Raw genomic sequence first — 115343 nt, forward strand, 5'->3', positions numbered from 1 at the left:
TTACCTTTGTTATGGTTTAGATGTACTAGTTTCCATTACTAACGATTTCGAGTTTAATCCTATCCGGGTCTTCAAAATAAACTGCATAATGATCATTTCCACCTGCGAATGGATGTCTATCCACATATAAAATTCCAATATCCTGATTAATTAAATCATTAGTGATTTCATCTACCATAGCTTTTGTTTCAACATTAAATGCTAAATGATTCAATCCAATTCTTTTTCGGTGATACCCATAATCTTTATATTTCTCTTCTACCTCAACAAATACTATATAAGTTTCACCTAATTTAAAACTAAATCCTAAATCCCATTCTTGGTAAAGTTTATATCCTAATTTATTTAACAACCATTCATAAAATGCTCTAGATTTCTGTATATCTTCTACATATATTTCAATATGATGTAATGAACCATTCATTAGATTATTCACATACTTTCTTTGATAGCTTACTTTAAATATAATTCGTAAGCTTCCGTATTATTATACTCCTTTGATAAATCCAAAAAATAAGGTGCTTGCCATTTTTGTGTTTTAATTGCTGCTTTATTTAAATTTGTTTCCCAACTTGGATAAATTCGAAATGCCATTTTGCCTTTCTCTTTACCTATTCTTAAAACTCCTTTATCAGCTAAAAGTTCTTTTGGAAAAATAAATTGACCTTTATTGTCTCCATCTAAAACATTAATAATCAACTTGTCTTTCATTTCATCATAATTGTACGGCCTATTTTTTTCTAATTCATTTTTCAGCCATAACGTAACAAAATATCCAGCTTTTTTAGGTGTTTTTTTAGCTAATCTACTTTTAAAACTATTATTATTAATATTGAAATTAAAAGCCTCATATTCATGATTCCAAACTTCCAACTCAAATTGGTTTATAGAAAAATTAAATTCAGTACTAACCATATCTAATATATCTTTAGAAACATAAGGTTCCATTTTAAAATACCTCTTTCTTAAAGGGATATAATCTTTACAAACTATTATCTACATTTCTATAATACTTTTATATAACACTATAATCTAGTATTAATGAAACACTATATGAACTTGAAGGATATTTAATGCTTGCCATAACACCATATACGGCATTATCACATATATAGAACATAATAATAATATTGAAATCATTTCATTAAATAGCTTTCAGGAAAATCATGGTATAGGTACAAAATTACTAAATACAGTCAGCATTAACATTTTGAGTTTTATAGTACAATACTTTCTCAAAGCAAAATAATCTAAAGACTTACTTCATTCTTCTTTAATTTTATCTTTCTTTATCGCAAAGATTATTAATACTAAAACTGAAACCCACATAAACGGGGATACTAAAGCTACAAATATAAAACCTAAAATAATACTTAGCCATACTGAATCAATCGAATATTTACCTATTTTCATATTAATCCTCATTTCTAATTGTATTCATATATAATCTCTTATTCATCTATGATGATTATAACTACTATACTTACTTAAACCAAATTATAAAATAAATATAGTTATTTTATAAATAATATAGTTATTCAAACTAGTTTTTGATATATTTGTGAGAAACATTAATCAACAGAGAGGTGTAAATATATGGATAATTGGTTAAGCTTCATCGTAATATCTTTAATGATCATCATAATACCAGGCCCTGACTTTTTCATTGTATTGAATAACACATTAAAAGGTAATGCGAAAAACGGTATTATGGCTGGTTTGGGTATCTCAAGTGCACATGTTTTTTATTCAGCACTTGCAGCATTTGGATTAATATTTATTTTAACGACATCTTATTATGTTTTTACAGTTATAAAGATTTTAGGTTCAATATATATTGCATATCTAGGCATTAAAACAATTTTAAATGCGAAAAAAGCCTTTAATATTAGTACTGATAAAGATGTAAAAACAGATATGAAACTTAGATTGTCTTATAAACATGGTTTTATAAGTACTATTTTTAATCCAAAAGCAATTTTATTTTATGTCAGCATTTTACCTCAATTTATAACTAAAGAAGATGGATCAATGCAGATTCTAGTACTTTCCTCTTTATTCATATTAACTGTTTTTATTTGGTTCTTCTTATGTAGCTTTTTATTTAACTATATTAGACAAATTTTTAATAATGTAAAAATCAAAAGTATGCTAGATTACGCTATTGGTACAGTCTTAATTGGTCTAGCAATAAGTATATTTAGGTTAGAAAAGTAAATAATAAAACCCATGGAATTCAAAAATAACTATACTTATATAAAAGCCAAAGTTCCAATTGATAATTTCTCTCAATTGGACTATAATAACTTGTGGTACTTTTATCTTAGTTTAGAAGTATGAATTATTAATTATACATATACACGGAGGCGCTTATGTCTGAATCAACTCATTTAAAGAAGAATTTAGGCCTAGGTGATGTCATGGGTATCGCACTAGGACAAGTTATCGGTTCAGGGATTATGACCATGACTGGCATAGGTATTCAAATGTCTGGTAGCGGTGTGACTTTAGCTTATATAATTTCTTCATTACTTGGTATTATTGCGATGTCACCAATTGCTATTTTAGGAGGAACACTCCCTACTACAGGAGGTTTATATAAATATACCAGTCGGTTGTTATCACCAAAAATTGGTGTGTTTTGGCTATGCATGTTTACATTGATGCAAATTACATTAGCAATGTATGCTATTTCCTTTGCACAATATTTACAAGGCGTTTTACCGGAAGCACCTATCACACCAATTGCTTTTAGTTTATTAACATTACTATTTATTGTGAATTTAGTTGGTGTAAAAACAGCTTCTATCATTAATAAATGGATGGTTATTATTTTAATCCTTTCATTAAGTTGTTTCGTTGTTTTTGGATTACCTAAAGTAGATTATACAGTTTTCCAACCAGAAACAATGTTTCCAGCAGGGTTCACAGGCTTCTTTACTGCAATTGGATTGGTAGGTTTTGCAACTGGAGGTGCACAATTCGTTGCGGAATTAGGTGGAGAAATGAAGAATCCTCGACGAGATTTACCTATCGTCATTATAGGATCTACAGTACTAATCGGGTTCTTCTATGCTTTAATTGCTGCAGTTGCAGTAGGTGTCTTACCTATTGAACAAGTTGCAGGTCAGCCTTTAACAGCAGTAGCTAATGAAGTATTACCAAAACCTGTATTTGTTATCTTCATTGTAGGTGGTGCCATGTTTGCTCTAGCAACAACATTAAACGCAACATTCACTTGGGTAACAAAAAGTTTATATGTAGCCACACAAGATGGCGTCTTACCTAAGAAATTAGGAGCAGTAAACGAAAAATTTGGAACACCACATTGGTTACTCACTATTTTCTATATCGTTGGAGCAGTACCAATTTTAACAAACGTATCGCTAAACGTAGTAGCACAACTTGGAACAAGCCTTTCATTAATCGTATTTATGTTCCCAGTAGTTGCAGCAGGACGATTACCTAAGCTATACCCAGAAGCATACGCTAATGCACCTATCAAACTGCCACCAGCATTACTCAAAACTTTAATCGGTATTTCTGTTGTGTTACTACTTGCAGAAACATACCTATTAATCACTGATTTAGAAACACATTATATAATCGGATCAATCGCCTATGTAATTTTAGCAGCACTATTTGCAGCATTTTCCGATAAAATCACAGGATTCTCTATAAAGAATACGAATATATTAGAGGATGATATATAAAAATAAACACTCCAAAAGTTAAACTTTTGGAGTGTTTTACGTATATTTTAATAAATTCAAAGAACGTTTGCCATAATAATCAAAACCACTCCACAAAATACAGAACCTAATGCAAAGTAAGTAGTTCCCTTGAAACTTACAGTTTTCTCACCTTTTGTAAAAACTTCATACATCTCATAAGACATAAAATACAAAGCACAAATACCAAGTATTAAAAAACCAGAACCCAATAAGTATCCGAACACATCTAGAAACATAATATTCCCTCCTTAAAGGTTTATATTAATGCTACCAAACACCTTGATGTTTTTAAACGAACATTATTGTCACATTAGGTTTTACTTTAGTTGATATTTAAACTCATATTAACTTTATTTATTATAGTGATCATATTTACCTGATTCAATTTCAGATTCTCTCTCCTCTATTTCTTTGTAAACATCTTCGGCATCGTCACCTTCATAATAACCTTGTTCAATTGCTGTTTTAGTTTGTATTTCAGCAGAAGATAAACCACCATTATATTTTTTACGTAAAGCGTCTATATACTCATCTTCAGTCTCAGCTGCATTGATTTCGGCGTTAACATCATCAGGTTCATCATCTTGCATATCTAAATCTTCTTCTTCGTCCATTTTCTCTTGTTGCTCAGGACTTACACATCCGCCAACTGTACATTGTGTCCCATCAGGCTTTACATACCCCACAACATCACCGTTACCAGGTGCCTGATACCATGTGTCCCCATCTGCGTCTACCATACCATCTACATTAACCCCGCTTTTTATTTGTTTTGATATTTCTTCTTTAGTTAATGCTCTATTTTCTGATTCATTTTCGTTATTTGTTTGTTCACTATTCTCAATATCTTCTTGGCCTTCTGTATTTTCATTTTCTTCAGCAGACTGTTCTTCTTCTGTATCTGCTTCTGATTCATTAGAAGTATCTTGTTTATTATCCTTTTCCTTATCTTTATCTTTTTTCTCACCTTGCTTTTTATTTTCTTTATCACCTGATTGTTTTGTGGTTTCTGATTTAGATGAGGTTTCTTCTTTTTGTCCACATGCCCCTAATACTAATAAACTTGCAAATAATAAAATAAATAATTTTTTCATTACATATTCCCCCTTACATATATTACCTTCAATAATATATGTTTTATCAGTAAATTAATAGGTGTAATTAAATTATTTAATTTTTTATTGTTATTAATTATAAATATTTCAACTATTAATTACACACTAGTTATTTACCAACTTTCTTTTTATAGACTTATGATTAGTCCATAATTTCTATTTAAGATAATATATACTTAAAGGAATTGAGGTGTAATTATGGATAGTAAACAATTTTTCCAAAAGTTATTAGCTATTTCAAACTCTGGTATTAATTATTCTAAGGACCCATATGACGTAGAGAGGTTCAATGAAATTTTTGATATAACTCAAGAATTCATAAATTCTCAGAGCAATAACAAGAACTTAACATTAGAAAAGGAAGCTGGTTACCCTACACCTAAAATTGATGTAAGAGCTTTAATTTTAGATAAAGACAATAAAGTTTTATTAGTAGAAGATCCTAAAACAAAATCTTGGTCGTTACCTGGAGGTTTTGCTGACGTAGGAACTTCACCAGTAGAAAATGTAGTGAAAGAAGTGATAGAAGAGACTGGTTTATCAGTTTCTGTATCCAATCTTATTGCAGTATATGATACTAATAAGTCTAATCCAGAAAATTCATTAGCACACTATTATAAGTTAGTTTATTATTGTAAAAGATTAAGTGGAAACCTAACAACAAGTATAGAAACAAGTTCGGTACAATATTTTGATATTGATCAATTACCAAAACTATCAACTAAGAGAATTACCGAAAAACAAATAAGAGAATGTTTTAATAATCGTGAGAGTAAGACAATTATTGAATAAGTTGATAGTTATCACTAGGCTAATAAGTAACAAAATATATAGACAATATATGTAAAATGTGGTAATTTAAATATAGAAAAAGGACGATGCACATATATGCATCGCCCTTGTGAGCCCGTTAAAAAGACGGTGGCCTCGTTTTAATAAATTATTGAATAACCATCAAAACCGGTCAAAGTTAGAGATGGTTATTTTTTATGGTCTTTTTTACTAATTAATACTAAACCAATGATTGACATGACAATCATCAGTAATTCATAATCAGTCAATGTTACACCTTTCTAGGAGTCGAACCATATTTCATAGGCATCACCCCTTATTTAAAGAGATTAGCCACCATCTATCCAACTTGCTCACATTAATATTTTATCTTCATTACCAAAATTTGTCTATTTACAAAAAACGCATATATTAGTTTGAATCTACACAAATTTTAAATTTTTTATTTCAACTGAAGTACCAGTCATTAGACCCTAATATACTTTCATTATGAAACCCATCTATTATTTTAATAGACAATATATGTAAATTGTGGTAATTTAAATATAGAAAAAGGACGATACACATACATGCATGCATCGCCCCTTATGAGCCCGTTAAAAAGACGGTAGCCGGAATTGAATTTATATAACCATCTTGCCGACCAAAGCTAGAGATGGTTATTTTTTATGGTCTTTTTTACTAATTAATATTAAACCAATGATTACTTTTAAAGGTTTAATATACTAATAGTTTTACCATATTTCTGTACTATACTAATGCAAAATAAAAACCCTCAACCACAATGGTTGAGAGCTATGTAGTGGAGACGGCGGGAGTTGAACCCGCGTCCAGAGATCCTGATACAAATGTTTCTACGTGCGTAGTCTAGTCTTTATTGTTTCGCGTTGTATCAGGGGACTGACACCCTATTACAACGCTAGTTTGATTAATCTCTTCTCGTCAGACTTCAAACGGCAGTGACGAGCGTATCCTACTTAAGTTGAATCACGTTAACAGCACATAGGCGATGCTGTTAGGTGATGCAGAGTGCTATTACGCAGCTACTGCTAAGTTTTGTTGTTTGCCAGTTATTATAACTGTTGTGTTGATGACGGAGACAACCCTCCGACACGCTTCATAAGCTCGGGGACCCCTGTCGAATCCGTAACGTCCCCTGAATAAGAAATATACTTCCTTTTAGCAGAAGTATATTTAATAATAACAATTTTTTATTGATTAATCAATATAATTGCTTAATATCGATGCTTCATTGCTCTTTCTACATCACGTTTTGCTTCTTTTTCTTTCAGCGCATGACGTTTATCATAATCTCGTTTACCTCTTGCTATCCCTAAAAGAACTTTACAGTAACCGTGTTTAATATATAGTTTAAGCGGTATTAATGAATACCCTTTTTCTTTTGAGATACCATATAATTTATCGATTTCTTTTCTTTTTAAGAGCAGTTTTCGATTTCTTAATGGATCATGATTATAACGGTTACCTTCTTCATACGGTGCAATATGCATATTGTAAACGTACATTTCTCCGTTGTATACACGTGCATATGAATCTTTTAAGTTTGCACTACCTCGGCGAATGGATTTGATTTCTGTACCTTGTAATACAATTCCCGCTTCAACCGTATCTTCTATTGTATAATCATGGCTTGCTTTACGATTTTGTGCTAAAGGTTTGTTGTGTACTTTTGGCACATCCATCACCTACTTTCTATTTTTTCTTACGTCTTGCATTCTTTTTAACGGCTTTTGCTTTATAAAAAGGTTTATTGTTTTTATCGCCTTGTTTACCTTTTGCTCTGCCTTTTTTATGCTTATTATTTTTATCGTTTTCCTTTGATGGTCCACGTTTTTTAGCTTTTATTGTCTTTTCTCTTGCGAGTTTTTCACGATTCTTTTCAGCTATTGGCATACCTACGATTTGGAAATCAATCATTCTTTCATCAACATTAACATTTATAACTTTGACTTCTACTTTATCACCGATTCTAAAGACTTTAGCTTGTCTTTCACCAATAATAGCCATACTGCGTTCATCAAAATTATAATAATCATCTGTTAAGTTAGAAATGTGTACCATACCTTCGATAGTGTTCTCTAATTCTACAAACATACCGAAGTTAGCTACTGAACTGATTATACCAGTATAAACTTCTCCAACATGTTGAATCATATACTCTGATTTCTTCAGATCATCTGTATCACGTTCTGCATCTATCGCTCTTCTTTCACGTGTAGATGTATGATCTGCAATTTCAGGTAATACTTCTTCCCAATGTCTAATTTGTTTATCATTCATTGATTTATCGATTAAATATTTACGAATGAGTCTATGCACTATTAAATCTGGGTATCTTCTAATTGGTGAAGTGAAATGTGTATAATAATCAGCTGATAAACCGAAGTGACCTAAGTTTTCTTCACTATATCTTGCTTGTTGCATACTTCTTAACATTAAAGTAGCAATTACCATTTCTTCTTTTTCACCAGCTACTTCTTGCACAATTTTTTGTAGTGTAGATGGATGAATATCTTCGCTTGTACCTTTAACTGTAATACCAAAGTTCGTAATAAATTCAAAGAATTGATTTAAACGTTCTTCTTTTGGATTTTCGTGTACACGATAAATGAATGGTAATTCTAATTTACTGAAATGTTCTGCAATTGTTTCGTTAGCTGATAACATAAAGCTTTCGATTAATCTTTCAGCGTCATTTCTTTCTCTAACTTGAATATCTGTTGGAATACCGTCTTCATCAACTAATACTTGGGCTTCTTTAATATCAAAATCAATTTCACCACGTTTTTTACGTTTAGCAATTAATTGTTGTGATAATTGGTTAGCTAAATCAAGCATAGGTGTGATTTCAGCAAATTTCTCTCTAATTTCAGGGTCTTTGTTCTCAATGATGCTATTTACATCAGTGTAAGTCATTCTATAATCTGAATGAATGACACTTTCAAAAATCTCATGGCGAACAACTTCGCCTTGTTGATCAATTTCCATTCTACAGCTTAAAGTAAGACGGTCTTCATTTGGATTTAATGAACAAATACCATTACTTAGTCTGTGAGGTATCATTGGAATAACTCTATCTACAAGATACACACTAGTGCCTCGATCATAAGCTTCTTTATCTAACTCACTATTTTCAGTTACATAATAACTTACATCCGCGATACTTACTGTTAACTCTGTTAATCCATTATCTAATGCTTTTACAGATACAGCGTCATCTAAGTCTTTAGCATCCGCACCATCAATAGTGATTGTTAATTCATCTCTTAAATCACGTCTATTTTTAGTTTCTTCTGGCTTAATTTTGTCTGGTACTTTTTTAGTTTCTTCTATTACACTATCCGGAAACTCTATATTGATTCCATGTTGGTAAATAATAGATAGAATATCAACACCAGGGTCATTTTTATGCCCTAAAATTGCTTTAACGTGACCTTCAGGATTATGAGTACCATCTGCATATTCCGTAATTTCTACAAGTACTTTATGCCCTTCAACAGCGCCTAAATTTTTACCTTTTGGGATAAAAATGTCTTGTGTAATACGTTTATCATCTGGCAATACGAAACCAAAGTGTTTAGCTTCAGTATAAGTACCAACTACTTGCGTAATATTACGTGTCGTAATAGCCTTAACTCTTCCTTCAATTTTACCTTTGTGGTCTCCACGTGATGGAACGACTTCTACTAATACTTCATCGCCGTCCATCGCTTTATTAATTTGATTTGGTGGTATAAAAATATCTTCGATTGTATCATCTTCAGGTCTTAAGAATGCAAAACCTTTTTTATGTTGGCTAAGCTTCCCTTTAACTAAATCTGATTTATCTCTTTTCTTTTTATATCTATCCGTCTTTGTTCTTTCTAGTTGACCCGTTTGTTCTAAATCAACTAGAACTTTAATTAATTCTTTAAATGAATCAGCGTTACTTAATCCCATTACGTCTTGAAATTCACTTACCGTCATGGGCGTGTAGTCTTTCTCATTTATGATTTGTTCAACTTCTTCTCTTAGATTCATAGCGGGCCTCCTTTCTTGTTTTTATATTGTGTCTTATTCGGACCAATCTAATGATTCTAAGAATTGATATACGTCTTCAAATACTTTCTCTTTTTCTTGTCCGATTGTTATAACATGACCAGATTCTTCATACCACTTAATATATTTATCATCAGATGAAGATGAATTATAAATAATATTAGCAGAATCAGGATTTATCATTTGATCAAGCTTGCCTTGTACTACAAATAAAGGATCAAATACTTCATCAACTTGATCTCTAACTGCTTGAATAGTATTTTGCAATTCAGTTAAAGTGTCTGTCGGATGAAAATGTTTCATTTCTTCTTCAATTTGTTCACTTGATTTACCTTCATATTTTTTAAATTCTCTTGCATAATCTAGTACACCTTCAAACATAGTACCTTCTGTCTTAATGTACATAGGAGAACACATAGTTACTATACCTTTCACATCACGATTTAAACTTAATTTCAAGCTAAAAACGCCACCCAATGATAGTCCAGCTACTGCTATTTCAGTATACCCTTTTTCCACAAGAAAATCATATGCATCTAAGCAATCTTTAAACCATACATATGGGCTTGATTCTAATATTTCTTCTGGTGGTCTTCCATGACCTTCATAATGCGGAGCATATGATGTATATCCTTTTTTCTGTAAGAAACGTCCTAATTGTCTAACGTCTGATGAATTACCTGTAAATCCATGCAAAAGTAATACTGCGCGTTTACCTTCTTCAAAGAAGAAAGGTTTAGGTAATTGAATTCTCATGATCGACCATCCTTTTACTCTATTTAACTCTATTGTATCTCTTTTTCACTTGCAAACAAATAAAAAAGTCCGACATTACCCGTCGGACCACTACATTTTAAAGTAAGTTATTGCTAACATAATTAAGAAAAATAAAATCGCTAGAATGATTGTTGTTCTGTGTAAAACTAAATCTATTCCACGTTGCTTTTGTTTACCAAATAATTGTTCTGCTCCACCACTAATTGCACCTGATAAACCGGTACTTTTACCTTCTTGAAGTAATACAACGGTAATCAATGCAATACAATCTATGATTAATAAGACGATTAAAAATGTATGCATGGACTCGGTCCTCCTGTCTATTATAACAGTAGCATTATAGCACATTTACAAAATGCACTCAAGTTTTCATTAGTCATAATCTATTGACATGCCTAAAGATTTTAACATTTCAAAGTACGTTGGACAAGTCTTTGATACACATGCTGGGTCAAGCAGTGTTATACCATCTACTTTTGTGCCTACTAAACTAAGAGACATAGCTACTCGGTGGTCATCAAATGTATCCAATGTAGCACTTTGAATCTCTCCTGGCTGAATCGTCCATCCATCTTGATGTTCTTGTATGTTAATCCCTAGCTTAGTTAAGCTTTCAGTTAAAGCTTCAACTCTATTACACTCATGATTACGTATATGTTCAACACCAGTAATTGTAATTGGACCATCCGCAAACGCTGCTAATGTACCGATTGTAAGTGCTTGGTCTGAACATGCATTCATATCGATTGTTAAATTACCTTTGAGCTGTTCTGGACCAGTGATAACGACATAATCTTCACCTTTTTTAACAGTAGCACCCATTTTTTCTAAAATGTCTACAACTTCTAAATCAGGTTGATGGGTTTTTAGGTTCAAATGATTAATCTTAATTGTCGATTTTTTCAGAGCTGCTAGAGCCATAAAATAACAAGCAGTTGATAAATCGGCTTCTAAAGGTAAATTAGTCGCTTGATAAGAACCTTTTTCAACCTTCATATGTTTATAGTCATCTGAGACTTCTACGCTTATCCCAAATTGTTCCATTAATTCTATCGTGATATCTACGTATGCACTTTGTACTATCTCTGTTGTTAATTCAATTTCTGTTGGTTGATTAAACAATGGTGCAGCAAGTAATAATCCACTAATAAACTGACTAGATTTATCGCCTGCTATCATGACTTTACCACCAGTTTCAGGTGTCCCTTTAATTTTGACTGGAAGTTGGCCTTCTTCTTCAATATAAGAGACTTCTACCCCTAATTGGATAAGTGCATCATGTAAAGTTTTATGTGGTCTACCAGCTAATTGTTCCGTAGAAGTGATAGTAATTTCACTTTTATCTTGTGTCCCTAAAATGCCAGGTAAAAATCGAGCAGTCGTGCCTGCTGAACCAATGAATACTGTTTGTTCTTCTGGAAGACTTTCCGTATCTACACCAGTAATATTGATTGAATCTCCTTCAAACTCGAAAGTTGCTCCTAATTTCTTTAATGTTTCCATGCACCAATAAGTATCATCACTTTTAAGATAACCAGATAACTTTGAAGTACCTTTACTAAACCCTGCTAAAATAAAAGCACGATTCGTTACACTTTTACTCCCTGGTATAATAATTTCTTTATTAAATACTTGATCTGTTGGATGCAAACTTAATTTTTCTACACCATCTAAACTAGACCAAGGTGATTTTGCACTTTTTAAATTAATCGTCATCTGTGAAATCCTCCTATAAACATAATTCTCTATATTATAGCCCATTTTAACACGTAATGGAATGATAATGACACATTTAATTTAAAGCGTTAAAGCGTTACTGTAAAAACAGTTTGTTTTAATATAAAAAAACCACCAATCTGTTAGATAATGTGAAATCCAACAAATCGATGGTTTAATTTTGAGAATAGATATATTCATACTAGTCTCATATTTTGTGAATCATTTTATATTAAATGCACAATTATTTAGATAAGTTATAGAAAGCTTTTATACCTTCAAATTTACCAGTTTCATATAATTCATCTTCGATACGTAATAATTGATTGTATTTAGCAATACGATCTGTTCTAGATAATGAACCAGTTTTAATTTGACCAGCATTAGTAGCAACTGCGATATCTGAAATTGTAGTATCTTCAGTTTCTCCTGAACGGTGAGAAATAACTGCAGTGTAACCAGCTTTTTGAGCCATTTCGATAGCTTCGAATGTTTCAGTTAATGTACCGATTTGGTTAACTTTGATTAAGATTGAGTTACCGATACCTTTTTCGATACCTTCTGATAATTTTTCAGTATTTGTAACGAATAAGTCATCACCTACTAATTGAACACGGTCTCCGATACGGTCAGTAAGGATTTTCCATCCGTCCCAGTCGTTTTCGTCCATACCGTCTTCAATAGTGATGATAGGATATTTGTTAACTAACTCTTCTAAGAAATCAACTTGTTCTTCGCTTGAACGTTTAACACCGTGTTCACCTTCGAATTTAGCATAGTCATATACGCCGTTTTCGAAGAATTCTGAAGCTGCACAGTCAAATCCTAAAACTACATCTTTACCTGGCTCTAAGCCAACTGCTTTAATAGCTTCTAAGATAGTTTCAACGCCATCTTCAGTACCTTCGAATTCAGGAGCGAATCCACCTTCGTCGCCTACTGCTGTGTTTAAACCACGAGATTTCAAGATTTTAGCTAAGTTATGGAAGATTTCAGCTCCCCAACGTAATGCTTCTTTGAATGATTCTGCACCTACCGGTAAAATCATGAACTCTTGGAAAGCAATTGGTGCGTCAGAGTGTGAACCACCGTTTACAATGTTCATCATTGGAACTGGTAATTGAACACCGTTGAATCCACCAAGATATTTGTATAAAGGTTGTCCTAAGAAATCTGCAGCTGCATGAGCTACTGCGATTGAAACACCAAGGATAGCATTTGCGCCTAATTTACCTTTGTTTGGCGTACCATCTAAAGCGATCATTAATTTATCGATTGATACTTGTTCTAAAACTGAAATTTCACCTTCGATAATTTCTGGTGCAATAATTTCGTTAACATTTTCTACTGCTTTAAGTACACCTTTACCTAAGTAACGATCTTTGTCTCCGTCACGTAATTCAACTGCTTCATATTCACCAGTTGAAGCGCCTGAAGGTACTAATGCTCTACCAAAAGCACCACTTTCTGTTAATACTTCTACCTCTACTGTTGGGTTACCACGTGAATCTAATACTTCGCGTGCATAAATATCTGTAATAATTGGCATATTTAAAACTCCTTTTTCATAATAGTTAATTATTTTTTAATTAATGATTCACCAGTCATATCTTCTGGTTGTTCTACTCCTAGTAAGTCAATAAGTGTTGGTGCTAAATCTGCTAGTCTGCCATCACTTCTTACTTCTACCCCTTCTTTAGTTACAATAACAGGAACAGGGTTTGTTGTATGTGTAGTCATTGGTGATTCAGTATCTGTTAATACTTCATCAGAGTTACCATGGTCAGCTGTTATAATTGCCGTACCATTCATAGATAATATTTTATCTACTACTTCACCTAGACATTCATCTACTGCTTCGATAGCTTTAATAGTTGGCTCAAGCATTCCACTATGACCAACCATATCCGGGTTAGCAAAGTTTAAAATGATTAAATCTAAATCACCTTTATCTAATTCACCGATTAAAGCATCTTTAACTTCGTAAGCACTCATTTCAGGTTTTAAATCATATGTTGCTACTTTTGGTGAGTCAATTAGCACACGACGTTCACCGTTAAATTCAGCATGTGAACCACCACTCATAAAGTAAGTTACATGTGGGAATTTTTCAGTTTCAGCAATTCGTAATTGATTTAAATTGTTCTTCTCAGCAACTTCACCGATTGTATTTTTAATATCAACTGGTTTGAAAGCTACTTCAGCAAACACATCATCACTATAATTTGTGAACGTTACGAAATATAAATCTTCTAGTTTACGTTTGATTTCGAAACCTTCGAATTTCTCGTTAGTGTAAACTTGGCTTAATTGTGCTGCTCTATCGGGACGGAAGTTGAAGAATATCATTGCGTCATGACTGTTAACGCCATTATTTTCAACGCCTTTTTCTTCATCTTTCACGATAAATGGCACAACAAATTCGTCTGTAAGTCCATCTTTATAGTTTGCCTCAACACCTTCAACAGCTGTTGGGTAAACAGGACCTTCACCATTAGACATTGCATTATATGCTTTTTCTTCACGATCCCAACGATTATCTCTGTCCATTGCATAGTAACGACCAGAAATAGAAGCAAATTGTCCAATGCCTATTTCTTCGAATTTATTTTCAGTTTCTTCGATATATCTGATAGCTGATTTTTGATCAACATCACGACCGTCTAAGAATCCATGAACATAAACTTTTTTAACACCTTGCTTTTTAGCTAATTCTAGTAAAGCAAATAGATGTTTGTAGTGACTGTGAACACCACCGTCTGATAATAATCCCATTAAATGTAATGTTGAATCATTTTTTACGACATGTTGCATTGCTTCTTTTAATGCTTCAATTTCAAAGAAATCGCCGTCTTCTATAGACTTATTAATACGAGTTAAACTCTGGTAAACAACTCTGCCGGCACCAATATTTAAGTGACCTACTTCAGAGTTACCCATTTGACCTTCTGGTAGTCCAACATCTAGACCACAAGCTGATAATTCGTTATGTGGATATTTATTGTAATATCTATCAAAGTTTGGTTTGTTGGCTTGTTTAACCGCATTACCATGTTCTTCTTCACGGTTTGCAAATCCATCAAGTATGATAAGTGCTGTTGGTTGTTTAGCCATTACTTTGCACCTTCTAATAGTGCTACAAATGAATCAACTTTTAATGAAGCGCCGCCAACTAATGCGCCATCGATATCTGATTGAGCCATATATTCTTTAATGTTTTCAGGTTTAACACTACCACCATATTGAACACGAAGTGCATCTGCTGCTTCTTGTGAGTATGCATTTGCTACAACTTTACGAACATGTGCACACATTTGGTTAGCATCTTCTGAAGTTGAAGATTTACCAGTACCAATAGCCCAGATAGGTTCATAAGCTATAACTGTTGATTTAACTTGTTCTTCAGTGAATCCTTTAAGAGCAGCTTCAACTTGGTCGCCTACTACTGATTCAGCTTTGTCTGCTTCTCTTTCATCTAAAGTTTCACCTACACAAATAATTGGTGTCATATTATGAGAAAATACAGCTAATGCTTTTTTGTTAACATCTTCATCTGTTTCACCAAAGTATTCACGACGTTCAGAGTGTCCAAGGACAACATATTTTACGCCTAAATCTTCTAATGCTGCTGGAGAAGTTTCACCAGTGAACGCACCACTGTCTTCAAAGTGAGCATTTTGAGCACCGATTTGTAATCCTTCTGCTACGCCTTCTTTTGTTAAATTAACAAGTGCATCTAATTGTAAAGTTGGTGCACAAATTACTGAATCAACTTCGTTTGTATCAGGTAAAGCTGGAAGTTCATTAACAAAGTCTTTTGCTTCTTGAACTGTTTTGTTCATTTTCCAGTTACCTGCGATAATTGGTTTTCTCATGATATATTAACTCCTTTTATAATTATTTTTCTGAAATAGCTTCGATACCTGGTAATTCTTTGCCTTCTAGATATTCTAGTGAAGCACCGCCACCAGTTGAAATGTGTGAAAAGTCATCAGCAAATCCTAAGTCCATTGCCGCTGCAGCAGAATCTCCGCCACCGATAATAGTAGTTGCATCTTTTAAGTTTGCGATAGCTTCACATACACCGATTGTACCTTTAGCAAAGTTATTGAATTCAAATACGCCCATTGGACCGTTCCAAACAACAGTGTTAGCCCCTTCTAGAGCTTCAGTAAATAATTCTACTGTCTTAGGACCAATATCCATTGCTTCTTGATCAGATGGGATTTCATCTATAGAAACTTCAGTGATTTTTGCATCATTTGAAAATTCTTTTGCTACTTTACAATCTACTGGAAGGATAATTTTATCTCCTGCACGATTTAGTAATTCTTTAGCAAAATCAATTTTATCTTCTTCTAATAATGATAATCCAATTTCTTTACCTTGTGCTTTAAAGAATGTATATGCCATTCCACCACCGATAATAACTTTATCAGCGATATTTAATAAGTTTTCAATTACGCCAATCTTATCTGAAACTTTAGCACCACCTAAAATAGCTACTAAAGGACGTTCTGGGTTATTTACAACGCCACCGATAAATTTAATTTCTTTATCCATTAAGAATCCTGATGCTGTTTCAACATTAGATGCGATGCCAACGTTAGATGCATGTTCACGGTGTGCTGTACCAAATGCATCATTAATAAATACATCACCTAAAGAAGCCCAGTACTTACCTAATTCAGGATCATTTTTAGATTCTTTCGTGCCATCTACATCTTCGAAACGTGTGTTTTCAAATAATAACACGCCGCCTTCAGATAAATCATTGATAGCATTTTCTAGTTTTTCGCCACGAGTTTCAGGAACAAATGTTACTTTTTCATTTAATAATTCGCTTAAGCGTTCTGCTACTGGTTTAAGTGATAATTCTTTTTTATCTTCTTCTGTTTTCACTTTACCTAAATGTGAGAATAAAATAACTTTACCGCCTTGTTCGGCAATATATTTTATAGTAGGAAGCGCTTGAACGATTCTGTTGTCATTTGTAATTGCTCCGTCTTTCATTGGTACATTAAAATCTGCTCTTACAAGTACCTTTTTACCTTTTAAGTCAATATCTTTAACATTCTTTTTTGCCATGACTAGTCTTCCTCCTCTGAATAATAGAAAATGCTTAACGATTAAAAATAAGCGGAGAAGCGTTGTGCTCCCCGCTTACTCATAAGCATAACCTATTTAGTTCATTTAATTAAATTATTTGTTAGCTTCTGCAGCTAAATATTCTAAAGTACGAACTAATTGTGAAGTGTAAGACATTTCGTTGTCATACCAAGCAACAGTTTTAACTAATTGACGGTCTCCAACTGTCATTACACGAGTTTGAGTTGCGTCGAATAATGAACCGTAAGTGATGCCAATAACATCAGAAGAAACGATTTCGTCTTCAGTGTATCCGAATGAATCATTTGTAGCATTTTTCATTGCTTCGTTGATTTCTTCTATAGATACTTCTTTATCTAATACTGCTGTTAATTCAGTTACTGAACCAGTTGCTACTGGAACACGTTGAGCTGATCCATCTAATTTACCTTTTAATTCTGGGATAACTAAGCCAATTGCTTTAGCTGCACCAGTTGAGTTAGGTACGATGTTTTCAGCTGCTGCACGAGCACGACGGAAGTCACCTTTAGCATGTGGAGCATCTAGTGTATTTTGGTCACCAGTATAAGCATGAATTGTCATCATTAATCCTTCAACGATACCGAATTCATCATTTAATACTTTAGCCATTGGAGCTAAACAGTTAGTAGTACAAGATGCACCAGATACGATTTCTTCTGAACCGTCTAATTCATCATGGTTAACATTGTATACGATTGTTTTCAAGTCGCCTGAAGCTGGAGCTGAAATTAATACTTTTTTAGCACCTGCGTCGATGTGAGCATGAGCTTTTTCTTTATCAGCGAAGAAACCAGTACATTCTAATACTACATCGATGTCTAAGTCTCCCCAAGGTAATTCTTTAGGGTTAGGATTTTCGAAAGTTTTGATTTCTTTACCGTTTACACGGAATCCGCCTTCAATTACTTCTACTTCATCTTTGAAACGACCTTGTGTAGAATCGTATTTTAATAAATGAGCTAACATAGCGTCATCTGTTAAATCGTTGATTGCTACTACTTCGATATTTTCTACTTCTTGTAATCTTCTAAATGCTAAACGACCTATTCTACCAAATCCATTAATTGCTACTTTAGTTGCCATTATGATGGCCTCCTTTAAATTTGTTATTTGAAAAAGGCTATTAACCTTTTATTCCGCATTGATTATTGCTTTTGCAGCACTTTCATCAGTTACCAAAATGGTATTCTTCGGTGCAATTTCAAGATATGCTTTAATCGCATCTGCTTTCGATGCACCGCCCGCTACTGCAAAAATATTTGTTTTTGTCGCTAAATCTTCTAGTTGCAAGCCAATCGTTTTGACACGATGTACGACCTCGCCTTTGGCATTAAAATAATAACCAAAAGCTTCTCCGACTGCATGATGATGTTTCAATTGACTTAAGACTTCATCTGAAGACTTTCTTCTTTCAGCCATTTTCAGCGCATCACCAATCCCGTGAATAATAAAATCCGAGCGACGAATTGCATCCAGAACCTCTATAACAGCTGGTTCTTTCAGCAAAGTCTCATATGAACTTTCGCTTACTTGGTCTGGAACATACAAGACCTTATACGACCCACCAGTTCTATTTGCCATGCTTGCACAAATCGTATTAGCTTGAAATACTACATTTTCTCCCAAGCCGCCACGAGCTGGTGTGAACAAAATGTCTTTATCTAATGGATGTAATGACTCACTAACTTTAGCCATCGTCGATCCACCAGTTACTGAAACAGATGCTTTATCATATAAAGACTGTTCAAGTAATTCTCCCGTTACATTTCCCATCTCCGCCTTAACTGTTTCATCTTTATCAGAGTTTCCTCTTACGATATGAACTTTAACGCCATATTGATTGAAAATCTCATCTTCTAAGTGATTGAAACTTGAATATAATGTGAGGTAATGAGATAACGATGCTAACGTGTGCTCGCCAGTCTCAGTTAGTTTCATACCTGTAGATTGAACGCGGATTAAATCTTGCTGTTTTAAAATTTCTATCTCTGTTCTCAATACCCGTTCAGTAATATTCATAACATCACTTAATGTTCTTCTGCCAATAGGTTACTTCTTCTCAATCGTTGATAAAATATTAAAACGTCGATACATCTTGTCAATTAGGTCAGGCACAAGTCTATGTTGTATCTTTAACAAATCTTCCATAAACATGTCCCTCCTCACAAATTAACAGATGGGCAATTTCTAACCTGGGTTAGACATTTTTCGTCCCATGTGGGTCAAAAAAATAATATCTGTTTACAGTTATTATAATACACCCACTGCAAACTGATTGCAAGTAAAAGCAATTTGATTTAGCTTAAATTTTCTACTTCTTCTAATAATGTTACGAAATCAATATTTCCTTCTTGAAGTATTTTATCTTGATACATGACAATTGGAATTCTAAGCATGTATTCATTCAATAAATAATCATTATCTTCTATATGTATTGTTTCAATATTAACAGGCTTTTCAAAAGTTTCTTTGAAAAATTCTAGTTGATATTTCGCATCTTCACACAAACCACAATTTCGTCCGATGTAAAATTTAATGTTCATGTTCTCATCCTTTAGTTAAAATAGCCTCCCCGGGACGAATTGAACGCCCATTTCAAGAACCGGAATCTTGCGTGTTATCCATTACACTACGGAGAGTTAAATCTTAATTGTTTATTTATAATGCCTTAACATCTTCATTATATAATAAAGTTATCAATTATAGGGAGTGATTATAATGACTTACAGCCAAGCAGAAAACATTATTAAAAAAAGATGCGAATATTTTAATATGGATGTCACGCTTATACATTGCACTCAGCTTATTGATTACGGAAACTATTATATCATTTATGCAACCATTGACAATAATTGTCGCAAATTTCCTGTGTATAAATCAGCTATTTAAGTTATAATATTCATCAGTAGGTCATATATTTTGACCATGTTTGACTTTGTGTTGTATGATATGGTCATTAACATATTCAAAGGAGGATTAACTGATGAATTTAATACCAACAGTTATAGAAACAACAAACCGCGGTGAACGCGCTTATGATATTTACTCACGTTTATTGAAAGACCGCATTATTATGTTAGGTTCTGCTATCGACGATAACGTAGCGAACTCAATCGTATCACAATTATTATTCTTACAAGCTCAAGACTCTGAAAAAGACATATATCTTTACATTAACTCACCTGGTGGTAGTGTAACAGCTGGCTTTGCTATCTATGATACAATCCAACACATCAAACCAGACGTACAAACTATTTGTATAGGTATGGTAGCTTCAATGGGATCATTCCTATTAGCAGCTGGTGCAAAAGGTAAACGTTTTGCTCTACCTAACAGTGAAGTAATGATTCACCAACCACTTGGTGGTGCACAAGGACAAGCAACTGAAATTGAAATCGCTGCTCGTCATATCTTACGCACACGTGAAAAATTAAACAACATCTTATCTGAAAGAACAGGTCAACCAATTGATAAAATTGAAAGAGATACTGACCGTGATAACTTCTTAACAGCTGATGAAGCTAAAGATTATGGTTTAATCGACGATGTTATGCATCCTGAAGATATAAAATAATTTTTTAATAAAAAAACGCCTTTCCAATTTATTTTGGAAAGGCGTTTTTATTATATACTTAATTAATTGTTTCGCCGCTTCTTATTTTATCTGCCATTTCATTTAATTTACGTAACCTATGATTAATACCTGATTTAGAAATTTTACCTGTACTTACCATTTCTCCAAGTTCTTTAATAGAAACATCTTGGTTATCAATCCTTAATCTTGCCACTTCTCTTAAACGATCCGGTAAATTGTCTATTCCAATCTCTTTATCGATTAATTGAATACTCTCTACTTGTTTCATCGCTGCACTTACGGTTTTATTTAAATTTGCTGTTTCACAATTTACAAGTCTATTCACTGAATTACGCATATCTCTAATAATTCGAACATCTTCAAATTTAAGCAACGCTTGATACCCGCCTATTAAACTTAAGAAATCCGAGATTTTTTCTGCTTCTTTTAAATAACTAATGTAACCTTTTTTACGCTCTAACTGTTTAGAATTTAATTCATACTGATTCATTAAAGCTGTTAAATCTGCTGAATGCTCCTCATATAATGAAAATATTTCTAAATGATATGATGAAGTTTCCGGGTTGTTCACTGACCCGCCCGCTAAAAATGCACCTCGCAAATAGCTTCTTTTACAAATATCATTTTTTAAAATACTTTTATCAATTTCTTGTTTAAACATACCGTCTTGCAGTATACCAAGTTCATCTAGTATTTCTTTTGCTTTAACTTTAATTCTACTAATATATATATTGTTTTTCTTGAGTTTCATTTTCTTTCTTACTAATAATTCAACTTCTACACCGAAGCATTTTTTTATTAGTGAAAATATACGTCGTGCTATGGCTGCGTTTTCTGTTTGAACATTTATAACAAATTGTTGATTAGAAATGCTTAAGTTTCCATTCATTCTAATCAAAGCTGAAAGTTCTGCTTTTGCACAATCATCGTCAACTTCTATTCGCGTTAATTCATTTTTCATTTCTGAAGCAAAGCTCACAGCAGATCACCCTTTCTTATTTATACACATAAAAATAATGATATGCCGAAAGACATATCATACGTTTCATTTCTACTATATATTACATGGAACAGCCGGGCGTATCAAGTTATTCATCTTAAGTTTTATTTTTTTGCTGTTTCTTTGATAATACCAAACAAAATCATAGTCACGCCTATAATTAAAAAGATAACCCCTAAAGATTGATGAACAACTAACCCTGTTAACAATAAAATACATCCAATAAGTACCATCAAAATTTGTACTCGTTTCATAACTACCACCCCATTTTGTAACCCCTTACAAATACACTTTTATTCTACTTCAATTTTTAAAAGAAGCATAGTAATAACATTATAAATATTATTACTATGCTTCTCTAATTTATTTATCTTTTTTGTATTGAATCGTACTAATTTCTTGAAGAACAACTTCATATATAATACGTGCAAGCACTTTATTATTATGCCTAATATATTGATGTGGTGTAATACTCACAAGGTTTTTATCATGAATACATTGAACGCCCATCTCTTTTAATTTGTCATGATCAAAATCTACTTGTTTTGCATCTTCTTCTTCATATCTCAATAAAATTTCTTTATTAAAACGTTCATTCTGACAAATTACAAAATCTATAAACGGCGCTCCTACGTGATCGTGAATTGCTTTAACATGATCACTCACGCTATATCCAGTTGTTTCACCTTTTTGTGTCATAAGATTACATACATATAATCTTTCAGCTTCCGTATTAATAATCGCGTCTCTCATCTTGTTTAATATTAAATTTGGTAAAATGCTGGTATACAACGAACCAGGTCCCATAACAATTAAGTCTGCTTCTTCTATTGCTTGTATTGCTTCAGGCATTGGTTCAATGTCTTCAGGTGTTAAATATACTTCTTCTATCTTTTTAGATTTTTTAGGTATATTCGATTCACCGACAACAACTTCTCCATCAGACATAACCGCATTAAGCACAATACTTTTAGTTGTAGATGGTATAACTTGTCCTTTAATATTTAAAATTTTACTTAATTCTTTTACGGCATGTCCGAAATCATCCGTTATGTTAGTCATTGCTGCTAATAATAGATTTCCTATTGAATGACCACCCAATTTTTCCTCTTCAAAACGATATTGGAATAATTTTTCAAGCATTGGTTCTGTATCACTTAATGCTGCTAACACATTTCTAATATCACCAGGTGCAGGTATATCCATCACATCACGGATTTTACCTGTACTACCACCGTCATCAGCAACTGTAACAATGGCAGTTATATCAATTGGATAATCTTTCAGTCCTCTTGCTAATACTGAAAGACCTGTTCCGCCTCCAATTAGGACAACTTTAATTTTTTTCATTTTTTATTCTACTTTCGATATGTGCATCGCGATGTGACGTATACACAACATAATCAAAATTATCTTTAATATCTTCACCTAGTCTTTTAGCAAGTGCTACAGAGCGGTGTTGACCACCTGTACAACCAATTGCAATTGTTAATTGTGATTTACCTTCTTTTTTATATCCTGGTAACATAAACATCATTAAATCACTAAACTTCTTATAAAAAGTCGAAGTCTCTTTCCATTTCATTACATATTGGTATACTTCATCGTCTAACCCAGTTAATGGCCTTAATTCGTCTACATAATATGGATTAGGTAAAAATCTTACATCAAATACAATATCTGCATCTATAGGCATACCATGTTTAAAACCAAAGCTCAACACCCTTACTTCGAATGTTGAAGAAGGATCTTTTTCGAAAGTTTCAATTAATTCTTGTTTTAATGATTTTGGTTTCATTTCTGTAGTATCAATCACAAAATTACTAATACCTTTAATGTCACTTAGCAACACTCTTTCTTGCTCAATAGCTGCTAACAAGCTTCCTTTTTCACTAAGTGGATGTGTTCTTCTCGTTTCTTTATATCTTGAAATTAACCTTTTATCGTTAGCTTCTAAAAATAGTATATCCACAATAACCTTTTTTTCACTTTGTATATAATCTAATTCTTCTCTTAAGTTATTAAAAAAATCTCTTCCTCTTAAATCAATTCCGATTGCTACTTTTGATAAGGAAGGATTACCTTGATCCATCAAATCTACGAATTTTTGTAATAGGATTGGTGGTAAGTTATCTACGCAAAAATATCCTAAATCTTCTAACGCCTGTAATGCTACTGATTTACCTGCACCAGACATACCTGTAACGACTATTAATTCATTCTTCACATTGCTCTTGTCGACAAGTTTCATAACTATTCTCCTTTGACTATCAAATATACCTTTATATTACATCATAACATCATAAAATACATTAAATATATGAAGCTATCGATATTTATTAAAAGAGCGGAACAGAAATTATATTTTTTAAAAAATTTTGTAGTCCCGTCCCAACTAGGATTACTATGATAAAAAATTGTTCTAAGCTCATTTTCAGTCCAGTCAGCTACTCCCTATGTAATGAAACAGTCCGAGACATTTATATATGTCCCGGACTGTTTATAAATTTCATTAAATTAATTGTTCTTCGTCTTCTAGTGTTTCAATATAAGCTTGAGCATTTTGAGCTGCTATACTACCATCACCTGTTGCTGTAACGATTTGACGTAATGTTTTTTCACGTACATCTCCTGCAGCGTATACACCAGGTACGTTCGTTTCCATATCATCATTTGTTTCAATATAGCCATTTTCATTTAAAATACCTAATGATTCAAATGGTTTAGTTAATGGTTTCATACCGATGTAAATAAATACACCATCAGCTTCATGTTCTACTTCAGAACCGTCTTCAGTTGATACTAATGTTACTGAACCAACTTTTCCATCTTTTTCATTAATAGATTTCAATGTTGAATTCCAAATGAAGTCCATTTTTTCATTTTTAAATGCACGATTTTGAATGATTTTTTGAGCTCTTAATTCATCTCTTCTGTGTACAACTGTTACTTTGTCTGCAAATTTAGTTAAGAACATGCCTTCTTCTACAGCAGAATCTCCTCCACCAATAACGTAAATATTTTTACCTTTAAAGAATGCACCATCACAAACTGCACAGTAACTTACACCACGGCCACCTAATTCTTGTTCACCAGGCACACCAATTTTCTTATATTCTGCACCTGTCGCAATGATAATTGCATGTGCAGTTAGTGTTTTATCTCCCATGTTAACAACTTTATAATGACCTTTATCTTCTATATCTTTTATATCACCATATTCATATTTAGCACCAAATTTTTGCGCGTGTGTAAACATTTTAGTTGATAAATCTGGTCCAGTTATTAAATCAAAACCAGGGAAGTTCTCTACATCTTCTGTATTTGCCATTTGTCCACCTGGCATACCACGTTCTATCATCACAGTTGATAAATTAGCTCTTGAAGCATATACTGCTGCTGTCATACCAGCTGGACCTGCCCCAACAATAATTACATCATAATCTACTTGTGTAGTCATTTATAAACTGCCTCCTCTTATTAATTCAGTAGAATTGTACAACAATCATTCACATAAGCAAACTTATATGCTCACTAATGCTTTTATCGCTTTATTTAAGCGATAAGCTGTTATGTTAAATGAATTTTGTATCTCTTTTTTAGTTATTTTTTTATTTAATGTCTTTAAATAAATATAAATCGACGCGGCAACATAGTGTGTTGCTTCTTCAATATTTTCATGTTCTGCAATCAACATTTCAGCATGTTCTATCCATGACACGAATAATTCTTTACCATAATGTTGATATTCAGATTGTTCTATTAATCTCATACCTTCATCAATAAAACCTAGTTTATTAAGATGTAAATCTTGAAAGATATACGTAATATATAGTCGTTCATAATCAGGTAAATTCTCTAAAACTTCCCAAGTTTCATGGGACATGACTAATTCTTTATTCTTCATATGCCCCAATAAGAATATTCCATATAAACGATATCTATAATCTTCATCTTTTAATAAAGGTAACACTTGCTTATCTAGCATATCTTTAAGGTCGTCAATTTTCCATGGAGGTAATTGACTATGGTATTGTACACTACCTTCAAACTTTAGCCAATGACGTTTAGCCTCTTCCAAATAACCTAAATGATAAAAATTATAACTTAAGGCATGATGTAATTGTGGTGTACTCGCCTGAGGTTTCTTTAAAAGTGGCACTAACAATTGGTTTGAAGATTTATGCTTACCTAAATAACTTAACACTACACCCAATTTAAATGACTCTTCGTCATTAATAGGATGTAGCTTACTTAATTGTTTTAAATAATGGTTAAATCTATCCATTTGTTCAGTGTTATATAAGAGTAATGTCATATGGCAAAGTGCATAAATATCTGAGGGGTCCTCATCTAAGATTGTTTGTAATAATGCTTCTGCTTCTTCATATTTACTGTTATACAGCAACGCCATCGCTTTTAAATTCATGATATGCACATCTTCTTGCATAGTTAAACGCTGTCGTTCAAGGTAGTGATATGCTTCATCTAAACGACCATTACCAAATAAATATTGAAAGATATGCTGAATTACAAATCTTTCTGCTTCTTCTTCAACTACTGTTTGATCATCATATTTCACTTCGAACATTTGTATCATTTCATCAAAATAATCTTGGTCATCTTCCTCTGTTACATACCTTAAACCGAATAAAAATGCCTTGTTCGGTTCATTTGATTTTATGAACATCTGACTTAAATAAAAATAATAATCTGTTACAAAATTGCCCTTAGCTATTTGATCATACATTAGTTCTTCAGCTTTTGTATTTTGATTAAGCTCTACAAGACATTCAGCGTATGGCGGAATAATAACAAAATCATCAGGCGATAGTTCAAGTGCTTTTTTAAATAAAGACTCAGCATATATATAATCTTGTTCTCTCATTTTTTCCATAGCCTTATGGTAATAGAAGTCTTTATCAAACCTAACATGTATAATATTCGAATTGTCTCCCAATGATTTATTCACCGCCTCTTCTTAAGTTGCATTGGATTGCCAAATGCCATCATATCCTCAGGAACATCTTTCGAAACGATAGTTCCGCTAGCTACAATAGCATTATTTCCAATGTTAACGCCAGCTAAAATCGTCGCATTTGCTCCGATTAACACATTATCTCCAATGTTAACGCGACCAACCCTATATTCTTCTACTAAATACTCGTGGCATAATATTGTCGCATTATATCCTATTACACAGTTACTACCTAGTGTAATAAGTTCCGGGTATAAAATATCTGGCGTTGCTTTAAATGCAAAAGCAGTTTCCCTTCCTACTTTCATTTTTAAAGCTTTTCGATATAACCAATGTTTCCATTTAAGACTTGGTAAATATCTACTAATTTCAATGATAATAACATTTTTACATACTTTTATAAAACGTATTGTTTGATACATTTTCCATAATGGATTCGCACCAGAAACTTTCTTTATTTTTAATGCTCTCAAAATTAACACTTCTTTCAATTCGAGTTATGGTAATAACCTTTAACTTCTCTGAATTTAGGTAAATCATAACGTATCCTTCTATATAATATAAAGATGATTGATGCAATAATAATGACAATAGATATTACTTGAGCAATTCTTAAATATTCAGTAAGCATTAAACTATCTGTTCTTAATCCTTCTATAAAGTATCGACCAATAGAGTAATAAATTAAATATGCAAAGAATGTTTCGCCAATTTTTAAATGTGGTCTTATTAATAATAAAATAATAAATCCAATGATATTCCATATCGATTCATACAGGAATGTCGGTTGATAAAATACACCGTCAATTTGCATTTGGTTAATGATAAAATCAGGTATATGTATGTTTTCCAAGAAGCTTCTTGAAACAGGTCCACCGTGTGCTTCTTGATTGATAAAATTACCCCATCTCCCAATGGCTTGCGCTAAAATAATACCTGGCGCCACAATATCGACCATTTGGAAGAAGGATAAGTTTTTCACTCGACATAATATTGCCCCAGTTAAAAATGCACCAATTAATCCACCGTGTATAGCAATTCCACCGTTCATAATTAAAGGTATCTCTGCTAAGTGTTGACTATAATATTCCCATTCAAATGCAACATAATATATTCTCGCACAAATGATGGCCATAACCACACACCAAATGATTAAATCAATTAACGTTTCTTCTTTAATTCCTACCTTTTTAGCCGTGCTTTGTGCCATAAGATAACCAATTAATATACCAGATGCGATTATGATTCCATACCACCTAATTGAAAGTGGTCCTAATTGAATTGCGACTGGATCTATCCCTAGCACTTCCATCATTCTTTCTCCTTACTAGCGTTTTTTAATATTTCAGCATTTAGACGATTATTAAATTCTTCTGCCGTATTAATACCCATATTGTTTAGACGATAGTTCATCGCTGCCACTTCAATAATGACAGCTAAGTTTCTACCAGGTCGAACAGGTATTGTTTTCTTAGTAATTTTAGAATCGAGTATTTTTAATGTTTCTTCATTTAATCCTACACGATCATAAATTTTTTCTTTGTGCCATGTCTCTAAATTGATATTTAATTTAATACGTTTTTCCATCAAAATCGAACCGGCTCCAAATAATGTCATTACGTTAATGATACCTAAACCTCTTATTTCTAATAAATGTTCAATGATTTTCGGTGCTTTACCGATTAATTCATTCTTATTAATTTCTTTTATCTCTACGTTATCATCCGCTACAAGACGATGACCTCTTTTTACAAGTTCTAATGCTGTTTCACTCTTACCAACACCACTATCGCCAGTAATAAGAACACCAACACCATAAACGTCAACAAGTACACCGTGCAACGAAGTTTCAGGCGCTAATTCTCTTTCTAAATAGCTTGTCACTTGTCCCATCAATTTTGTAGTTGATGATTCGCTGATAAGTAGTGGCGTATTCTCTCTATTACAGCTTTCTTTTAATTCTTCAGGCGCTTCTAGTCCACGCGTTATAATAATAGCTGGTGTTTCCGGTCTACATAATTTAGCCATGCGTCCTTCTTTTTCTTCATCCGGCAACAAATTATAAAATGATAATTCTGTCGTACCTAATACTTGAATTCTGTCTGAAGAATAATGTGAAAAATACCCTGCCATCTCGAGCCCAGGTCTTGATAAATCAGTTTCAGTTACTTTGCGATGGAGTCCAGCCTTCCCAGCAATGACTTCCATGTTAAATTGTTCTATTAATTTACTACTCGTAATCATAGGTTCACCTCTAGGTTAATATATGTTAATTCTAATGAACTTTAGTGATAACTGCAATCATTATAAATATACGAAAAGTGACAATAAAGCAAAAACTAGAAGATTAAAGTTCGTTATTTTAAATTATTTGACTTTAAATATAGAAATGTTGCACGTGACACTTCTCTAGCAACTTTAGAGACTCGTAAATTTCTATATGACCAGAATTTATATTATTTCTAATAAAAAAGAGACTAGGACATAAATACATGTCTCAGTCTCTCATTATAAAGGCAGTAGCTGACTAGGTGGGACTACGAAATCTTTTTATTAAACTGAGATTTCTGTCCCGCTCCCAAACGTAACTTTCTAAGCTACTTATAAATTATTATTTTGATCGTTGTTATTATTATCGTTATTCTCGTTGTTCCCTTTGTTAAATGAACGGATAATTGTTCTTAATGATTCGTCTAATTGTTGTACTGGATCCACATCGCTGTTTTCTCTATTTTGAAATTGTTTATCAAATTCAGTTTTACCGTTTTTAGCTGTTGATTTTACTTTTTCAAATAAATCTTCAAATAATGTTTCTACATTTTCTCTAGATTTACTTGTGAATGCTGTTGATTTTTGACCATTATTTGAAGTAGCTTCTAATAGTTTCACCGCTTCATCTACATTAATATGGTCTTTCTCGATTAATTCTAAAATCTTTAACTGTACTTCGTTCATACTTTCGCCTCCCGTTTTATGCTCGATCTCTTTCTAAGATCGGCTTTAAATATTTACCAGTATATGATGCATCTACTTCTACTATATCTTCTGGTGTTCCTGTTGCGATGATTTCTCCACCGCCATCTCCACCTTCTGGACCTAAATCAACGATATAGTCTGCTGTTTTAATGACATCTAAATTATGTTCTATAATAATGACAGAGTCACCATTTTCTACAAGTCTGTTTAATACACTTAGCAAGCGTTTTATATCATCAACGTGTAAACCAGTTGTTGGTTCGTCAAGAATATATAACGACTTACCGTTAGAACGTCTGTGCAGTTCAGATGCCAGCTTCACACGTTGAGCTTCACCACCGGATAAAGTTGTAGCAGGTTGACCGAGTTTAATATAACCTAGGCCAACATCAACAAGTGTTTTAAGCTTTCTATTTATCTTTGGCAAGCTTTCAAAGAAATGATACGCATCTTCTACAGTCATTTCTAATACGTCAGAAATATTTTTTCCTTTATATGTTACTTCTAACGTTTCTCTATTATACCTTTTTCCATCACAAACTTCACATGGTACGTATACATCAGGTAAGAAATGCATTTCAATTTTGATAATTCCATCGCCTTTACATGCTTCACAACGGCCACCTTTAACGTTAAAACTAAATCTACCTTTTTGATAACCTCTTACTTTAGCTTCATTCGTTTGACTAAATACATCGCGAATATCATCGAATACACCTGTATATGTCGCCGGGTTAGATCTTGGTGTTCTACCTATTGGTGATTGATCTATATCAATAATTTTTTCTATTTCATTAACACCTTTAATAGATTTGTGTGCACCAGGTCTTGTTTTTGTATTATAAAGTTGTTTTTGAAGTCCTTTGTATAATACTTCGTTAACTAATGAACTTTTGCCGGAACCAGAAACACCCGTTACACAAGTCAATACTGATAATGGAAAATCTACATCTACATTCTTCAAATTGTTACTCGTTGCACCTTTTACAGAAATTTTGCGTTTCGTTATTTTTCTTCTCTTAGCCGGCACGACAACTTTTTCTTTACCACTTAAATATTGACCAGTTAAAGAATCTTCATTAGCCATGACTTCTTCTGGTGTACCACTCGCAACTATTTCACCGCCATGAACACCAGCTTTAGGCCCTATATCTACTAGGTAATCTGCTGCTTTCATCGTATCTTCGTCATGTTCCACAACAATTAAAGTGTTGCCCATATCTCTCATAGATTTCAAAGTATTAATTAATCGGTCATTATCACGTTGGTGTAGTCCTATAGAAGGCTCATCAAGAACATAAAGTACACCTGATAACCTTGAACCAATTTGCGTTGCTAATCTTATACGTTGCGCTTCACCACCAGATAAAGTACCTGATGATCTGTTTAATGTTAAATATTCTAAACCAACATCATTTAAGAATGTTAGTCTTTCGTGTATTTCTTTCAAAATTAGCTTAGCAATTTGACGTTCAGTTTCATCAAGCGTTAAATTATCGAAGTGTTTTAACGAATCACTTATAGAATATCTTACAACTTCACCTATATGTTGACCGTCTACTTTAACACATAAAGCTTTTTCATTTAATCGATAACCATTACATGTTTCACATGTTTTTTCGACCATGTATTTTTGCATAACTTCTCTTACATATTCAGATGGCGAATCATGGTATCTTCTTTCGATGTTATTCAACACACCTTCAAAAGCCATCATTCTTGTACGTTTTGCTTTTGTACCATAATCTTGATTAAATTCAAATTTAATTTCATCATCATGACCACGTAAAATGATATTTTTTTCTTTTTTAGTTAAATCTTTAAATGGCTTATCCATATCTATTTTAAAATGCTCACATGTTTGTTCTAATAACGTTGGATAATAATTAGAACTAATAGGTTGCCATGGTAATATAGCGCCATCTTTAAGGCTTAAAGTTTTGTCTGGCACAACTAAATCTATATCAACTGTTAATTTACTGCCTAAACCATCACACGATGGACAAGCACCAAATGGACTGTTAAATGAGAACATTCTAGGTTCTAAATGATCAACAGAGAATCCACAAATTGGACATGCATGGTGCTCTGAAAACTTAATTTCATCACCATCAATAACGTCAGCAATTGCAGTACCATCAGCTAATTCTAAAGCAGTTTCTAATGAATCAGCTAGACGTGCTTCTATGCCATCTTTAACGACTAAGCGGTCTATTACGACATGAATTGTATGGTTTTGATTTTTATTTAATTCTGGTACATCGTCTACGTCTAAAATTTGGCCGTCAACTTTCAATCTTGCATAACCCTTTTTAGCAATATCGTCGATTAATTTCTTATGTGAACCTTTTCTTCCAGAAATTATTGGAGATAGAATTTGAATTTTAGTTCTTTCTTCTAACTCCATTACTTGATCGACCATTTGCTGCACGGTTTGAGATTTTATTTCTATACCATGGTTTGGACATATCGGTCTTCCTACCCTTGCATATAGTAATCTTAAATAATCATAAATTTCAGTTACCGTTGCAACAGTAGAACGCGGATTTTTACTCGTTGTTTTTTGGTCAATCGAAATAGCTGGTGACAGCCCTTCAATTAAATCAACGTCCGGCTTATCCATTTGTCCTAAAAATTGTCTTGCGTAAGCACTTAAAGATTCTACATATCTTCTTTGTCCTTCAGCATAAATAGTATCAAAAGCTAATGAAGATTTACCTGACCCAGATAAACCTGTCATCACTATTAATTGATCTTTAGGTATTTCAATATCTACATTTTTTAAGTTATGTGCTCTCGCACCCTTTACGATGATGGATTTATTTTTCATCTCAGTCACCTTTCTGCTTTTAATTCAAACAATATGTCTCTTAATTCAGATGCACGTTCGAAGTCTAAATCTTTCGCAGCATCTTTCATTTCGTTCTCTACGCGCTCAATTGTTTTCTCTCTTTCTTTCTTCGTGAGTTTCTTAGGTGCTTTTTTCTTGTCTTGTTCGTTAACTTCATCTGTTTCAACTGTAGCAGATATGACATCGCGTATTTTCTTATTAATTGTTTGTGGCGTAATATTATATTTTTTGTTATATGCTTCTTGTGTTTCTCTACGTCTATTTGTTTCATCAATAGCTGTTCTCATAGAATCAGTAATTTTGTCAGCATACATAATAACTTTACCTTTATCGTTACGTGCAGCACGACCTGCTGTTTGGATGAGTGACCGTTCTGATCTTAAGAAACCTTCTTTATCAGCATCTAAAATTGTAACAAGCGATACTTCAGGGATATCTAAACCTTCTCTTAGTAAGTTAATACCCACTAACACATCATAAACACCCATTCTTAAGTCTCTAATAATTTCAATTCTTTCGAGTGTTTTAATTTCAGAATGTAAGTAGTTTACTTTGACTCCTGCTTCTTTTAAATAAGTTGTTAAATCTTCACTCATTTTTTTCGTAAGCGTTGTGATAAGAACACGCTCATTTTGTTCAACACGTTCGTTTATTTCTGACATTAAATCATCGATTTGATTTTTACTAGGTCTTACTTCTATGATTGGATCTAACAAACCAGTTGGTCGTATAATTTGTTCAACCATTTCATCTGTATGCTCAATTTCAAATGGACCAGGCGTAGCTGAAACGTACACAAGTTGTTTCGTTTTCTCTTCAAATTCTTCAAATTTAAGAGGTCTATTATCTAAAGCACTTGGCAGTCTAAAGCCATGTTCAACAAGAACATTCTTTCTAGCTTGGTCACCATTATACATACCTCTAATTTGTGGTAATGTAACATGAGATTCATCAACCATAACTAACCAATCATCACCAAAATAATCTAATAATGTATATGGAGTAGAGCCTTTAGGACGTAACGTTAAGTGAACTGAGTAGTTCTCAATCCCTGAACAAAATCCCATTTCTCTCATCATTTCTAAATCATAGTTTGTTCTTTGTTCTAAACGCTGTGCTTCTAATAATTTATTTTCTTTACGCAATTCTTCTAAACGTTCTTTTAATTCTTGTTCAATTCGTTCAATTGCAACTTTCATTTTTTCTTCACGTGTTACGAAGTGGGAAGCTGGATAAAATAGGAAATGTTCTCTTTCTGCTATAACTTCTCCAGTTAAATAATTCACTTCTCTAATTCTATCTATTTCATCACCAAAAAATTCGACTCTTACACATAGCTCATCACGAGATGCTGGGAATATTTCAACAACATCCCCTCTAACTCTAAATGTACCACGTCTAAAATCGATATCATTTCTAGCATATTGGTTATCTACTAATTTTCTTAATAATTCATTTCTTTCCATTTCCATGCCCTTACGTACACTCACTACTAAATCCTTATATTCTTCTGGATTTCCTAAACCGTAAATACAACTCACACTCGCAATAACAATAACGTCATTACGTTCAAACAATGAACTTGTAGCTGAATGGCGCAATTTATCTATTTCATCATTGATAGATGCATCTTTTTCTATGAAAGTATCTGTTTGAGGCACATATGCTTCAGGTTGATAATAGTCATAATAACTTACAAAGTATTCAACACGATTTTCAGGGAAAAACTCTTTAAATTCACTATATAATTGCCCGGCTAACGTTTTATTATGAGCAATAATCAATGTCGGTTTACCAACTTCTTTAATTACATTACTCATCGTAAATGTCTTACCAGTACCAGTAGCACCTAATAATGTTTGGTGTCTTTTACCGTCTTTAATACCCTTTACAAGAGATTTAATTGCTTCAGGTTGATCGCCTTGCGGAGAGTATTCAGAATGTATTTCAAAAGGAATATGTTGCATAGTAACCTCCTAATTTTCTCAAATATATAAATATATTTTAACAAATTTTTGTAAAAATAACCAAACATTTGTTCGTTCTAAGTTTATAAAAATACAAATAAGAGGAAAAATCACATTGATTTATCCTCTTATCTATCTTGATTCAATTTTATCTATTTTGAGTGCGTCCACGATATAATAACCAGCGACTAGACTGATAACATCTAACACAATAATCAACTCATCATGAAAGAACCCTTTGTAAACTGATGCACCGATAATAACTGTTGCAATCAGTAATCCAATCCATTTATTTTGAGTGATTTGTGTCAAAACTATAACCAGTAAACAAGGGAGGAACAATGCTAGAATTGGCCAAATCATTCAATTCGTTAACTCCTTTTTGTTTCACGTTTTTCAAGAATTGTCATTGTCGTTTCTTTTAATTCAGAACGTGGAATAAATTTTTCTTGTAACATTTCCGGTATAATATTTTGAATAAAATCTTGTACTGATGATAAATGATCGAATTGCATAATTGTTTCTAATGAGCTTTCGTAAATTTCAAAAAACAAAGGTTCAGGGTTTCGTTTTTGAATTTCTCCAAAAGATTCATAAAGCAAGTCAATTTTATCAGCAACACTGAGTATTTGTCCTTCTATACTATCATCTTTACCCTCTTGTAGTCTATGTCTATATATACTTTGATATTCTTCAGGAAATTCTTCTGTTATAAACTTTTCTATCATTTCTTCTTCAACTTGAGAAAATAATTTTTTCAATTCATACGAAGCATATTTTACAGGTGTTTTAATATCACCAGTGAATATTTCGGGATAATCGTGGTTTAATGCTTTCTCATATACAAGTTTCCAATTAATTTCTTGGCCATTTGCTTCTTCAACTGTAGCTAAATATTGTGCTATTTTAGTTACTTTAAAAGAATGTGCTGCCACATTATGGTCTTGAAATTTGAATTTTCCAGGACATCTTACTAATTTCTCTAAATCTGTTAAACTTTTAAAATATTGGTGTACCCCCAAATTAATGTTCCTCCTTTAATTGTAAGACTAAGTTATTTAGTGTTTTTTCGGACAATTCTCCTAAATATACTTTTTCTACTTTCCCTTCTTTATTCACAAAAAGTGTTGTTGGTATATTATAAGATTTAAACTTTTTCAAAAAGTCTTCTTCTGCTACATATATATCATAATTTACATGAACGTCATCAATAAGTTGTTGTGCTGGTTTTCTTTTATCTTTAACATTTAAACCTATCAGTTCCACATCTTTATTGGAATGCTTAGCGTATTTAACAAGCTCGGGCATTTCTCTCTTACAAGGATCGCACCATGAAGCAAATAAATTAATAACTGTAATTTCATTTTTAGAAGTTACTTTTTTTAATTCAGTTGGTTCAAGTTTATCAAAAGTTTTCACTTTTTCATCATTAACATTTAAACCAGTTGCAGGATGACTATTTGGAAAAGCTTGTTCTCCCTGTTGTTCTTGAAATTGTTCTTTATTTTGAAACTTATTTACGTCTATCACTTTATATATACTTATTCCTATAATACTCATTAAAATTAATACTAGTATGATTTTTAACCATTTTTTCATTACTTCAAACCTCTTCAGCTTAATTTACATTTATTATATCAACTAAAGTTATAAAAAAAAGCAAATAGTTTAAATTCATAATTGAATTAACTACTTGCTTGTACATATTTAACTAAAATGACTAATGTATATAGTTGTATGCTTTAGCTGCAGAAGCTGAAATTGTTCGTGAAGAAACAACTCCTACACCTTGATAGTTCATCTCTGATACTTGTAGAGAACCATCAGAGTTAACATTTTCAACGTATGCTACATGACCGTAGCCACCAGCTGTAGATTGTAATATAGCGCCTGCTGAAGGAGTATTGTTAACTGTATAACCAGATTGTGCAGCTGCATTAGCCCAATTGTTAGCATTTCCCCAAGTGCTTCCAATATCAGGTCGTTTACTAAATGCATAGTAAGTACATTGACCTGAAGTATATAAATTAGCCCCGCCACCTGATGATGGTCTGCTATACGATACTGCAGTAGTTGGCGATTCATTATTAAACGTTGGTAAAGCGTATGCTTGGTAGTCTTCAGTATTATACTCACTACCAGTTGAAGTTTGCTCAAATACATATCTTAATAAGCTTTCTTCTTGAGCTGATGCTTCAGGTGCGTTAATTGAAACAGTAGTTGGTTCTGCAGTAGCTTCATCGCCAGATAATTGAGCGTCTGCTGATACTAATAATGGTTTACCAACTAAAATAATATCTGATGACAAGTTATTCCATTCTTTTAATTCTGATACAGTTACGTCAAATTTTTTAGAGATTTTATTGAGTGTATCGCCTTCTTGTATAACATAAACGTCATCTTTTAATACTTTTATATTTTGTCCTACTGAAACTTCAGTAGAAATTTTATTTAATTCTTTAAGATTTGAAATAGAAGTCCCATATTCTTGTGCGATAGTTGCTAATGTTTCACCTTCTTTAACTTCATGCTCTGCAGCAAAAGCTGTTGTTTGTACTAAAGATGTTAAAGCTGTAACAGATGCAAACGTAACTAATGTCTTCTTCATGATGGTTAAATCCTCCTGAGATTTATATGTTTTTATTTATATTTATATTAATTTGAGTTTCCCTCAACTATTACTGGAAATATAATATCATAAAATCATCGCACAAATTCCTTTGTTACATATTCGTAATATAAACGTTACCTTTCTATAATTTAAATTAAAAATATCTATAAAGTTTATTATGACAGTCTTAATAGCTAGTATTAAATAATATTCATAATATAATATCGTCAGAAAAAATCATTGTCGATGGAGAATTTATCCAAAAACCATTTACCAATTCTTATTTCATTAAAATACAATGTAACAATTATAAAAAAAGAAAAATACAGAGTTATAAGTTTTCGTAACTTATAACTCTGTATTTTATTTTTGTTCTGCTAACCATTTTGCTACTTCTTTAGCTTCTTTTTCATCAACTACTTTACTCGGCATACTACCTTTACCTTCATTGATAATTTTCTCTATATCTTGTTCTGATAGTTTAGAACCTACATTTTTCAATGATGGACCAGAAGCACCTTCTAAGTCTTTACCGTGACAGCCGACACAAGAATTATTTTTAAAAATCTTTTCCCCCTGAGAGCTATATTCTTCAGATTTACTTTCGTCCGATGAAGAATTTCCACATCCAGCAAACACTAATGAAGAAGCCGCAACGATTGAAATAATGCCCATTTTAAATCTCATGTTTTACACCCCATATTAATATATAATCACATTAATATTTTACCATGATTGTGTTTATTTTAAAACGATATTGTGTATCTTTTCACAAAACCTTAACTATTATGTTCATCAAAAAAATCAGGTGAATTTCTTGTTATTTAAGAATTTCACCTGATTTTTGTTTACTTTATTTTATGATTGCTCGTTTAATTGACTACGTAAATATGCATCTATAAACGGATCAATTTCTCCGTCCATTACTGCACTTGTATTTCCTGTTTCTTCATTGGTTCTATGATCTTTAACCATCGCATATGGATGGAATACGTAAGAACGTATTTGACTTCCCCACCCAATTTCTTTCTGCTCACCTCTTATTTCATTTAAAGCAGCAGCTTGTTCTTCTAATTCTCTTTGATAAAGTTTAGCTTTTAACATTTTCATTGCTTGCTCTCTGTTTTTAATTTGAGAACGCTCATTTTGACAAGTAACAACGATGCCTGTTGGTTGGTGTGTAATACGCACCGCTGAATCAGTAGTATTAACGTGCTGTCCACCTGCACCGGATGCTCTATAAGTGTCTACTGATATATCTTCAGAATTAACTTCGATTTCAATTTTTTCATTATTAAATTCTGGTGTAACTTCACAAGAAACAAATGATGTATGTCTTCTTCCCGAAGAATCAAATGGAGAAATACGTACTAATCTATGAACACCTTTTTCAGCTCTTAAATAGCCATAAGCATTGTGCCCTTTAATTAATAAAGTTACACTTTTAATTCCTGCTTCATCACCATTTTGGTAATCTAATGTCTCAACTTTAAAGCCTTTATGTTCAGCGAATCGTTGATACATTCTGAGTAACATAGAACCCCAATCTTGAGATTCTGTTCCGCCAGCACCAGGATGTAATTCTAATATCGCATTATTCTCGTCATGCTCTCCATTTAATAATAGATTCAATTCAAATTGTTCTATATCTTTATTAATTGTTTTTAAGTCAGACTCTAAAGCTTTATGCATATCTTCGTTATATTCTTCTTGTAGTAATTCAATCGTTGTATACAAATCTTCAATTTGATTTTCTAAATTATAAAAATCATTTACAACTGACTTGAGTGCATTATTTTTATTAATAATTTCTTGTGCTTTATTCTGATCATCCCAAAAAGAAGGATCAACCATCATTTCTTCATATTCTTGTATGTTTGTCTCTTTATTTTCTAAGTCAAAGAGACCCCCTGATGTTTAATAATTTTTCATTATGCTTATTTAAAATCTGTTTAATTTCCGTTAATTCCATAATTTAACTCCTTTACGCTTTACCGTGACAATTTTTATATTTTTTGCCGCTTCCACAAGGACAAGGGTCATTTCGACCTACTTGTTCATCTTTAACAATCGGTTTAGGTTTTACTTTTTCTTTACCGTCGTTTGCTCCAACGTGTTTAGCTTCACCAATTTCAACTTGTTGACGTTCTACTTGTTCACCGCGGTCAATTGTAGCTTTTAAAATATACTTACTTACTTCGTCTTCAATGTCACTTAACATTGTTTCAAATAATTCTAAACCTTCATTTTGATATTCACGCAATGGATTTATTTGACCATAAGATCTCAAGTGAATACCTGTACGTAATTGATCCATCGTATCGATATGATCTGTCCATTTACGGTCTATCGTTCTTAATACAATCATACGTTCAAATTCAGACATTTGATCTCCGAATTCTTCTTGTTGATGTTTATATTGGTCTTTAATTTTCTCAAGTACAATTTCTTGGATATCTTCATAGTCTCTTCCACGTATATCATCTGCTTTAATTACACCAGGTTGTAGATAAGAATCTTCGATATATTGAACAAGTGCTTCATAATCAATATCATCTTCATTAGCAGATAAATGATAGTTTATACCACGTTCAAGAGAAGATTTAATCATACCTTTAACGATATTTTCGACATTATCATTTTCAATAATATCATTACGTTCACCGTATATAATTTCACGTTGTTGTCTTAAGACATCATCATATTCTAATAGACGTTTACGAGCATCAAAGTTATTACCTTCAACACGTTTTTGAGCAGACTCTACCGCTCTTGAAACCATTTTTGATTCAATAGGTGTATCATCATTCATACCTAGTCTGCCCATCAATGATTGCATGCGTTCAGAGCCGAATCTCACCATTAATTCATCTTGTAACGATAAATAGAATCTACTTTTACCAACGTCACCTTGACGTCCAGAACGACCTCTTAATTGGTCATCAATACGTCTAGATTCATGTCTTTCTGTACCGATAACTGCTAGTCCACCTAATTCTATAACGCCTTCGCCTAGTTTAATGTCTGTACCACGACCAGCCATGTTTGTCGCGATTGTAACAGCGCCTTTTTCACCAGCGCTTTGAATAATTTCCGCTTCACGTTCATGGTTTTTCGCGTTTAAAACATCATGTCTTACGCCTTTTTTCTTCAGTAAGTTCGAGATATATTCACTCGTTTCAACCGCTACTGTACCTAATAGTACTGGTTGACCTTTTTTGTATAATTCGATGACATCTCTAACTACAGCATCAAACTTACCTTTTTGAGACGCAAATATCATATCTGCTTCATCTTTACGTTGAATAGGTCTATTAGTAGGAATTTGAGTTACAGTCATATTATAAATGTTTCTAAATTCTTCTTCTTCCGTCTTAGCAGTACCTGTCATACCAGATAATTTATTGTACATTCTAAAGAAGTTTTGGAATGTAATAGAAGCCATTGTTTTAGACTCATTTTGAATTTCTAATCCTTCCTTAGCTTCAATAGCTTGATGCAATCCATCTGAGAAACGACGGCCCGGCATTGTACGACCAGTAAATTGGTCAACAATCATTATTTCACCGTCTTCAACAACATAGTCCTTGTCTTTAAACATCGTACGATTTGCTTTTAATGCAATGTTGACATGATGCATTAAGTTTACATTTTTAACATCGAACAAGTTATCTATTTTAAACATGCGTTCTGCTTTATCAATACCTTGTTCAGTTAACGTAATCGCTTTTGTCTTTTCATCATACGTAAAGTCATCTTCATCTTTTAACATTTTAACGAAAACATTTGCTTGAGTATAAAGTGTCGTAGATTTTTCTGCTTCACCAGATATGATTAACGGTGTTCTCGCTTCGTCAATTAAAATAGAGTCGACTTCATCGATAATCGCAAAGTTTAATGGTCTCATTACGCGGTCATCTTTGTATGTGACCATGTTATCTCTTAAATAGTCAAAGCCTAATTCATTATTCGTACTATACGTAATATCTGCAGCATATGCCGCTCTTTTTTCTTCTGTACTTAAAGAATTTAAATTCAAGCCTACAGATAAACCTAAGAAGTTGTATAGTTTTGCCATTTCTTCACTTTGGAAACTAGATAAATATTCGTTTACTGTAACAACATGTACCCCTCTGCCACTCAGAGCATTTAAATATACAGGCATTGTTGCTGTTAACGTTTTACCTTCACCAGTTTTCATTTCTGATATATCACCACGATGAATTGCAATACCACCCATAACTTGTACTTTAAATGGTGTCATGCTAAATACACGTGTAGAAGCTTCTCTTACGATTGCATATGCTTCTGGAAGTATTTTATCTAAATACTTTTCTTGTTTTTTATAATCTTCTATCTCTGCTAATTCTTTTTGGTATTGTACTGTCTTTTCTCTTAATTGGTCATCTGTTAGTTTTGCAATTTCGTCTTCAAAACCGATGACTTGATCTGCTAATTTTGCAAGTGATTTTACAACTCGCTTATTACCATCAGCTAATTTTGATAAAAAACCCATTTTGTTCTCTCCTTCAACTAGGAAACTAGTAATCTTACAACAATATATCATAACACTTTTATTTTTATTTTTATACTATTTAAGATTACCACCTCTTTTAACGAAAAGCTATTATTACACAAAGAAAACTGACACAGAAGTTCTGCATCAGTTTTCGGTTTATTCATTTATTGTATTGATGTTTCAATTAAACCATATTTACCGTCTTTACGTTTGTAAACTATACTTGTTCCATCTGTTTCTGCATCTGTGAAGATGTAGAAATCATGACCTAGTAGATTCATTTGTAAAACAGCTTCTTCAGAATCCATAGGTTTCAATGCGAACTGTTTAGAACGAATAATTTCTATTTCACTATCGCTTTCTTCGTTTTCCTCCGGATAACCAGGTTCAGTAGTAGCGAATATGTCTTTTTCTCGTCCTTTATCACGATACTTTCTGTTTACTTTTGTTTTGTACTTACGCACTTGTCTTTCTAATTTGTTAGTTATTAAGTCGATTCCAGCATATAAATCATCATGTTTTTCTTCAGCTCTTAAAGTAACTTCTTTCAACGGAATTGTTACTTCAACTTTACTACTTGAATCCTGATAAGTTTTAATTTTAACATGAGCTATCGCTTCTGGGACATTTGTAAAGTAACGTTCTAATTTACCTACTTTGTCCTCAATATAATTTCTTATCGGATCAGTCACTGTGATGTTTTCACCATGAATTTCAAATCTGATCATAAAGCACCGACTCCTTTAATGCGCTATTCTCTTTGTGTTTCTTCCTACTATTATTTTACCATTATTTTATCCTCTTGCAAATGTTAAGGCATCTAGTTTTCTGATTTTTCTAACAAATAAATGCTCGGCCATTTGATGTAATGTTAGACCCGTCGTATAGATATCATCTACTAGTAATATTTTTTTATTTTCTAAGTTTATTTCGTCGATTAATTTAAATGGATTATTTTGTTCTGACCTTTCTGTTTTCGACAAGCAAGCTTGTTTTTTTCGTTCTTCTGTTTGAAATAGTTGTGTATAAGGTATGTTTTGTTTATCTAATACGTACGCAACATGATCGAAAGTTCTATTTCTTAGTTTATTATCATTAATAGGTGCTGGCACGATTAAATCATAATTTTTAATTATCTTTCTAGGTATTTGAAATATTTCGTACAAAGCTAAATCTCCAGAAAATTTATATTGATGCATCAATGTTTTAATGAAAGTTTGATAATCATAAAGTGTATGTAGTTGATTAATTAATTTATAACTTTGAGATAACCACATACAATCTAAACATTCATGTTCATCTTCTGATAATATTTTCAAACATTTTGTACATCTTCGTACATTATGATTAAACGTCAAATTTAACCGGCAAGATTGGCATATGTTTTGAGATTGATTAAATAAATTCAATAAATTTATCGATTCATTTATTGAATTTTGACAGATTAAGCATTTTTTCACTTTAACCATCCTCTTTCTTTAGCAAGTTTATTCATGCTCATAATTTCTTTTCTTGCTAAGTCCATTTCTTTAGTTATCCCTTTGTTGTAACATATTACGTTTCCTGTCGGATTAGAAGTCTTTCTACCGACTCTTCCTGCAATTTGAATAATAGCACTTGAAGTAAACATATCTGTTCGAATAATTACAACATCCAATGCTGGTAACGTAACACCTCTCTCTAAAATAGTCGTTGTAAACATGATATCAACTTCGTTATTTCTTAAACGACTAACTTTCTCATGTCTTTCTGGATCTTGACTCGATACACATTCAATCTTTGAAAAGTACTGCGTATATAGTTTGAATACAGATTCCATATAATTAATATCGTGGAAAAATACAAATGTTTTTCTATTTTCATTAACTTGTCTTTTTAAAAATTTTAGTAATTTATGATTTATTTTTGTTGTCTTAACAATATTATAATGAAATTCTGGTACAGGTAGAGGGTGTCCGTGATAGCGTGCAGGTAAAGTTATTATTTGATGTTCTTTGAAAAGTGAACGCAGTTGTTTGTTAGGAGTAGCAGTTAAATAAATATGACTAGATTGTATACGAGTTGCTTTACTTATCGTTGTCATTAACTGATTGTCCATTTCTAAAGGAAATGCATCAACCTCGTCAACGATTACCACATCAAAATGTTGATAATATCTCATCAACTGATGAACTGTAGATACAATAAAGGTACTGTCAAATTTAGCAAACTGTCCTTCATATAATAAATCTAGTTGTTCATCAACAAAAGCCTGTTTCAACCTTAAATATACTTCTTTAACAACATCTACTCTTGGAGAGACAACAGCCACGTTATAACCTTTACGTCTTGCTTTAGAAATACCTTCAAAAATCATTTCTGTCTTTCCTGCACCTGTAACTGCGTGCAATAGCAATGGGGAATGTGACAAGATAGCTTCACTAACCTTTTGAGAAGCTAGTTCTTGTTGAGGACTTAATTTAAAATCTAGTTTAAAGTATCCGGATGTCTCTTCTCTGTGACTTTCTATCACGTATATATTTTTACAACTTTGAACTTCACCAAGTTGAATACAACTTCTACAATAAATAGTTTCTTTATTACAGTGGTAACAATAATAATGATAGAACATCCTTTGATCAGTATTTGTACATTGATTACATTTATACTTATCATTAACGATTGTAACCCCTGGTAAAGTTTTTAAAATTTTTTCATCAGTAATGTCACTTAAATCATGACAAATACGGCCATAATATTTCATATTACCTCCAATAAAAAAGCGCAAAAAGCATATGCTTTTTGTGCTGACATTATATTATTTTGTTAAATCGATTGGTGTTGTTGTATAGCCTACACCTAAAGAGCCTTCTCCTAAATGTGTTCCGATGACAGGACCAAAGTAACTAATAATTACATTTGCTTTTGGAAACTTTTCTTCTAGTTGTTTCTTCCAAGCAAGTGCGCCTTCTTCATCATTGGCATGTATAACACAGATTGAAACTTCCGAAGACTGGTCTATTTCTTTAGCAATTTGTTCTTCGATTCGTTTCATTGCTCTTTTTTTCGTTCTAACCTTCTCATAAGGGACAATTTTAGTATCAACAAAATGAAGTATAGGTTTCACCTGTAACATTGTGCCTACTAAAGCTTGAGCGCCATTAAGACGTCCGCCCTTTTTAAGGTTGTTTAAATCATCAACTATAAAGTATGCATTTGCTGCTTGCTTCATTTCTTCTAATTGCTTTAAAATGCTTTCAAGCGGCACATTCTCTCGAATAAGTTGACTAGCTTTCAACGTGTAAAAGCCTTGAACCATACAAGATATTTCTGAGTCAAATGGATGTACTTTTATACCTTCAACCATAGAGTTTGCAGTAATAGCACCTTGGTAAGCACCGCTAATACCACTGGATAGATGAATTGCAATCACATCTGTATATCCTTCTCTTTCCAATTCTTCTAATAACGCTACATAGTCTCCAATTGTAGGTTGAGAAGTAGTTGGTAATTGTGTTTCATTTCTCATTCTTTTATAAAAATCTTCCGTATTTAAATCTATTAATTCTCTGTATGTTTCATCTTTAAAAATCACATTTAAAGGGATTATTTTAATTTGATATTCATCAATATAAGCCTGATCTAAATATGCTGTCGAATCCGTTATTACAGCAATTTTCATAAAATTTTTCCTCCTAGATTCTCTTCCATAAACATCATATCTAATAAACAGATATTTGAAAAGTACTTTATCTATTAAATTGCTGCTTGTGCCATTTTAGAATACTTATAAGTGTTATCTTTCTTAACAAGTGTTACGACTTCATTAAATGATTTTTTTTCATCATCTCCACCACTTTTCGGGTGAGCTGTAGTATCTACATTATAAAACACAACAACCTTATCTTTATCTTTTTCTAAAAATTTAATATTAGAAATTTTTTTATCAAACTTATAATCTTTAAGCGTATCTTGTAAAACTGACTTTTCTTCTTTAACATCTAACTGTTTTGAATCATGATCTATCGTATCAATATACTTATCTACATTACCTTCGTTTAAAGATTCCCTATTTTTCTCAATCGCATCTTTAACAGCTTTCTCTGTATCTTTATCTACCTCAATTGTTTCTTTCGGATTGCCTTTATCATCTAATAATACACCTTGGCTATCGTCTTTATCCTTCGTTTCTTGTTTAGGTTCATCTTTAGAACCACACGCCGCTAATATTAAAGTCAAAGCTATGCATAAAAATATTAATTTATTCTTCTTCAATTGATACAATCCTTTCCCGTCTAATTTCAATAGTATATAATATATCGTAACAGATAACGATGTAAAGGGAGAAGTTTTAACATGGCTGAAGGACTAATTACTATAAAAGCACCACATGAAACTGAAATAATAATAAATAAATCTAGATTTATAGCGAGTATTCACCCGGCCGAAACAGAAGAAGAAGCTAAAGCATTCATACAGCAAAAGAAAAAAGAACATCATTCAGCGACTCATAACTGCTCAAGTTACGTCATCGGACCAACTATGCTCACACAAAAAGCCAATGATGACGGAGAGCCTTCTGGAACTGCTGGTGTACCAATGCTCGAAGTATTAAAAAAGCAACAATTACATAATGTAGTTGTTGTGGTTACCCGTTACTTTGGTGGCATAAAACTTGGTGCCGGAGGACTTATCAGAGCTTACGGAAGTGCAGTAAGCCAAGTGATTAATGAAATCGGTCGTATCATTTTACTTGAAGCTATACCGTTTGAAGTCACTTTAGATTATGATCAAACGGGTCGTTTTGAATATGAATTACAACAAACAGAATATATGCTTGTTGATACAGCCTACACTGATAAAGTGAAATATACGATACACGTGATTGCCTCAGAAGAAGAAAACTTTATGAATTTCTTAGATGAAATTAATCAAGGAAAATACGAATTAAATAGAGAAGAAACTATTGCCTTACCGTTTCCATATAACAAAGAAGAAGAACGCTAAATTTAGCGTTCTTCTTTATATTTAGACCGTGTTAATAAATTGAGTATAGGTCTGTAATTAGGATGTATTAAACCTGTAAATTCTACGATTAATTCAATTGTAATTAAAATCATAATAAACATCATCAATACACCGTATGGCGGTGATAAGTATAGTATGACACTAGATATGCTAAACAATATAGCAATCATATAGATTAATACTACTGTCTGTCTATGTGTATAGCCTAAATCCAATAACTTATGATGTAAATGTGATTTATCTGCCTGTACTATGGATTGCTTATTATGTAATCTTCGAATTATAGCAAACAACATGTCTATAAATGGTACTGCTAAAATAACCATCGGGAAAAATAGTGATATTAATGTAATGTTTTTAAAACCTAATAGTGATAAAACACCAATAATATAACCTAACAACAATGCACCACTATCTCCAAGGAATATTTTTGCTGGATGCGAATTGAAAACTAAAAATCCTAATAACGAACCAATTAACACGCTACATATCATCATTATGAAAATATTTTGTTGTAATATGGCAATAAATCCAATCGTTACAAGCGCAATACACGAAATACCTGAAGCTAGACCATCTAATCCATCTATTAAATTAATTGCATTCATAACTGCGACTACCCAAAATATAGTCATAGGTATACTAAATATGCCGAATTCTATAACAATTCCAAAAGGTAATGTTATAAAGTCTAATGTAACACCATTTAATACAACTATAAGTGAAACTGCTATTTGTCCTGCAAGTTTCACCAGTGGTTTCATATCGTATAAATCATCGACTAAACCAATTAAATAAATAACAATTGCACCTAATATAATAGGTATTATTTCATGTTCAACTGGTTTGCCCCACCATAACCCGATAAGAAAAGATAGCAAAATAACTGTTCCGCCCAATACTGAAACTGGTTTAGTATGTACTTTTCTTACATTAGGCATATCAACAGCACCTATTTTTTTAGAAAGTACAATTACTAAAGGTGTAAGTATTAAGCTCACAATCATCGTTAATAATATTAATTGCAAAGTAAACATGGATTCACCTTCATCTTATAATTGAAGAATAATGTTAATAAAACATTTCTTTAAGAATATCAAAATTTCAGCTCACATGCTATAAAAACCACTGCATCCCATATATTCCCAATTGTTTCAGTAGTAAATATTCCGCTTTTAATTCCTACAAGCTGTGAAAAATGAAACTTTTTTTCCGAAAATACTTGTTATATCGTGACAAACGTCATCTAATAGATTACAATATCATATGGCTTATAAAATGAAGGATGGTGCTATATGATACAAGCAATTATATTTAATATTTCTGTAACTATTGCGTCTTTTTATCTATACCATCGCATCCAATATAGTGAAACTAGAACCGTAAAATTTTCACAAAATTATATCACCATTCTAATGACTGGTGTTTCGATATTGTTAATATCCAACCCTATTCAATATCATGATTATGTTATCACGTTAAGCTTTATCCCGTTATTGTTCTTAGGTAGATTTACAAATTTATTTTATACCTCATTCAGTGCAGTCATCATTTTGCTAGTAGATATGTTTATATTCAACACACCATTTTTAGATGACTTACATCTACTCATAATAGCAGTAGTAGTAGGTATGATTGGTCCATTTCTTAAACAAAGTGATTTTGTTAGCATACAATTATTATATTTAATCAGTATCCTTATTATTGTTATTACTTTAATATTCTTAAACCCTAATTCATGGTTGAATGAATGGTTGTTTCTCGTACCAATTTCCTTTATCCTTAGTATTATTAGTGCGAGTGTTTATCGCGATATATGGATTCTTAAAAATCTTATTTCCCGTTATGAAAATGAAGAATCAGTCGATTATTTAACTGGATTAGGAAACGTAAAAGAATTCGATAGATATTTAAATAGAACAACTGAACTCGTTACTGAACAACAACAATCTATGGCATTGTTGTTAATTGATATAGATGGATTTAAAGATGTAAATGATGAATATTCTCATACGGCTGGTGATGCAGTGCTCAAACAGATGTCCCAATTACTCATTAATTACTTGCCTAAAGACGTAAAAGCATTCCGTAACGGAGGAGAAGAATTTTCTATTATATTGATTGATGAATCATTAGATAGTGCGATTAAGTTAGCCGAAAGTATTAGAGATAGTGTGCAACAATCAACGTTCCATTTACCTAACAAAGACACAATAAAACTTTCTGTCTCCATAGGGGTCGGCTATTTAACAGAAGAGGATAATAAATCTAAAAGACGTGTATTTAAAGACGCGGATGATATGTTACATGAAGCGAAATTACAAGGTCAAAACAAAGTAATGTTCAATCCAATTATTAAATTATAAACTAAACATAGAATTGCCTATTGCAATTCTATGTTTTTTGTTGAATTGTTGTTATATAAGGATTATATTTTATTCATTGCGAACATGGAGGTTATTATGGAAGAATTAAAGGATTTCACAATAATAGATGAGAATAAAATAATCGATGTCGTTATGACAGCAGGACGCATCCTTTTGGAAAGCGGTGCTGAAACATATAGAGTTGAAGACACAATGGCTAGAATCGCAACGAGTTATGGCTTAGAAAATACACATAGCTTTGTAACTTCCACAGCAATTATTTTCTCATTAAATGATAGAACTAACACTAGATTGATAAGAATAGATGAAAGATCGACAGATTTAGAGAAAATATCTCTGACGAATCAAATTTCCAGAAAGATTGCAAATAACGAATTATCGATAGATGAAGCTAAATCTGAATTGATACATTTACATCATGCTGCATTACAATTTCCTTTTTGGTTAAAAGTTTTGGCAGCAGCTATTGCATCAGCATGTTTCTTACCTATGTTTGGCGGTAAACAACCTGATGTTATCCCTTCATTTATAGCTGGTGGTACTGGGTATTTAACAATGGCAATTGTACATAATACGATACGCATTAAATTTTTTACTGAATTTATTAGTTCATTAATTATAGCTACAATAGCTACAATAAGTGTCAATTTCTTTTACGGAGATAATTTAAGTTTAATTACCATTGCCTCTGTTATGCCACTTGTACCAGGTGTTCTTATTACAAATGCAATAAGAGATTTGATGGCTGGTCAATTATTAGCTGGTATTTCTAAAGGTGTAGAAGCGGCTTTAACAGCATTTGCAATCGGTGCTGGCGTAGCAATTGTATTATTACTAAGTTAAGGAAGGTGCTATGAATGTTAGATTATATTTATCAAATACTATTAAGTTTTACTGCAACATTATTCTTCTCTGTCATTTTTAATGCACCTAGAAGACTTCTAATTGCTTGTGGTGTTGTTGGCGCCATAGCTTGGATGATTTATACTGTTTCTTTAGACTTCGGTATTGATAAAGTTCAAGCTTCGTTCTACGGGAGTTTCACTTTAGCTATCATGAGTCATATAATGAGCCGCTACTATAAACGTCCTATGATTATTTTTATAGTAGCTGGTATTATTCCTTTAGTTCCCGGTGGTTTAGCTTATGATGCCACTAAAAACTTAGTTATTAATAATTATGATGTAGCTATCAATACGTCATTACAAGCTACACTAATATCTGGAGCTATTGCGTTTGGTATTTTAAGTTCAGAAATTGTCTTCCAAATTTACATTCGTACTAAGCAATTTTTTGCTTCTAAGAAACAAAAAAGCGTATAATAAGTAAAGTAAATAGAAGTAAAAGGGAGAGAATAATGTGAAACAACGTCTAATTGATCGATTAGAAAGATATGTAAAGATAGACACACAAGCGGATCCAAATAGTACAACAACACCTTCTACTGAAAAACAATGGGATTTAATTAAACTTCTTGAAGAAGAAATTAAAGCACTTAACCTTGAAGTAACAGTAGATGACAAAGGGTACTTAATGGCTACGTTACCATCTAATACTGATAAAAAGGTTCCTACTGTTGGTTTATTAGCACATATTGATACATCACCTGATTATAATGCTACAAACGTTAATCCAGTAATTGTAGAAAATTATAACGGGGAAGATATTCAGTTAGGTCAGACAGAAAAAGTGCTTAGCCCAAATACTTTCCCACAATTAAAAGATGTTATCGGGCATACATTAATGACAACTGATGGCACATCATTGCTAGGTGCAGACGATAAAGCTGGTGTCGTAGAAGTTATGGAAGCTATTATTTACTTAATTGATCATCCAGAAATCAAACACGGTGACATTCGATTTAGCTTTACGCCTGACGAAGAAATTGGTAAAGGGCCACACAACTTTGATGTAGAACGTTTCAATGCTGACTTTGCTTATACAATGGATGGCAGTTTAGAAGGCGAACTACAATACGAAAGCTTTAATGCAGCTATGGCTGTTGTAGAAGTTAATGGTGTCAATGTTCATCCTGGTTCAGCTAAAGATGTTATGGTCAATGCTAACACGTTAGCAATGACTTTTAATGAACAGTTACCAGCTGATGAAGTACCTGAACATACTGAAGGATATGAAGGGTTTTACCATTTAATGCAAATGGAAGGTAACGTTGAAAAAGCAACATTACAATATATTATTCGTGACCATGACAAAGCACAATTTGAGCGTAGAAAAAATCATTTGTTAGATATCGCCAAAAATTTAAACCACCATTATAATGAAGAACTGATTAAAGTTCAAATCGATGATCAATATTATAATATGGGTGAAAAAATCAAACCTCATCCTGAGCTAATCGATATACCTGAGAAAGTGATTAAATCTTTAGGTATTACACCTGTAATAGAGCCGATTCGTGGTGGTACTGATGGTTCTCAACTTTCTTATATGGGCTTACCTACACCAAATTTATTTACTGGTGGCGCTAATTTCCATGGACCATTTGAATATGCGTCTATTGATGTTATGGAAAATGCAGTGCAAACAATTGTAGGTATCCTATCTGAATTTGAAAAACAATCTTAATTCAAAATAAATAAGCATATCACTTAACTGATTATTTCAGTTTGAAAGTGATATGCTTATTTTTTATAAGATCTACGATTTTGTTCGTGCATTCTTGCCTAGGGTATGGTTCGAGCCTGTAGTCTCTCACTCATACGATTCCCTCAGGCGTCAGCACTTTACAAAATCGTAAAAAATATTGCGCTAACGGGCTTGTTTACATGCACTAGCCCGTTAGAAAATGTAACGAGCTTGTCTCAAATTTCTTGCACGTTAGAGGCCCCACTCTCTTATTATTCATTAAAAATAATGAAATACTCACGCTTACATAACAAAAATCCGAAACATTTGTTATGTTCCGGACTCTTAATTATAAATTACTTTTCAGTAATCTTAATGCTTGTGTTGTTAAATGTCTTAGGGCTATACCCATTTCTAATTCGGTCATCGTATATTGATCTTTGTTTAGTACTTTAAACATTGCTGTAACCTCTTGTTCAATATATTTATCGAATTTTTCATCTGTTGCACAAACTGCGATATTAACTTTATTGTGTTTATGACATAATTCTGCAATTCTTACTGAAGTCGTCTCGAGTAATTGTTGGTTCGGTTTTAAACCTTCCCCAAACACAACAAAATCAGCTTGCTCAATTAATTGATCTAAGTATGTCAGTTCGTTAACAACATCTCCACCAGTTACAAGTTCGCCATCCCATAGACAATTTAACATAGCAGCTATACCGCTACCAGATCCGCCTCTTTCTTCTTTACCTAATAATGTTTTATGCTGACTCTTAAACAGTTCACTTATATACCATAAAGCATTATCTATATCTGTAGCCTCTTCTAACGTGATATGATTTAATTCACGTTCTTTCATAACTCGACTACTTTTACCATAATATTTAGATTCAAAATCTGTAATGACTTTAATTTTTTTATCTTTCAAACGTTTATCTAAATCATATAAGTCTATTGTTCTAATATATTTAATCCATTTAGCGCCCTTGCTTAAATCTACTAAAGCACCTTCAGCATCATAAAACTTTGCGCCAAGTGCTTGAATCATGCCTAGACCACCATCATAACTTGCAACGTTACCTACTGATATAATCATTTCATTAGTATTTTCTTTAAGCGCTTCATTAAGCATTTCACCTAAACCGTAAGAAGTGGTTTCACTTGGTCTAATTGTTTCTTCATTTGAAGTTAACACTTCACCCGCTTCTATAACCGTTATGTTATTACCAGTAACTGCATAAACTGATGTCTTAGGGTTCATATATGCATCATGATGATCTACCGAATATTTCGTGCCTGATTGCCATAATAATATTGAATCAATAACTTCTCTTTGACCATTAAATAAAGGTACTTGCACTATATCCGCTTCATTAAATTGAGACTTTATCGCTTCTTCTACAAATCTATTTGCATGATAACTTGATAAAATACCATCAAATTCATCCATCGCAACTAATACTCTCATATTTTTCACCTCATGCTTTTTATCATAATTCATTATACTGTTTTTTTCTCTATTTAACAAAAAAACAAACAGTCAATATGACTGTTTGTCTTATATCATTATTACTCTTCTGCTTTCGATAAACTTGCTACTGTGATATTATCATGACTTACATCCCACTCGGCATTCCCGTTTATAAAATAAAAAGCCTGTGGTGATTCATGTTTGACGCCAGTTTTGTCAGCTATATAATCAGATAATTCTCTTTCTTCTTGAACAATTAAATAATAACCGTCCATGTCTCTTTCATATAAGAATTTATTAAATTGATCATACGCACTTGCCGAAATAGGACAAGTACTGCTGTGTTTCATTACAAATACGTTTGGGTTATCATTGAGTACTTTTTCAAATTGATCGATGGAAGTTAATTTCACGACCATTTTAATTCACCTCTATCATAATTTAACCAATACAATTGAACACTATAACATCATTCGTTTTATATGGCAAATTCTATTTTTATCTTAATTATGTTTACCCGCATTCTTTGATATTAACCACTAGTTAATTTTGATATACTATAATTACAATAAGGAGGTGCTTTATTTGACCAAAAATGTAACACCTACCCTCATTAAGAGATGGGGAATGATTGATACGATTAATGCATGTTTACTTATTATTTCTATTCTGTTTTTATTCGATTTTAAAAACCAACCTGCATTATCATATATCTTAATTATCGCATTTTCGATTTGGTTTATCTCTTTAGTAGGTAAAAATATATACTTATCTCAAACTAAGAAGAAAGAATCCACCGTTAAAAAAGAAGAATAAAAGAAACACACCGATACAGAATAAACTTTTATTCTAATATACGGTGTGTTTTATTTTTCTAATCTATCAATAGCTTTATCATACTTCTCATCTTTTCCTAAGTACGCAACTTTACTGTTAAAGTCATCAGGTGCTTTTATTTTTTGAAGTTTTTCTTCAATAATAATACCTTTTTTTCGTTCCTTATAATAATCACTTAAAGTGTAATACATTTCAATCTGAGATTGCCTCATTTGATTCACTCTATTGGATTTAATATTTGTTTGATTAAGAGCTTTTACATACTTAGATATACTCGGAATGATTTTATCATGGATATACTGTGATTTCTCTTTCACACTATGCGCTTCATTTAAATACTTAGCTTTATTATTTAAATCGTCACTATTTTTATCTATTACTGATACTAACGCTTCATAATCATCTTTATCTTCAGAGCTATCTTTAGCTTTACTAGCATTTTTTTCAGCTACTGCTTTATTTTTCTCAAATACCTCTGTATACTCTAATATTTTCTCATTAGATCTGATAGATTTTTCGAATAGCGATATATATTCATTTAGCTCTGAAATAGAGTCTTCTCTCTTTTTAACATTGCTAACGTAAATATTATGTGCATCTTTTACTTCTTGTGTACTCGGCTCGATATTCTCAGCTTGTTTTTTAAGACTCTTAACTTCAGGTAAGACTTCTTTATCAAGTTCTTTATGAAGCTTATTCAATTCTTTATGTTTTTCAGCTGTTACTTCAGTGCCTACTAGTTGATCTAATTTATCTAAATTTAATTGATTAATATTATCAAGAATTGTGTCTTCTTTTTTATAAATAGGTTTCATATCTCTTTTATACTTTTTAAGATCTGAATTTACCTCATTACTACAAGCTGCAATAATTAATACAAGTACAAATAACATTAAGTAGAGTAATTTAATTTTCATCATTGCACCTCTGTTTCACTTGTATTATACATAATATCATGGATAATTAAAATGTTATATATTATATTCTTATTATTGATTAATGGAAGTGTTATTATGTTAAAAAGACCTCAACCGTTCATTCAATTACAATCAACAAAAAATTTTAAAGCAAAATATATAAAAATTCAACAACTATTGTTTAGCCTATTAAATACACCTATACAAGATGTTTATCATATAGGTGGCACGAAACAAACCCTTTATACAACTGAACCTATCTTAGATGTACTTGTTACCGTGCGTTCATTACATGATATTACTAGCTTAGATGAGAAGAGATTAAACTATCACAACATATATAGATTACACCACTCTTATAAGAAGAAAATTATGATGGCTCAATTTAAAGATATGATTACATTAAGGCAAATTGTGCGTATACATATTGTTGAACAAAACAGTCAAATGTTATATGATTATTTAACTGTAGATGAACTTTTAAATCACGACAACTCAGTTATAGACTCATTTCAAAGTTTTAAAACAAACACTATAAATAACAATAAAAGTGTAAGAGAATATGAGAACAATAAGCAACAATGGTTTCAACAACTTATTGAAAAACATTGCTCATAAGCTATTCGCTTAAACTGGAAAATCTTGATATAATATTTTTAAGAGCACAGTAAAGAAAGGACGTTGAACGGTGAATAACCCTACAATTTTGGAGGATTTATCAAAATTTCTCCCTAAATCATTAATTAAGGTGAATGAACCTTTAAAAAAATATACTTTCACAAAAACAGGTGGAAAAGCAGACTTTTACTTATCCCCTACTTCATATACAGAAGTTCAAAAAATAGTAGAATATGCATACCTTAATCAAATTCCTTTAACGTTTTTAGGGAATGGTTCTAATATCATCATTAGAGACGGGGGTATACGCGGTATTGTAATCAGTTTATTACAATTCAATCAAATTCACGTTCGTGACGGTTGTATAACATGCGGAAGTGGCGCAGCGATTATAGATGTATCAAGACGTGCAAGAGACCATCATTTAACAGGATTGGAATTTGCATGTGGCATCCCCGGTTCTGTCGGTGGTGCAGTCTATATGAACGCAGGAGCTTATGGTGGCGAAGTTAAAGATTGCATTGATTACATTAAAGCTATAGATGATACAGGCAAGCTATATACAATACAAAGCGATGAACTCGAACTTGGTTACAGAACAAGTATTGTTCAACGTCAACATTTAGTTGTACTTGAAGCAACTTTCAAATTACAGCCGGGAGATATAAAGACAATACAAGCTACCATGGATGATTTGACGCAAAGAAGACAAGATAAACAGCCTTTAGAGTATCCATCGTGTGGCAGTGTTTTCCAAAGACCTCCTAACCACTTTGCAGGTAAATTGATACAAGATGCTGACCTACAAGGCCATAGAATAGGCGGTGTAGAAGTATCGACTAAACATGCTGGTTTTATAGTAAATGTAGATAACGGAACAGCTACTGATTACGAAATGATTATTGAACATGTTCAAAAAGTCGTTAAAGAAAAGTTTGACGTAGAGCTGAAACGTGAAGTACGTATTATTGGAGAACCAACAGATCAATTAACAAATTAAAACAAACACTTCAGTGAAACGTATAAGCAGCCAACAAGACAAAATATTGTCTTGTTGGCTGCTTTTTCAGATATATAAATACTCCTAATCCATTAGTTAAATAAACTTAGGATTAGGAGTATTCTTTTTAAGCTGGGGCATTAAAATATCTCAGCTTTATTTCTTATTCTAAACCTTTAGCAACTTCGTCTACTTGTTTTTCAGTAGTTCTTACGCCACCTGAAGCTAAGTACCATAATTGTGGATCAACGTTTACAACTTTGTCTTCTTTAATTGCTGTAACATCTTTGATAACGTCGTTTGATAATGCTTTGTTAGCACTTTCTTTTCCGCCAATCGCTTTACCTCTGTCCATGGCATAGATGATGTCAGGATTCTTTTCAGAAATATATTCGAAGCTTACTGGTTGGCCATGTGTGCTTGCTTTTAAGTCTTTATCGACTGGTTTTACATCCAATACGTCAAAGATTAAGCTACCAAATCTTGCACCTGGACCATATGTAGATAACTCACCTTCGTTAGCTAATAAGTACATTCCTTTTTTATCTGATTTATCAGCTTTTGCTTTAACATCTTTAATTTTCTTCTCTAAGCTCTTGTTTAATTCTTTTGCTTTATCTTCTTTATCGAAAATTTTACCTAAATTATTCGTATTTTCTTCAACTGAGTTCAAGTAATTTTTATCATCTGCACCTACGTATAATCTTGCTGCCTCTGGAGCTGCTTTTTTCAATTCATCTTGTACTTCAGTTCCTGCAGTACGACCAGAGAATAGAATTAAGTCTGGGTCAATTTCTGCAATTTTATCGTAGTTTACTTCTTTAACTGAGCCAGTGTTTACAAATTCGTCACCTTTGAATGTGTCTAAGAATTCAGGTAATGAAGCGCCGCCTTCACCTTTAGGTACACCTTTAACTGCGTCTTTTGCACCTAATGCTTCAACTGTATCTAAAGTACCATAATCTAATACAACAACCTTCTTAGGATTAACTGGAACTTTCACTTTCTCTTCTACTGTCTTAGCATCACTGCCATCTTTCTCTTTACCACGAACTTGATATTTAGATTCGATTTCTACTGTTTTAGAATCACTCTTAGTATCGTCTTTTGATGACTTTTCCTCTTTACTACTTGAATCATTACCGCATGCTACTAATACGATTGATAATACTGCTATTAACATAAAACTAAATACTTTCTTCATGAACTAAACTCTCCTTCTTATATATAATGATGTAAAAACAGTGCATAAATAAATAATTACTTACTTGCAAATATCAAGCATCACTCCTTTCAATGTAAAAAGACTATATTGCTAAAGTTTGAATTTCTTCTGCTTCAATATATTCATTATCAAAGTAAACACAAATGCGTTGTCCATTGATCTCTTCGATTTTAATATCTAAATCATATATACCACTTAGAACAGGTTCTTCTATTACATCATCTTTAGATCCTGCTATTTCTACTTTACCTTCTTTTATGGCAATGATTCTATCTGAATAACAAGAAGCGAAATTGATATCGTGAATCACGAGTACAATCGTTTTATTCATTTCTTTTACAAGTCTTCTTAATATCTTCATAATTTGAACGGAATGTTTCATATCTAGGTTATTTAATGGTTCATCAAGTAAAATGTAATCAGTATCTTGAGCGATTGTCATTGCAATATAAGCACGTTGTCTTTGCCCGCCTGATAATTCACCTAAATATTTGCCTTGTATTTCTGTTAAACCTAAATACTCTAAAGCTTTATCAATCATTTTATGATCTTCTTTTTTCAATTTTCCTTTTGAATATGGGAAACGCCCGAAACTTACTAATTGTCTAACTGTGATTTTCAACTCTGTATGGTTTGTTTGTTTTAAAATAGATAGTTTTTTCGCCAAATCATTACTTTTCATTGAAGATATATCATGGTTATCTATTTTTATACTTCCGTTATCTTTTTCAATTAATCTACTAACCATTGCTAATACAGTACTTTTACCTGCACCATTAGGTCCTATAAATGATGTGATTTTTCCTCTTTCTATTTCGATGTCCACTTCGTCTACGACTTTATTGTTTTGATAAGCTTTCGTTAATCCTTCTACTTTTATCATGTTACATTACGCTCCTTTAATATTAAGAATATAAAGTAAATGCCGCCTATAAAGTTGATCATAATGCTAATTTCAGTGTTGCCTTCAAATAAATGTTCAACTACCCATTGGCCTAAAAATAAACTAATCCAACTAATTAAAATAGCTGTTGGTAGTATATATTTATGTTCAAACCTTTTTATAAATTCATGAGCCAAGTTCACTACAAGTAAACCTAAAAATGTAATAGGTCCGACTAATGCTGTAGAAACTGTAACAAGTAATGCTACCATTACCATCAACCATCTTGTAACTTGTGTATAATTGACCCCTAGGTTGATTGCTTGGTCTCTACCTAATGAAAGTACATCTAAATATGGTTTAATAAAGAACGCAATGATAATCATTATGATTAATACAACGCCGGATATTAAAAGTATGCCTTCATTAATTGCATTAAAACTTGCGAACATTGCACTTTGAATAGATAAGAACTCTTCTGGATCTATCATCATCTCTATAAAACTGGATAAACTTGAGAAGAATGTCCCAAATACAATACCTAATAATAAAATGAAAAACACATTTTGATCTTTAGACCTAAATAATATTTGGAATAAGAATAAACTGAATATAATCATACCGACTAAAGTCACTAAGAAATTTAAATGGTTATTCAAAACAATTGTTGAAGTAGAACCAAAGAAAAATATTAATGAAGTTTTTATAAACATATAAACAGCATCTAAACCAATAATAGAAGGTGTCAAAATTCTATTGTTTGTAATTGTTTGGAAAATAACTGTTGATACTGCAATACTTGCGCCAACTAATAACATCGCGATTGTCTTTCTTACACGACTTGTTAATTGGTATTCTAAAATCTTTGGATTGATGTTATAGAACAAATACAACGCTGCTATTAAAATAGTTATAATGGATAAAAGGATGAGTTTCTGTACTGGTGTTAATTTCTTAAGCATTTTTCGAACGTCCTTTCATCAATAAAACTATGAAAATAAAGCTACCAATTACACCGATTGTTAAACCAATTGTAATTTCGTATGGGAATATAATCAGTCTTCCTAAAATGTCGCATATCATAACAAACAACGCGCCTAAGATTGCAGTGTGCGGTAAAGCATTTTTAAGATGATCACCTCTGAATATTGAAATTAAGTTCGGTATAATTAACCCTAAGAAAGGCATCATTCCTACTGTTACCACAACTAGTGCTGTAATGATAGATGCAATGATTAAACCAATATTAACTATTCTATGGTAATTTAATCCTAAGTTGACACTGAAGTCCTTTCCCATACCTGCAATCGTAAATTTGTTGGCAAAAATATACGCAATTATCAATAAAGGAATACTTATGTATAAAATTTCGTATCTCCCACTAGTAATGATAGAAAAGTTACCTTGCATAAAGTTCCCTATGCTTTGAACAGCGTTTGTTCTTAAAGCAACAAAGGTTGAAAAACTAGAAACAATGTTACCAAGCATTATCCCTACAAGTGGTATAAAAATAACATCTTTGAATTGAATTCTTTGTAGGATTTGCATGAATAACATTGTTCCAAATAAACTTAGTAATGTTGCGAATAAAAGTTTAAATAATATATTCGTGTCTGGAAATAGTATCAGTGAAATTAAAACACCTAACTTTGCCCAATCCATCGTGCCTGCTGTTGTTGGAGAAACAAATTTATTTCTCGTTAACTGTTGCATAATCAGACCGCATATTGCTAAACAACTTCCTGAAATAATAATACTAACCGTTCTAGGAATTCTACTAGATACTAGTATATTTTTCTGTTCATCTGTAAGACTTAATATTTGTAAAGGTCTCACTTCTGAAACACCAATAAATATTGAGAAGAATGTTGCGATAACTAATAATACAATCAATACATCTAAACGCATTAAAAACTTTCCCATGATACACCCTACTTCTCTTAGTTGATAACGATTATCATTATCTTTATTGTAATGAATATTCAGTTAAAATGCAATGCTATTTAAAAAAAGAGTAATGAAATTAAATTTCATTACTCTTTTATAATTATTTTATATTAATATCTTTATTCGGCATTGTATGTTGATCACGTGCTGTGACATGACTTGTGATATTATAAGTACCTTCTTCATCGAATTTATACTTTAAAGTATATTTCCCGTCTTTATTTTCTTTCACTTTTTTCATTTCAGAATTCTTTTTGTCGCCATCTTTTATGATTTCAAACATTACTTCATCAGCGTCTTTTACTTTTTCTTTCCCTAATGTAACTTCAGCAGATAAATCTACTTCTTCCCCTTTTTTCGCTTCTTCTGGTACATCTAGCTTAACTTCTAAAGCTTGAGGTTTATCAGATGAATCATGATCTGACTGCTTATGTTCTGAATGATTTTCTTCTTTTTCTTTATTATCATTACCACAAGCAGCTAATACAGAAATAATTAACAATGATAAAAGACCCAGTAAAACTCTTTTCATATGTAACCCACCTTTTTTAAATTCTATTCTCATTATATCTAATTAAGTAAATGTAAAATGCTCAAATATTGAAAAATATGTTAACTTTTCTATTCAAAAGCTAAAATAACACTTTTATATACTTTCATTTTATATGTTTTCACCTTAAATAAAAAGGTCTTATAAAGTATAGGATACAAAAAACTGCCACTAAAGTTTTGCACTTTGCGACAGTTTTAAGAAAGTAATAATTACTTTTATTTAATTATTGTTTTTAGTTTTCATCGAAAATAAAATCTTCATCTGTTAAAGGTTCAACATTTAGTGCTAATACATATCCATCACCTTTAACGCTGAAAAAGTCATGGTTCTTAGTGCTTGTATCTAAAGCATTTTCGATAATAGGGTTGAATGATTTTTCTTCATAATACGGTTCGAAACCTAAGTTAGCTAACGCTTTATTCGCATTATATGCAACGTAATTCATAACGTCCTCTGTTAACCCAATTTCATCATAAAGCATTTTTGTATATTCATACTCATTTTTGAACAATAGCTCTAGCATGCGGTACATTTCTGTATCTGCCTTTAATTTCTCATCTTCAGTTAATTCATTTCTTAAACTTTGTGCATCTAAACCAGTAAATACACCATGAATAGATTCATCAAGTAATATTTTACGAATAATTTCTCCAGAAGTTGTCATGCGACCTTGTCCTGCTAAATATAATGGATAATAGAATCCTGAGTAGAATAAGAAAGTCTCAAGGAACACACTCGCTACGCGAGCCATATATTGATCATATACTGACGCGTCTTTAGACCATAATTTATGATAATTGCTCAAAATGATATCTGATTTATATTTTAAATGTGGTTCTTCTACTACCCACTTATCTAGTAATTCATTCGTTTCACTGGATGGTAATAATGTTGTGAAAATATGAGAATAACTTTTCGCATGAATTTGCTCCATCATACCCATAAATGAGTAAACTGCTTTTTTACGTAAATCTTTAGTGTGCATCATAATAAGCGGCATGCCGTCGTCAGCTTGATGTGTATCTAAGCCTGTTAATCCAGCCAATGCTTTCTTAAATGCATTCTTTTCAGGTTCTGTTAAAGTTTCCCAACTTGCAATATCTTTAGAAACTTTAAATTCTGTTTCTACCCACATTTGGGAAATGTTTTGACGCCAAAACATGTTTGTCATATCTTCTTGTGTATTCCAATTTACTGCCTTCATGTTAGATCTCCTATCTTATTAAAATGATTAAATTGAACAACTTGTACATTCTTCAACGCTTAATAATTTGTTACGAGTATAATAAAGTGATTTTAATCCTTTATGATGTGCATATACATATAGTCTTGAAAGTTCACGTGTTGAAATTTCAGAATTTACATATAAGATTGTTGAAATACCTTGGTCTACGTGTTGTTGAATCGTCGCAATTAAATCAATTAATTTCATTTGATCTATGTTAAATGCTGATTTGTAATACCACATTGTTTCTGGTGATAAGAATGGCATAGGGTAAAATGTTTCTGAGTTACCATATGTTCTTCTTTCAATTTGGTCAACGATTGGCATAACAGAACTTGTAGCATTTTGAACATAAGAAATACTTTGTGTTGGTGCTATAGCAAGTCTGTATGCATGGTAAAGACCGTTTTCTTTAACTTTTTCAGCTAAAGCTTTCCAATCTTCTGCAGTTGGAATATCTAATCCTTCAAATAAATCTGCTACATTATCAAATTGCGGTTTAATATCTTCTTGTGTATACTTCTCGAAATATTTTCCTGAAGCGTAATCCGATTTATCAAAATCAACGTAAGTTTCTTGTCTTTCTTTCGCTATTTCCATTGAACGCTCTATAGAATAATAGTTCATCATCATAAAGAATACATTTGCAAAGTCTTTAGCTTGTTCTGATTCATAGCCGATTTTATTTTTTGCTAAATATCCATGTAAGTCCATTACGCCTAAACCTACTGAGTGTAATTCATTATTTGCTTTTCTAACACCCGGAGCATTTTTGATTTCAGTGTCATCTGACACAACTGTTAATGCATCCATACCTGTATGAACAGAATCTCTGAATTTTTTAGATTCCATAACATTTACAATATTCAATGAACCTAAGTTACAAGAAATATCACGTTTAATTTCATCTTCTGTTCCATAGTCATTAATAACTGAAGTTTCTTGCAGTTGGAAGATTTCAGTACATAGGTTACTCATTTTAATTTGGCCAATATCAGAGTTCGGATGAACTTTGTTTGCATTGTCTTTAAACATTAAATAAGGATAACCTGATTGTAATTGTGTTTGTGCAATTGTATTTAACATTTCACGTGCATCTTTAGCTTTCTTGATGATGTTAGGGTTTGCTACTAGCTCATCGTAATACTCGTCTAAGTTAATATCATCTAATGTTTTACCGTACTCACGTTCAACCGTGTGTGGTGCAAACATGTAAAAGTCTTTACCTTCTTTTGCTAAATCGAAGAATTTAGAAGGAACAATCAATCCAGTTGAGATAGTTGAAAGTCTAATATCTTCGTCTGCGTTTACTTTTTTAGTATCTAAGAATTCAAGAACATCATAGTGGAAAATGTTTAAATATACTGCGCCTGCGCCAGGTCTTTGACCAAGTTGATCTGCATAACTAAATCCACCTTCTAATGATTTAGCAACTGGTAGTACGCCTTTAGCTACACCTTTAATACCTTTAATCGCTTCGCCACGTGCACGAAGTTTCGATAAGTTGATTGCAACTCCTCCGCCAATTTTACTTAATTGTTTCGCTGTTGAATCAATAAAGTTAATAGAGTTTAAGCTATCATCTACTTCTAATAGGAAACAACTCACTAATTCACCTCGTCTTGCTCTACCCGCGTTTAAGAAAGTAGGTGTTGCTGGTTGAATTCGTTGTTCAATCATTCCTTCAATAAATTGTTTCGCTTGTGCTACGTTTCCTTTAGCTAAATACAATGAAACAATAATAACGTGTTCTTTATATGTTTCTAAATACTGAGATTTATCATTAGTCTTTAAGGCATAATCTTTAAAGAATTTACTTGCTGACATGTAACTTGCAAACTGAAAAGGAATAGAATCTGCAAATTCATTTATTTCTTCTAAATCCGCTTCACTATACTCTTTGAATAAATCATAATAGAAATCTTGATCAACCAAAGCATGTAAACGTTCAATTGGAGTACCAAATTGAATTGTTTTTTCTTTTACTTCTTCTAAATAAACTTCTAATGCTTCTTGGTCTTTCTCAATATCAAAGAAACCATCTTCTCTACGCTTAGTCACTTTATTATTTAATTCGATATGATTATAATTCTGTTTGTTTATCATTTTCATAAAGATTAACCACCTTTTCTCTAAATTCATCTGCTATTTCCTGATTACCATGAAGTTCAAACTTCATTAATAAAGGGACATTATAATTATTCGCAATTTCCTCACTCGCTTTTGCAAAATTATTGCCCCAGTTTCTATTTCCACTGCCAGCTACCGCTTTAAGATTTTTATGATTTATATCTAAAAATGCTTGGACGGGGTCAGGTACTTGGCCAAACCCAATTGTACCTGTGACAATTATAAATGGTTCATTTATTTCTTCTGTCTTGTTTGCTTCAGTGAGAGCCATCGTATTCGATAATCCTGCTCTTTGAATAAATCGTCTAACATTACCTGTTAAAGAAAAATAAATTATCTTCATACACTATCACCTGCCATATGTATATACTTTGTGTTTACGAATTTTTATAAATTAAAAACATAAATTTTTACATAGTTTATAACTTTTTATTCTAAATGCGCAAAACACAAGATATAGTGTTAACTTTTGTTAGTACATACTATATTATGTGATTTATTATAACATTAACGACGAGCCATAACACTCATAATACCTTAAATTTTTATAAAAAATAGGGTTGACTTTATCGATATGTCACACAAGTGTTGTTATATCAACATTTGAAAATTTCTTTATTTTACTTTCATAAATTTTAAAAATTAGAATTCCATATACTTTGTAAAGTGAGTTATGATAATATATGTTCATTGATAAAAAATGGAAGGTGTATAAAATGAATTCTACAATAAAAGGTATTCTTGCTATACTTATATCTTCTATTGGATTTAGCTTAATGGCTGTTTTCTTCAGATTGTCTGGGGATTTACCGGTTTTCCAAAAATCATTATTCAGAAATCTAGTAGCCATGCTTGTTCCAATATATATTGCTTATAAAGCACGAGTATCATTTTTCGGCAAATTAGAAAACCAACCATTGTTAATTTTAAGATCCTCTTTAGGACTCATTGGTGTTTTGCTAAATATTTATGCCATAGACCATATGGTACTAAGTGACGCAGACATGTTAATGAAATTAAATCCATTTTGGACTATTATTCTATGTGCGCTATTTCTAAATGAACGCGCTAGAAAATACCAAGTTATTGCAATGATTGTCGCAATAGCAGGTGCAATTTTCATTATCAAGCCATCATTTAATTCAGATATGACACCAGCGATTATTGGTCTATTATCAGGATTATTTGCTGCAGGTGCCTATACTTGTCTGAGACCTCTAGGTAAACGTGAAAAAGCTTATACAACTGTATTCTATTTTTCATTTTTCTCTACAGTAGTACTTATACCTTTTGTTATTTTCACGTATGAACCAATGAGCATAACACAAGTAATCATATTATTGTTATCTGGTGTTTTTGCTACTGTTGGTCAGTTCGGAATAACGATAGCTTATAGTTACGCTGCTGCTAAAGATATTTCAATCTTTGTATACGCGTCAGTTGTATTTAGTGCATTACTAGGTTTTATAATTTTCAAAGAGTCACCTGACTTATTAAGTTACCTTGGCTATATCATTATATTCCTTGCTGGGTATTATATGTTCAAAAAAGCTCAAAGAAATCCAAAACCGGAAGAATCAATAGAAAAAGGAGAATCATAAACAATGTCAGAAGGCAGAAAAAAAGAAGATTTAAAAGATATAACATTATTAGGAAACCAAAACAATCAATATTATGACCAATATAATCCAGAAGTTCTAGAAGTGTTTGATAATAAACACCAAGGCAGAGATTATTTTGTTAAATTTAACTGTCCTGAGTTCACATCATTGTGCCCTATTACAGGACAACCTGATTTTGCTGCAATTTATATCTCATATATACCAAATGTAAAAATGGTAGAATCTAAATCTTTAAAACTCTACTTATTTAGTTTTAGAAATCATGGGGATTTCCATGAAGATTGTATGAATGTTATCATGAATGACTTGATTGAATTAATGGATCCACATTATATAGAAGTTTTAGGTAAATTCACACCAAGAGGCGGTATTTCAATTGACCCATATACTAATTATGGTCGCCCAGGTACAAAGTATGAAGAAATGGCTGAATATCGTATGATGAATCATGACTTATATCCTGAAAACATCGATAATAGATAACAGACCATAATTCCAATATATAGTAGAAATTGAGACATTAGCCTCAATTTCTCAAAAACAAACGCCCAATCCGCTAGTTAAATACGGATTAGGCGTTTGTTATATTTTAATTTATAGCCATTGCTTAATATAAGCGCTTCTATAGCCTCTCAAGTATGAATATGCACTTTTTTCACCTTTCTATGCAATTCAGCATATTTTTAGACGTTATAAAGAAAACGCTTACAATATTTTTAACTTTTTCCCTTTCTTTATAAAGCCTGAAATGAAAGGGTTTAATTATTTTAAATAGTCATTATTGTATGAATATTATCAATATTTATCTTGTATTTTTATTAGCAAACGATTACAATTTAATATGTGCTATTTTTAAGTACAACACAATTTAATATAGTTTATAATGAGGGGAATTAAAAAATGGATAACAAACATTATTCAAAAGAGGAAATCATTCAAAGTACGCCACGTACTGGTTTTTTCGGTCATCCTAAAGGTTTATCAACTTTGTTCCTTACTGAGTTCTGGGAAAGATTCAGTTATTATGGAATGAAAGCCATCCTTGCTTACTACATATACTATTCAGTAGCTAAAGGCGGATTTGGTATAGACCAAGGTTTAGCACTACAAATTGTCTCAATTTACGGAGCACTAGTATACATGAGTGGTGTTATCGGTGGTTGGATCGCTGATAGAATTACAGGTACTCGTCATGCCTTATTCTATGGTGGTATTCTAATCATGATAGGTCACATCTTACTATCATTACCAAATAACTTTACTTTATTACTTGTCGCGCTTTTATTCTTAATCATTGGTACAGGTTTATTAAAACCGAATATTTCATCAACAGTTGGTCTGTTGTATGAGAAAAATGACCCAAGATTGGATTCAGCGTTCACAATTTTCTATATGTCTATTAACTTAGGTGCATTAATTTCACCATTAATCATTGGATGGTTACAAGTAAATGTCGGATTCCACGCAGGCTTTGCAGTGGCAGCTATAGGTATGTTCGTTGGTTTAGTTATTTACTTTATTACGAATAAAAAATATTTAGGTTTAGCTGGTATTGAAGTACCAGATCCACTTAATAAAGAAGAGAAAGCTAGAATAACTAAAATCGTAGCGATAGTTGTGATTATTGCCGCAATTGTTTGTCTCATTTTAAGTTTATTCGACCAATTAACTTTACCTAACTTTGCAAACTTCATTTCAGTATTAGGTGTATTATTACCTATTTATTACTTTATTAAAATTACAACAAGTAAGAAAACTGAAGACTATGAGCGTTCAAGAGTGTATGCTTATATACCGTTATTTATTGCAGCTGTTGCATTCTGGATGATTCAAGAACAAGGATCTACAGTGTTAGCTCAATTTGCTGATACAAAAACTGAATTAAGCATGGCGAAACTAACTGGTGGTGCTATTGATTTCAATATTCCAGCAGCATGGTTCCAATCACTTAATCCATTTTTCATTATTTTACTTGCACCTGTATTCTCAGTATTATGGGTAAAACTTGGTAAATTTAATCCACCAACTGTTTATAAATTCGCAATTGGTGTCCTATTCGCAGGATTATCATATATTATTATGGTCATCCCATTATCAAGTGATTCTTCAATCATTCACCCAATTTGGTTATTCGGTAGTTTCTTATTAGTTACTATAGGTGAGCTTTGTCTTTCACCTATTGCACTGTCAACTACAACTAAATTGGCACCTAAAGCTTTCACTGCTCAAATGATGAGTGTTTGGTTCTTATCAAACGCGATGGCTCAAGGTATTAACGCGCAAATGGTTAAATTATATACAAGCATAAGTACGAACGATTACTTCCTATACTCTGGTATAGTGGCAATCGTAATTGCAGCATTATTAATGGTTGCAAGTCCTAAAATCAAAACACTTATGGCTGGTGTTAAATAATATAAAGAAGACCGAGACAAATTTATGTTTCGGTCTTCTTTTTATATTATATTTTTTGAACATTCATAATATTAGAACTTATACAAATTTTATTGAATTTTTTATTTTAGAGGTTTAAACTATTCTTTAAACTTACCTAAAAATTGGGGGAGAGTTTAGAAAGGAAGCGATTTTTATGGTCAAAATGACGCGCGAGGAAATGGTTGAAACTGTTCCTCAACATGGATTTTTTGGGCATCCACGCGGCTTAGGCATACTGTTTTTTGTTGAATTTTGGGAACGTTTCAGTTATTACGGTATGCGTGCTATTTTGCTGTACTATTTATACTTCTCCGTAAGTCAAGGCGGACTAGGATTAGATAAAATTACTGCTCAGCAAATTATGGCAATGTACGGCTCACTGATATTTATGACAGGTATTCTAGGTGGTTGGGTTGCAGATAGATTACTTGGTTCGAGAAGATCCTTACTCTTAGGTTCTATATTGATTATGTTCGGTCACGTTGTATTATCTTTACCATTTGGATTGAGCGCATTTTTAATCTCTATGATTCTTATTATTGTCGGGTCAGGCTTAATGAAGCCAAACATTTCTAATGTTGTAGGTGGCCTATATCACAAAAATGATAATAGATTAGATGCGGGATTTGTTATTTTCTATATGTCAGTTAATATGGGGGCTTTATTATCACCTCTTATTATTGACAAAGTACGTTTGAATGTTGGTTTCCACCAAGGTTTCTCTATTGCAGCATTTGGTATGTTCTTAGCTTTAATAGCATACGTACTATTCCAAAGAAAAAGTCTTGGTGAAGTAGAGAACTTCCCTTCAAACCCTTTAAATCATAAAGAAAAAATTAAATACTCTAAAATATTTACATATAGTACGATAGGTATTCTTATATTATTAGGTATTTTATACTTGGTTGATCAACTTACATTTAATTCTATAAGTTTAATTGTCTTAATAGTCGGAATAGTAGTACCATTTATTTACTGGTCTATTATGTACCGAAGTCCAGATATTGATAGTACCGAGAAATCTCGATTGTTAGCTTATGTACCACTATTCTTAGCTTCAGTACTTTTCTGGAGTATACAAGAACAAGGTTCAAACGTTCTAGGTGTATTTGCTCAAGAGAAAACACAATTAGATTTATCTGTGTATGGTATTAACTTCGAAATTCCAGCTGGTTGGTTCCAATCAATCAACCCATTTTTCATCGTAATATTTGCACCAATTATTTCAATGCTATGGCAAAAATTAGGTAAATATAACCCTTCTACACCTCTTAAATTTGTAATTGGTCTTACTTTTGCAGGTGTGTCATTCATTGCGATGATGATTGCGATGTCTATGCAACAAACTGAGTTAATGAATCCTATATGGCTAATTTTAAGTTTCTTCTTATGTGTAATTGGAGAGCTATGTTTATCTCCTACAGGATCAAGTGTTTCTGTGAAACTTGCACCAAGAGCATTCTCTGCACAAATGCTAAGCTTATGGTTCTTAACTAACGCAACTGCACAAGGAATCAACGGACAACTTGTAAAATTAATAAAACCATTAGGACACCAAAATTACTTCGGTCTTATTGGTGCAATCGCAATTGTTGTAGCATTAATTGTGCTTGCTATGACACCAAAAATCAAAAAACTTATGCAAGGTATACATTAAAAGAAGCCCAATCAATAGATTGGGCTTCTTTTATCATTTATATTGAGTTTGTTAGCTTAATTCTTGTGATATTAAATAATGAAATACCACAATTACTTTATAGATTCGGATAAGTTTTTCTGTTTATTGTATTCTCCATTTTCACCTAAGAAGTATTCTTCTACTTCTTTCCAATTGTATACTTTTGGCCACTTATCATAATCAATATTATGTGCTGCTGCATACATAATTGAATGATTATTAAAGCTTTCTAATTGTCTAGGATTGTCATCGATTAAGTAATCTGTATTTACAATTCCTTTATCACCGCAAAATACAAAATGTTGTGGATCAATAAATGGTAAGTGTTCTCTTAACCAAGCATATTTATCAGCAAATGATGTAGGTACGTCCATTGCAGCTGTAACGATAAAAACATCATAATATTCGTTTAATTTTCTTACAACATCTACAGCATCATCAAATACTTCTAAATCTCTGAAAAATCCATCTTCCCTAAGAATATCAGTTAAAATACCTTGGTGTTCAGGCATCATATTTCTAATTTTACTACCTTTTAGTTCTTCCATAGTAACGTTTGAAGAAGTTTCTTGATTATAACGCATTAATAATTTTTTAATTGTATCAACTAACACTTCATCCATATCAATACCGATTGTTTGTTTCGCCATTATACCTTCTCCTTTTATATCTCATGTATACTATTATAACAAAGAACTTATTCACTTTCCTTTTTTATGAATTCACTTTTTCGAAAAAGGTTTCTAATACTTTAATCATTTTATCATTATGCTCACTAAAACCAACTGTAATACGAACCCCATTAGGAAACGGCCTTGTGATAAAACCTTCTTTTAATAATTGATCGTATAGTTCTTGAGGTTTATCTGTGTTTACGAATACAAAGTTTGTTTGACTGTCGTATAAATGTTCTTTAAATGAAGAATTTAAGAATTTTTCAATTTCAGTTCTATTCTTGTTAGTAATATCTTTTAAATATTCTTGATCTTGTAACGCTGCGTTAGCTGCAACTGCGGATAGTGACGTTACATTGAAAGGTAGACGAACAATATCAAGTTGGTTGAGTAATGATTCATCGGCAATCGCATATCCAATTCGTTGTGATGCTAAGCCATATGCTTTAGAAAATGTTCTTAATACAACAACTTGTTTATATTTATCTAATAATTCTAAACTTCTAGGCATATCTTCAGCAACAGCGAACTCTATGTATGCTTCATCAATTAACACGATAATATTATCTGGAACTTTTTTAATAAACGATTCTAGTTCCTCGTGTGGTAAATATGTTCCAGATGGATTGTTAGGATTACAAATCCATATTAATTTCGTCTTATCAGTAATTTCTTCGTACATTGCATCTAAATCAAAATAACCATTATTAAGTGGCGTCGTCTTAACTTGTGCACGTTCAATGACAGCATGATGTTTATATTGTCCAAACGTCATATCACTCGTTAATATTTCATCATCTGCTTCTAATACTGCTCTAGAAATAATCATGATAACTTCATCTAAACCAGATCCAAAAAATATTTGTTCTTTCTTCACGTTTAAAAACTGACTCAAAGTATCTTTTACATCAAATTGTTTCACTTCTGGATAATAAAATAACTCATCTAGACTTTCTTGTATTGCATCTTTAACTTTCGGAGAAGGGCCGTACAAATTTTCATTTGAAGCAAGCTTTACCATATCCCCTTCAATGCCGTACTTTTCTTTTAGTTGCCTTGGTGATAAACCAGGCTGATAAGCCTGTAACTCTTTTAATTGTTGCTTCATATCCTATGACCTCCATATTTAAAAATAAGTGTGACATAGAAATCTATTCGTTCTCATAAAATTTCTATGTGTCACTCCGTTAAAGATAACTAGATTGAAAGGCTTGATACAAGGACATTTTCAAACCAGATATCCATTGCAAATATAACATTTAAGGCTGAGTCATTTGTTTATGTCTCAGCCTCAATTAAATAATATTATAGACCTAACCATTTTCATAAATCAATGGCTTTAGTCAATTAGATTATTCTTCTTTAAATATTCTTCTGCAACTTGATATGCATCTTCATCTTTTACCGTAACACGATAATTCATTTCTTGCATTTCTTCGTCACTAATTTTACCTTTTAATTTGTTCATTGCTTTCACTACATCAGGATGCTTTTCAACAGTTTCTTTTTTCATCATTGGTGCGCCTTGATATGGTGGGAATAACTTTTTGTCATCTTCTAATACAACCATGCCATATTCTTTTAATTCAGCATCTGTTGAATATGCATCTATTAAGTCAATATCATTACTTTCAATCGCTTGATAACGTAATTTAGGTTCCATTGTTTTTACATCATTGAATTTCAAGTTGTATTTATTTTGAATGCCTTTATAACCATCTTCACGGTCGTTAAATTCTAGCGTAAAGCCTGGTCTAATATCATCTTCAACTTTTTTCAAATCAGAAATAGTTTTTAAATTATGTTTTTTAGCATATTCTTCTTTAACTGCTAAAGCATACGTGTTGTTGTATTTCATAGGTTCTAACAATTGCATATCAAATTTCTTTTCTAAACTATCATTTGCTTGATTATATACATCTTTTTCTGTTGTTGATTTAGGTGTTTCTTTAGTTAATTCTCCTAATACAGTACCAGTGAATTCAAGATATCCGTCCACCTCATTAGATTTTAAAGCATTAAATAAGAATGAAGTCTTACCCATTCCAGCCTTCACATTTACCGTATTATCTGTTTCATCTTCAATTAAAATTTTATACATATTTGTGATAACTTCTGGTTCAGAGCCTAATTTACCTGCTAATGTAATTTTTTCACCTTTTTGTCCAAATAAAGGAGCGATAATTGTTATTAAGAAAACAAGTAAAATTGCGCCTAGAATAATAATCGATTTCTTGTATGAAATTTTCTCTAACATTCTTAAGAATACGTCGAAGAATATAGCAAGAATTGCAGCTGGTATCGCACCTAATAATATGAGTGATGAATTATTACGATCAATACCGAGTAAAATTAAATCCCCTAGTCCTCCTGCACCAATTAAAGCTGCTAACGTAGCAGTACCAATAATTAATACCATAGCTGTTCTAATACCAGCCATCATTACTGGCATAGCGAGTGGTAATTCGACTTTAGAAAGTCTTCTACCTGTTTTCATTCCTATACCTCTAGCCGCTTCAATAAGGGAAGGATCTACTTCTTTGATTCCTGTATATGTATTTCTTAAGATTGGTAATAATGCGTAAATAACCAATGCAATTATAGCTGGAATACGACCAATACCAAACAATGGAATCATCAACCCTAGCAAGGCTAGCGAAGGGATTGTTTGGAGAACTGCCGCAATGTTAATTACAACTTCAGCAATTTTATCTGTTTTCGTAAGTAAAATACCTAATGGAACAGCGATAACAACTGCAATAAGTAAAGCAATAAACGATAATTGAATATGTTCCAGTAACGTTTCTAGCAATTGTCCTTTTCTACTAGATAATGTTTCGAATAATACATTCATTATGAAACACCTCTATTCTTATCAGCTAAGTAACTAAAAACATACTGCCTAGTTACAATATGGCTTGGTTCCTCTTCGCCTTTATCCATTACAATTGCTTCATGTTCAGCTAACAATCCATATATATCATCAATGGTTTGTGTTGGTGTTACTTTAGGATAAACATCTATAGAAGTTGGATGAACTTCTGAAATAGGTTGCGCGATATCTCCTAACTGTACTTGTTTTAGTACATGAGCATCCATATTACCAATAAATGATTTAACAAATTCATTTTTAGGATGGTGAATAAAATCTTCTGTTGTGCCAATTTGCTCAACATGTCCCTCATTTAAGAGGCAAATACGGTCTCCCATTTTCATCGCTTCTTCTATATCATGTGTGACAAAGATAATTGTCTTGTTAATTTCAGATTGCAACTTCAGTACATCATCTTGTAAATTTTTACGACTAATTGGATCTAAAGCGCTGAATGGTTCATCCATAAGTACTACCGGCGGATCTGAAGCCAAGGCTCTTATAACACCGATTCTTTGTTGTTGTCCACCTGATAATTCACTAGGGTATCGATCTCTAAATGTATCTGGGTCTAACCCTACCATATTCAATAATTCATCAACGCGTTTTGCAATATCTTGTTTTTTCCACTTTTTCATTTCAGGTACTTGTGAAATATTTTCTTTAATCGTCATATGTGGGAATAAAGCAATTTGTTGTAATACATAACCTATATCCCATCTCATTTCAGAAACATCATAATCACTAATTGGTTTATCATTAAAATAAATATATCCATCTGATAAATGAATCAAGCGATTAATCATTTTAAGCGTCGTTGTTTTCCCACACCCCGACGGCCCGATTAATACAAAAAATTCCCCTTTATCTACGTTGAAACTAACGTTATCAACCGCTTTTTTAGTACCATATAATTTTGAAACATTTTTAAATTTAATCATCCCAATATACCCCACATTTCCTTTTATTGTTCAAAATTAGATTTATCTTTATAATCATTTACCCTCAATAAACAATAAAATTCATTGTTTTTTAAATTGGTTGTTTATATTTTTTAATTGTATCAATAAATATTGGACAATAGTGTTTTAATTTATAACTACCTATTCCATCTATCATAATCATTTCTTTTTTAGATTCAGGTAGGCGTTTCGCAAATTGTTCTAAAATTTGGTCAGAAAAGATAGATAACGGGGATACTTCTAACTCTTTACTTAAGTCTTTTCTAACTTCAACTAGACGATTAAATAATGAGCGGTCTACATCTGTTATTGTTTGTATATCTACAATCTCTTTAGGTTTAGATTTAAATGGTGTTGTCATAATTTGTACATTACCTCTTAAAACTTCCATCGCTGATTGGTCAACACTCAATACTTCTTTATATTCATTTAAATATCCTTTAAACCTTAACTCGTCTAATAAATGGTGACATTCGTTTGTAGTATAATCTTTTAGTATTCCATAAGTACTTAGCTCTTCATACCCTAAAGATGTTATCTGAGTTGATTTCTCACCTCTAAGTACTTGTATAATCATATTCCTTTTTTCTTGTTGTTTTAATCTCGCAATGCAACTTAAAATTTTCTGTGCTTCAGTAGTCATATCGTATGATTTTTTAGCTTCTAAACAACTTGAACATCTTCCACACTCTTCAAGTTTTTCATCAGGGTTGAAATAATGAATCATCATCGCTTCAAGGCATTTCGTTGTCTTCGTGTATTGAATCATTTGTCTTAACTTCTCGCCTTGTTTTTCTTTATATTCATCATCCGCTTGGCTAGAAGAAATAAAGAATTTTTGTAAATCAATATCTCTATCAGAGAATAGCAATATACATTCACTGTCTAATTGATCTCGTCCTGCTCTACCTGCTTCTTGATAATAAGACTCGATGTCTTGAGGCATATTATAATGAATCACAAATCTCACATTAGATTTATCTATTCCCATTCCGAAAGCATTGGTAGCGACTGCTAATTTTATATCATCATCTATAAATTTTCTTTGTGCACGTTCTCTTTCTTCTTTCGGCAAACCAGCGTGATACATAACATTTTTTATATCTAAATCGTCAAAAGTCTCACTAAGTTGTTCTACTTGTTTTCTTGTTGAACAATAAATGATGCCTGATTGATTAATATGACTTTTTACATAATCTTTGACGAAGTTCAATCTTTGGTACGTACTATTTACTTTAAATGTTAAATTTTCACGTTTAATAGAAGTTTCAACAATATCTTGTTCTGCTATTCCTAGTTTCTGTGAAATATCTTCTTGTACTTCTTGAGTAGCCGTAGCAGTTAATGCAACTAATCTAAAATGATGTGGTAAACTCATAACATGAGTTATCACTTCTTGATAACTCGGCCTAAAATCATGTCCCCATTTAGATATACAATGGGCTTCATCAAATGCTATAAGTTGAATATTACATTTATTTATTAATTGTACAAATTGTGGTTGATTAAAGCGCTCTGGTGCAATATATAGGAATTTAACTTGTCCTGAAACAAGTTCTCTTTCTACTCTATTCTTCTCTTTATTTGTTAATGTACTATTTAAAAATTCAGCTTTAATCCCCATAGACCTTAAGCTGTCAACTTGGTCTTTCATTAAGGAGATTAAAGGACTGATGACAATTGTTACGCCATCTAAATAAAGTCCTGGTACTTGATAACAAATTGATTTACCTCCGCCAGTCGGCATAACACCTAATGTTGGTCGATGATCAATCACTTTATCAATAATTTCTTTCTGTCCATCTCTAAATTGTTGATACCCAAAGTATTCTTTTAAAATATTTTGCATCTATATTACACCTCTATATGCTTATAATCTGTCTGATAAGGATGACCAACGCATATAATCCTCTTCATATTGCGTTTCAATCGATGTCTTTTCTTGAGTCAATTCGTTTAATTTCTCATAGTTTGTAGCGTTATCTATCATTTCTTGTTCTATTTCTTCTAATCTTGTTTCGATATATTCTATATTATTTTCTAATTCTTCTAGTTCTCTTTTCTCTTTGAATGATAACCTTGCGTTCGCTTTTGGTTTCTCTTCTTGTTTAACTTCAGCTTTATGTTGTTGATTAGCTTTTTTATCTAATTCACGTTTATAAGCTAAATAATCTTCAAAAGTGCCTAACAATGGTTCTACTTGTTTATCATGTATATACCAATATTTATTAGCCACTTTATTTAAGAAGTATCTATCGTGACTAACTGTAATTACAGTTCCGCCAAATTCTGTAATATACGCTTCTAAAATTGTAAGTGTTTCTGTATCTAAATCATTAGTCGGTTCATCTAGTATAAGAACATTTGGTTCATGGACTAATAATTTTAATAAATATAAACGTTTTTGCTCTCCACCTGAAAGTTTATTAATTTGAGTACCATGTGTTTGACTAGGGAATAAGAAACGTTCTAGTAACTGCGTAACAGATACTACAGTACCATCTTTTTCTTTTGCCACTTCACTTTCTGCTCTTAAGTAATCAATCATTCTTTCATCAGAACTCAAACTATCATCTTGTTGTTTGAAATAAGCAATTTTAACAGTTTGACCAGTAATTAAGTTGCCTTGATATGACTGATCTAAACCACTAATAATGTTAAGCAAAGTCGTTTTACCCACTCCATTTTCACCGACAATACCTATTCGGTCTCCTTTTTGTATGATTGTAGTGAAGTTTTCAAATAGTGTTTTATCACCTATAGATTTTGTAATGTCTTCTAGCTCAAATACTTGTTTCCCTAATCGAGAATGAGCTAAGTTAAGACTTGCTTCACCTTGAGTTTTCTTATTAGATAAATCTTCTTCTAGAGTATTAAACCTTTGTATTCTCGCTTGTTGTTTAGTAGATCTTGCTTTAGCGCCTTGTCTCATCCAATGTAATTCTTGTCTATATAGCGCTTTTTTCTTTGTATGTTGTTGAGCTTCTATTTCTTCTTTTTCTGCTCTTGCTTGAATATATGCTTCATAATTACCAGGATAACTTGTCAGTTTTCCATTAGACAACTCAACGATACGTGAAGCAACTTGATTTAAGAAGTGACGATCATGCGTAACGAACATAATGGTATGTGGGTATTGTTTAATATAATTTACAAGCCATTCTATACCTTCTATATCTAAATGGTTTGTTGGTTCATCTAATAAAAGCAAATCAGGTTTACGTATTAATTCTTTAGCTAATGCTACACGTTTCTTCTGACCACCACTTAATTCAGATATTTTTTTGTGGTAGTCATTTATACCTAATTTTGATAAAATTGTTTTGACCTCTGCACTGTAATCCCAGGCGTTCAATCTATCCATATGAGATTGATATTCCATCATTAAATCAAGGTCTTTAGATTCACCAGTTTGTTGATATTTATTCAATGCATTTTCATAATTTGCTATAACCTTCGTCATCTCTGTTTCATTATTTAGTACTTCATCTATTACAGATAAAGTTCCATTTAATTCAGGTTTTTGGCTAGCATATGCAATTTGATATTGATTAGGGTAAGATGTCTTTGCATCATAATCATCATCTATATTCGCGATGACCTTTAGCAAAGTACTCTTACCAGTTCCGTTAATGCCAACAAGTCCTATTCGTTCTTTATAAGAAATGGATAAATCCAAATCATTAAATATAACTTTATCACCATATTGTTTATTAAGGTGTTCAATTTTATATGCTTCCATGTTTTTACATCCTTTAGTTTTCTCAGTTTTCAATTAATATATTATACACTCTTTTTACAATAAAAGATACGAAGGAGCACAAACAATGCAAGAGTTTTTTACAACGCTTCCACCATATTTACAAGCATTATTAGCAGGTATTATCACTTGGCTACTTACAGCTTTTGGATCGTCATTTGTTTATTTATTTAAGAACATAGATACAAAAGTTATAAATACAATGCAAGGGTTTGCAGCAGGTGTGATGATAGCTGCTAGTTTTTGGTCTTTATTACAACCTTCTATAGATCAAAGTTCAGATTCAGCCATGCCTTGGTTACCAGCTGCAATTGGTTTCTTACTAGGTGGGGTTTTCATTAGATTATTAGACTTTGTCATTCCACATGCGCACCAAAATGCACCTGATAAAAGCCAAAGAGTTGAAGGACCAGACACTAAACTTGGAAAGAATACATTATTATTCTTAGCCATCACTCTACACAATATTCCTGAAGGTATGGCAATAGGTGTAGCTTTTGGAGGTGTTGCTACAGGTAATGAAGGTGCTACTTTATTAGGTGCACTTGGTTTAGCGATTGGTATTGGTATACAAAACATACCTGAAGGCGCAGCATTATCTATGCCTATACGTGCCTCTGGTCTTTCAAGGTGGAAAGCATTTAACTATGGACAAGCTTCAGCGCTAGTTGAACCAGTATTTGCAATGTTAGGCGCATTATTAGTAGTTCTTGCCACGCCTATATTACCGTATGCATTAGCTTTTGCAGCAGGTGCGATGATATTTGTTGTCGTTGAAGAATTAATACCAGAATCACAATCAGGAAATAATACAGATTTAGCAACATTAGGATTAATGGGTGGATTTACGATTATGATGATATTAGATGTTGCATTAGGATAAACAGCAAATTGAACAATAAAAATAAGCATATCACTTTTCAACTAATATATTAGTTAAGTGATATGCTTATTTATTTTAAATTAAGACTTATGTCTCAAACTATTTTTCTTATTCTTCTTGATAGCCATTGCCAGATTTATATTCATAGCTTGATGGTTTTATTTTCTTGAAGTCTGGATTGTCATAGAATCTGAATAAGTCACCATGTAATAACTGATCTGACAATTCAAGTTCTTTTTCTACTTTATTTTTATTTTCTTGTAAGTCTTGCGGTTTAGTCTTCATCGGTTTGTTAGTCTTATTATCATAAACTGCGCTACCTATTGATTTATACTCAGGTGTAATGAAGTCACCATTTCTAAATGCTACTGTTTCATCGTGACCTTTTGATAATAAGTCTGTACCAAACATGATGTAGTTACTAGCGTCAATGCCTAATACATCTAGTAATGTAGGCATAACGTCTACTTGACCACCATAAGTTTCATCAACTCCACCTTCTAATCCAGGAACTTTCATAAAGAACGGTGTTCTATTTAAGTCCATAAATTTAGCAGGTGTAATCTCATCTTCACCTAATAGGTTTGCCATGGCTTTGTTATGGTTCTCAGAGATACCATAATGGTCACCGTAAATCATTATAACAGAGTCATCATAAAGACCTTCTTTTTTAAGTTGATTCACAAATTCTTCTAACGACTCATCTAAATAACGCGCTGTTTGAACGTAACCATCAAGCGTCGCACTACCTGTGTTTGGTTTTTCAATCGTTGCATCTTCTTTACTTAATGTAAATGGATAATGGTTAGTTAACGTAATTAAATGAGAGTAGAATGGTTCTTTCTGCTCTTTAAGATGTGCAATCGACTCGTCGAAGAACACTTTATCTTTAAGACCTAAGTTTTCTTGATTCTCTTGTTTCATGTCGTAATACGTTGCATCATAAAACTTATCAACACCAAAATGTTTATACACTTGATCTCTATTCCAGAATGTTTTGTAGTCACCGTGCATCACAGATGTTTCATAACCTTGTTTCTGGTTTAAAATCGCTGGTAGAGATTGATAAGTGTTATCTCCTTTTAATGAGAAAGCTGAACCTTGCGGAAGCCCGTAAATACTATTATCCATCGTTAACTCTGAATCGGCAGTCTTACCTTGTCCAGTTTGATGGAAAAAGTTTGGATAATATTTATATCCTTTATCACCTTTAGCAAGTGAGTTCAAGAATGGTGTAACTTCTTCCCCATTAACTTTAAAATCAATTAAGAATGATTGGAAACTTTCTAAATGAATTTTAATGACGTTTTTATCTTTGGCTATACCAAATGTTTCTTTACTAGGTTTTTGATATTTTTGCTTAGCATAATTTTTAACTTCAGTTAGATCATCTTCACTAGCTAACGCTTTTTGAGAGTTATTTTGAACTGTTTTAACACCATCATATACTGTGAAATTATATGGACCTAAATATTTAACTAAATATTTATGATCGAATGTTCTAGTAAGTAATTCTGGTCTATCAGCTTCAGCAAAAGCCAAATTTAAAAATGCTAATGCTACCGCAACGCCCATTACTACTGGAACGAACTTCTTAGGGAATGCTTTTGTATTAAGCCACTTGCTCTTAAATACAAGAACAAATAAGAATATAATCGTATCAGTGAAGTAAATAAAGTCGTACCATGAGAATGAACTATATACAGCACCAGACATAGATTCAACGTTACTTACTTGGTTCAATGTACTAAATGTTAAAAAGTCAGAGAAGAATCTAAAGTACACAACATTCGCATATAACAGGAATGTTAGTATAAATCCTCCTATGAAAATAAACCAATAAGATTTACGCCCTTTAAAGAATAAAAACACACTTAATATTAATGCAACTAAGCTATATGGGTTCATTAATAGTATAAAATTTTGTACTAGTCCCTTTACCCCAAGTGACAAGTCCACATAATAGGCAAAATAAGTCTTCAACGCAATCGCTAAAACGGTTAGCAAGAAGAACGTAAAGACGCCTATCTTCCTATTTTTTGATTTCATACCTTTCCTCCGTATCTCAACTCACATCAATTTCCTTTATAAATTCATTACAAATTATTGACCGTTGTAATATTCTTGTAATATTAATAGATGTTCAGTATTATAATTTATACTACTTTACAAAAAAATTCAACTAAAAACCTATATCTACCACAAAAAATGTGTAAAAGTACATATAACCGTCACATTTTATGTTTCGATTGTTTTTGCATTTCTTCTTGTAATTTATATTTTATGCCTGTCTTTATTTGTTTTACAAATTGTGCATGTTTTTTCATATTTTTTTCAGCTTCTTCAATACTTAATGTCCTAAAGATTATTTTGGAACCTTGTTTTTTCTGTGCAAGTTTATCTATGTGATATGAGGCAATAGTCCCTAGTTGAGGGTAGCTTGATAATGATTGATGATCATTCAACATAATAACGAGTTGATTTTCTTCATTTAATAAAACTGTACCTTTTTTAACGCTTAAGAATGATTGATCGTTAATTTCTCTATTAACGATTGATTCTCCCTCTAACGTTAATCCTGTTCTATTAAAACGATTGGATACCTTATACACTCTATTTTCTAGATTTTTTATTTCATCTTGTTTGAAATGTGACATACCTTCTCCTGAAATAATATGGAAGATGTCCGTGAAATAATTTAAAGCAAGTGTATATTGGTCTATACCCCAATCTGCCGTTTTAGTTTCTTCTAAATTGGCGAATAGTTTCTTTTGTAATGGTGAATAATTTCTAAAAAGCTCTATTTCATCGCCTTGTTGCAATAAACGTCCTTTATGTCCACCCATTCCTAATCTAATACTAGTAGATTTTGAACCTAACCATTCATCAGCCACTATTCCCCCTGCTATTGCAAGATATACCCTAGTACCTTTATGAGCATCCTCAAAACTGAGTACTTCTCCTTTATTCATTAAATGAATTTTATACGGTAATATTTTCTTGTCATCACGATATGCAGGAAAATGTGCACCGGTAATTGCAATTAATGTTGGTTCTGTAAATTGTATACTCGGCATTTTAAAAGTCATTTCTAACAATGCTTCATCTTCATCATTACCTACTAACATATTTGCTAATCTATGATTAAGTTGATCAATGGAACCATTTTTCACGATACCAATATGTTGGAATTTTTGTCTACCTAAATCTTGAATTGAAGTGTATAGACCAGGTTCTCTCATAATTAGTGACATGGTTTATACCCTCCACTCTCAATTGTTTCTCTATCTACAACATTTAAAACAACATCGTCACCAAAGTTTAATTTACATTTACTTTCTTCTCTATCAAACATTTCAACTTCTGTCCAACCTATAACTGGCCAACTACCATTTGTATCTGTAGTCGTAATAAAAAGCTTATCTCTTTCAATACATAAAGATCCTTTAGGAATAAATTGTTTATAACCCGAATTTTTAGAATGCAATCTGTGGCTTAACCCCGATAAGTATGGACAGCCTGGTGTGTGGCCAATCATAGAAACAAAGTATGTTCTTGATTCTAAAACTTGTATTTGTTCTTCATCTGACAAATCAGTTAGACCGTCAAAATCAGGCCCATATATCCCGCCTACAACCACATCGATTTCAACAGCAGTCTTACGAACTTCTCTATCCTTTAAGTCTTCTTTCTTTTTCTTAATTATACCTTCTATTAATTCATGCATATAATTGAAAGGTTGAGAAATATCATGATTCATCATCATATTATATGGGTGATAAACAACCATTAAACTATTTTCACTTGGTATAACCTCATCGATAAATGGCATATTTTTGTTTAGTATGTCCATTCTAAATTCATTTATTTCGTGCGTTAATTGTCTAGAAGGTTCTCTATCACTCATAACAGTTAGAGCAGAATCACCTTTAGGATATATGCGCATATAAAGACACCTCATTCTGTTTCGCTATATCATGTACCATTACTTGCGATAAAACACATCTGTTAAGTCTATAAAAACAGACGTAATTTGATTAACAAATAAACCTACAAATAATATTGATATCGCAAATCCTATATATAGAAAAGCAAAACTCTTCTTATTATTGTTTCTTCTCAAATGTGTTAACACAATATTCTTCATGTAAAAAACAACTAAAATGATAATTATTAAATATAATAATGCTAAGAACATTTATTTTCACCCGTCCTTATAAGATGGTATCTATTTTACTATTTGTCATCATAGATTGCCATCAAAATTTTAAATCTATCTCTATCCATTCTCTCAAACTATTAATCATAAACAGTTTAATTTTACGATTTTTAATACCATCTAATAACATATCCTTATTTATAATTCGTTCTTTTATTATTTCATCTCTTAGTAAAGATTGTCTCATACATCCATTTAAAATTTGATTACTAAATGGTGGTGTGAAGTAATCACCATCTTCAAAAATAACGACATTTCCAATATCAAACTCGGTTATTTGATTTTCTTCATTATAATATAATACAACATTCGTTTCATGTGAGTGTTCAAAATGCTTTCGCGCAGTAGTCTTATTGATTTTATATAACGTCGGAACTTCTTTAGCAAGCATTAATTGTGCTGTAAATGGTTTATTAGTATTACTCAATTCATTTATTTCCACTTGAAAATCTCCTAAGCGGTCCAATTCAATCCTTAACTTATATGTACCATTTGAGTGATTTTCTAAAGCGGTATCCAGTACATCATCCCATTGATTACGGTTAAAAGGGATATTCAATTCAGCAGCGCTTTTTTCAATTCTTCGAGTATGTTCTTTACGCCTGCTTACTTTTCCATTTTCAATACGTATAGTTTCTATTAAATGAACATTTGGATTATCTAGTATTTTTGTTTTCATTTTAAATTCTTTTATTTCTGCGTGAGGATTTGAATCAATTGTTATACCCGCCCCAACACCGTAGATGGATTTATCTTTCTTGTTTTGTATTGTACGAATTGGAACATTAAAAATATTTCTGCCATCAGGTAACATTAAACCGATTGTTCCACAATAAACACCTCTCGGTAATGTTTCAAGTTCATGAATAATTTTCATAGTTGATTCTTTAGGAGCGCCAGTTATCGATCCACACGGGAATAAAGCTTGTAATATATGATATAGACTTTGATTAGAGGAAATTTCGCTATAAATCGTACTCGTCATTTGATATACGGTCTTATATTTCTCAATCATAAATAAATCGGTTGTTTTTACTGTACCTGTTTTAGAAATTTTACTTAAATCATTTCTTAATAAATCCACAATCATAACATTCTCAGCTTTATCTTTATTAGATTGATTAAGAACATCGAAATTAATTTTATCTTCTTCGTTATTTTGTCCTCTAGCAATTGTACCTTTCATTGGTTTCGTAACAATGCAATTATTTTTATTACGATATGGACCAGTTTGGAAGAATAGTTCGGGTGATACCGAAATAATGCTTTCATTATCGTTCTCGATATATGCTTGATAATCACCATTTGATTCATAAGTTAATAATTTAAAATAATGATAAGGTTTTTTTATACGGTTTCCTATTAAACGCGTCGTATAGTTCACTTGATAAGTGTTTCCTTTAATAATTTCATTATGTATGAAATGTATATTAGATTGTATCGTTTCTTCACTATCAACTGGGTGCCAATTTATATTTTTTAAAGATGTTTCATAAGCAGACTCATTTTCAAATTGATTAACAGGACTTTTATAAACTTGTAACGATCCGTAGTTTTCTTGATCATTATATACTTGCAATGCTTTATCGAAAGCTGGCGCACTTTCATAAGGTAAACTTAAGACTACATAATAACCACTACTCTGATAATACTCTGCTTTATTTATTAATTTTTCAACCTCTTCGATAGTATTAGCAACCATATAATAAATAGGTTTTTCAAACTTTAAATTTAATTTTTCTATATTATCTTTATCATTGATATATTTAAATTGTATATGTGCTTTCAACTTCAACACCTACCTTCGTAAGAAAATTTGCAATTTGCTCTTTGCCAAATTCGCTCAAAATAGATTCAGGATGATATTGAACCGCTTCAATTGGTAAGCTTTTGTGTCTTATTGCCATTGGAATATTCCCCTCAACCGTCCATGCTGAAATAATAAATTCATCTGGAATACAAGTATCATCTGCTATTAATGAATGATACCTCGTTACATTAAATGAAGACGGTAAGTTTTGGTATATTCCTTTACCATCATGTTTAATAGCAGCAACATGACCATGAATAGGCTTTTGACCGTTTACTATTTTTCCATTAAACGTAGCTATTAATAACTGAAACCCTAAGCAAACACCTAAAATAGGTATGTGTTTATGTATTTGATACAAATTTTCCATCAGCTTTGGATAATCGTTAGGGTGTCCCGGACCTGGTGAAACAATAACAGATTTAGGGTTTAAACTATTAAGCATATCTATATTGATATCTTCATTTTTATAAATTCTAATTTTTTCATTAATAGTAATAATTTTTAAATATTCGATAATGTTGTATGTAAAAGAATCATGGTTGTCTATCATAATAATCATAAAAATACCTTCACTTTGTTTATTATTTTCAGACCTATCATACCATATCATAAACTTGCTTTTACAATTTGATTGTATTATCATTTGTATATTCAATAAACTAAGAGGTTCCTAGCTCATACCCTCTATAAAAAACTAGACACTTCGTCTACCTTTTTTATAGAAGGCAGGCTTTTTTTATGCCTTTTTAAAGGAGAAAGATTATGTCAGAAACATTAAAAAATGATAAAGCACTTGTCGTTTTTAGCGGTGGTCAAGACAGTACGACATGTATGTTTTATGCGAAAGAAAATTTTAAAGAAGTAGAACTCCTTACTTTTCAATACGGACAAAGACATGATTTAGAAATAGAAGTAGCAGAAAATATTGCTAAAGAACAAGGTTTGAAACATCATATTCTGGACATGTCACTACTTTCACAATTATCTCCAAACGCTTTAACAGATCACAATATGGAAATCGAAAATAATGAAGATGGTATACCAAACACATTCGTACCAGCTAGAAATTTATTATTCTTATCATTTGCTGGTGCACTTGCTTACCAAATCGGTGCTAAACATATCATCACTGGCGTTTGTGAAACAGACTTTAGCGGTTATCCAGATTGTAGAGATAGTTTTATTAAATCTATGAACTTATCTCTTAATTTATCAATGGACAAAGATTTTGTTATACATACACCTCTTATGTGGCTTAACAAACAAGAAACATGGGCGTTGAGTGATGAATTAGGTGCACTTGATTATGTTCGTGAACGTACATTAACTTGTTATAACGGTGTTATAGCTGACGGATGTGGTGAATGTCCTGCATGCAAATTAAGAAATCAAGGTTTATCACAGTACCTTGAATTGAAAGGAAGTCTATAATGTTACAACAAATATACCCTAGCGTTCAGCATCCATATGCTTTTGAACTAAATAAAGACTTTAATTTTTCAAGCGCACATTACATTCCTTATGAAGAATCTGGAAAATGCCATAATGTTCATGGGCATACATATTTCATTAATTTAACAATCGCTGGTGATGAATTGGACAAAATGGGATTTTTAGTGAATTTCAGTGAATTAAAATCACTTATACACAAGAGATATGACCATCGTTTATTAAATGATTTCGAAGAGTTTAAAGACAACAGCCCTTCAACAGAGCAAGTTGCTCAAACAATATATAATATTGTACAAGAATCATTAGATAATCGTGATAATAAACCTAAATGTGTACAAGTCTTTGTTAGAGAGACACCAACAAGTTATGTCGTTTATCGTCCTGTGAAACAGGGTGAAAATAATGCCTAAAATTCCTGTACTTGAAATATTTGGTCCGACTATACAAGGAGAAGGCTCGGTTATTGGAAGAAAAACCATGTTTGTTAGAACAAGTGGTTGTGATTATAGATGTAGTTGGTGTGATTCAAGCTTTACTTGGGATGGTTCTGCTAAAGACGATATTCGACTACTAGAACCTGAACAAATCCTTTCAGAACTAGATCAACTTGCTCCTAATCAATATCAACATGTCACTATTTCTGGTGGTAATCCAGCTTTAATTAAAAATATCGGCCCTCTTGTTGAAGCATTTAAAGAAAGAAAGATTCAAACTGCGCTAGAAACACAAGGTTCTAAATTTCAAGAATGGATGGTGGATATAGACGACTTAACAATCAGTCCTAAACCACCAAGCTCTGGTATGAAACCAAGTCTACCTATTTTGGATGACGTGATTTCAAAATGTACTAAAGAGAGTTTATCTTTAAAAGTTGTCATATTCGATGATGAAGATTATAAATTTGCTAAAGATATTCACGCTCGATACCCAGACATTCCGTTTTATTTACAAGTTGGAAACCCTTATTTAGATGATAGTGTTTCAAATCACACAGAGAAATTACTAAGTAAATACGAAGAACTTATAGATAAAGTCATGAACGATACACTAAACGATATATATGTATTGCCACAATTGCATACATTACTATGGAGCAATAAAAAAGGCGTATAGCCAGAAGTCTCCAACCCTAGTCATCCTTGCCGGGGTGGGACTACGAAATCTATTTATTAAAATGAGATTTCTGTCCCACCCCCTCTTTTTTATTAGATCCAATCAGTTTATAAATCCCATAAATTGCGACACCCACTATAATATATAACCACCAAGGTATGTATACTTTAGTCATATCTCCAAATGCTATATTTGGTCCTATAATTATAATAGCTGGTATTATCCCTACTATAATTCCACCATATAAGCTTTCTTTTAACATTTTATACTTAGATTTATCAAAAATATATTTTTGAATAATACGAAATAAAGCTTTTACGATAAAGAATCCCGCAATAGGTACTATTATTAACATTGATATTAGCGATAATAGTGATGTTTTATAATCTGCAAAAATACCCGCTATTCCTGAGGTTATGAAGTATATACTATAGAATTAAACCATTCCCATCACAACCATATTCATAATCGCTTTGTTAGATTCATTAGGTAATTCCTCTAAAATTTCATCTGCATGACCTTTCACGTCATGACCAAAGAATTCAATAGCTGATCTACCGTTAGATGTCGCTTCTAGTAAGTGATCTAATACATCATTTAATATTACTTCTGTCTCATGTTCACTTACTCTTAAATCTGTTCGCACATATAATAAAAAATCTTCATAAACTTCTAAATCTTCTTCATTTAATTGTTCACGCTTTTTATTGTTCAAATCAATCAGTTGTTTTGTTGTTTGCGTCATAATCTACACTCCTCGTTAATAGTTCATCGATTGGCCCTTTAATTTTATTCCATTCTCCTGTAACAATTTCTAGTTCTTCTTTACCTTTTTCTGTAATGAAATAATATTTTCTCTTTGGTCCTTGCTCGCTCGGTTTAACTTCACTATAAATAAATTCCTTATTTAATAACCTTAAAAGAATGGGATAAATCGTTCCTTCAGAGACTTCTGCGAATTGAAAATCATTCAATTTCTTAGATAATTCATAACCATACACAGGTTGTGATTGGATGATTGATAATATACATGCGTCTAATAGACCTTTTCTCATTTGTGTTCGAATTGACATGTTTATAACCTCTAATCTTTTATAGCTATTTTGTATTACAAAGTAGCGTAAATTTATCTTATTATAATTTTCATATTTTTGTCAAATCGTAATTGAATTTTAATTGTCATACTATATTTCGTGATTAAATGAATAGAAATTGATATAATTCGAAGATGAGACTATTTTAAGGCAGGAGACAGACATGGCAATCCTAGTTATGATTAATATCATTCTCTGTATCGTCTTAATGTCATATAACTTTGTAGTAATGAATAAGAAACAGCACATCGATCATTATGCTATTTCTATAACAATTGCTTTGAATGGATTAGTATCTTTTATAATCATTAAAGAAATCAATTTCATCACGATTGCTGTAACAGCTATGTTACTTATATGGGCATTTTTACATACATGGATTCAGATTAGATACGTACCAAATTATATTCAAAATCAATTTTTCGTTCTTTATATAATAATTATTATTTTTAGTATGTCTTTAAATATTGTATTTTTAGACAGTGACGAATCAATTTATCAATCACTACCTTACTTTGGCGTGAGTTTATTTATCTTCGGTCAAATAATTGCTTATCTTTCGTTATTCACCGAACCAACTGAATTAAATGGAAGACGTCTTGCGAAGACTTACCAAAAAGGTATATATAAATACTTTATTCATCCAAGATTAGTAGGTGAAATCGTTACAATCGTTTCATATATATGTATGATAGTTCTAACGCCTCATTGGTTTTTACTCGTTCCTGTATTTCTTATTTATATTTTCTTTATTTTATGGCAAAAACTATTCAAAACAACGAACTATGTTTCAGCTGAAAATTAATGGGTAAATATAGAAAGTAAACAAGAAACATATAAGGAGGCACATACTATGTTGAGTTTTATAGTTATGTTAATCGTAGGCGGTTTAATCGGTTGGCTAGCCGGAGCAATTTTAGGTAAAGATATCCCAGGTGGTATCATTGGTAACATCATAGCTGGTCTAATTGGTTCAGCTATCGGTGGTAAAATTTTAGGAGAAATAGGCCCAGTATGGGGCGGCGTAGCAATTATTCCAGCTCTTATTGGCTCTATCTTATTAATCTTAGTATTATCATTTATCTTAAAAGCGGTTAGAAAATAATTGAAATTCTGAAATAAAGAAAAAAGTAAAAAACCACTGTGCTATTAGATTTGTCTAATGGCACAGTGATTTTTTATTTTATGCTCACAATATATCTTAATGTAAATATATAGATCCCATGATCAGTACAAACACTGAATTAGCTATTTCAATCATCCCCACTTGCATAATTTTAATTTTGCGTCCGTAAAGAACAATAGCTCTTACTAAACTTGGTATATACATAACCATGATAATTGGATGTATTAATAATCCAATTAATACAATAAACGCATGATAAAGCCATGAGCTCCATTTATACTTTTGAGATTTTTTCTCTCTAATCATCGTCTTAACATATAAAATGGTACCAAAGAAATATAGAAAACTAATAATAAACACAGTAAACCATTTGTTTACATCTAATAATGATTGATTTAACAACGTACTAATTATACCAAATAGACAAAATATTATTACAGCTATTAAATCATTTGTAAATGCTCTTTCGTTTTTCTTTTTAGCAAAATAAGCATTAACTAGTGACAATGGTATCATAAGTAAAAATATGTAAAAAGTTTCAGGTCGTAAAATCACGATAGGAATAAACGAAATAAGTACAACAATAAAGAAAATGCCCGCAGTATACAAATACCCTTTCTGCTTTTTCCTCTTTTTTAAATAGAAAAATACTTGATCACTCATAAAATAAACTGCTAAAACACCTAAATATAGTAGTAAATGTAAAAACGAGAATCCTCCAACAGCAATACCAAAAGCAATTGGAAGTACAATCATTGACCACACACCGTGTTGATTAGGTTTTTTAAATTTAAACATAAAAACACCTCCACATATTCATTCTACTAAAAGATATATATAAAATACATCTTATTTCAAACAAATTTGTGAAGGTTAATTTATTACATATCGCCTATTTTTACTTCGTCTGGATCTCTAAATTGTCTTTCATTAATATTCAAATCGTCTATTTTTTGAATGTCTTGAGCATTTAATTCAAAATCAAAGACATCAAAATTCTCTTTTATTCTATTATTATTTTGGGATTTTGGTATAACAAGTCTACCTTGTTGTAAATGCCATTTAATAATAACTTGAGCAACGGTTTTATCGTACTGTTGGGCAATACTTTTCAGCGTTTCATTGTTTAACCATTCTCCACCTCTCATAAGTGGACTCCAAGCCATAACTTTTATACCTTTACTTTCGCAATAAGCTTGCAATGCATCTTGATTGAATAAAGGATGAAACTCAATTTGATTAACAGCTGGCACTATTTCTGTTTCTGCTAATAAAGCATCTAAATGATGTTCTTTAAAATTACATACACCAATAGCTTTAATTTTGCCATCTTTATATAGTTGTTCTAATGCTTTATAAGTTTCTATAAATAATTCATCTTCTGGACATGGCCAATGAATTAAATACATATCTAAATATGTTAAATCTAAACTTTCCATTGATTGTTCAAATGCTTTTATTGTTCTATCATATCCTTGAAAATCATTCCACAGCTTTGTTGTAATAAATAATTCTTCACGTGGTACATTTAAATTTTTCAATGCTTTTCCTAACGCTTTTTCATTCTTATAGAACCAAGCTGTATCTATTGCACGGTATCCTGCATCTACTGCCGTTTGAACTACCCTTTCAACATCTTGATCTTCTATTTTGTAAATGCCTAATCCTAATTCTGGAATCTCTACATTGTTATTTAACTTGACCATTTTAAAATCCCCTTTATTTAGATTTCATACGCTCTCTTTTCGGCTCATATGAAAGTGTTTGAGTAAGTGTATTAAATTCCTCAGCTGTTAAATCTCGCCACTCTCCATATTTGATACCATCTAACTTAATGTTCATTATACGTATACGTTTTAACTTCTTAACGTTATAGCCTAATGTTTCACACATTCTTCTAATTTGACGATTTAAACCTTGCGTTAAAATAATTTTAAAAGTTTTATCATTGAGTTGTTCTAATTTCGCCGGCAATGTCTTTTGATTTAATATAACAACACCATTAGACATATTTTTAATAAATTCTTTCGTGATAGGTTTATCAACTGTCACGACATATTCTTTTTCATGATGGTTTTCACTACGCAATATTTCATTTACAATATCGCCATCACTGGTAAGTAACAATAAGCCTTCTGAATCTTTATCTAATCTACCGATATGAAATATTCTTTCTGGGTGGTTCACATAATCTACTACATTGCCTTTAATATGCTTTTCTGTAGTTGAAGTAATGCCTCTCGGTTTATTCAAAGCAATATATACATAACCTTTATCAATCGTTATAACTTTATTATCAACTTTTACGACATCAGAATCTTCCACTTGTGAGCCTAAAGTTGCTAACTCATCATTTATCTTTACACGTTTATCATCTATCCATTTATCTGCTCCACGACGTGAACAGACACCAGCTTCACTTAAAAATTTATTAATTCTCATACCTATGGTTCCTCTCTTAATCCATCTTATATTATTATTCTACACGAAGAAAAAGATTAAAGAAAATAGAATACAAAAAAGAGTCTGGAACAGTTAATTATGTCCCAGACTCTTTTAAAAATTATTTTATTATATTATCGTAAGTCTTACTGTTAATAAAGAAGCGATCAAATATAAAAGTACCAAAAGGAATAAATGCTGAAATTAAAGCTACTATTGGCCATTTTATATGAATGCGCACTATGGTCGTCATTATTAAAATCATAATGAGATATAAAGAAAATAAAACGCCATGTAACATACCTATAACAGAGACTACAGTTGGAATATCTAACATATATTTAATTGGCATCGCTATTAATATTAATAATAACAACGAACCGCCTTCTAAATAGCCTGTAAATCTAAAAAGTGATGTTAAAGTTGTTTTATTCACGTCTTAATCCTCGTCTTCTTCATCTTCGTCAAAGAGATTTTTTCTTTCTTTTATAAATTCTTTATGGAGTGCTACAGTTCTAATTTGATGATTTTCTACATCTATGACAACCCATTTGTCATATTCTGTATCGACATAGTCATCTTTCTCTATTTCAGGATTGTGAGCTTGTAGCCAACCACCAATTGTATCTATATCATCTGAATCTTCAAAATCAATTCCAAATTTGTCTTCTAATTCAGAAAGTGTGACACGCCCATTTATTTGGTAAGTATCTTCACCAGTTTTGATAATATCATTTATTTCATCGTCATCGAATTCATCTCTAATTTCTCCGACAATCTCTTCTAGTATATCTTCCATTGTAATAATACCAGCAGTACCACCATATTCATCTATAACTAATGCCATATGAACATGATCTTTTTGCATTTTCACTAATGCATCACTGATTCTTGTAACTTCATGAATCAGTGGTAAATTATGAATGTAGGCATTAATTTTAATTTTGTTGCCTGAAGCATACTCTGTTAAAAATTCTTTTACATTGATAAAGCCTTTTATGTGGTCTTTATCGCCGTCTTCAGAAATTGGATAACGTGTATAATGATGTTCATTAATAATTTCGAGCAGTTCTTCAATATTAAATGGTTCAGTTAATGTAACCATTTGTGTTCTAGGTACCATGATATCTTTTGCTAATCTTTCGTCGAATGAGAAAATGTTTTACATATAAGCTAATTCTGTATGGTTAATTTCACCACTTTGATAGCTTTGAGTCATGATAAGCTTTAATTCTTCTTCAGACATTGCTTGTTCTTCATTTGTAGGTTGAATACCAATAGTACGTACAAGTATTCTAGCTGTTCCGTTCATAGACCAAATTAATGGTTTCATAACGATACCGAAATAATAAAGCGGTCTAGCAAAAAATAATGATAGTTTTTCCGCTTGTTGAATAGCAACAGTCTTAGGTGCAAGTTCACCAACTACTACGTGAATAAATGTAACAATTAGAAAACTGATAACGATAGAAAATGTAGTAGTAAGTGCATCTGGTAAATTAAAGAAGTCTAATGCAGGATGTATAAGAACTTCAAATGTTGGTTCACCAATCCAACCTAATCCTAGTGAAGTCACAGTAATACCAAGCTGACAAGCAGATAAATAGTAATCCAATTCTTTTACCATTTTATATACAATTTTAGCAGACTTACTTCCTTCAGATATAAGTTGTTCTATTCTCGTCATACGTATTTTAACAAGCGCGAATTCAGAACCTACGAATACCATTGTAAATGCAATTAATATAAAGAATACAATAAAGTTTATTATGGTCGAAATTTCCAATTAGTTCCCTATTTCTAGGGATTCACCTCCAAATATTTTGCGGTGACGCTTGGGCCACCTTTTTAGTTCTATTTTTAAAGAAAACATGCTTGAATTTAAGTGTAAAACTAAATCCTCCCCATTTTGCGTCACCTCTCCCGACTATAGCATATTGAGTTAAGTCTAACACATTTTACTACTAATTAAAATGAATAAGAAGAAATGTATGCATATATTATTTTACGCATACATTTTCCATTAAAAAGATAGTTCGTTGTGTTTCATTATAAACTGTGAACTAATTTTATTAAATTCTTCTGGCTTATCTATATTGCATACATGCCCTGCTTGTTCGATAACTTCTAAATAAAAGTTCTCATAGTCTTTTACTAACCGTTCTACAGGTGGCATAAACAAATAATCTTCATCTCCCATAATAAATAAAGTCGGGATATTCTTTGTAGCCACTTGCAAATGCGCTAAGTATGGATTCACTAATTTGGTTAGCTTAACCCATTTTATAAATTGTTTTTGTGAAACTTTTTTAGCTTCGTTTATAAACCTCAATCGAGACTCTTCATGTTCTTTTCTAGGCATAATGATATAAGCAAATAATTTATAAAGTAACATATAAGGAACAAAGTTCATAATAGTCCTACCAATAGCTAATAAGAATTTAGTTCTTAAATTAACATTAATAATTGCGCCACCTAAAACTAACGTTGTAATTCTTTCAGGATACGAATCTGCCATTGTTTGCCCAACAATTGTTCCTAAACTCATCCCAATAATATGCGTCTTTTTAATTTTTAAGTGATCGAGTACGTCTATGACTTCTTTAGCTAAATGTTCGAATGAATCATTTTTCTTCCATTCTTTATTTGCAGATTTGCCGTGACCTCTTAAATCAACAAGTAAAACATTAAAGTGCTTTCTATAATATCTCATTTGTTTAAACCAAATAGAAGAGCTACCTCCAGCCCCGTGTAACAAGGTAACCCATTCTGCTTCTTCAGATTTTATAATCGTCTTATAATATAACATGTTTTACATCTTTCCTCTTAATTTCCATATTGTGAAATCTTACAATATTTTTATTCATCATATAAAATTTTATCAATGATTTCAATAAAAAACCGACAACGTAATTTTACAATGTCGGTTTTTTTATATAAATTTTTAATTTTTTATTCTATTTCTTCAGCTATATCAATTTGATCTTGTGTTAATTTAGGTTTAAGCAATCCGTATATAATAGCACTTACTAAAGCACCTATTATTACTGCTAATAAAGTTTGTAATACATGGCCAAAGTCTGTAGCTAATATTACAAATATACCACCATGTGGTGCTTGAATGCTAGAACCTAAACCTAAAGCTATCGCACCACCAATTCCTGAACCTACCATCATTGATGGAATGACACGTAGTGGATCCGCTGCTGCAAACGGGATGGCACCTTCTGTTATAAAGGAAAGTCCCATAACATAGTTTGGTAAAATAGAACCTTTTTGAGTTTTTGTAAATTTATTTTTGAACAGTAACATTGCTGTAGCAATTGCGATTGGAGGTATCATACCACCGACCATTGCTGCTGTAATAGCTGCTGCGTTACCTTCTGTTAATGCTGCTGTAGCAAATACATATGCAGCTTTATTGAATGGACCACCCATGTCAATTGCCATCATAGCACCGATTACTAAACCTAGTAATACAATATTCGAACCTGATAAATCATTTAATCCATTTAATAATAAATTATTTAACCACGCTGTAGGTGGGTTAATCACATAAACCATTAGTAAACCAGTAATGGAAACTGAGAGAATTGGATATATTAATGTCGGTTTCAAACCTTCAAACATTTGAGGTAAGTTTCTAGAAACATATTTAATACCTTCAGTTAAATAACCCGCTAAGAAACCTGCTATAATACCACCTAGGAATCCTGAACCACCTGCCACTGCTAACATACCACCGACAAGACCAGACGCGAAACCTGGTTTATCTGCAATACTACGTGCAATGAAACCAGCTAAGATTGGTACAATTAGTTTAAAGGCACTTTCACTACCAATCTGCCATAAGTTTGCTGCAAATTCATTATATTGTGAACTTTTAGCATCAAATGAGTTTTCTCCAAATAAGAACACGATTGCCATTAAGATACCACCAGATATAACAAGTGGTAACATATTTGAAACACCGTTCATTAAATGTTTATAAATTGTTTTAGATACACTTTGTTTTTCATTCGAAGTTGATGAGCTTTGTTTGCCACCTTTAGCTACAAATGGTTTACGACTAGTATCTTGAGCCATATTGATTAATTCTTCTGGTCTTTTTATACCATCTGCTACAGGTACTTGCACAACATTTTTACCATCGAAACGATCAGTTTCAACATGTACGTCTGCAGCGACAATGATTCCTGTTGCTTTTTCAATGTCTTCATCAGTTAGATGGTTTTTAATTCCGCCTGAACCATTTGTTTCTACTTTAATTGGTACACCCATTTTTTTAGCCTGATTTTTCAATGAGTCAGCTGCCATATAAGTATGCGCGATACCTGTTGGACAAGCTGTAACTGCTAAAATTAATCCTTCTTCTTCAACGTTTTCAGATTGAATCGGAGTTGCTTCTGATTCCTCGTTAGACTCATCATCTGTCGCTTCATCATCATGCTTGTTAATAATGTTTAAAATTTCTTCTTCACTATTAGCTTGTAACAGTTCTTCTCGTACTGCTTCATCCATTAAAATACCCGAAAGTTTAGCTAACGCATCCAAGTGAGTTTGAGCTCCGCCAGCTGGTGCAGCAATCATAAAGAATAAATGCGCTGGTTGCATATCTAACGATTGATAATCAACGCCTTCAATCGATTTACCAAATGCAATTGCTGCTGATTGAACAGCATCTGTTTTAGCATGTGGTATAGCAATACCTTCACCAATTCCAGTTGTGCTTTGTGACTCTCTTGTATGAATTGCTTCTTTAAATGTTTTTTCATCACTTAATTTACCAGCTTTATCTAATTGAGATACAAGTTCATCTATTACTTGATCTTTAGTCGTTGCTGATAAATCCATTGCTATTGTTTCCTTAGTTAAGAGTTCTGTAATCCTCATAATATTAACCTCCCTATTTTACAAATGCTTAATCGTTACTTTAGATAGAATTCTTTCTATATCTTCATGTTCAGCTAAATCTGCATTGAAAGCTGTAGCTGTTCCACAACTTACAGCTAATTTGAATGCTTCTTCAATATCCTTACCAGTTGTTAATCCAGCAACCATACCTGCCACTGTACTGTCACCCGAACCTACAGTGTTAACTACTTCTCCGTTAGGCACAATTGCCTTAAGTTGAATGTTCGAATCCACATAGATTGCACCTTCACCACCTAGTGAAACGATGACCGATTGAGCGCCTTCTTCTATTAACTGTTTAGCACAATCAATTACTTCTTGATCTGTATTAATTTCTTTATCAAAAATTTCTTCTAATTCTGTTTTATTTGGCTTCACAAATTTCGGTTCAAAAGAAAGTATAGATTTCATTAAATCTTTCTCTGCATCAACAATTAGCGTAGCACCGGTTTCTTTTAATATTTCTGCAACTTCTTTATATACCGGTTTCTTTAATGTACTTGGTACACTTCCAGCGATTATGACTGTATCAGACGAAGTTGTTTGTTTCATTTTATTTAAAAATGATTCGTAATGTTGTGGTTCGATATTTGGACCTGGACCATTAATTTCAGTCTCAGAACCAGTTTTTAACTTCACGTTAATTCTTGTATCTTCTTCTACTTCAATAAAATCAGTTAAAATATTGGACTGTTCTAATTTATCTTTAATAAATTCTCCAGGAAATCCTCCAACAAAACCTGTTGCTGTATTTTCAACTTTTAAAGTATTCAACACTCTTGAAACGTTAATACCTTTTCCTCCAGGAAACTTATTTGTTTCATGTGCTCTATTTAATCCACCTACTTCAAATTGATTTGTAAACATAACATAGTCTATAGACGGATTAAATGTTACTGTATAAATCATTTTAAACCTCCACTAATTTCATACTTTTCTTTATAAAGTGTAATATTCTCTATTTCATTAATTGCTTTTTCAGAAGTTAATATTTCAAAACCTTTATCAATTTCCACTTCTGCAAATGATACTTCATTAAACTTAGAATGATCTAATAGCACATAAATGTGTGAAGCAAGATGAATTGCTGTTTCTTTCATTTTTGATTCATCTGGATCAGGTGTAGTTAAGCCATACTTTAAATCTATACTATTCATGCCCATAAAAGCTTTATCGAATCGATATTTCTGTAAAGATTTAACGGCATTTACACCTATATTCGCTAATGTTGTAGATTTAATTTCTCCGCCTGTCATATAAACTTTTATACCTTTTTCTAATAATGGTTTTACATGCGTTAAACCGTTAGTTACGACAACTATATCTTGCTGATTAATATAAGGTATCATTTCTAAAGTTGTTGTCCCTACATCTAAATAAATCGTATCGCCCTCTGAAATTTGTCTAGCTGCAACTTTCGCTATTTCTCTCTTTTCATTTTGATAACGCGTTTCTTTATCTGACATATCTCTTTCTTCATGTCGTTTCGTTATTTGCGTCGCGCCACCATGTACTCTTTTTAAAAAGCCATTTTGTTCAAGTAGCGATAAATCTCTTCTAATAGTTGAAGTACTTGATTGCGTTAATTGAATTAAATCTTGTAAAGATACTGTTTCCCGTTGTTTAATCGTCTCAATTATGAGTTGATGCCTTTCTTCAGTTAACATCACATCACCCCTGTTCATTGATATGATAAAACGTTTTCATTAAAAAGTCAATCACATTCAACCAAAAACATTCAAAAACAATCATAAAATTTTTTTGGTATTTATAAGTGCAAATATTTCATGCAAAAAAAAGATTATTGTTATACTTTTTTAGTATATTTAAGGAGGCAAAATATGAATGATTTAAAAGAAAAATTATTTAAATTGATTGAAGAAAGAGAAAACGAAATGATAGAGATTAGAAGACATCTACATCAATATCCTGAATTATCATTTGAAGAAGAAAATACAGCAGAGTATATCAAATCATTTTATCAAGATAAAAATGTTAAAATATCACAACCTGTTAAAGATGAACATGGAATTATTGTAGAAATTAACGGTGGAAAAGAAGGTCGCACAATCGGATTAAGAGCTGATTTTGATGCATTACCAATTACAGAAGAAGCAGATGTACCATTTAAGTCTACAAATGAAGGTGTAATGCATGCATGTGGTCATGATGTGCATACTGCTTATCTAATGGGGCTAGCTGATGCACTAATAGAATTAAAAGAAGAATTACCAGGAACAATTAAAATCATTCACCAGCACGCTGAAGAAAAACCTCCAGGTGGCGCTAAAGCTATCGTTGAATCTGGAGCCTTAGATGATATTGATGAGATTTATGGTATTCATATCGTTCCTGTAGCTAACCCTGACTTTATTGGCTATCATAAAGGAAAAGCTTTTTCAGGTAGCTCAACATTTAAATTAACTATTAATGGACTTGGTGGACATGCTGCAAGCCCACACAAAACACACGATGCTTTAGTAGCTGGCACAAACTTTGTAAATACAATCCAAACAGTTGTATCAAGAAGAATTGATCCTCTTGAAATGGGCGTTATTACAATTGGTGCCTTTGAAGCTCCAGGTGGATATAACGTGATTCAAGATAGTGTCACGATTAAAGGAACAGCAAGATATTTAAATCCTGATTATGAAGAAAAAATGTACGAAGAGATCAAGAAAATATCAGATAGTATCGCTTTAGGTTTCGATGTTGAATGTAATTTAGACTATCATTATGGCTATCCAGTACTCTATAACCATGAAGAACAAACGGATAAAATGGTAGATATTCTTGAGAAAAGTAAAGGCGATTATTTCAATCACTTGATAGAAATACCACAAGCATCAGGGTCAGAAGACTTTGCTTATTATTTACAAAAGATTCCTGGTACTTTCTATATTGTTGGTAGTAAACCTGAAAATACAGATACACCTTATATGAATCATCATCCTAAATTCGAAGTGAATGAAGATTGCATGGCTGTTGCAAGTAAATCATTAGGAGAAATCGTGCTAAATCGACTTGATTTAGAATCATAAAGACATCTATGTGACATAGAAAAAAGCACTAAACCGTTGAATTTCATTAACGATTTAGTGCTTTTTTCTATAATATATCTTCTCCACGCGACGCTACATATATATCAAACCATTCTTGGTCTGTTAACGATGTTTTAGTTGCTTTAACCGCTTCGTCTACTCTTTCAATTTTACTTGAACCAACAATAGGCATAACTTTTGATGGTAAACGTAATAACCAACTGTATATAATCGTGCTTATACTAACGTTGTATTTAGCAGCTATTGGCTGAATTGTATCTAATATACGTTTTGCTTTTGGATCATCTTCATTAAAAATCGCTCCACCAGCCAATGGACTCCAAGCCATAACTTTTACGTCATGTTGTAACATTCTATTCAGTGTACAATCTTCAATATTTTCTAATTCATATGGCGATACTTCAACTTGGTTAACCGAAATATGTGACATTTCTTTTTTGAGGCTTTCATTCAATAGTTCATATTGGTTACATTTAAAATTCGAAACACCAAAAGCTTTTATTTTCCCTTGTTCTACAAGGTGCATGACAGCTTTAGTCACTTCATCAGGATCCATCAGTGGAGATGGTCTATGAATAAGCAACGTATCGATATAATCCGTTCTTAAATTCGTCAACGAACGATCAACAGATTGAATGATATGTTCATAACTTTGGTCATAGCGATGCCCATTAAATTCAGGGTTACTTTGATTAGGTAGAATTATTCCGCATTTTGTTACAATTTCTAATTTTTCTCTTAAGTTCGGCGTAAGCGCTAATGCATCACCGAATAAACTTTCACATGTGTAATTGCCATATATATCTGCATGATCCATTGTTGTAATACCGCGATCAACTATATCGTGCATATAATCATTTAATTGTTGGTTACTATAACCCCATTCATTTAATCTCCAAAATCCATGAATGATTCTAGAATAACTGACGTGTTTATTTATTCGAATACGCTCCATCCCATCATCTCCTAAGTAAAGTTCAACATGTCTAATTTATTACGTAAATATGCTTTATCTATTGTTTCCCCTATAATAACAATTGTTAACGGCATGTTCATCATTTCTGGTTCATACTGAGGCACTCCGAACGCATACTGGAATAAATAAGTCTGATCTGGTTCTTCTTGGAATTTTACAAATCCTTTTATTCTCAATATAGAATCAGGTAACTGTTGTAAGAAACGAATTAAAAGTTCCATCTTTATAGGTCCATCAAACGTATAATTAATGGATTGAATACCATGATGATGACTATGTTTACCTTCTATATTAATTATTGCATCATCACGTTCAATTATTTGGTCTATTTTAGAGTAATTTGTAAAATAGACATCTGGTTGATGTTTTATTTCGTTTAAATGATCCTCAAGCATTCCTTTTTCTTCATTAGACAGTTCATCAGATTTGTTAACTACTATTACATGTGCATTTGCCATTTGTTCTTCCATTAAATGTTTAGTTTGATTAGAATAGCGATCTCTTTCTATGTATCTTTTACCATCCATAACACCAATAATAAAAGGCATATGTACTTTATCTACAATAGTAGGATTTTGACATGCATCAACTATTTCTACCGGGTGCGCTATCCCAGTAGCTTCTATAATAACTAAATCTGGTTTCTCACTATGGTATAAGTTATGAAGTACAACCTCCATATCATCTTTTAAAGAACAGCATATACAGCCGTTTAATAAGCTTTTACTTGAAATACCTTCACCTAAAAGCTGGCTATCAACATCAAAAGAACCAAATTCATTCATAACAATTGCAACTCTTTTACCTGCTTCTTTCGCTTCTATTATTAACCTTTGTAGTAAAGTTGTTTTTCCGCTTCCTAAAAAGCCCGTCAGCACTGTAATATTCATTTTATCTTTTATATTTTTGCCACTACTCATGTTTCTACCACCTTTCTGTCATTATATGATATTCCAATATAAACTACAAAGTCTTAAGCGTTTTAAAGTAAACAACATTATTATTTCTATAGATAATCGGAATCATTATTAAAAATATTTACAAACTAAAATTATTCATTATATAATAGATTAGAAGTTCGGAAATAAAAAGCTATTTCATTTGTAGTTTGGGGGAAAGATTATGCCGGATAATTTAAATATCCAGAATCAATTGTGTTTTAATTTGTATAATGCACAAAGACAAGTCAATCGTTATTATTCTAATAAAATTTTCAAAGAATATAACATTACATACCCACAGTATTTAGTACTAACAATTTTGTGGGAAACAGCACCGGTCAATGTCAAAAAACTTGTAACAGGTCTAGCACTTGATACAGGTACAGTATCTCCTTTATTAAAAAGAATGGAAAACCTCCATTTAATTAAACGTAAAAGATCGGATTTAGATCAACGTGAAGTTTTTGTCCACTTAACAGATAAAAGTCTAGAAATGAAAGAAAAGTTATACCAAGCTTCTCATTTAATACAAGACGTATCTCAATTAACTGATGAAGAAACAGAACAATTAAACATACTTTTACAAAAAATGATTAAAAACATAGATAAAATTAATCAAGAAAAATAATAATTAAGAGTTCGGGACAATAGTTAATGTCCCGAACTCATTTTTGTGTTAGTAGTAATAGACTGGACACTTATATCGCATGCGGCTCTTGTCTTGTAAATTTTGAGTTCCTTATTGCCTTTTCTTATCAAACGTGTCAATAACGGTAGCCTTATTGTCTTTTCTTATCAAACGTGTCAATAACGGTAGTCTTATTGACTTTTCTCAGTAGTCTTGGCAACAAGGAGGCTTTATGTTGCACGTGCACCTTGTCTTGCAACATTCGATATCTTATTTAGTTAAAAAGGGAGCGGGACAATTATTTATGTCCCAGACTCTTGCATGTGATAAAAAGAGTGATTTCGCCTTAAATACCTGAATGCCTTACCATTAATTTAAGGAACGCTCAAGTTGTATTAGCTTCCTCTCAGTTAGTATAAAAACTGGGAGATAAGTCAGAACTGCCCAACCTAATTCAAAAAATAAATAATATTCTTTACTATAAGTTATAAACATTAAGACAATCCCTATCAAAATATTGAGTGTCCCTATGATCATTAACATTTTGGCGGAATATTTTTGAGCAAAATTCCATTGTGTTTTATTTTTCATAGATCTTTTTGTACGGTATCCATATGTTTTATTAATATTCTTTGGATTAGAAACCTTTAAAGCTAAACTTGCAACTAATGTACCTAAACCAGTTAGTAATACAATCATACTTATCCCCTTTTAACTAAGATAGTTTATATAAAGTAATTGTAACCTAGTAGCTTAAACAGACATTTTTTTAACATATCAATACGCTTTATTAAAGTTCACTACGTCATATAAATAGCCCTGTTCTTGTAGCAATGTTTGATAATCACCTTGTTCTAGAATTTCTCCTTCATTCATAACTATTATATGGTCGAAATCTTCAAGGTACTTCAAATTGTGTGTCACGATTACTATTGTATCGTCAGTACTTAATAAATTGTTCATAATGATTTTTTCATTTTCTTCATCAAGAGAAGCAGTTGGTTCATCCATAAGCCAAATGTTCGCATTTCGTAATAGTAATCGAGCTATTGATAGACGTTGTCTTTCTCCTCCTGATATATTTTCTGCATTTTCTGTGAGATTGTCATCTAATTTCAAATGTTCTAATCTCACTTTCATTAATGCATTTTTCATATTCTCATCAGTTTCTTCTATTAATAAATTCTCTCTGACCGTTCCTTCAAAATAATGATTGTGTTGTAACATTGTATTTATTTCGTCTACGTATTTTTCATGTTCAACATGAGACAAAGCTTTACCTTTATACGCCAATAAACCTTCGTTAGAACTATATAAGCCCATTAACAAACTTAATAATGTAGACTTACCTGAGCCTGATGGACCTATAATAGCAACATGCTCACCTTCGTTAATTTTAAACTGAACATTTTTTAACGTTTTTCTTTCTTGAAAATCGTATTTAAAATTCAATTTTTCAGCATAGTATAAAGCGTTATTGCTTGTTTCATATGTTTCTCGATTTTCAAAATTCTGATTTATAACTTCTTCGATATTTTTAAGACTTCTAGTAGTATCTGCTTTGTAAAAAGCTACGTTTGTCATTGGAATAGCTTGCTCAAATAATGTAATGACAATCATGAGTATACTTGCAAAAAACACTGCATTTAACGCGCCATCTTGAATTTGCCATATACATAAGATAGTGATACACCAAATACTTATCATAGCGCATATATTGAGCATAAAATCATACGTACTTAAAAATTTCTGCTCTTTATATTTTTTATTTTCGTAAATATTTTGTTGATTAAAAACTTTATCTTTAAAAATGTTATATTGTTGGAATCTATTTAATTCCGCTTTACCATTTTCAAAATCATAGTATTCTGCCACATATTCTTCTTCACTTCGTTGAACATCTTCTGCTAAAATGTTTGCACGTTTTGTAGATAAATAAGGTATGACGATAACAGACATCATCATTGAAATTCCAATAATAATACCAACATAAACACTCCAATTTATCATGACTAAAATTGTTGCGATAGTCGTTAATATAATTACGATTGGGGGATAATAAACGCGTAATAGAATGTTCTGTAATCTTTCGACATTATTTACCATTTGTGTTAGTAAGTCACTTGAACGATATCTTCTAAACACATTAGGGACAATTGGAATTAAATAATTGAAGAGTTCAACACGTATATTTCTTAACATCGTAAATGTAGATCGATGTGAATATAACCTTTCAAAATATCTCGTAATAGCTCTTACAAATCCAAATAATTTAATAGAAACAATTAAAATCATCAAAGCGTATAGCGGTGTTCCTAAAGCACTTTTTGAAATCATATAACCACTCAACGCAAACATACCTAAAGCAGTGAGCATACCTAAAACACCTATGATAATTGATAAATAAAAATCTTTATCAAATTTGATAGTTAATTTTTTCATGTGAACTGACCACCTTTCAGTGGGCTATTTGTTACTTGAACATCTCCATTGTTAACTTTAATGAAATTGTCGGCATATTTTAATACTTCTTGTCTATGTGCAATCGTAATGATTGTTTTTTCTTTAGAAAATTGATTCACAGTGTTAACGATAAGTTGTTCTGTCTTAATATCTAATCCAGTTGTTGGTTCATCAAATATAACCACTTCAGGATTTAATAATAGTAATCTTGCTAATTCTACACGTCTCATTTCCCCACCTGAAAGCATTTCATAACCGTCACCAATTTTCGTTTCAATACCTTTTGATAACTCACTAACTTTCTCTACAAGACCAACTCTTTGTAATACATCTTCAATTTGTTGTTTATCGTAATTTTGGAACATTGTGACATTATCTTCTAAAGATGCACTGAAAATGTAAGGTCTTTGGGATAGATAGCCAATTTTAATATCTTTTTTATACTGAACTTGTCCTTTAATGGGAGAGAGTTCATTCATGATTAATTTCACTAAAGTAGATTTACCAGCACCACTCTGCCCTACAATTGCAGTATGCATATTTTCTTTAATGTTTAAATTTAAATGGCTAAACGCAAAATCTTCACGTTCAGGGTATGAAAAATAAACATCATTTATTGTTATGATGTCTTCTTGACTCATATCTGGATTAATCGTTATTGGTTTATAGATTTCATTCTCTTCTTTATTTATATCTTCTATTATTTCGATATAGCCTTCACTTTGCTTACCTGTATGGAAAGCTTGTCCTAAATCTTTAATAGCATTGTAAAATTCAGGTGCTAATAATAAAGTAATGACTGCAACTAAGAATGAAACATCATGAAATACAATTAATCTTAATCCAACTTCTAAAGCAACAATACCAATCCCTAACATAGAAATAAATTCTAGCATCAAACCTGATAGAAAAGCGCTTTTTAATATTTCCATCGTTAAATCTCTAAATGATGTACTAGATTTATGAATTTTGTTCACTGTTTGATCTGTTCTATTAAATAATTTTAAAGAAACAAGACCTTTCGTTAAATCAATGAATTCTTTTGCAAATTGATCTAAAGATTGCATTTGATCTTTAGCTTTATCACGTGTTCTTAGTCCAAAAACAATATAAAATAACGGAATAAATGGTGCTGTTATCATCATAATGAGAGCAGCTGGCCAATGAATAAATAATAATGTTATAACGATTGCAACAGGAATGAGGGTTGATTTAAAGACTTGTGGTAAATAAGATTCGTAAAAAGGATGAATACCCTCCACTGCTTCTGTTAATATCGTTAATTTCGATCTCTTTGTATCTTTATTAATTAATTGATTTCTAACATCTTTTTTAACATTAAAAGAGAGTTTCTGCCCTGTTAATTGATTTAAATAATTAAAAGTAGCCCGTAATAACAGTACAGCTAATAAAATGAATACCCATTGGTAAAGTTGTTGGTAACCTTCTTTAACAACAAGCATTTGATTTATAATTTTACCTAAATATATATTTTGAAATACGACTGATAAACTGAGTAAAAATGATGCTAAAAACATCAATATTTGCAACGGTTTATACTGAGCACTATACTTTGTTAATTCTTTCACAATGTCACCACCTTTTTCCATTATAACGCCTTTATTAAAAAAATAAACCAAAATGTATTATTCTTTATATGCATATTATAAAGCATTATTTGGTACAATAATCTTAAAGTGATATCAACTGCATATCATAAAGTTTTCTAGAGGAGATCGAACATGTTTATAATCGAATTAATTAAAGCAATCATTCTAGGTATTGTAGAAGGTTTAACAGAATTTGCTCCTGTTTCATCGACAGGGCATCAAATTTTAATTGATGATATGTGGTTAAAATCAAAAGCATTCCTAGGTAGCGAATCAGCTTTCACTTTTAAAGTTGTAGTACAGTTAGGTTCTATCCTTGCTGCTGCTTGGATTTTTAGAAGCCGTTATATTGAGATGTTGCACGTTAAACAAAATGAGAAAAAGAAACATCATCTTAAACTTTCTCATATAATAGTCGGACTCGTTCCTGCAGGTATTTTAGGCTTATTATTTGATGATTTTATTGAAAAACATTTATTTAGTGTCCCTACTGTATTAATCGGATTGTTACTTGGAGCAGTCTATATGATTGGCGCAGATATCTATTCAAAACGTGTCATGAATCCACATACAGTTGATGGTATGAATTATCCAAAAGCTTTCGTTATTGGTTTGTCACAAGCTATCGCGCTATGGCCAGGTTTCAGTCGTTCTGGTTCAACTATTTCAACCGGTGTGTTCTTAAAATTAGATCATAAAGCTGCATCTAATTTTACTTTTATAATGGCAGTACCTATTATGTTTGCAGCAAGCGGTAAAGCATTACTTGTAAACTTAAAATATATAACATTAGATCAAATACCTTTTTATATTGTAGGATTTATCGCTTCATTTATATTTGGTTTTATTTCTATAAAGTTATTCTTAAAATTAATAAACCGTGTAAAATTAATACCATTTGCCATTTATAGAATTATTCTTGTTATAATTATAGCAATTGCATATTTCGGTTTTGGAATTGGCCAAAACATAGGATAATAAACGCTTTTTACAGTTTGAATAAGCTATTAAAGGGTAATTAAATAAGATATATAATTAGAATTGATATGGAGGAATTATACATGAATGATAAAGTAAAATTACTTGTTAATACATTGCCGTTAATAATCGTACCACTTATAACAGAGCGAAAAAAATTCAAAGAACATCCAGATGTTAAAAATATCACAGGAAAAACTTTAGATGTATCACATAAAGTGAAAGATAAATCTATCCAAACAAAAGATAAAATCGCTGAAAAATCAGAACCTGTAAAATCATATGTCGTTCAAAAGAAACGTTTATATGAATACAACAAACAAATGAAACAACCTTTTAAAGAGGAAGAAAAAGAACAAAAGGAATTACAAAAAGAGATTGATAAGCTAGATAAAAAACTTCAAAAAAATATAGAAAATCGCCATAAAGAAGAAGAAAAAGCTCAAAAAGAAAACCAAAAAGCGCGAATAGAAGAGCTTAAACATTATCAAAAAGAAGAAGAAAAAATGGCTAAAAAAGGCGAGAAATTAGAAAAAGAAAACGAAAAAGATGTTTCAAAATTAGACAAAAAACTTCAAAAAAATATAGAGTCTCGCGAGAAAGAAGAAGAAAAGAAAGAAGAAGAGAATAAAAAAGCTCGTATTAAAGAAATTAAAAAATACGATAAACAACAAAAAGAAGAAACTGCTATTCGTGAAAAAGGTTCTGAGATTGCAGATAAACAAAAAAGCGAAATAGCTCCACTAGAAGAAAAGTTAGAAAGAAATAAAGCTTATCGTTTGAAAGAAGAGATGGATCGACAAAAAGAAAATCAACAAAAACGTATTAATGAACTGGAAAAATATAATAACCAATCAACACAAAACATTCAAGAACTTATCGATGAACGTGTTCGCGGAGAGAAAAAACCAGCTCCTAAACATGCATTATACAATCAACATAAATCATTAATGTCAGAACACATTAGTAAATTCCCATACGATAAACACCGTGAAGAACATTTAAAAAATCAAAAACGCAATCGTCGTTCAAAATGATTAATCGAATTATTATAGATGGAGATGCTTGCCCAGTTACGGATGATATAATCCGTATAACTGACTCAACAAGCATCTCTGTTCTTATTATAAGAAGTGTAAATCACTTTTCACTAGCTGATTACCCAGAACATGTTTCTACAATTTATGTTGATCACGGTGTCGATAGTGCTGATTTTAAAATTGTTAAATTAACGACTTCTGAAGATGTTGTTGTTACTCAAGACTACGGTCTAGCAAGCCTTATTTTGAACAAAGCGAAACATGTTATTCATCATAAAGGTTATGAATATACTGCAAATAATATGGAACAATTGTTAACGCAAAGACATATTTCTGCCCAAATAAGACAACAAGGTGGCCGTACAAAAGGTCCAAAAAAGTTAACTCAAGAAGATCATAAAGTATTTTCAGATTTTCTAATAGATTTAATAAATAGTGACAACGCCGATACTTGACGTTGTCTTAATCTAATAACTGCTTTTTAGATCTATCTAAATTAACTTTATCGTTTTCTTTCATCTGTTCAAGTTCAATGCGCATTTTTTCAGTTTCTAATAAATAATTTTCGTGTTTCGTTTTTTCTAGTTCCAGTTCATCTTTTACACGTTCTGATTTAATTTTTTCTAGTTTTACTTTTTTAGATTCATGATCTTTAATAATTTTTGCAACAGTAGAAATTAGTACAATTAAAACGACCATTAGAAATACATTCATTCTAAATCCTCCCTTGCGAATAAAGTAAACGCTTTATTATAATTATAATACATAGCTGAAAGGAGCAATAACTTATGAAAAGAATAGCTGTTTTTTGTGGCGCTAGTAAGGGTAATGACCCTATTTATACAGAACAAGCTTATGCATTAGGTAAATATTTAGCAGAAAATCATTATGAATTAATTTATGGAGCTGGATCTATCGGGATGATGGGAGCTGTGGCAAATGGTGTAATCGACCATAATGGTATTGCTATAGGTGTTATGCCTAAATTCCTCGGAGAGCGTGAAATAGCACATGAGAACTTAACAGAGTATCATGTTGTAGATTCCATGCACGAAAGAAAACAAATGATGTCTGATATGGCCGATGCATTTATCATGTTACCAGGCGGAGCTGGTTCCTTAGAAGAATTCTTTGAAATATATACATGGGCTCAAATTGGCTTACACCACAAACCTATTGGCGCTTTAAATACTAAACAATTTTTCAAACCAATGCAAAGTATGATTGAGCACTTAATTTCTACAGGATTTGTTAGCGAAAATTATAAAAATTTAGCTATTATCAAAGATGAAGTACCTGAATTATTTGATGCCTTGCAAGTAGCCGAACCTGTTAAACTTCGAGATTATCAGAAATAGATAAAAAGGTTGTTTCATCAAAAACTTTAATATTATTTAATGTTAGAAGGGCTGTCGTTACACCGACACCTTCTTTTTTTGTACCTGAAAATGTTCCATCATATATAATCGAAGCTCCACATGAAGGGCTGTCACTTTTTAAGATGACAGTATTGGCTTTTAAGTCTCTAATAATAGACAACGTTCTCTTAGCACCTTCTTTAAATTGGTGCGTAACATCTTGGCCAGATATCGTTATAACTTTAGCTTTATCATTCCAAACGTCAAAACCATCTCCATCAATAATTTCAGCTGGTTCTCTCGGTATTTGTAAACCACCTAGTATTTCTGGACAAACACTAATCGCTTTTCCTTCATCTATTAATTGCTTATAAAATAAATCCAACTTATGTTTGCCATCATATCTTACTTTTTCACCAACTAAACATGCACTGATCACGATCATAAAATCCACTCCTTATAAAATCTTATGATATAAAACATGTGTTGCTAATTTTTCATCGTCAACAACTTTAGGATGCAAAAAATTCTCAATATGATTCATTTCTAATTTTTCCATCACTCTTCTAGAAGGCTTATTAATTTCTGATGTAAAGCTATAAACTTCTTCAATGCCTTGTTCTTTAGCATAACCCAACACGGCTTCAGCTGCTTCAGTTGCAAGTCCATTGCCCCAAACTGTTTTATCTAATCTCCAACCTATCTCATAAAAAGGTAGTTGTGATAAATTGAGATCACTATTTTCAGGTATATAATTAATGCCTACCATACCTATAAAGCTATTAGTAGCTTTTAATTCCACAGCAAACAAACCAATTTTTTGTTTTGTGATAACTTCTTGCATTTGGTTAACTATATTTTTTGTTGCTTGATAGCTTAATATATCTGGAAAATATCTTCTCACTTCAGGACTTGCATTCATGCTCTGAAATATTTCGATATCTTTTTCTTCCCAATCTCTTAATATTAAGCGCTTTGTTTCAATATATGTACTCATTTCAATCACCCAACCTTCATAATAATAAAAAAAGGATGTACTATTATTTTAGCACATCCTCTTACAAATTATGATCTTACTGAACTTCTAATGTGAAATCTTTTTCCAGTTGGGCCTTCAATACTGAACATACCGCCTCTTCCATCAACAACATCTAATTCTAGATTAGTATGTTTCCAGTATTCATATTGTTTTTTATTCATATAGAATGGAACGCCTTCGATTTCACCTAGTTTAACATCAACATCTCCAATGATTAGTGTGCCTTCAACAAAAAGCATCGGAGAGCTACCATCACAACATCCACCTGATTGATGAAAAATCAAGTTTTCACCATGTGTCTTTTTTAAATCTCTAATGAGTGATTTGGCTGTTTCAGTTGCAGTAACTTGTTCTTTCATTTAGAACAGTCCCGCTGGTTTCTCACTATAACTTACAAGTAAGTTTTTAGTTTGTTGGTAATGATCTAACATCATTTTGTGATTTTCACGGCCAATACCACTCATTTTGTATCCGCCAAACGCTGCGTGAGCTGGATAAGTATGGTAGTTATTTACCCATACACGACCCGCTTGGATACCTCTACCGAATCTATATGCTTTATTTTGGTTTCTAGTCCAAATACCTGCACCTAAACCGTATAAAGTATCATTTGCCATTTCTAAAGCTTCTTCATCGTCTTTAAATGTTGCTAATGATAATACAGGTCCAAATATTTCTTCTTGGAAAATTCTCATATCTTGTGTTCCTTTGAAAATAGTTGGTTCGATGTAATAACCATTTTCTAAGTCACCAGATTCTTTACGTACATTACCGCCTACTAAGATTTCAGCACCTTCTTGTTTACCGATATCTAAATAACTTTTAATTTTTTCAGCTTGCTCTTGAGAAGTTTGTGCACCAAGCATTGTTTCCGGATCAAGAGGGTTACCTGTTTTAATTTCGTTTACACGTTTAACACATTTTTCGATAAATTTATCGTAAATATCTTCATGTACTAACGCTCTTGAAGGACATGTACATACTTCACCTTGGTTAAGTGCGAACATTACTAAACCTTCAACAGCTTTGTCTAAGAAATCATCTTCTTCATCCATTATATCTTTAAAGAAGATGTTCGGTGATTTACCACCTAATTCTAGTGTTACTGGAATTAAGTTTTGACTTGCATTTTGCATGATGATACGTCCTGTAGTCGTTTCACCTGTGAATGCTACTTTATTAATATCTTCATGTGTAGCTAATGCTTGTCCTGCTTCTGCACCGAATCCGTTTACTACGTTAATTAAACCTTCAGGTAATAAGTCTTGGATTTTTTCAATAAGGTGTAAAATAGACACCGGAGTTTGTTCTGCTGGTTTTAATACAACAGCGTTACCAGTTACGATTGCAGGCGCTAATTTCCAAGTAGCCATTAACAATGGGAAGTTCCAAGGAATGATTTGACCTACAACACCAATCGGTTCTTTAAAATGATAAGCTACTGTATCGTTATCTATTTGTGAAATGCCACCTTCTTCTGCTCTTACAACTCCAGCGAAATATCTGAAGTGGTCAACCACTAAAGGTAAATCTGCTGCTAAACACTCTCTAATTGGTTTACCATTATCAAATGTTTCGATTACAGCAAGTTCTTCTATATTTTCTTCTATTCGATCTGCGATATCTAATAATAATTGAGAATGTTCTGTAGGAGATTTTTTAGCCCACTCTACTTGAGCTTTATGCGCTGCTTTTACTGCTTCATCAACATCTTCTTTAGTAGAACGAGGTATTTTTGCGTATACTTCCCCAGTTACCGGTGAACCATTGTCGAAAAATTCACCATTTTTGGGGTCAACCCATTTACCACCGATAAAATTCTGATATTTATCTTTTACTTTATACTTTGCATTTTTTGCAGTTGGATATTCAAAAGCCATATTAAAACGCCTCCCTAAATGTAGTTACAATTCTATTTTAATTGATGAAACCGCTATCATCAACTAATTAGCATTTTAAAATAAAATAATAAATTTTTCAAGAAAGAAAAATAAGTAACTATAAAATTGTGCGGAATTTAATAATAAAATTATTCTTCCGAGGTTAAATAGCTAATCTTATTATTTAAATACCCAGTGATAAACTAAATATTCCAATCCAAATGGATTGGAATATTTAGTTTTTGTAAAGTGTATAAACAAGAAAATATCATGTTCATTTATTCTACTGTTAAAGTTGTTTGTGCTATAACATTTCCACCTGATAGTACTTCTACTTTTACTTCTTCATCCGCTTCATTTGCGATTTTAGTTTTAAAGTACCAATCTGTTTTTCCATTTTTAATTTTTGGATTAACTGATTCTGATATACCTGGAGCTTGTCCATTAAACATCCCTACTTCTCTACCGTCTTTATTTTTTATAGATAGTTGGAATTTTTGATTGATTAGTTTAGATTCATCTACATGTACTGTTATATTGAATTTTTCTTGTCTTGATACAGATGAAGGAATATCAAAAGTACTAGTGTCATTATTTGTTGTATTATTATCTTCTTCTGTTGAGTGCTCAGTTTTATTTTGTTTTGTACCTTTGGCACCATAGCTTCCAGATGCATATGTTGAAGCATCATACCATTTATATCCACGTTTTGGTGTTCCCCAAGGTTCTTGTTCAACTTCTTGACTGTTCTCAGGTTGTTCAAATCGTTTTAGAGGCGTTTTATCATCAAGATTTATGTCCATAGCTTTAAAATCTTTTTGATTTTCTTGCTTATTTAACCATTCAACGATTTGCATAACCATTTTTTTATTATCTTCTTCTTTGAAACCATCATATGTTTTTTTGTTTTCTCCGTTATCTTCTCGTTTATATTTTGGAGTCTTATCTTCTACCATCGAAGAGTCCCCAATGAAAGCTCCTTTTCCTTTTTCTACTTTACTAATCGCAATATAAGGTCCTTCATTCTTACCCCCACCGTTATAAATACCTTCATCTACAGCATTATTCCATTTATCATGTTTACTCAGTTGTGGAACAAAAGCTATTCCTTTTGCTTTATTCGGGTCAGTAATAGCAATTGTTGATCCTGCATGCATTGATACTGCTTTTATACCATTAGTAATATTAAAGCTTTCTTCGCTTGAAGCTATATCGTCAACCTTAACATTACCTAATGCATTATATCGAAAGCGCAAACCGAACACTTCATTTAGAAAATCTCTACTTTCTACACCTTTCATTTTTTCTGATGCACTTTCTTCAGGCGACATACCTTTTGTTGGATTGTCAAAAGCGCCTCTTCTATATCCGTTCATAACTTCAGATGAATCAAACCTATTAAAGTTTCTATCTGCATTATAGTGATCGCTTATCATTAAGATACTACCACCAGATTTCACATATTTCTCAATAGCATCTTGTTCACTTTTCTTAAGAGGATTATTCGCTTCTGGAATCACTACTAGTTGATAGTCTTGCATTGTCTTGTAATCTAATAGTTGATTGTATCCTAAATCTGTAACTTCATAATTTTCTTTCGTTAGTGCGTCTGCAAAATCAGAAAAACCTCCATCAATTACCCAATCAGCACTCCCAGCTGTTTGTCCATGTGCACTATCGAATAGTACTTTACCTTTTA

112 protein-coding genes, 1 other RNA gene and 3 pseudogenes (1 of these 116 only partly in view) are annotated in these 115343 nt (G+C 31.9%); 28 read left to right on the forward strand and 88 right to left on the reverse strand.

All coding sequences use genetic code 11. The annotated features are described in order from the left end of the window. Positions 1-25: 25 nt before the first annotated feature. From CD135_RS00860 to CD135_RS12945, 3 genes are all read right to left on the reverse strand, one after another. Positions 26-424 carry a VOC family protein gene (locus CD135_RS00860; protein WP_064211741.1) on the reverse strand — a complete coding sequence of 133 codons (399 nt, stop codon included), beginning with the start codon at positions 422-424 and terminating at the stop codon, positions 26-28. A 29-nt stretch (positions 425-453) separates the two neighbouring features. Further along, entirely contained in the window at positions 454-948 is a 495-nt protein-coding gene (locus CD135_RS00865) for a MepB family protein (RefSeq protein ID WP_064204475.1), read from the reverse strand. A 315-nt stretch (positions 949-1263) separates the two neighbouring features. Beyond that, positions 1264-1413 carry a hypothetical protein gene (locus CD135_RS12945; RefSeq protein ID WP_167543692.1) on the reverse strand — a complete coding sequence of 50 codons (150 nt, stop codon included), beginning with the start codon at positions 1411-1413 and terminating at the stop codon, positions 1264-1266. Positions 1414-1596: 183 nt separating this feature from the next. On the opposite strand from CD135_RS12945, the gene CD135_RS00870 reads away from it, so the two are divergent. Further along, positions 1597-2217, forward strand: a complete 621-nt coding sequence (locus CD135_RS00870; protein WP_103268600.1) for a LysE family translocator — start codon at positions 1597-1599, stop codon at positions 2215-2217. Between the two features lie 155 nt (positions 2218-2372). After that, positions 2373-3713 (forward strand): APC family permease, encoded by a 1341-nt coding sequence (locus CD135_RS00875; protein WP_103268601.1) that lies wholly within the window; start codon positions 2373-2375, stop codon positions 3711-3713. A 56-nt stretch (positions 3714-3769) separates the two neighbouring features. Here the strand turns inward: CD135_RS00875 and CD135_RS00880 are convergent, their stop codons facing one another. Together CD135_RS00880 and CD135_RS00885 are read right to left on the reverse strand one after the other, a co-directional pair. Next, positions 3770-3970 (reverse strand): hypothetical protein, encoded by a 201-nt coding sequence (locus CD135_RS00880; protein ID WP_017000761.1) that lies wholly within the window; start codon positions 3968-3970, stop codon positions 3770-3772. 114 nt (positions 3971-4084) lie between these two features. Continuing rightward, positions 4085-4828: a hypothetical protein gene (locus CD135_RS00885; RefSeq protein ID WP_103268602.1), complete on the reverse strand. Its 744-nt coding sequence runs from the start codon at positions 4826-4828 to the stop codon at positions 4085-4087. 219 nt (positions 4829-5047) lie between these two features. Here CD135_RS00885 and CD135_RS00890 point away from each other — a divergent pair, with 219 nt between their 5' ends. After that, positions 5048-5641: an NUDIX hydrolase gene (locus tag CD135_RS00890; RefSeq protein ID WP_017000763.1), complete on the forward strand. Its 594-nt coding sequence runs from the start codon at positions 5048-5050 to the stop codon at positions 5639-5641. A gap of 800 nt (positions 5642-6441) precedes the next feature. On the opposite strand, the gene ssrA is transcribed toward CD135_RS00890, so the two are convergent. The 13 genes and pseudogenes from ssrA to CD135_RS00955 all read right to left on the reverse strand — a co-directional run bounded on the left by ssrA (position 6442) and on the right by CD135_RS00955 (position 19866). Next, positions 6442-6798, reverse strand: a transfer-messenger RNA (tmRNA) gene (ssrA, locus tag CD135_RS00895). Between the two features lie 78 nt (positions 6799-6876). Further along, positions 6877-7338, reverse strand: coding sequence for an SsrA-binding protein SmpB (smpB, locus tag CD135_RS00900; RefSeq protein WP_017000769.1), 462 nt, complete (start codon positions 7336-7338; stop codon positions 6877-6879). 16 nt (positions 7339-7354) lie between these two features. Further along, the gene (gene rnr, locus CD135_RS00905) at positions 7355-9682 is read right to left on the reverse strand and encodes a ribonuclease R (RefSeq protein WP_064204479.1); all 2328 of its coding nucleotides are present in this window, start codon (positions 9680-9682) and stop codon (positions 7355-7357) included. A 33-nt stretch (positions 9683-9715) separates the two neighbouring features. Further along, positions 9716-10456: an alpha/beta hydrolase gene (locus CD135_RS00910; protein ID WP_017000771.1), complete on the reverse strand. Its 741-nt coding sequence runs from the start codon at positions 10454-10456 to the stop codon at positions 9716-9718. Between the two features lie 90 nt (positions 10457-10546). After that, positions 10547-10780, reverse strand: a complete 234-nt coding sequence (secG, locus tag CD135_RS00915) for a preprotein translocase subunit SecG (protein WP_017000772.1) — start codon at positions 10778-10780, stop codon at positions 10547-10549. Between the two features lie 69 nt (positions 10781-10849). Then, positions 10850-12193, reverse strand: coding sequence for a 3-phosphoshikimate 1-carboxyvinyltransferase (gene aroA, locus CD135_RS00920; protein WP_103268604.1), 1344 nt, complete (start codon positions 12191-12193; stop codon positions 10850-10852). A 244-nt stretch (positions 12194-12437) separates the two neighbouring features. Continuing rightward, positions 12438-13742 carry a phosphopyruvate hydratase gene (eno, locus tag CD135_RS00925; protein WP_017000774.1) on the reverse strand — a complete coding sequence of 435 codons (1305 nt, stop codon included), beginning with the start codon at positions 13740-13742 and terminating at the stop codon, positions 12438-12440. Positions 13743-13771: 29 nt separating this feature from the next. Continuing rightward, positions 13772-15307 carry a 2,3-bisphosphoglycerate-independent phosphoglycerate mutase gene (gene gpmI, locus CD135_RS00930; RefSeq protein WP_064204481.1) on the reverse strand — a complete coding sequence of 512 codons (1536 nt, stop codon included), beginning with the start codon at positions 15305-15307 and terminating at the stop codon, positions 13772-13774. Continuing rightward, positions 15307-16068, reverse strand: a complete 762-nt coding sequence (tpiA, locus tag CD135_RS00935) for a triose-phosphate isomerase (RefSeq protein WP_017000776.1) — start codon at positions 16066-16068, stop codon at positions 15307-15309. Before tpiA ends, gpmI begins: the two co-directional genes overlap by 1 nt. Before the next feature lie 22 nt (positions 16069-16090). Continuing rightward, entirely contained in the window at positions 16091-17281 is a 1191-nt protein-coding gene (locus CD135_RS00940; RefSeq protein ID WP_103268605.1) for a phosphoglycerate kinase, read from the reverse strand. A 114-nt stretch (positions 17282-17395) separates the two neighbouring features. Next, a complete protein-coding gene (gap, locus tag CD135_RS00945; protein ID WP_064204483.1) occupies positions 17396-18406 on the reverse strand; it encodes a type I glyceraldehyde-3-phosphate dehydrogenase in 1011 nt (336 codons plus the stop codon). A gap of 48 nt (positions 18407-18454) precedes the next feature. Continuing rightward, positions 18455-19471, reverse strand: a pseudogene (locus tag CD135_RS00950) (sugar-binding transcriptional regulator). Between the two features lie 149 nt (positions 19472-19620). Continuing rightward, positions 19621-19866, reverse strand: a complete 246-nt coding sequence (locus CD135_RS00955; RefSeq protein ID WP_064204484.1) for a glutaredoxin family protein — start codon at positions 19864-19866, stop codon at positions 19621-19623. 440 nt (positions 19867-20306) lie between these two features. Here CD135_RS00955 and clpP point away from each other — a divergent pair, with 440 nt between their 5' ends. Beyond that, a complete protein-coding gene (gene clpP, locus CD135_RS00960; protein ID WP_103268606.1) occupies positions 20307-20897 on the forward strand; it encodes an ATP-dependent Clp endopeptidase proteolytic subunit ClpP in 591 nt (196 codons plus the stop codon). 58 nt (positions 20898-20955) lie between these two features. Here clpP and whiA read toward each other — a convergent pair whose 3' ends face one another. From whiA to CD135_RS01075, 24 genes are all read right to left on the reverse strand, one after another. Then, complete coding sequence (gene whiA, locus CD135_RS00965; RefSeq protein ID WP_017000782.1) at positions 20956-21897, reverse strand: DNA-binding protein WhiA; 942 nt, start codon at positions 21895-21897, stop codon at positions 20956-20958. A 125-nt stretch (positions 21898-22022) separates the two neighbouring features. Then, positions 22023-22172, reverse strand: a complete 150-nt coding sequence (locus CD135_RS12950; protein WP_017000783.1) for a hypothetical protein — start codon at positions 22170-22172, stop codon at positions 22023-22025. 109 nt (positions 22173-22281) lie between these two features. Beyond that, positions 22282-23268: a gluconeogenesis factor YvcK family protein gene (locus tag CD135_RS00970; protein WP_103268607.1), complete on the reverse strand. Its 987-nt coding sequence runs from the start codon at positions 23266-23268 to the stop codon at positions 22282-22284. Then, positions 23255-24169 carry an RNase adapter RapZ gene (gene rapZ / locus CD135_RS00975; protein WP_103268608.1) on the reverse strand — a complete coding sequence of 305 codons (915 nt, stop codon included), beginning with the start codon at positions 24167-24169 and terminating at the stop codon, positions 23255-23257. Before rapZ ends, CD135_RS00970 begins: the two co-directional genes overlap by 14 nt. Positions 24170-24430: 261 nt before the next feature. Continuing rightward, the gene (gene trxB / locus CD135_RS00980; RefSeq protein WP_064204487.1) at positions 24431-25378 is read right to left on the reverse strand and encodes a thioredoxin-disulfide reductase; all 948 of its coding nucleotides are present in this window, start codon (positions 25376-25378) and stop codon (positions 24431-24433) included. 63 nt (positions 25379-25441) lie between these two features. After that, on the reverse strand, positions 25442-26890 hold the full coding sequence (locus CD135_RS00985) for a tetratricopeptide repeat protein (RefSeq protein WP_239738735.1): 1449 nt from the start codon (positions 26888-26890) through the stop codon (positions 25442-25444). Continuing rightward, positions 26887-27369, reverse strand: coding sequence for an acyltransferase (locus tag CD135_RS00990; RefSeq protein WP_017000788.1), 483 nt, complete (start codon positions 27367-27369; stop codon positions 26887-26889). Before CD135_RS00990 ends, CD135_RS00985 begins: the two co-directional genes overlap by 4 nt. Before the next feature lie 14 nt (positions 27370-27383). Beyond that, positions 27384-28211 carry a prolipoprotein diacylglyceryl transferase gene (gene lgt, locus CD135_RS00995; RefSeq protein WP_103268609.1) on the reverse strand — a complete coding sequence of 276 codons (828 nt, stop codon included), beginning with the start codon at positions 28209-28211 and terminating at the stop codon, positions 27384-27386. Then, the gene (gene hprK / locus CD135_RS01000) at positions 28208-29140 is read right to left on the reverse strand and encodes an HPr(Ser) kinase/phosphatase (protein WP_017000790.1); all 933 of its coding nucleotides are present in this window, start codon (positions 29138-29140) and stop codon (positions 28208-28210) included. The genes lgt and hprK overlap by 4 nt, the downstream gene beginning before the upstream one ends. Before the next feature lie 357 nt (positions 29141-29497). Continuing rightward, on the reverse strand, positions 29498-29851 hold the full coding sequence (locus CD135_RS01005) for a hypothetical protein (RefSeq protein ID WP_064204491.1): 354 nt from the start codon (positions 29849-29851) through the stop codon (positions 29498-29500). A gap of 16 nt (positions 29852-29867) precedes the next feature. Then, positions 29868-32702 (reverse strand): excinuclease ABC subunit UvrA, encoded by a 2835-nt coding sequence (gene uvrA, locus CD135_RS01010; RefSeq protein WP_103268610.1) that lies wholly within the window; start codon positions 32700-32702, stop codon positions 29868-29870. Between the two features lie 5 nt (positions 32703-32707). Next, complete coding sequence (uvrB, locus tag CD135_RS01015) at positions 32708-34690, reverse strand: excinuclease ABC subunit UvrB (RefSeq protein WP_103268611.1); 1983 nt, start codon at positions 34688-34690, stop codon at positions 32708-32710. Between the two features lie 132 nt (positions 34691-34822). Then, entirely contained in the window at positions 34823-35053 is a 231-nt protein-coding gene (locus CD135_RS01020; RefSeq protein ID WP_017000794.1) for a CsbA family protein, read from the reverse strand. 8 nt (positions 35054-35061) lie between these two features. Beyond that, the gene (locus tag CD135_RS01025; RefSeq protein WP_017000795.1) at positions 35062-35712 is read right to left on the reverse strand and encodes a YfbR-like 5'-deoxynucleotidase; all 651 of its coding nucleotides are present in this window, start codon (positions 35710-35712) and stop codon (positions 35062-35064) included. Position 35713: 1 nt separating this feature from the next. Next, positions 35714-36289 (reverse strand): TlpA family protein disulfide reductase, encoded by a 576-nt coding sequence (locus CD135_RS01030; RefSeq protein WP_103268612.1) that lies wholly within the window; start codon positions 36287-36289, stop codon positions 35714-35716. Positions 36290-36410: 121 nt separating this feature from the next. Then, positions 36411-37298 carry a LysM peptidoglycan-binding domain-containing protein gene (locus CD135_RS01035; RefSeq protein ID WP_017000797.1) on the reverse strand — a complete coding sequence of 296 codons (888 nt, stop codon included), beginning with the start codon at positions 37296-37298 and terminating at the stop codon, positions 36411-36413. Positions 37299-37664: 366 nt separating this feature from the next. Continuing rightward, positions 37665-37988: a cytochrome c551 gene (gene cccB, locus CD135_RS01040; RefSeq protein ID WP_070044915.1), complete on the reverse strand. Its 324-nt coding sequence runs from the start codon at positions 37986-37988 to the stop codon at positions 37665-37667. A gap of 171 nt (positions 37989-38159) precedes the next feature. Further along, a protein-coding gene (prfB, locus tag CD135_RS01045) for a peptide chain release factor 2 (RefSeq protein ID WP_103268613.1) occupies positions 38160-39273 on the reverse strand; the annotation gives its coding sequence in 2 pieces (ribosomal slippage) (positions 38160-39200 and positions 39202-39273; 1113 coding nt in all). Between the two features lie 12 nt (positions 39274-39285). Then, positions 39286-41817, reverse strand: a complete 2532-nt coding sequence (secA, locus tag CD135_RS01050) for a preprotein translocase subunit SecA (protein ID WP_103268614.1) — start codon at positions 41815-41817, stop codon at positions 39286-39288. A 167-nt stretch (positions 41818-41984) separates the two neighbouring features. Continuing rightward, positions 41985-42548 (reverse strand): ribosome hibernation-promoting factor, HPF/YfiA family, encoded by a 564-nt coding sequence (gene hpf / locus CD135_RS01055; protein ID WP_017000801.1) that lies wholly within the window; start codon positions 42546-42548, stop codon positions 41985-41987. Between the two features lie 66 nt (positions 42549-42614). Then, positions 42615-43139, reverse strand: coding sequence for a ComF family protein (locus CD135_RS01060; protein ID WP_103268615.1), 525 nt, complete (start codon positions 43137-43139; stop codon positions 42615-42617). A gap of 137 nt (positions 43140-43276) precedes the next feature. Beyond that, entirely contained in the window at positions 43277-44563 is a 1287-nt protein-coding gene (locus CD135_RS01065) for a DEAD/DEAH box helicase family protein (protein ID WP_245942522.1), read from the reverse strand. Positions 44564-44617: 54 nt separating this feature from the next. Further along, complete coding sequence (gene fakB1 / locus CD135_RS01070; RefSeq protein WP_016998594.1) at positions 44618-45481, reverse strand: fatty acid kinase binding subunit FakB1; 864 nt, start codon at positions 45479-45481, stop codon at positions 44618-44620. Between the two features lie 74 nt (positions 45482-45555). Further along, entirely contained in the window at positions 45556-46074 is a 519-nt protein-coding gene (locus CD135_RS01075; RefSeq protein ID WP_103268616.1) for a hypothetical protein, read from the reverse strand. An 81-nt stretch (positions 46075-46155) separates the two neighbouring features. On the opposite strand from CD135_RS01075, the gene CD135_RS01080 reads away from it, so the two are divergent. After that, positions 46156-46806, forward strand: coding sequence for a YigZ family protein (locus tag CD135_RS01080; protein ID WP_064210873.1), 651 nt, complete (start codon positions 46156-46158; stop codon positions 46804-46806). Positions 46807-46808: 2 nt separating this feature from the next. On the opposite strand, the gene CD135_RS01085 is transcribed toward CD135_RS01080, so the two are convergent. Continuing rightward, a complete protein-coding gene (locus CD135_RS01085; RefSeq protein ID WP_016998597.1) occupies positions 46809-47864 on the reverse strand; it encodes a glycosyltransferase family 4 protein in 1056 nt (351 codons plus the stop codon). A 258-nt stretch (positions 47865-48122) separates the two neighbouring features. On the opposite strand from CD135_RS01085, the gene gdpS reads away from it, so the two are divergent. The 4 genes from gdpS (at position 48123) to pepT (ending at position 51800) form a co-directional block, all read left to right on the forward strand. Then, positions 48123-49193, forward strand: a complete 1071-nt coding sequence (gdpS, locus tag CD135_RS01090; protein WP_103268617.1) for a GGDEF domain-containing protein GdpS — start codon at positions 48123-48125, stop codon at positions 49191-49193. A 96-nt stretch (positions 49194-49289) separates the two neighbouring features. Next, complete coding sequence (locus CD135_RS01095) at positions 49290-50057, forward strand: threonine/serine exporter family protein (RefSeq protein ID WP_016998599.1); 768 nt, start codon at positions 49290-49292, stop codon at positions 50055-50057. A 14-nt stretch (positions 50058-50071) separates the two neighbouring features. Beyond that, a complete protein-coding gene (locus CD135_RS01100) occupies positions 50072-50536 on the forward strand; it encodes a threonine/serine exporter family protein (RefSeq protein WP_016998600.1) in 465 nt (154 codons plus the stop codon). A gap of 37 nt (positions 50537-50573) precedes the next feature. Beyond that, positions 50574-51800 (forward strand): peptidase T, encoded by a 1227-nt coding sequence (pepT, locus tag CD135_RS01105; RefSeq protein WP_103268618.1) that lies wholly within the window; start codon positions 50574-50576, stop codon positions 51798-51800. A gap of 349 nt (positions 51801-52149) precedes the next feature. On the opposite strand, the gene CD135_RS01110 is transcribed toward pepT, so the two are convergent. After that, entirely contained in the window at positions 52150-53271 is a 1122-nt protein-coding gene (locus CD135_RS01110; RefSeq protein ID WP_017000355.1) for a glycerate kinase, read from the reverse strand. A gap of 101 nt (positions 53272-53372) precedes the next feature. Then, the gene (gene ytxJ / locus CD135_RS01115) at positions 53373-53693 is read right to left on the reverse strand and encodes a bacillithiol system redox-active protein YtxJ (protein ID WP_103268619.1); all 321 of its coding nucleotides are present in this window, start codon (positions 53691-53693) and stop codon (positions 53373-53375) included. Positions 53694-53850: 157 nt separating this feature from the next. Between ytxJ and CD135_RS01120 the strand changes: the two genes are divergently transcribed. Next, positions 53851-54090 carry a hypothetical protein gene (locus CD135_RS01120; RefSeq protein WP_245942523.1) on the forward strand — a complete coding sequence of 80 codons (240 nt, stop codon included), beginning with the start codon at positions 53851-53853 and terminating at the stop codon, positions 54088-54090. 50 nt (positions 54091-54140) lie between these two features. Here the strand turns inward: CD135_RS01120 and CD135_RS01125 are convergent, their stop codons facing one another. Further along, positions 54141-55031 (reverse strand): EMYY motif lipoprotein, encoded by an 891-nt coding sequence (locus CD135_RS01125; RefSeq protein WP_258027580.1) that lies wholly within the window; start codon positions 55029-55031, stop codon positions 54141-54143. Positions 55032-55124: 93 nt separating this feature from the next. Between CD135_RS01125 and CD135_RS01130 the strand changes: the two genes are divergently transcribed. Both CD135_RS01130 and murB read left to right on the forward strand, forming a co-directional pair. Continuing rightward, a complete protein-coding gene (locus CD135_RS01130) occupies positions 55125-55646 on the forward strand; it encodes a GrpB family protein (RefSeq protein WP_064210890.1) in 522 nt (173 codons plus the stop codon). A 70-nt stretch (positions 55647-55716) separates the two neighbouring features. Then, complete coding sequence (gene murB, locus CD135_RS01135; RefSeq protein ID WP_064210869.1) at positions 55717-56646, forward strand: UDP-N-acetylmuramate dehydrogenase; 930 nt, start codon at positions 55717-55719, stop codon at positions 56644-56646. A 163-nt stretch (positions 56647-56809) separates the two neighbouring features. On the opposite strand, the gene CD135_RS01140 is transcribed toward murB, so the two are convergent. The 8 genes from CD135_RS01140 to nrdI form a co-directional block, all read right to left on the reverse strand. Beyond that, positions 56810-57850, reverse strand: coding sequence for a ferrated catecholamine ABC transporter substrate-binding lipoprotein SstD (locus tag CD135_RS01140; RefSeq protein WP_103268621.1), 1041 nt, complete (start codon positions 57848-57850; stop codon positions 56810-56812). Positions 57851-57953: 103 nt separating this feature from the next. Further along, a complete protein-coding gene (locus tag CD135_RS01145) occupies positions 57954-58754 on the reverse strand; it encodes an iron ABC transporter ATP-binding protein (RefSeq protein WP_103268622.1) in 801 nt (266 codons plus the stop codon). Then, a complete protein-coding gene (locus CD135_RS01150; RefSeq protein WP_017000361.1) occupies positions 58751-59716 on the reverse strand; it encodes an iron chelate uptake ABC transporter family permease subunit in 966 nt (321 codons plus the stop codon). The genes CD135_RS01145 and CD135_RS01150 overlap by 4 nt, the downstream gene beginning before the upstream one ends. Further along, positions 59709-60677, reverse strand: a complete 969-nt coding sequence (locus CD135_RS01155; RefSeq protein WP_017000362.1) for an ABC transporter permease — start codon at positions 60675-60677, stop codon at positions 59709-59711. Before CD135_RS01155 ends, CD135_RS01150 begins: the two co-directional genes overlap by 8 nt. Positions 60678-60801: 124 nt before the next feature. After that, entirely contained in the window at positions 60802-61233 is a 432-nt protein-coding gene (locus CD135_RS01160) for a FixH family protein (RefSeq protein ID WP_103268623.1), read from the reverse strand. A gap of 253 nt (positions 61234-61486) precedes the next feature. Further along, on the reverse strand, positions 61487-62458 hold the full coding sequence (gene nrdF, locus CD135_RS01165; RefSeq protein ID WP_064204699.1) for a class 1b ribonucleoside-diphosphate reductase subunit beta: 972 nt from the start codon (positions 62456-62458) through the stop codon (positions 61487-61489). Positions 62459-62485: 27 nt separating this feature from the next. Continuing rightward, complete coding sequence (nrdE, locus tag CD135_RS01170; protein WP_103268624.1) at positions 62486-64591, reverse strand: class 1b ribonucleoside-diphosphate reductase subunit alpha; 2106 nt, start codon at positions 64589-64591, stop codon at positions 62486-62488. Beyond that, positions 64563-64952 carry a class Ib ribonucleoside-diphosphate reductase assembly flavoprotein NrdI gene (gene nrdI / locus CD135_RS01175; protein ID WP_103268625.1) on the reverse strand — a complete coding sequence of 130 codons (390 nt, stop codon included), beginning with the start codon at positions 64950-64952 and terminating at the stop codon, positions 64563-64565. Before nrdI ends, nrdE begins: the two co-directional genes overlap by 29 nt. Before the next feature lie 373 nt (positions 64953-65325). Here nrdI and CD135_RS01180 point away from each other — a divergent pair, with 373 nt between their 5' ends. The 4 genes from CD135_RS01180 to CD135_RS01195 all read left to right on the forward strand — a co-directional run bounded on the left by CD135_RS01180 (position 65326) and on the right by CD135_RS01195 (position 70324). Further along, positions 65326-66210 (forward strand): DMT family transporter, encoded by an 885-nt coding sequence (locus CD135_RS01180; RefSeq protein WP_017000367.1) that lies wholly within the window; start codon positions 65326-65328, stop codon positions 66208-66210. Positions 66211-66213: 3 nt separating this feature from the next. Further along, a complete protein-coding gene (gene queF, locus CD135_RS01185) occupies positions 66214-66714 on the forward strand; it encodes a preQ(1) synthase (RefSeq protein ID WP_017000368.1) in 501 nt (166 codons plus the stop codon). Positions 66715-67131: 417 nt separating this feature from the next. After that, the gene (locus CD135_RS01190; protein WP_103268626.1) at positions 67132-68646 is read left to right on the forward strand and encodes a peptide MFS transporter; all 1515 of its coding nucleotides are present in this window, start codon (positions 67132-67134) and stop codon (positions 68644-68646) included. Between the two features lie 175 nt (positions 68647-68821). After that, a complete protein-coding gene (locus CD135_RS01195; protein ID WP_103268627.1) occupies positions 68822-70324 on the forward strand; it encodes a peptide MFS transporter in 1503 nt (500 codons plus the stop codon). 92 nt (positions 70325-70416) lie between these two features. On the opposite strand, the gene CD135_RS01200 is transcribed toward CD135_RS01195, so the two are convergent. The 6 genes from CD135_RS01200 to CD135_RS01225 form a co-directional block, all read right to left on the reverse strand. After that, a complete protein-coding gene (locus CD135_RS01200; protein WP_017000371.1) occupies positions 70417-70995 on the reverse strand; it encodes a 5' nucleotidase, NT5C type in 579 nt (192 codons plus the stop codon). A gap of 64 nt (positions 70996-71059) precedes the next feature. Beyond that, positions 71060-72127: a histidinol-phosphate transaminase gene (gene hisC / locus CD135_RS01205; protein ID WP_103268628.1), complete on the reverse strand. Its 1068-nt coding sequence runs from the start codon at positions 72125-72127 to the stop codon at positions 71060-71062. 231 nt (positions 72128-72358) lie between these two features. Further along, positions 72359-73873: an ABC transporter permease/substrate-binding protein gene (locus CD135_RS01210; RefSeq protein WP_064204696.1), complete on the reverse strand. Its 1515-nt coding sequence runs from the start codon at positions 73871-73873 to the stop codon at positions 72359-72361. Further along, a complete protein-coding gene (locus CD135_RS01215) occupies positions 73873-74832 on the reverse strand; it encodes an ABC transporter ATP-binding protein (protein WP_017000373.1) in 960 nt (319 codons plus the stop codon). The genes CD135_RS01210 and CD135_RS01215 overlap by 1 nt, the downstream gene beginning before the upstream one ends. Before the next feature lie 91 nt (positions 74833-74923). Then, a complete protein-coding gene (recQ, locus tag CD135_RS01220) occupies positions 74924-76702 on the reverse strand; it encodes a DNA helicase RecQ (RefSeq protein WP_017000374.1) in 1779 nt (592 codons plus the stop codon). A gap of 21 nt (positions 76703-76723) precedes the next feature. After that, positions 76724-78595 (reverse strand): ABC-F family ATP-binding cassette domain-containing protein, encoded by a 1872-nt coding sequence (locus CD135_RS01225; RefSeq protein WP_103268629.1) that lies wholly within the window; start codon positions 78593-78595, stop codon positions 76724-76726. An 85-nt stretch (positions 78596-78680) separates the two neighbouring features. On the opposite strand from CD135_RS01225, the gene CD135_RS01230 reads away from it, so the two are divergent. Continuing rightward, complete coding sequence (locus CD135_RS01230; RefSeq protein ID WP_017000376.1) at positions 78681-79496, forward strand: ZIP family metal transporter; 816 nt, start codon at positions 78681-78683, stop codon at positions 79494-79496. 108 nt (positions 79497-79604) lie between these two features. Here the strand turns inward: CD135_RS01230 and ltaS are convergent, their stop codons facing one another. The 5 genes from ltaS to CD135_RS01260 form a co-directional block, all read right to left on the reverse strand. Next, entirely contained in the window at positions 79605-81545 is a 1941-nt protein-coding gene (gene ltaS / locus CD135_RS01235) for a polyglycerol-phosphate lipoteichoic acid synthase LtaS (RefSeq protein ID WP_103268630.1), read from the reverse strand. A gap of 182 nt (positions 81546-81727) precedes the next feature. Then, the gene (locus CD135_RS01240; RefSeq protein ID WP_103268631.1) at positions 81728-82750 is read right to left on the reverse strand and encodes a 5-oxoprolinase subunit C family protein; all 1023 of its coding nucleotides are present in this window, start codon (positions 82748-82750) and stop codon (positions 81728-81730) included. Further along, entirely contained in the window at positions 82741-83442 is a 702-nt protein-coding gene (locus CD135_RS01245; RefSeq protein ID WP_017000379.1) for a carboxyltransferase domain-containing protein, read from the reverse strand. The genes CD135_RS01240 and CD135_RS01245 overlap by 10 nt, the downstream gene beginning before the upstream one ends. Positions 83443-83755: 313 nt before the next feature. Next, positions 83756-85504, reverse strand: a complete 1749-nt coding sequence (locus CD135_RS01255) for a bifunctional chorismate-binding protein/class IV aminotransferase (protein ID WP_103268632.1) — start codon at positions 85502-85504, stop codon at positions 83756-83758. Further along, on the reverse strand, positions 85482-86087 hold the full coding sequence (locus CD135_RS01260; RefSeq protein WP_167543713.1) for an anthranilate synthase component II: 606 nt from the start codon (positions 86085-86087) through the stop codon (positions 85482-85484). Before CD135_RS01260 ends, CD135_RS01255 begins: the two co-directional genes overlap by 23 nt. Before the next feature lie 203 nt (positions 86088-86290). Here CD135_RS01260 and queC point away from each other — a divergent pair, with 203 nt between their 5' ends. Genes queC through queE form a run of 3 tightly spaced genes read left to right on the forward strand, consistent with a single transcriptional unit; the run spans position 86291 to position 88093 of the window. Then, the gene (gene queC / locus CD135_RS01265; RefSeq protein WP_103268634.1) at positions 86291-86959 is read left to right on the forward strand and encodes a 7-cyano-7-deazaguanine synthase QueC; all 669 of its coding nucleotides are present in this window, start codon (positions 86291-86293) and stop codon (positions 86957-86959) included. Beyond that, the gene (gene queD / locus CD135_RS01270; RefSeq protein ID WP_103268635.1) at positions 86959-87390 is read left to right on the forward strand and encodes a 6-carboxytetrahydropterin synthase QueD; all 432 of its coding nucleotides are present in this window, start codon (positions 86959-86961) and stop codon (positions 87388-87390) included. The genes queC and queD overlap by 1 nt, the downstream gene beginning before the upstream one ends. After that, entirely contained in the window at positions 87383-88093 is a 711-nt protein-coding gene (queE, locus tag CD135_RS01275) for a 7-carboxy-7-deazaguanine synthase QueE (RefSeq protein WP_103268636.1), read from the forward strand. The genes queD and queE overlap by 8 nt, the downstream gene beginning before the upstream one ends. A 49-nt stretch (positions 88094-88142) precedes the next feature. Here the strand turns inward: queE and CD135_RS01280 are convergent, their stop codons facing one another. The 3 genes from CD135_RS01280 to CD135_RS01290 all read right to left on the reverse strand — a co-directional run bounded on the left by CD135_RS01280 (position 88143) and on the right by CD135_RS01290 (position 89166). Beyond that, complete coding sequence (locus CD135_RS01280; protein WP_103268637.1) at positions 88143-88448, reverse strand: hypothetical protein; 306 nt, start codon at positions 88446-88448, stop codon at positions 88143-88145. 81 nt (positions 88449-88529) lie between these two features. Continuing rightward, a complete protein-coding gene (locus CD135_RS01285) occupies positions 88530-88838 on the reverse strand; it encodes a hypothetical protein (RefSeq protein WP_103268638.1) in 309 nt (102 codons plus the stop codon). Continuing rightward, on the reverse strand, positions 88810-89166 hold the full coding sequence (locus CD135_RS01290) for a PadR family transcriptional regulator (protein ID WP_064204687.1): 357 nt from the start codon (positions 89164-89166) through the stop codon (positions 88810-88812). Before CD135_RS01290 ends, CD135_RS01285 begins: the two co-directional genes overlap by 29 nt. A 184-nt stretch (positions 89167-89350) precedes the next feature. Here CD135_RS01290 and CD135_RS01295 point away from each other — a divergent pair, with 184 nt between their 5' ends. Together CD135_RS01295 and CD135_RS01300 are read left to right on the forward strand one after the other, a co-directional pair. Beyond that, complete coding sequence (locus CD135_RS01295) at positions 89351-89992, forward strand: hypothetical protein (RefSeq protein ID WP_017001200.1); 642 nt, start codon at positions 89351-89353, stop codon at positions 89990-89992. Positions 89993-90043: 51 nt separating this feature from the next. After that, the gene (locus CD135_RS01300; protein ID WP_026023751.1) at positions 90044-90292 is read left to right on the forward strand and encodes a GlsB/YeaQ/YmgE family stress response membrane protein; all 249 of its coding nucleotides are present in this window, start codon (positions 90044-90046) and stop codon (positions 90290-90292) included. Between the two features lie 96 nt (positions 90293-90388). Here CD135_RS01300 and CD135_RS01305 read toward each other — a convergent pair whose 3' ends face one another. The 9 genes and pseudogenes from CD135_RS01305 to CD135_RS01345 form a co-directional block, all read right to left on the reverse strand. Then, entirely contained in the window at positions 90389-91111 is a 723-nt protein-coding gene (locus tag CD135_RS01305) for a YwiC-like family protein (RefSeq protein ID WP_064210855.1), read from the reverse strand. A gap of 83 nt (positions 91112-91194) precedes the next feature. After that, complete coding sequence (locus CD135_RS01310) at positions 91195-92019, reverse strand: aldo/keto reductase (RefSeq protein WP_103268639.1); 825 nt, start codon at positions 92017-92019, stop codon at positions 91195-91197. 13 nt (positions 92020-92032) lie between these two features. Beyond that, entirely contained in the window at positions 92033-92755 is a 723-nt protein-coding gene (locus CD135_RS01315) for a pseudouridine synthase (protein ID WP_064204683.1), read from the reverse strand. 121 nt (positions 92756-92876) lie between these two features. Next, positions 92877-93191 (reverse strand): DUF3817 domain-containing protein, encoded by a 315-nt coding sequence (locus CD135_RS01320; protein WP_017000968.1) that lies wholly within the window; start codon positions 93189-93191, stop codon positions 92877-92879. A gap of 3 nt (positions 93192-93194) precedes the next feature. Continuing rightward, positions 93195-94541: pseudogene (locus tag CD135_RS01325) on the reverse strand (hemolysin family protein). 237 nt (positions 94542-94778) lie between these two features. Further along, positions 94779-95564, reverse strand: a complete 786-nt coding sequence (locus tag CD135_RS01330; RefSeq protein ID WP_017000971.1) for an alpha/beta fold hydrolase — start codon at positions 95562-95564, stop codon at positions 94779-94781. Positions 95565-95707: 143 nt separating this feature from the next. After that, positions 95708-97648 (reverse strand): PTS fructose transporter subunit IIABC, encoded by a 1941-nt coding sequence (locus CD135_RS01335; protein WP_017000972.1) that lies wholly within the window; start codon positions 97646-97648, stop codon positions 95708-95710. 18 nt (positions 97649-97666) lie between these two features. Continuing rightward, complete coding sequence (gene pfkB / locus CD135_RS01340) at positions 97667-98578, reverse strand: 1-phosphofructokinase (RefSeq protein WP_103268640.1); 912 nt, start codon at positions 98576-98578, stop codon at positions 97667-97669. Further along, the gene (locus CD135_RS01345; RefSeq protein ID WP_103268641.1) at positions 98575-99336 is read right to left on the reverse strand and encodes a DeoR/GlpR family DNA-binding transcription regulator; all 762 of its coding nucleotides are present in this window, start codon (positions 99334-99336) and stop codon (positions 98575-98577) included. Before CD135_RS01345 ends, pfkB begins: the two co-directional genes overlap by 4 nt. 174 nt (positions 99337-99510) lie before the next feature. Between CD135_RS01345 and CD135_RS01350 the strand changes: the two genes are divergently transcribed. Beyond that, positions 99511-100710, forward strand: a complete 1200-nt coding sequence (locus tag CD135_RS01350) for a M20 metallopeptidase family protein (RefSeq protein WP_103268642.1) — start codon at positions 99511-99513, stop codon at positions 100708-100710. A gap of 67 nt (positions 100711-100777) precedes the next feature. On the opposite strand, the gene CD135_RS01355 is transcribed toward CD135_RS01350, so the two are convergent. Together CD135_RS01355 and CD135_RS01360 are read right to left on the reverse strand one after the other, a co-directional pair. Next, positions 100778-101686 (reverse strand): aldo/keto reductase, encoded by a 909-nt coding sequence (locus CD135_RS01355; protein WP_017000976.1) that lies wholly within the window; start codon positions 101684-101686, stop codon positions 100778-100780. Between the two features lie 11 nt (positions 101687-101697). Further along, on the reverse strand, positions 101698-102627 hold the full coding sequence (locus CD135_RS01360; RefSeq protein ID WP_103268643.1) for a CobW family GTP-binding protein: 930 nt from the start codon (positions 102625-102627) through the stop codon (positions 101698-101700). A gap of 202 nt (positions 102628-102829) precedes the next feature. On the opposite strand from CD135_RS01360, the gene CD135_RS01365 reads away from it, so the two are divergent. Beyond that, positions 102830-103276: a MarR family winged helix-turn-helix transcriptional regulator gene (locus tag CD135_RS01365; RefSeq protein ID WP_017000978.1), complete on the forward strand. Its 447-nt coding sequence runs from the start codon at positions 102830-102832 to the stop codon at positions 103274-103276. 369 nt (positions 103277-103645) lie between these two features. Here the strand turns inward: CD135_RS01365 and CD135_RS01370 are convergent, their stop codons facing one another. From CD135_RS01370 to CD135_RS01380, 3 genes are all read right to left on the reverse strand, one after another. Continuing rightward, positions 103646-103975 (reverse strand): SdpI family protein, encoded by a 330-nt coding sequence (locus tag CD135_RS01370; protein WP_103268644.1) that lies wholly within the window; start codon positions 103973-103975, stop codon positions 103646-103648. A 78-nt stretch (positions 103976-104053) separates the two neighbouring features. After that, complete coding sequence (gene cydC, locus CD135_RS01375) at positions 104054-105718, reverse strand: thiol reductant ABC exporter subunit CydC (RefSeq protein ID WP_103268645.1); 1665 nt, start codon at positions 105716-105718, stop codon at positions 104054-104056. Further along, entirely contained in the window at positions 105715-107328 is a 1614-nt protein-coding gene (locus CD135_RS01380) for an ABC transporter ATP-binding protein/permease (protein WP_174700884.1), read from the reverse strand. The genes cydC and CD135_RS01380 overlap by 4 nt, the downstream gene beginning before the upstream one ends. Positions 107329-107481: 153 nt before the next feature. Between CD135_RS01380 and CD135_RS01385 the strand changes: the two genes are divergently transcribed. From CD135_RS01385 to CD135_RS01395, 3 genes and pseudogenes are all read left to right on the forward strand, one after another. After that, complete coding sequence (locus CD135_RS01385; RefSeq protein ID WP_103268647.1) at positions 107482-108327, forward strand: undecaprenyl-diphosphate phosphatase; 846 nt, start codon at positions 107482-107484, stop codon at positions 108325-108327. Between the two features lie 83 nt (positions 108328-108410). Further along, positions 108411-109034 (forward strand): annotated as a pseudogene (locus CD135_RS12955) (hypothetical protein); the annotation flags it as partial. A gap of 329 nt (positions 109035-109363) precedes the next feature. Next, positions 109364-109822 (forward strand): YaiI/YqxD family protein, encoded by a 459-nt coding sequence (locus CD135_RS01395; protein ID WP_239703969.1) that lies wholly within the window; start codon positions 109364-109366, stop codon positions 109820-109822. A 7-nt stretch (positions 109823-109829) separates the two neighbouring features. Here CD135_RS01395 and CD135_RS01400 read toward each other — a convergent pair whose 3' ends face one another. Continuing rightward, on the reverse strand, positions 109830-110081 hold the full coding sequence (locus CD135_RS01400) for a hypothetical protein (protein WP_017001171.1): 252 nt from the start codon (positions 110079-110081) through the stop codon (positions 109830-109832). A 74-nt stretch (positions 110082-110155) separates the two neighbouring features. On the opposite strand from CD135_RS01400, the gene CD135_RS01405 reads away from it, so the two are divergent. Continuing rightward, on the forward strand, positions 110156-110725 hold the full coding sequence (locus CD135_RS01405; RefSeq protein WP_064210846.1) for an LOG family protein: 570 nt from the start codon (positions 110156-110158) through the stop codon (positions 110723-110725). Here CD135_RS01405 and CD135_RS01410 read toward each other — a convergent pair. The 5 genes from CD135_RS01410 to CD135_RS01430 form a co-directional block, all read right to left on the reverse strand. Next, positions 110700-111170 (reverse strand): 2-thiouracil desulfurase family protein, encoded by a 471-nt coding sequence (locus CD135_RS01410; RefSeq protein ID WP_064204674.1) that lies wholly within the window; start codon positions 111168-111170, stop codon positions 110700-110702. The genes CD135_RS01405 and CD135_RS01410 overlap by 26 nt on opposite strands. 12 nt (positions 111171-111182) lie before the next feature. Beyond that, positions 111183-111722 (reverse strand): GNAT family N-acetyltransferase, encoded by a 540-nt coding sequence (locus CD135_RS01415; protein WP_017001168.1) that lies wholly within the window; start codon positions 111720-111722, stop codon positions 111183-111185. Between the two features lie 68 nt (positions 111723-111790). After that, positions 111791-112123 carry a DUF779 domain-containing protein gene (locus CD135_RS01420; RefSeq protein ID WP_017001167.1) on the reverse strand — a complete coding sequence of 111 codons (333 nt, stop codon included), beginning with the start codon at positions 112121-112123 and terminating at the stop codon, positions 111791-111793. Further along, the gene (gene exaC, locus CD135_RS01425) at positions 112124-113644 is read right to left on the reverse strand and encodes an acetaldehyde dehydrogenase ExaC (protein ID WP_103268649.1); all 1521 of its coding nucleotides are present in this window, start codon (positions 113642-113644) and stop codon (positions 112124-112126) included. A 278-nt stretch (positions 113645-113922) separates the two neighbouring features. Further along, positions 113923-115343 carry the 3' portion of a DNA-binding protein gene (locus tag CD135_RS01430; protein WP_103268650.1) on the reverse strand. 130 nt of this gene lie beyond the right edge of the window, so the window shows 1421 of its 1551 coding nt (coding positions 131-1551); its start codon lies off the right edge, out of view; its stop codon occupies positions 113923-113925.

The organism is Mammaliicoccus lentus (genome assembly GCF_002902755.1).
Taxonomy (GTDB): Bacteria; Bacillota; Bacilli; order Staphylococcales; family Staphylococcaceae; genus Mammaliicoccus; species Mammaliicoccus lentus.

What these genes read in the sequence shown, in the direction of transcription:
- CD135_RS01260 (WP_167543713.1), bottom strand. Translation starts at nt 86,087, where the DNA reads ATGATTATTATGATAGACAACCATGATTCTTTTACATACAACATTATC.
- CD135_RS01385 (WP_103268647.1), top strand. Translation starts at nt 107,482, where the DNA reads ATGTTTATAATCGAATTAATTAAAGCAATCATTCTAGGTATTGTAGAA.
- tpiA (WP_017000776.1), bottom strand. Translation starts at nt 16,068, where the DNA reads ATGAGAAAACCAATTATCGCAGGTAACTGGAAAATGAACAAAACAGTT.
- CD135_RS01405 (WP_064210846.1), top strand. Translation starts at nt 110,156, where the DNA reads ATGAAAAGAATAGCTGTTTTTTGTGGCGCTAGTAAGGGTAATGACCCT.
- CD135_RS01285 (WP_103268638.1), bottom strand. Translation starts at nt 88,838, where the DNA reads ATGACGCAAACAACAAAACAACTGATTGATTTGAACAATAAAAAGCGT.
- CD135_RS12945 (WP_167543692.1), bottom strand. Translation starts at nt 1,413, where the DNA reads ATGAAAATAGGTAAATATTCGATTGATTCAGTATGGCTAAGTATTATT.
- CD135_RS00860 (WP_064211741.1), bottom strand. Translation starts at nt 424, where the DNA reads ATGAATGGTTCATTACATCATATTGAAATATATGTAGAAGATATACAG.
- queD (WP_103268635.1), top strand. Translation starts at nt 86,959, where the DNA reads ATGTTACAACAAATATACCCTAGCGTTCAGCATCCATATGCTTTTGAA.
- CD135_RS01290 (WP_064204687.1), bottom strand. Translation starts at nt 89,166, where the DNA reads ATGTCAATTCGAACACAAATGAGAAAAGGTCTATTAGACGCATGTATA.
- CD135_RS00875 (WP_103268601.1), top strand. Translation starts at nt 2,373, where the DNA reads ATGTCTGAATCAACTCATTTAAAGAAGAATTTAGGCCTAGGTGATGTC.
- CD135_RS01065 (WP_245942522.1), bottom strand. Translation starts at nt 44,563, where the DNA reads ATGAAATATTATGGCCGTATTTGTCATGATTTAAGTGACATTACTGAT.
- CD135_RS00880 (WP_017000761.1), bottom strand. Translation starts at nt 3,970, where the DNA reads ATGTTTCTAGATGTGTTCGGATACTTATTGGGTTCTGGTTTTTTAATA.
- CD135_RS01225 (WP_103268629.1), bottom strand. Translation starts at nt 78,595, where the DNA reads ATGGAAGCATATAAAATTGAACACCTTAATAAACAATATGGTGATAAA.
- rnr (WP_064204479.1), bottom strand. Translation starts at nt 9,682, where the DNA reads ATGAATCTAAGAGAAGAAGTTGAACAAATCATAAATGAGAAAGACTAC.
- CD135_RS00910 (WP_017000771.1), bottom strand. Translation starts at nt 10,456, where the DNA reads ATGAGAATTCAATTACCTAAACCTTTCTTCTTTGAAGAAGGTAAACGC.
- CD135_RS01080 (WP_064210873.1), top strand. Translation starts at nt 46,156, where the DNA reads ATGGCTGAAGGACTAATTACTATAAAAGCACCACATGAAACTGAAATA.
- eno (WP_017000774.1), bottom strand. Translation starts at nt 13,742, where the DNA reads ATGCCAATTATTACAGATATTTATGCACGCGAAGTATTAGATTCACGT.
- CD135_RS01420 (WP_017001167.1), bottom strand. Translation starts at nt 112,123, where the DNA reads ATGAAAGAACAAGTTACTGCAACTGAAACAGCCAAATCACTCATTAGA.
- CD135_RS01200 (WP_017000371.1), bottom strand. Translation starts at nt 70,995, where the DNA reads ATGGCGAAACAAACAATCGGTATTGATATGGATGAAGTGTTAGTTGAT.
- rapZ (WP_103268608.1), bottom strand. Translation starts at nt 24,169, where the DNA reads ATGAAACTTGTCGACAAGAGCAATGTGAAGAATGAATTAATAGTCGTT.
- CD135_RS01305 (WP_064210855.1), bottom strand. Translation starts at nt 91,111, where the DNA reads ATGTTTAAATTTAAAAAACCTAATCAACACGGTGTGTGGTCAATGATT.
- CD135_RS00885 (WP_103268602.1), bottom strand. Translation starts at nt 4,828, where the DNA reads ATGAAAAAATTATTTATTTTATTATTTGCAAGTTTATTAGTATTAGGG.
- hprK (WP_017000790.1), bottom strand. Translation starts at nt 29,140, where the DNA reads ATGATTACGAGTAGTAAATTAATAGAACAATTTAACATGGAAGTCATT.
- CD135_RS01095 (WP_016998599.1), top strand. Translation starts at nt 49,290, where the DNA reads ATGGAAGAATTAAAGGATTTCACAATAATAGATGAGAATAAAATAATC.
- CD135_RS01240 (WP_103268631.1), bottom strand. Translation starts at nt 82,750, where the DNA reads ATGTCACTAATTATGAGAGAACCTGGTCTATACACTTCAATTCAAGAT.
- CD135_RS01190 (WP_103268626.1), top strand. Translation starts at nt 67,132, where the DNA reads ATGGATAACAAACATTATTCAAAAGAGGAAATCATTCAAAGTACGCCA.
- CD135_RS01310 (WP_103268639.1), bottom strand. Translation starts at nt 92,019, where the DNA reads ATGGTCAAGTTAAATAACAATGTAGAGATTCCAGAATTAGGATTAGGC.
- nrdF (WP_064204699.1), bottom strand. Translation starts at nt 62,458, where the DNA reads ATGAAGGCAGTAAATTGGAATACACAAGAAGATATGACAAACATGTTT.
- CD135_RS01125 (WP_258027580.1), bottom strand. Translation starts at nt 55,031, where the DNA reads ATGATGAAAATTAAATTACTCTACTTAATGTTATTTGTACTTGTATTA.
- lgt (WP_103268609.1), bottom strand. Translation starts at nt 28,211, where the DNA reads ATGATGGAAGTGCTAGGGATAGATCCAGTCGCAATTCAATTAGGACCA.
- CD135_RS01280 (WP_103268637.1), bottom strand. Translation starts at nt 88,448, where the DNA reads ATGTTAATAATAGTACCTATTGCGGGATTCTTTATCGTAAAAGCTTTA.
- CD135_RS00865 (WP_064204475.1), bottom strand. Translation starts at nt 948, where the DNA reads ATGGAACCTTATGTTTCTAAAGATATATTAGATATGGTTAGTACTGAA.
- CD135_RS01085 (WP_016998597.1), bottom strand. Translation starts at nt 47,864, where the DNA reads ATGTTTACTTTGCAATTAATATTATTAACGATGATTGTGAGCTTAATA.
- cydC (WP_103268645.1), bottom strand. Translation starts at nt 105,718, where the DNA reads ATGAAAAAATTAACTATCAAATTTGATAAAGATTTTTATTTATCAATT.
- hisC (WP_103268628.1), bottom strand. Translation starts at nt 72,127, where the DNA reads ATGAAGCAACAATTAAAAGAGTTACAGGCTTATCAGCCTGGTTTATCA.
- queE (WP_103268636.1), top strand. Translation starts at nt 87,383, where the DNA reads ATGCCTAAAATTCCTGTACTTGAAATATTTGGTCCGACTATACAAGGA.
- ytxJ (WP_103268619.1), bottom strand. Translation starts at nt 53,693, where the DNA reads ATGGTCGTGAAATTAACTTCCATCGATCAATTTGAAAAAGTACTCAAT.
- queF (WP_017000368.1), top strand. Translation starts at nt 66,214, where the DNA reads ATGTCAGAAGGCAGAAAAAAAGAAGATTTAAAAGATATAACATTATTA.
- pfkB (WP_103268640.1), bottom strand. Translation starts at nt 98,578, where the DNA reads ATGATTTATACAGTAACATTTAATCCGTCTATAGACTATGTTATGTTT.
- CD135_RS00955 (WP_064204484.1), bottom strand. Translation starts at nt 19,866, where the DNA reads ATGAACATTAAATTTTACATCGGACGAAATTGTGGTTTGTGTGAAGAT.
- CD135_RS01215 (WP_017000373.1), bottom strand. Translation starts at nt 74,832, where the DNA reads ATGATTAAATTTAAAAATGTTTCAAAATTATATGGTACTAAAAAAGCG.
- CD135_RS12950 (WP_017000783.1), bottom strand. Translation starts at nt 22,172, where the DNA reads ATGAAACGAGTACAAATTTTGATGGTACTTATTGGATGTATTTTATTG.
- secA (WP_103268614.1), bottom strand. Translation starts at nt 41,817, where the DNA reads ATGGGTTTTTTATCAAAATTAGCTGATGGTAATAAGCGAGTTGTAAAA.
- gdpS (WP_103268617.1), top strand. Translation starts at nt 48,123, where the DNA reads ATGATACAAGCAATTATATTTAATATTTCTGTAACTATTGCGTCTTTT.
- aroA (WP_103268604.1), bottom strand. Translation starts at nt 12,193, where the DNA reads ATGACGATTAATTTAAAAAGTGCAAAATCACCTTGGTCTAGTTTAGAT.
- uvrA (WP_103268610.1), bottom strand. Translation starts at nt 32,702, where the DNA reads ATGAAAAATAAATCCATCATCGTAAAGGGTGCGAGAGCACATAACTTA.
- CD135_RS00940 (WP_103268605.1), bottom strand. Translation starts at nt 17,281, where the DNA reads ATGGCAAAAAAGAATGTTAAAGATATTGACTTAAAAGGTAAAAAGGTA.
- CD135_RS01110 (WP_017000355.1), bottom strand. Translation starts at nt 53,271, where the DNA reads ATGAGAGTATTAGTTGCGATGGATGAATTTGATGGTATTTTATCAAGT.
- CD135_RS01350 (WP_103268642.1), top strand. Translation starts at nt 99,511, where the DNA reads ATGAATGATTTAAAAGAAAAATTATTTAAATTGATTGAAGAAAGAGAA.
- CD135_RS01195 (WP_103268627.1), top strand. Translation starts at nt 68,822, where the DNA reads ATGGTCAAAATGACGCGCGAGGAAATGGTTGAAACTGTTCCTCAACAT.
- CD135_RS01330 (WP_017000971.1), bottom strand. Translation starts at nt 95,564, where the DNA reads ATGTTATATTATAAGACGATTATAAAATCTGAAGAAGCAGAATGGGTT.
- ltaS (WP_103268630.1), bottom strand. Translation starts at nt 81,545, where the DNA reads ATGAAATCAAAAAATAGGAAGATAGGCGTCTTTACGTTCTTCTTGCTA.
- CD135_RS00890 (WP_017000763.1), top strand. Translation starts at nt 5,048, where the DNA reads ATGGATAGTAAACAATTTTTCCAAAAGTTATTAGCTATTTCAAACTCT.
- CD135_RS01180 (WP_017000367.1), top strand. Translation starts at nt 65,326, where the DNA reads ATGAATTCTACAATAAAAGGTATTCTTGCTATACTTATATCTTCTATT.
- cccB (WP_070044915.1), bottom strand. Translation starts at nt 37,988, where the DNA reads ATGAGATTTAAAATGGGCATTATTTCAATCGTTGCGGCTTCTTCATTA.
- CD135_RS00970 (WP_103268607.1), bottom strand. Translation starts at nt 23,268, where the DNA reads ATGAAAAAAATTAAAGTTGTCCTAATTGGAGGCGGAACAGGTCTTTCA.
- uvrB (WP_103268611.1), bottom strand. Translation starts at nt 34,690, where the DNA reads ATGCAACATATTCCTTTTGAAATACATTCTGAATACTCTCCGCAAGGC.
- CD135_RS01005 (WP_064204491.1), bottom strand. Translation starts at nt 29,851, where the DNA reads ATGAACGAAGTACAGTTAAAGATTTTAGAATTAATCGAGAAAGACCAT.
- trxB (WP_064204487.1), bottom strand. Translation starts at nt 25,378, where the DNA reads ATGACTACACAAGTAGATTATGATGTAATTATTGTTGGGGCAGGTCCA.
- CD135_RS01295 (WP_017001200.1), top strand. Translation starts at nt 89,351, where the DNA reads ATGGCAATCCTAGTTATGATTAATATCATTCTCTGTATCGTCTTAATG.
- CD135_RS01145 (WP_103268622.1), bottom strand. Translation starts at nt 58,754, where the DNA reads ATGATAAAAGTAGAAGGATTAACGAAAGCTTATCAAAACAATAAAGTC.
- CD135_RS01035 (WP_017000797.1), bottom strand. Translation starts at nt 37,298, where the DNA reads ATGAAGAAGACATTAGTTACGTTTGCATCTGTTACAGCTTTAACATCT.
- nrdI (WP_103268625.1), bottom strand. Translation starts at nt 64,952, where the DNA reads ATGAAGATAATTTATTTTTCTTTAACAGGTAATGTTAGACGATTTATT.
- exaC (WP_103268649.1), bottom strand. Translation starts at nt 113,644, where the DNA reads ATGGCTTTTGAATATCCAACTGCAAAAAATGCAAAGTATAAAGTAAAA.
- CD135_RS01335 (WP_017000972.1), bottom strand. Translation starts at nt 97,648, where the DNA reads ATGAGGATTACAGAACTCTTAACTAAGGAAACAATAGCAATGGATTTA.
- gap (WP_064204483.1), bottom strand. Translation starts at nt 18,406, where the DNA reads ATGGCAACTAAAGTAGCAATTAATGGATTTGGTAGAATAGGTCGTTTA.
- CD135_RS01415 (WP_017001168.1), bottom strand. Translation starts at nt 111,722, where the DNA reads ATGAGTACATATATTGAAACAAAGCGCTTAATATTAAGAGATTGGGAA.
- CD135_RS01360 (WP_103268643.1), bottom strand. Translation starts at nt 102,627, where the DNA reads ATGAGTAGTGGCAAAAATATAAAAGATAAAATGAATATTACAGTGCTG.
- CD135_RS01315 (WP_064204683.1), bottom strand. Translation starts at nt 92,755, where the DNA reads ATGAGAATTAATAAATTTTTAAGTGAAGCTGGTGTCTGTTCACGTCGT.
- clpP (WP_103268606.1), top strand. Translation starts at nt 20,307, where the DNA reads ATGAATTTAATACCAACAGTTATAGAAACAACAAACCGCGGTGAACGC.
- CD135_RS01345 (WP_103268641.1), bottom strand. Translation starts at nt 99,336, where the DNA reads ATGTTAACTGAAGAAAGGCATCAACTCATAATTGAGACGATTAAACAA.
- CD135_RS01365 (WP_017000978.1), top strand. Translation starts at nt 102,830, where the DNA reads ATGCCGGATAATTTAAATATCCAGAATCAATTGTGTTTTAATTTGTAT.
- CD135_RS01140 (WP_103268621.1), bottom strand. Translation starts at nt 57,850, where the DNA reads ATGAAGAAAGTATTTAGTTTTATGTTAATAGCAGTATTATCAATCGTA.
- secG (WP_017000772.1), bottom strand. Translation starts at nt 10,780, where the DNA reads ATGCATACATTTTTAATCGTCTTATTAATCATAGATTGTATTGCATTG.
- CD135_RS01370 (WP_103268644.1), bottom strand. Translation starts at nt 103,975, where the DNA reads ATGATTGTATTACTAACTGGTTTAGGTACATTAGTTGCAAGTTTAGCT.
- hpf (WP_017000801.1), bottom strand. Translation starts at nt 42,548, where the DNA reads ATGATCAGATTTGAAATTCATGGTGAAAACATCACAGTGACTGATCCG.
- CD135_RS01150 (WP_017000361.1), bottom strand. Translation starts at nt 59,716, where the DNA reads ATGCTTAAGAAATTAACACCAGTACAGAAACTCATCCTTTTATCCATT.
- CD135_RS01400 (WP_017001171.1), bottom strand. Translation starts at nt 110,081, where the DNA reads ATGAATGTATTTCTAATGGTCGTTTTAATTGTACTAATTTCTACTGTT.
- queC (WP_103268634.1), top strand. Translation starts at nt 86,291, where the DNA reads ATGTCAGAAACATTAAAAAATGATAAAGCACTTGTCGTTTTTAGCGGT.
- CD135_RS01230 (WP_017000376.1), top strand. Translation starts at nt 78,681, where the DNA reads ATGCAAGAGTTTTTTACAACGCTTCCACCATATTTACAAGCATTATTA.
- CD135_RS01155 (WP_017000362.1), bottom strand. Translation starts at nt 60,677, where the DNA reads ATGGGAAAGTTTTTAATGCGTTTAGATGTATTGATTGTATTATTAGTT.
- CD135_RS01355 (WP_017000976.1), bottom strand. Translation starts at nt 101,686, where the DNA reads ATGGAGCGTATTCGAATAAATAAACACGTCAGTTATTCTAGAATCATT.
- CD135_RS01020 (WP_017000794.1), bottom strand. Translation starts at nt 35,053, where the DNA reads ATGATTTGGCCAATTCTAGCATTGTTCCTCCCTTGTTTACTGGTTATA.
- CD135_RS01245 (WP_017000379.1), bottom strand. Translation starts at nt 83,442, where the DNA reads ATGCGCATATATCCTAAAGGTGATTCTGCTCTAACTGTTATGAGTGAT.
- CD135_RS00870 (WP_103268600.1), top strand. Translation starts at nt 1,597, where the DNA reads ATGGATAATTGGTTAAGCTTCATCGTAATATCTTTAATGATCATCATA.
- CD135_RS01410 (WP_064204674.1), bottom strand. Translation starts at nt 111,170, where the DNA reads ATGATCGTGATCAGTGCATGTTTAGTTGGTGAAAAAGTAAGATATGAT.
- CD135_RS01100 (WP_016998600.1), top strand. Translation starts at nt 50,072, where the DNA reads ATGTTAGATTATATTTATCAAATACTATTAAGTTTTACTGCAACATTA.
- recQ (WP_017000374.1), bottom strand. Translation starts at nt 76,702, where the DNA reads ATGCAAAATATTTTAAAAGAATACTTTGGGTATCAACAATTTAGAGAT.
- CD135_RS01160 (WP_103268623.1), bottom strand. Translation starts at nt 61,233, where the DNA reads ATGAAAAGAGTTTTACTGGGTCTTTTATCATTGTTAATTATTTCTGTA.
- nrdE (WP_103268624.1), bottom strand. Translation starts at nt 64,591, where the DNA reads ATGAAAATGATAAACAAACAGAATTATAATCATATCGAATTAAATAAT.
- fakB1 (WP_016998594.1), bottom strand. Translation starts at nt 45,481, where the DNA reads ATGAAAATTGCTGTAATAACGGATTCGACAGCATATTTAGATCAGGCT.
- gpmI (WP_064204481.1), bottom strand. Translation starts at nt 15,307, where the DNA reads ATGGCTAAACAACCAACAGCACTTATCATACTTGATGGATTTGCAAAC.
- CD135_RS01130 (WP_064210890.1), top strand. Translation starts at nt 55,125, where the DNA reads ATGTTAAAAAGACCTCAACCGTTCATTCAATTACAATCAACAAAAAAT.
- CD135_RS01030 (WP_103268612.1), bottom strand. Translation starts at nt 36,289, where the DNA reads ATGAAAAAATGGTTAAAAATCATACTAGTATTAATTTTAATGAGTATT.
- CD135_RS01210 (WP_064204696.1), bottom strand. Translation starts at nt 73,873, where the DNA reads ATGAATGTATTATTCGAAACATTATCTAGTAGAAAAGGACAATTGCTA.